The sequence below is a fragment of the Streptosporangium subroseum genome, assembly GCF_900188345.1.
GTDB classification, from domain to species: domain Bacteria; phylum Actinomycetota; class Actinomycetes; order Streptosporangiales; family Streptosporangiaceae; genus Streptosporangium; species Streptosporangium subroseum.
This window is the reverse complement of record NZ_FZOD01000041.1, coordinates 1-87,027: the sequence shown is the minus strand read 5'-3', so window position 1 is coordinate 87,027 and position 87,027 is coordinate 1. Positions and strand designations below refer to the sequence as shown.

The 87,027-nt window shown below is 68.8% G+C and carries 76 protein-coding genes, 1 tRNA gene and 1 pseudogene; 40 read left to right on the top strand and 38 right to left on the bottom strand.

What is annotated here, in order from left to right:
• Window positions 1-150 precede the first annotated feature (150 nt).
• The 4 genes from CHC08_RS31560 (at window position 151) to CHC08_RS31545 (ending at window position 6,206) form a co-directional block, all read left to right on the top strand.
• On the top strand, window positions 151-2,001 hold the full coding sequence (locus tag CHC08_RS31560) for a helix-turn-helix domain-containing protein (protein ID WP_245878680.1): 1,851 nt from the start codon (window positions 151-153) through the stop codon (window positions 1,999-2,001).
• Between the two features lie 401 nt (window positions 2,002-2,402).
• Window positions 2,403-3,722, top strand: coding sequence for an MFS transporter (locus tag CHC08_RS31555; RefSeq protein ID WP_089211025.1), 1,320 nt, complete (start codon window positions 2,403-2,405; stop codon window positions 3,720-3,722).
• An 18-nt stretch (window positions 3,723-3,740) separates the two neighbouring features.
• Window positions 3,741-4,760, top strand: a complete 1,020-nt coding sequence (locus tag CHC08_RS31550) for an alpha/beta fold hydrolase (RefSeq protein WP_089211024.1) — start codon at window positions 3,741-3,743, stop codon at window positions 4,758-4,760.
• A 3-nt stretch (window positions 4,761-4,763) separates the two neighbouring features.
• Complete coding sequence (locus tag CHC08_RS31545; protein WP_245878679.1) at window positions 4,764-6,206, top strand: tannase/feruloyl esterase family alpha/beta hydrolase; 1,443 nt, start codon at window positions 4,764-4,766, stop codon at window positions 6,204-6,206.
• A 42-nt stretch (window positions 6,207-6,248) separates the two neighbouring features.
• Here the strand turns inward: CHC08_RS31545 and CHC08_RS31540 are convergent, their stop codons facing one another.
• Together CHC08_RS31540 and CHC08_RS31535 are read right to left on the bottom strand one after the other, a co-directional pair.
• On the bottom strand, window positions 6,249-8,234 hold the full coding sequence (locus CHC08_RS31540) for a glycosyltransferase family 2 protein (protein ID WP_089211022.1): 1,986 nt from the start codon (window positions 8,232-8,234) through the stop codon (window positions 6,249-6,251).
• 60 nt (window positions 8,235-8,294) lie between these two features.
• The gene (locus CHC08_RS31535; RefSeq protein WP_089211021.1) at window positions 8,295-8,999 is read right to left on the bottom strand and encodes an aggregation-promoting factor C-terminal-like domain-containing protein; all 705 of its coding nucleotides are present in this window, start codon (window positions 8,997-8,999) and stop codon (window positions 8,295-8,297) included.
• A gap of 323 nt (window positions 9,000-9,322) precedes the next feature.
• Here CHC08_RS31535 and CHC08_RS31530 point away from each other — a divergent pair, with 323 nt between their 5' ends.
• From CHC08_RS31530 to CHC08_RS31520, 3 genes are read left to right on the top strand one after another with little or no spacing between them, the layout of a single operon-like run.
• Window positions 9,323-9,997: a response regulator transcription factor gene (locus tag CHC08_RS31530; protein ID WP_089211020.1), complete on the top strand. Its 675-nt coding sequence runs from the start codon at window positions 9,323-9,325 to the stop codon at window positions 9,995-9,997.
• Between the two features lie 5 nt (window positions 9,998-10,002).
• Window positions 10,003-11,400, top strand: coding sequence for a sensor histidine kinase (locus CHC08_RS31525; protein WP_245878681.1), 1,398 nt, complete (start codon window positions 10,003-10,005; stop codon window positions 11,398-11,400).
• A complete protein-coding gene (locus tag CHC08_RS31520) occupies window positions 11,397-11,948 on the top strand; it encodes a hypothetical protein (protein ID WP_089211018.1) in 552 nt (183 codons plus the stop codon). Before CHC08_RS31525 ends, CHC08_RS31520 begins: the two co-directional genes overlap by 4 nt.
• Window positions 11,949-12,187: 239 nt before the next feature.
• On the opposite strand, the gene CHC08_RS31515 is transcribed toward CHC08_RS31520, so the two are convergent.
• From CHC08_RS31515 to CHC08_RS31465, 11 genes are all read right to left on the bottom strand, one after another.
• Complete coding sequence (locus tag CHC08_RS31515; protein WP_089211017.1) at window positions 12,188-13,531, bottom strand: PhoH family protein; 1,344 nt, start codon at window positions 13,529-13,531, stop codon at window positions 12,188-12,190.
• Window positions 13,532-13,753: 222 nt separating this feature from the next.
• Window positions 13,754-14,521: an isoprenyl transferase gene (locus CHC08_RS31510; protein ID WP_089211016.1), complete on the bottom strand. Its 768-nt coding sequence runs from the start codon at window positions 14,519-14,521 to the stop codon at window positions 13,754-13,756.
• A 102-nt stretch (window positions 14,522-14,623) separates the two neighbouring features.
• On the bottom strand, window positions 14,624-15,118 hold the full coding sequence (locus tag CHC08_RS31505; RefSeq protein ID WP_089211015.1) for a hypothetical protein: 495 nt from the start codon (window positions 15,116-15,118) through the stop codon (window positions 14,624-14,626).
• Window positions 15,119-15,206: 88 nt separating this feature from the next.
• Window positions 15,207-16,151 (bottom strand): DUF7064 domain-containing protein, encoded by a 945-nt coding sequence (locus tag CHC08_RS31500; RefSeq protein ID WP_245878678.1) that lies wholly within the window; start codon window positions 16,149-16,151, stop codon window positions 15,207-15,209.
• An 84-nt stretch (window positions 16,152-16,235) separates the two neighbouring features.
• Window positions 16,236-16,901 (bottom strand): TIGR04222 domain-containing membrane protein, encoded by a 666-nt coding sequence (locus tag CHC08_RS31495; RefSeq protein ID WP_089211014.1) that lies wholly within the window; start codon window positions 16,899-16,901, stop codon window positions 16,236-16,238.
• A 290-nt stretch (window positions 16,902-17,191) separates the two neighbouring features.
• Window positions 17,192-17,569 (bottom strand): SCO6045 C-terminal-like domain-containing protein, encoded by a 378-nt coding sequence (locus CHC08_RS49890; RefSeq protein WP_089211013.1) that lies wholly within the window; start codon window positions 17,567-17,569, stop codon window positions 17,192-17,194.
• Window positions 17,562-18,368: an MbnB/TglH/ChrH family RiPP precursor modification enzyme gene (locus tag CHC08_RS31485; RefSeq protein ID WP_089211034.1), complete on the bottom strand. Its 807-nt coding sequence runs from the start codon at window positions 18,366-18,368 to the stop codon at window positions 17,562-17,564. Before CHC08_RS31485 ends, CHC08_RS49890 begins: the two co-directional genes overlap by 8 nt.
• A gap of 2 nt (window positions 18,369-18,370) precedes the next feature.
• Complete coding sequence (locus CHC08_RS31480; protein ID WP_089211012.1) at window positions 18,371-18,601, bottom strand: hypothetical protein; 231 nt, start codon at window positions 18,599-18,601, stop codon at window positions 18,371-18,373.
• Window positions 18,591-19,574, bottom strand: coding sequence for a TIGR04222 domain-containing membrane protein (locus CHC08_RS31475; RefSeq protein WP_089211011.1), 984 nt, complete (start codon window positions 19,572-19,574; stop codon window positions 18,591-18,593). Before CHC08_RS31475 ends, CHC08_RS31480 begins: the two co-directional genes overlap by 11 nt.
• A gap of 348 nt (window positions 19,575-19,922) precedes the next feature.
• On the bottom strand, window positions 19,923-21,710 hold the full coding sequence (locus CHC08_RS31470; RefSeq protein WP_089211010.1) for a phosphoenolpyruvate carboxykinase (GTP): 1,788 nt from the start codon (window positions 21,708-21,710) through the stop codon (window positions 19,923-19,925).
• 302 nt (window positions 21,711-22,012) lie between these two features.
• Entirely contained in the window at window positions 22,013-22,540 is a 528-nt protein-coding gene (locus CHC08_RS31465; protein WP_089211009.1) for a hypothetical protein, read from the bottom strand.
• A gap of 109 nt (window positions 22,541-22,649) precedes the next feature.
• Between CHC08_RS31465 and CHC08_RS31460 the strand changes: the two genes are divergently transcribed.
• Window positions 22,650-23,246: an acyl-CoA-like ligand-binding transcription factor gene (locus CHC08_RS31460; RefSeq protein ID WP_089211033.1), complete on the top strand. Its 597-nt coding sequence runs from the start codon at window positions 22,650-22,652 to the stop codon at window positions 23,244-23,246.
• A 7-nt stretch (window positions 23,247-23,253) separates the two neighbouring features.
• Here the strand turns inward: CHC08_RS31460 and CHC08_RS31455 are convergent, their stop codons facing one another.
• The 3 genes from CHC08_RS31455 to CHC08_RS31445 form a co-directional block, all read right to left on the bottom strand.
• Window positions 23,254-24,561, bottom strand: coding sequence for a C40 family peptidase (locus CHC08_RS31455; RefSeq protein ID WP_245878677.1), 1,308 nt, complete (start codon window positions 24,559-24,561; stop codon window positions 23,254-23,256).
• Window positions 24,562-24,742: 181 nt separating this feature from the next.
• The gene (gene greA, locus CHC08_RS31450; protein ID WP_089211008.1) at window positions 24,743-25,243 is read right to left on the bottom strand and encodes a transcription elongation factor GreA; all 501 of its coding nucleotides are present in this window, start codon (window positions 25,241-25,243) and stop codon (window positions 24,743-24,745) included.
• Between the two features lie 120 nt (window positions 25,244-25,363).
• Entirely contained in the window at window positions 25,364-25,792 is a 429-nt protein-coding gene (locus tag CHC08_RS31445) for a DUF4307 domain-containing protein (RefSeq protein WP_089211007.1), read from the bottom strand.
• A 222-nt stretch (window positions 25,793-26,014) separates the two neighbouring features.
• Between CHC08_RS31445 and mca the strand changes: the two genes are divergently transcribed.
• From mca to CHC08_RS31430, 3 genes are read left to right on the top strand one after another with little or no spacing between them, the layout of a single operon-like run.
• Window positions 26,015-26,899 carry a mycothiol conjugate amidase Mca gene (mca, locus tag CHC08_RS31440; protein WP_089211006.1) on the top strand — a complete coding sequence of 295 codons (885 nt, stop codon included), beginning with the start codon at window positions 26,015-26,017 and terminating at the stop codon, window positions 26,897-26,899.
• Between the two features lie 34 nt (window positions 26,900-26,933).
• Entirely contained in the window at window positions 26,934-27,122 is a 189-nt protein-coding gene (locus CHC08_RS31435; RefSeq protein ID WP_089211005.1) for a hypothetical protein, read from the top strand.
• A gap of 46 nt (window positions 27,123-27,168) precedes the next feature.
• Window positions 27,169-27,486 (top strand): GNAT family N-acetyltransferase, encoded by a 318-nt coding sequence (locus CHC08_RS31430; RefSeq protein ID WP_089211004.1) that lies wholly within the window; start codon window positions 27,169-27,171, stop codon window positions 27,484-27,486.
• Window positions 27,487-27,624: 138 nt separating this feature from the next.
• Here the strand turns inward: CHC08_RS31430 and CHC08_RS31425 are convergent, their stop codons facing one another.
• The gene (locus CHC08_RS31425) at window positions 27,625-28,785 is read right to left on the bottom strand and encodes a hypothetical protein (RefSeq protein ID WP_089211003.1); all 1,161 of its coding nucleotides are present in this window, start codon (window positions 28,783-28,785) and stop codon (window positions 27,625-27,627) included.
• Between the two features lie 209 nt (window positions 28,786-28,994).
• Here CHC08_RS31425 and CHC08_RS31420 point away from each other — a divergent pair, with 209 nt between their 5' ends.
• The gene (locus tag CHC08_RS31420; RefSeq protein WP_089211002.1) at window positions 28,995-31,034 is read left to right on the top strand and encodes a thioredoxin domain-containing protein; all 2,040 of its coding nucleotides are present in this window, start codon (window positions 28,995-28,997) and stop codon (window positions 31,032-31,034) included.
• 93 nt (window positions 31,035-31,127) lie between these two features.
• Here the strand turns inward: CHC08_RS31420 and CHC08_RS31415 are convergent, their stop codons facing one another.
• Window positions 31,128-33,320 carry a transglycosylase domain-containing protein gene (locus tag CHC08_RS31415; protein WP_179282319.1) on the bottom strand — a complete coding sequence of 731 codons (2,193 nt, stop codon included), beginning with the start codon at window positions 33,318-33,320 and terminating at the stop codon, window positions 31,128-31,130.
• A gap of 108 nt (window positions 33,321-33,428) precedes the next feature.
• Window positions 33,429-33,908, bottom strand: coding sequence for an Lrp/AsnC family transcriptional regulator (locus CHC08_RS31410; protein WP_089211000.1), 480 nt, complete (start codon window positions 33,906-33,908; stop codon window positions 33,429-33,431).
• 102 nt (window positions 33,909-34,010) lie between these two features.
• On the opposite strand from CHC08_RS31410, the gene hppD reads away from it, so the two are divergent.
• The 12 genes from hppD to CHC08_RS31350 all read left to right on the top strand — a co-directional run bounded on the left by hppD (window position 34,011) and on the right by CHC08_RS31350 (window position 47,024).
• Entirely contained in the window at window positions 34,011-35,120 is a 1,110-nt protein-coding gene (gene hppD, locus CHC08_RS31405) for a 4-hydroxyphenylpyruvate dioxygenase (protein ID WP_089210999.1), read from the top strand.
• A gap of 298 nt (window positions 35,121-35,418) precedes the next feature.
• A complete protein-coding gene (locus tag CHC08_RS31400) occupies window positions 35,419-35,850 on the top strand; it encodes an RDD family protein (RefSeq protein ID WP_089210998.1) in 432 nt (143 codons plus the stop codon).
• 99 nt (window positions 35,851-35,949) lie between these two features.
• Entirely contained in the window at window positions 35,950-37,389 is a 1,440-nt protein-coding gene (locus CHC08_RS31395; RefSeq protein ID WP_245878676.1) for a M1 family metallopeptidase, read from the top strand.
• Between the two features lie 326 nt (window positions 37,390-37,715).
• Window positions 37,716-38,057 carry a PadR family transcriptional regulator gene (locus CHC08_RS31390; protein WP_089211031.1) on the top strand — a complete coding sequence of 114 codons (342 nt, stop codon included), beginning with the start codon at window positions 37,716-37,718 and terminating at the stop codon, window positions 38,055-38,057.
• A complete protein-coding gene (locus CHC08_RS31385) occupies window positions 38,054-39,154 on the top strand; it encodes a hypothetical protein (protein ID WP_089210996.1) in 1,101 nt (366 codons plus the stop codon). The genes CHC08_RS31390 and CHC08_RS31385 overlap by 4 nt, the downstream gene beginning before the upstream one ends.
• A 93-nt stretch (window positions 39,155-39,247) precedes the next feature.
• Window positions 39,248-40,135: a hypothetical protein gene (locus CHC08_RS31380; RefSeq protein WP_089210995.1), complete on the top strand. Its 888-nt coding sequence runs from the start codon at window positions 39,248-39,250 to the stop codon at window positions 40,133-40,135.
• 195 nt (window positions 40,136-40,330) lie between these two features.
• On the top strand, window positions 40,331-41,263 hold the full coding sequence (locus CHC08_RS31375; RefSeq protein WP_143653407.1) for a hypothetical protein: 933 nt from the start codon (window positions 40,331-40,333) through the stop codon (window positions 41,261-41,263).
• Between the two features lie 31 nt (window positions 41,264-41,294).
• On the top strand, window positions 41,295-43,100 hold the full coding sequence (locus tag CHC08_RS31370) for a peptidoglycan-binding domain-containing protein (RefSeq protein ID WP_245878675.1): 1,806 nt from the start codon (window positions 41,295-41,297) through the stop codon (window positions 43,098-43,100).
• A 77-nt stretch (window positions 43,101-43,177) separates the two neighbouring features.
• Window positions 43,178-43,909: an ABC transporter ATP-binding protein gene (locus CHC08_RS31365; RefSeq protein WP_089210993.1), complete on the top strand. Its 732-nt coding sequence runs from the start codon at window positions 43,178-43,180 to the stop codon at window positions 43,907-43,909.
• A 160-nt stretch (window positions 43,910-44,069) separates the two neighbouring features.
• Window positions 44,070-45,245, top strand: a complete 1,176-nt coding sequence (locus CHC08_RS31360) for an ABC transporter permease (RefSeq protein WP_089210992.1) — start codon at window positions 44,070-44,072, stop codon at window positions 45,243-45,245.
• 757 nt (window positions 45,246-46,002) lie between these two features.
• Window positions 46,003-46,830 carry a helix-turn-helix domain-containing protein gene (locus CHC08_RS31355; RefSeq protein ID WP_089210991.1) on the top strand — a complete coding sequence of 276 codons (828 nt, stop codon included), beginning with the start codon at window positions 46,003-46,005 and terminating at the stop codon, window positions 46,828-46,830.
• Window positions 46,821-47,024: a DUF397 domain-containing protein gene (locus tag CHC08_RS31350; RefSeq protein WP_089210990.1), complete on the top strand. Its 204-nt coding sequence runs from the start codon at window positions 46,821-46,823 to the stop codon at window positions 47,022-47,024. Before CHC08_RS31355 ends, CHC08_RS31350 begins: the two co-directional genes overlap by 10 nt.
• Before the next feature lie 130 nt (window positions 47,025-47,154).
• Here the strand turns inward: CHC08_RS31350 and CHC08_RS31345 are convergent, their stop codons facing one another.
• The gene (locus CHC08_RS31345) at window positions 47,155-48,336 is read right to left on the bottom strand and encodes an FIST signal transduction protein (protein ID WP_089211029.1); all 1,182 of its coding nucleotides are present in this window, start codon (window positions 48,334-48,336) and stop codon (window positions 47,155-47,157) included.
• A 284-nt stretch (window positions 48,337-48,620) separates the two neighbouring features.
• Here CHC08_RS31345 and CHC08_RS31340 point away from each other — a divergent pair, with 284 nt between their 5' ends.
• Together CHC08_RS31340 and CHC08_RS31335 are read left to right on the top strand one after the other, a co-directional pair.
• The gene (locus tag CHC08_RS31340) at window positions 48,621-50,018 is read left to right on the top strand and encodes a sigma 54-interacting transcriptional regulator (RefSeq protein ID WP_089210989.1); all 1,398 of its coding nucleotides are present in this window, start codon (window positions 48,621-48,623) and stop codon (window positions 50,016-50,018) included.
• A gap of 9 nt (window positions 50,019-50,027) precedes the next feature.
• Window positions 50,028-51,974: a vWA domain-containing protein gene (locus tag CHC08_RS31335; protein WP_089210988.1), complete on the top strand. Its 1,947-nt coding sequence runs from the start codon at window positions 50,028-50,030 to the stop codon at window positions 51,972-51,974.
• Between the two features lie 82 nt (window positions 51,975-52,056).
• Here CHC08_RS31335 and CHC08_RS31330 read toward each other — a convergent pair whose 3' ends face one another.
• The gene (locus CHC08_RS31330; protein ID WP_089210987.1) at window positions 52,057-52,479 is read right to left on the bottom strand and encodes a DUF6292 family protein; all 423 of its coding nucleotides are present in this window, start codon (window positions 52,477-52,479) and stop codon (window positions 52,057-52,059) included.
• 457 nt (window positions 52,480-52,936) lie between these two features.
• On the opposite strand from CHC08_RS31330, the gene CHC08_RS31325 reads away from it, so the two are divergent.
• Together CHC08_RS31325 and CHC08_RS31320 are read left to right on the top strand one after the other, a co-directional pair.
• Window positions 52,937-53,257 (top strand): hypothetical protein, encoded by a 321-nt coding sequence (locus CHC08_RS31325; RefSeq protein ID WP_089210986.1) that lies wholly within the window; start codon window positions 52,937-52,939, stop codon window positions 53,255-53,257.
• Between the two features lie 52 nt (window positions 53,258-53,309).
• Window positions 53,310-53,735 (top strand): hypothetical protein, encoded by a 426-nt coding sequence (locus CHC08_RS31320; protein WP_089210985.1) that lies wholly within the window; start codon window positions 53,310-53,312, stop codon window positions 53,733-53,735.
• Between the two features lie 70 nt (window positions 53,736-53,805).
• On the opposite strand, the gene CHC08_RS31315 is transcribed toward CHC08_RS31320, so the two are convergent.
• Window positions 53,806-54,945, bottom strand: a complete 1,140-nt coding sequence (locus CHC08_RS31315) for a cystathionine gamma-synthase (RefSeq protein WP_089211028.1) — start codon at window positions 54,943-54,945, stop codon at window positions 53,806-53,808.
• A gap of 294 nt (window positions 54,946-55,239) precedes the next feature.
• Between CHC08_RS31315 and CHC08_RS31310 the strand changes: the two genes are divergently transcribed.
• Complete coding sequence (locus CHC08_RS31310) at window positions 55,240-56,478, top strand: sensor histidine kinase (protein ID WP_089210984.1); 1,239 nt, start codon at window positions 55,240-55,242, stop codon at window positions 56,476-56,478.
• Here CHC08_RS31310 and CHC08_RS31305 read toward each other — a convergent pair.
• Window positions 56,475-57,845 carry a cystathionine beta-synthase gene (locus tag CHC08_RS31305; protein ID WP_089211027.1) on the bottom strand — a complete coding sequence of 457 codons (1,371 nt, stop codon included), beginning with the start codon at window positions 57,843-57,845 and terminating at the stop codon, window positions 56,475-56,477. The genes CHC08_RS31310 and CHC08_RS31305 overlap by 4 nt on opposite strands.
• A 136-nt stretch (window positions 57,846-57,981) precedes the next feature.
• On the opposite strand from CHC08_RS31305, the gene CHC08_RS31300 reads away from it, so the two are divergent.
• The 3 genes from CHC08_RS31300 to CHC08_RS31290 all read left to right on the top strand — a co-directional run bounded on the left by CHC08_RS31300 (window position 57,982) and on the right by CHC08_RS31290 (window position 61,776).
• Window positions 57,982-58,956, top strand: a complete 975-nt coding sequence (locus CHC08_RS31300) for an SGNH/GDSL hydrolase family protein (RefSeq protein ID WP_089210983.1) — start codon at window positions 57,982-57,984, stop codon at window positions 58,954-58,956.
• Between the two features lie 57 nt (window positions 58,957-59,013).
• Window positions 59,014-60,396, top strand: a complete 1,383-nt coding sequence (locus CHC08_RS31295; protein ID WP_245878674.1) for an outer membrane protein assembly factor BamB family protein — start codon at window positions 59,014-59,016, stop codon at window positions 60,394-60,396.
• A gap of 159 nt (window positions 60,397-60,555) precedes the next feature.
• Window positions 60,556-61,776, top strand: coding sequence for an acetyl-CoA C-acetyltransferase (locus tag CHC08_RS31290; RefSeq protein WP_089210981.1), 1,221 nt, complete (start codon window positions 60,556-60,558; stop codon window positions 61,774-61,776).
• A gap of 44 nt (window positions 61,777-61,820) precedes the next feature.
• Here the strand turns inward: CHC08_RS31290 and CHC08_RS31285 are convergent, their stop codons facing one another.
• From CHC08_RS31285 to mfd, 14 genes are all read right to left on the bottom strand, one after another.
• The gene (locus CHC08_RS31285; protein ID WP_089210980.1) at window positions 61,821-62,231 is read right to left on the bottom strand and encodes a PPOX class F420-dependent oxidoreductase; all 411 of its coding nucleotides are present in this window, start codon (window positions 62,229-62,231) and stop codon (window positions 61,821-61,823) included.
• A gap of 91 nt (window positions 62,232-62,322) precedes the next feature.
• Window positions 62,323-62,544, bottom strand: coding sequence for a DUF4287 domain-containing protein (locus CHC08_RS31280; RefSeq protein WP_089211026.1), 222 nt, complete (start codon window positions 62,542-62,544; stop codon window positions 62,323-62,325).
• A 190-nt stretch (window positions 62,545-62,734) separates the two neighbouring features.
• Complete coding sequence (locus CHC08_RS31275; protein ID WP_089210979.1) at window positions 62,735-63,511, bottom strand: Bax inhibitor-1/YccA family protein; 777 nt, start codon at window positions 63,509-63,511, stop codon at window positions 62,735-62,737.
• 803 nt (window positions 63,512-64,314) lie between these two features.
• Window positions 64,315-64,387 (bottom strand) — tRNA-Leu (locus CHC08_RS31270).
• Window positions 64,388-64,885: 498 nt separating this feature from the next.
• A complete protein-coding gene (locus CHC08_RS31265; RefSeq protein ID WP_089210978.1) occupies window positions 64,886-66,202 on the bottom strand; it encodes an NAD(P)/FAD-dependent oxidoreductase in 1,317 nt (438 codons plus the stop codon).
• 169 nt (window positions 66,203-66,371) lie between these two features.
• A complete protein-coding gene (locus CHC08_RS31260; RefSeq protein WP_089210977.1) occupies window positions 66,372-67,169 on the bottom strand; it encodes a uracil-DNA glycosylase in 798 nt (265 codons plus the stop codon).
• Window positions 67,170-67,371: 202 nt separating this feature from the next.
• Complete coding sequence (locus CHC08_RS49885; protein WP_179282316.1) at window positions 67,372-68,475, bottom strand: hypothetical protein; 1,104 nt, start codon at window positions 68,473-68,475, stop codon at window positions 67,372-67,374.
• A 234-nt stretch (window positions 68,476-68,709) separates the two neighbouring features.
• Window positions 68,710-69,669 (bottom strand): Ppx/GppA phosphatase family protein, encoded by a 960-nt coding sequence (locus CHC08_RS31250; protein WP_089210975.1) that lies wholly within the window; start codon window positions 69,667-69,669, stop codon window positions 68,710-68,712.
• A gap of 196 nt (window positions 69,670-69,865) precedes the next feature.
• The gene (locus CHC08_RS31245; protein WP_089210974.1) at window positions 69,866-70,444 is read right to left on the bottom strand and encodes a DUF501 domain-containing protein; all 579 of its coding nucleotides are present in this window, start codon (window positions 70,442-70,444) and stop codon (window positions 69,866-69,868) included.
• Between the two features lie 40 nt (window positions 70,445-70,484).
• On the bottom strand, window positions 70,485-70,892 hold the full coding sequence (locus CHC08_RS31240) for an FtsB family cell division protein (protein ID WP_089210973.1): 408 nt from the start codon (window positions 70,890-70,892) through the stop codon (window positions 70,485-70,487).
• Window positions 70,893-71,086: 194 nt separating this feature from the next.
• Window positions 71,087-72,364 carry a phosphopyruvate hydratase gene (eno, locus tag CHC08_RS31235; protein ID WP_089210972.1) on the bottom strand — a complete coding sequence of 426 codons (1,278 nt, stop codon included), beginning with the start codon at window positions 72,362-72,364 and terminating at the stop codon, window positions 71,087-71,089.
• A 148-nt stretch (window positions 72,365-72,512) separates the two neighbouring features.
• Window positions 72,513-73,457, bottom strand: a complete 945-nt coding sequence (locus CHC08_RS31230; RefSeq protein WP_089210971.1) for a nucleoside triphosphate pyrophosphohydrolase — start codon at window positions 73,455-73,457, stop codon at window positions 72,513-72,515.
• Between the two features lie 10 nt (window positions 73,458-73,467).
• The gene (locus CHC08_RS31225) at window positions 73,468-74,100 is read right to left on the bottom strand and encodes a SurA N-terminal domain-containing protein (RefSeq protein ID WP_179282314.1); all 633 of its coding nucleotides are present in this window, start codon (window positions 74,098-74,100) and stop codon (window positions 73,468-73,470) included.
• Window positions 74,101-74,127: 27 nt separating this feature from the next.
• Complete coding sequence (gene mfd, locus CHC08_RS31220; protein WP_089210969.1) at window positions 74,128-77,658, bottom strand: transcription-repair coupling factor; 3,531 nt, start codon at window positions 77,656-77,658, stop codon at window positions 74,128-74,130.
• A gap of 152 nt (window positions 77,659-77,810) precedes the next feature.
• On the opposite strand from mfd, the gene CHC08_RS31215 reads away from it, so the two are divergent.
• From CHC08_RS31215 to CHC08_RS31205, 3 genes are all read left to right on the top strand, one after another.
• Window positions 77,811-78,539 (top strand): class I SAM-dependent methyltransferase, encoded by a 729-nt coding sequence (locus tag CHC08_RS31215; protein ID WP_089210968.1) that lies wholly within the window; start codon window positions 77,811-77,813, stop codon window positions 78,537-78,539.
• 79 nt (window positions 78,540-78,618) lie between these two features.
• Window positions 78,619-79,848: an adenylyl-sulfate kinase gene (gene cysC / locus CHC08_RS31210; RefSeq protein WP_089210967.1), complete on the top strand. Its 1,230-nt coding sequence runs from the start codon at window positions 78,619-78,621 to the stop codon at window positions 79,846-79,848.
• A 132-nt stretch (window positions 79,849-79,980) separates the two neighbouring features.
• Complete coding sequence (locus CHC08_RS31205) at window positions 79,981-80,424, top strand: TSUP family transporter (protein ID WP_245878673.1); 444 nt, start codon at window positions 79,981-79,983, stop codon at window positions 80,422-80,424.
• Here CHC08_RS31205 and CHC08_RS48620 read toward each other — a convergent pair.
• On the bottom strand, window positions 80,308-81,324 hold the full coding sequence (locus tag CHC08_RS48620) for a glycoside hydrolase family 26 protein (RefSeq protein WP_245878672.1): 1,017 nt from the start codon (window positions 81,322-81,324) through the stop codon (window positions 80,308-80,310). The genes CHC08_RS31205 and CHC08_RS48620 overlap by 117 nt on opposite strands.
• Before the next feature lie 462 nt (window positions 81,325-81,786).
• On the opposite strand from CHC08_RS48620, the gene CHC08_RS31200 reads away from it, so the two are divergent.
• The 5 genes and pseudogenes from CHC08_RS31200 to CHC08_RS31175 form a co-directional block, all read left to right on the top strand.
• The gene (locus CHC08_RS31200) at window positions 81,787-83,238 is read left to right on the top strand and encodes a Wzz/FepE/Etk N-terminal domain-containing protein (protein WP_089210966.1); all 1,452 of its coding nucleotides are present in this window, start codon (window positions 81,787-81,789) and stop codon (window positions 83,236-83,238) included.
• Window positions 83,235-84,650, top strand: coding sequence for an O-antigen ligase family protein (locus CHC08_RS31195; protein WP_245878671.1), 1,416 nt, complete (start codon window positions 83,235-83,237; stop codon window positions 84,648-84,650). Before CHC08_RS31200 ends, CHC08_RS31195 begins: the two co-directional genes overlap by 4 nt.
• Window positions 84,647-85,804: a phosphotransferase gene (locus CHC08_RS49880; RefSeq protein ID WP_179282313.1), complete on the top strand. Its 1,158-nt coding sequence runs from the start codon at window positions 84,647-84,649 to the stop codon at window positions 85,802-85,804. Before CHC08_RS31195 ends, CHC08_RS49880 begins: the two co-directional genes overlap by 4 nt.
• The gene (locus tag CHC08_RS31180; protein WP_089210965.1) at window positions 85,804-86,658 is read left to right on the top strand and encodes a sulfotransferase domain-containing protein; all 855 of its coding nucleotides are present in this window, start codon (window positions 85,804-85,806) and stop codon (window positions 86,656-86,658) included. The genes CHC08_RS49880 and CHC08_RS31180 overlap by 1 nt, the downstream gene beginning before the upstream one ends.
• Window positions 86,646-87,027: pseudogene (locus tag CHC08_RS31175) on the top strand (hypothetical protein); the annotation flags it as partial. The gene CHC08_RS31180 and the pseudogene CHC08_RS31175, both read left to right, overlap by 13 nt.

Sequence of the window (87,027 nt, the reverse complement as noted above, 5' to 3'; positions counted from 1 at the left end):
TGACGAGGGAAGCTCGCCGGGTAAGAGCGTCCGAACCGCGATGCGCAGCGTCGCCATTGATGCAGCGCGGAGCGGACGCGTGACGAGGGAAGCTCACCGGGTAAGAGCGCCCGAACCGCGACGCGCAGCGTCGCCATGAGAATAGACGGCATGAGCGCACGGGTCTTCCTCGAGTTATTGGCCAGAGAAGCATCGGCGGTCGAGTTCGAGGGGCCCATCCTCGCCGCCAGGACCGGCGGGGCCGACGCGGTGACGCTGGCCGAACTGGAGGAGGCCAAGCTCACCGCGTTGAAGGTGCGGGCGCTGCTGCGGCGCAGGGCCAAGCGGGAGGCGGAGCTGTCGGCGCTGTTCGACACCGCGGGCGACCTGGCCGGGCTGCGGGATCTGGACGCCGTCCTGGAGGCCATCGTGCACCGGGCCAGGCAGTTGCTCGGCACCGACGCCGCCTACATGACGTTGCACGACTCCGAGCGGGGCGACACCTGGATGCGGGTGACCGACGGCTCGGTGTCGGCCAAGTTCCGCGCGCTGAGGCTGGCCATGGGCGCCGGTCTCGGCGGGCTGGTGGCCCAGACCGCCACGCCGTACTCGACGGCCGACTACTTCGCCGACGGGCGCTTTCGCCACAAGACCCACATCGACGACGCCGTGCTGGAGGAAGGCCTGGTCGCCATTCTGGGCGTGCCGCTCAAGCTCGGCGCGCGGGTGATCGGCGTGCTGTTCGCCGCGAACCGGAGCGTACGGCCGTTCAACCAGGACGAGGTGGTCCTGCTCGGCTCGCTGGCCGCGCACGCGGCGGTGGCGATCGACAACGCCCGGCTGCTGCAGGAGACCAGAAACGCGCTGGAGGAGCTCAGCGAGGCCAACCGGCAGGTGAACGCGCACAGCCAGGCCGTGGAGCGTGCCGCGCTCGCGCACGACCGGATGACCGGGCTGGTGCTGCGCGGCGGCGGGGTCGAGGACGTGGCCGCGGTGGTGACGGAGGTGCTGGGCGGCTCGCTGGCCGTACTGGACGACGCCGGACGGCCGATCACCGGGGACGCGGGTGAGCTGGACGCCGGGGTGTTCGACGCCGCCCAGTCGTCGCGGGCGCTGGGCCGCACCGTGAAGAAGGGAAACCTGCTGGTCGCCTCGGTGGACGTGGGGGCCGAGCCGCTGTGCACGCTCGTGCTGCGGGCGGACGGCCACGTGGCGGACACCGACCAGCGCATCCTCGAACGGGCCGCCCTGGTCACCGCGTTGCTGCTGCTGTTCCGCCGTACGGTGGCCGAGGCGGAGGGCCGGGTCAGGGGCGAGCTGCTCAACGACCTGATCTCCCGTCCCGCCCTCGACGGCCTGGCCGAACGCGCCAGGCGGGTCGGGGTGGACCTGGACGCCGGCCACGTCGTGGTCGTGGTCCGTCACGGCGGCCAGCGTGAGCGCGCCGCCTTCTGGGCCTCCTCCCAGGCCACGCTGAACCACGGCCTCGCCGCCCAGCACGGGGACGAGGTGGTGCTGTTACTGCCCGGCGACCGGCCGGGACACCTCGCCAAACGGGTGGCGTCCGAGCTGAGCGCCTCGCTCGGCCATCCGGCCACCGCGGGCGCCTCCGGCCCGGTGCGCGGGCCCGCCGCGGTCGCCACCGCCCACCACGAGGCGCGGCGCTGCGCCGACGCGCTGCTGGCCCTGGGCCGGGCCGGTGAGGGAGCGAGCCCCACCGAGCTGGGCTTCGTCGGGCTTCTCGTCGGCGACGGGCAGGACATCGAGTCGTTCCTCGGCTCGGTGATCGGCCCGGTGATCGACTACGACGCCCGCAGAGGCACCGCGCTGACCCGCACGCTCACCGCCTATTTCGGCGCGGGCGGCTCACTCTCCCGTACGGCCGACGCCCTGCACATCCACGTCAACACCGTCACCCAGCGGCTGGACCGGATCGCCCAGCTCCTCGGCACGGGCTGGCAGGAGCCCGAGCGCGCCCTGGAGATCCAGCTCGCCCTCCGCCTCCACCGCCTCAGCCGATAGCCCGAAATCCCCGTGACCGCAGCGGGCAGAACCCGGGCCTGTGAGCCTGTGACGAGGTGGAACTCCCGCGGTTCTCCGCCTGCCGCGATCACTCCGATGAGGGCCGGCGCCCGCCGCCGGTCCCGTCGTGATCTACGTCGTGGCCCGTATCGTGACCTCGCAGCCCACGACGTGGATCCACTTCATGGCCGTACCGTGGCCTGACAGCCCACGTCGTGACCCGCTTCCAGCGGTGCGGTCACCCGCTTCCTCCCGCCCCACTCGGATCGCTCTCCGCGGCAGTCGCACACATCCACATAGCCCTGCCATTCGGTATGGAGACCATCGCCATAGGAGTGACGCCGGTCACTACGTACCGTGAGCCGACATCCCCCCAACAGTTCTACCCATTGGTGAGTGAGATGGTAGAAAACACCCGCACCCCCATCGGAAGGATCGTCGCCGCCAGTCTCGTCGGCACGACGATCGAGTGGTACGACTTCTTCCTGTACGGCTCGGCCGCCGCCCTGGTCTTCCCCGCCCTGTTCTTCCCCTCGTCGGACCCGCTCACCGGCACCCTGCTGGCGCTCCTCACCTACGCGGTGGGCTTCATCGCCCGACCGGTGGGCGCCCTGGTCTTCGGCCACTTCGGCGACCGGCTCGGCCGCAAGAAGCTCCTGGTCCTCAGCCTGCTGATGATGGGGGGCGCGACCTTCCTGATCGGCTGCCTGCCGACCCACGCGGCGGTCGGCGCGCTGGCTCCGCTGCTGCTGACCCTGCTCCGGCTCATCCAGGGCTTCGCCCTCGGCGGTGAGTGGGGCGGCGCGGTGCTCATCGTCTCCGAGCACGGAGACCCGAAGCGTCGCGGCTTCTGGGCCTCCTGGCCGCAGGCCGGCGTGCCCAGCGGCAACCTGCTGGCCACCGCGGTGCTCGCGATCCTGGCCGCGGTCCAGACCGACGAGGCCTTCACGAGCTGGGGCTGGCGCATTCCGTTCCTGCTCTCCGGCGTGCTGGTGCTGATCGGCCTGTGGATCCGGCTGTCCATCGACGAGTCGCCGATCTTCCAGCAGGCGCTCGCGAACACCAAGCCCTCCCAGAGCATGCCGATCGTGGACGTGTTCAAGTACCACCGGCGGGACGTGCTGATCGCGATCGGCGCCCGCTTCGGGGAGAACGTCTCCTACTACGTGATCACCGCGTTCGTGCTGGTGTACGCGACGACCTCGGCGGGGCTGTCCAAGCCCGTCGTGCTCAACGCGGTGCTGATCGCATCCGCCGTGCACTTCGTCACGATCCCCATGTGGGGCGCGCTCTCCGACAAGCTCGGCCGCCGTCCGGTCTACCTGCTCGGCGCCGCCGGGGTGGGCCTGTGGGCCTTCGCGTTCTTCCCCCTGATCGACACCAAGAACTTCGCCGCGGTCACCCTGGCGGTGACGGTCGGGCTGATCCTGCACGGCGCGATGTACGGCCCGCAGGCCGCGTACTTCTCGGAGCTGTTCGCCACGAGAATGCGCTACTCGGGCGTGTCCATCGGCTCCCAGCTCGCCTCGATCGTCGCGGGCGCCCTGGCGCCGCTGATCGCGGTCGCCCTGCTGGACGCCTACGACTCGGCCTTCCCCGTCATGATCTACATGGCCGTCGCCGCCGCGATCACCCTGGTCACCGTGTACGTCTCCCGTGAGACCAAGGACCGCGACCTCGCCACCCTCGGCACCCCCGAAGAAGTATCGACCACTCGCTAAGCCGTACGGAGATATCTGATGGACCTTGAGAACCGGCCGGTCCCCACCGCCCGGATCACGCAGAACGTCCTGTCGACCGGTCAGACCGGAGGCGAGGCGGTGCTGTTCGTACACGGCAACGTGTCGAGCGCCGCCTTCTGGCGGGACACGATGATCGCCCTGGCGGACGACTACCGGCCGCTCGCCGTCGACCTGCGGGGCTTCGGCGACACCGATCCCGCGCCCGTCGACGCCACCCGCGGCCTGCGCGACTACTCCGACGACGTACTCGCGCTGATCGACGCCCTCGAACTGGACGGCGTGCACCTCGTGGGCTGGAGCATGGGCGGTGGGGTGGTCCTGCAGGTGCTGCGCGACCGGCCGGCCGTCGTGCGGAGCGTGACCCTGGTCAACCCGATCTCGCCGTACGGCTTCGGCGGCACGCACGGGGCGGACGGCGCGCTGAACCACCCCGACGGGATCGGCGGCGGGGCCGGGGCGGCGAACCTCGACTTCGTGAAGCTGCTCGCGGCCGGGGACACCTCCGCGGACTCCCCGGTGTCTCCGAGGAACGTGTTCAGGACGACGTACGTCAAGCCCGGCACGGTGATCGAGGACGCGGACGAGGACGCCTTCGTCGCCTCCATGCTCTCCACGAGGATCGGCGACGACCACTACCCGGGCGACGCGGTCGGCTCCGACATCTGGCCCGGGGTCGCCCCCGGCACGCGAGGCGTTCTCAACTCGATCGCGCCGACGCACTTCCGGCTCGACGACCTGCACACGATCGACCCCAAGCCGCCGATCCTGTGGATCAGGGGCGAGGCGGACGTGATCGTCTCCGACACCTCGCTGTTCGACCTGGCCCACCTGGGCGCCCTCGGCGCCATCCCCGGCTCGGACGGCACCCCGGCGCAGCCGATGATCTCCCAGACCCGGGCCGTGCTCGAACGGTACGGCAACCACACCGAGGTCGTCCTGGACTCCGGCCACAGCCCTCACATCGAACGCCCCGGAGAGTTCCGCAGCGCCCTCTCCGACCACCTGAAGCGGAGCTGACCGATGCGTAAACCCTCAAGCCTGCGTCTGTGGCCGCGCCCCACCCCGGACATGCCGGCCCAGGCGGGACCACGCGAGGCCGCGTCCGCGGGGCCGCGCAGAGCCATGATGGCCGCCGGACTCACCATCGCCACCGCGGCCGCCCTGGTGACGGGTGCGCCGGCCGCGGGCGCCGGAGTGGCGGGAGCCTCGTCGAACGGGCACTGCGCGCGGGTGGACCGGGTGAAGGTCCCGGGGGCCGAGCTCCAGGTGAAGGCCTGCCTGGACGATCTCACCACGGCGGGCACCACCGTCTCGGGGCACACCGACCCCGCCGACTGGGCGGGGCTGCACCCCGCGGGGGCGGTCAACCCCACGGGCGTCCCCGGCATCCAGATCGACGGCTACTTCCCCGACACCTCGACCTTCAACACGAGCCACGGCTGGAACCACGACTCCCAGTTCGTGCTCCGGCTGCCCGACCGATGGAACGGCGGGCTGGTCGTGACGGGCACTCCCGGCAACCGGGAGCAGTACGCCAACGACTTCACCATCTCCGACTGGGCCCTGGCCAAGGGCTACGCGTACGCCGTGACGGACAAGGGCAACGTCGGCGCCACCTTCTACCTCGACGGCCGCAAGCCAGGCGACGCGGTCGCCGAGTGGAACGACCGGGTCACGCAGGTCGCGATCGCGGCCAAGGCCGTCGTCGCGCAGCGGTACGGCAAGGCTCCCCAGCGGACCTACGCCGCGGGCATCTCCAACGGCGGCTACCTGGTCCGCTGGCAGCTGGAGAACCAGGCCAAGCTCTATGACGGCGGGGTCGACTGGGAGGGCACGCTCTGGCGGACCGAGGGCGACAACCTGCTCAACTACCTGCCCCCGGCGCTGCGGGCCTATCCCAAGGGCGACACCCAGGGGATGTACGACGCCGGTTTCGCCAAGGGCTCGGAGTTCCTGTGGCCCTACCACTACCAGTACTACTGGGACCTCACCCAGCGCGTCTACCGCGAGGAGCTGGACCCCTCCTTCGACGGTGACACGGTGGCGGGCACTCCCTTCTGCGCCTCGGGCACCCCGGCGTGCGACGCCGACTACGACTACGACGCGCGCAAGCCGTACAAGGCGATGAAGAAGATCGGTCTCACCGGCAAGATCGGCAAGCCGCTGATCACGATCCACGGCACGCTGGACACGCTGTTGCCGATCTCCCGTTCCAGCGACGTCTACGCGGACATGGTCGGCGACCGCAGGCCGTTCCGCTACTACCGGATCACCGACGGCAACCACGTGGACGGCCTCTACGCCACCTACCCCGACAAGCTCAGGCCGCTGCTGCCGTGCTTCCGCAGCGCGTTCGAGTCCCTGGAGGGCTGGGTGGAGCGGAAGAAGAGCCCGCCGCCGAGCGCCACCCTGCCGCGTCCGACGAGCGGGGACCTCGCCAACGAGTGCCGGCTCGGCGGATGACCTCCTCTCCGGCACCGGAGAGGCCCCCCGCCGGCTGAGGCGCTAGCTCACGTCCTGGTAACGCCGCCGCACGGTCCGGATCGCCCGGACCGTGCCGCGGGCCCCGGGAATCCACAGCCCGACGCGCCTCAGCGCCGAATACCAGGGCCCGGGGTTCCGGGCGGCGGTGGACTCGCGGATCTCCACCCGTCCGCCCCGCCTCATCTCCACCGTGAAACGGAGCCCGACCTCCTGGTCGTCCACCCGCAGGAACGGCGACCAGTCTCCCGGGGTCAGAAAGCCCTCCCCGCGCACCCGCCGGACCGGAACCTTGGCGATCAGCCGTCCGGCGAGCTCCCCCGGGACGCCCGGCTCGACCAGGGCGGGCACGCAGACCTCGCGTTCCCTGCCCGTGGGCCGGCGTAACACCAGCTCAGCGGGCGGCCCTCCGCTCGGCGGCACGTACGGCACGGGCACGACGACAAAAACGTGCCCGCGCTGCTGGGTGATCGTCGTCCCCGGCGAGACCAGGACGATCGATTCGGAGAACGAGCGGGGCTCCACGCAGATGCCCAGCTCACCCTGGTCGGACCACCAGGGGATGACCAGCCGCTTGGAGTAGTCGGCCAGCGTCCCCGTGCAGTTCAGCGGTGATCCGGTCACGCGGGTGCGCGCCTTGTGCGTCCCGGCGTACATGCGCACGTGGATCTCCCAGCGTCCCGGCGACAGCGGACGGCCGAGGGCCGCGGAGTTCACGTCCAGCCGGGCCGTCCCCGTGACCTGCAATCTGACCTTGACCCCGTCGCGCTGCCGGATGCGGGTCATCGAGCAGCTCACGGGCAGGAAGTAGACGACCCCGGTGCCGGAGTGCCTGATGTAGACCTCCAGCCGGGCCCGGGAGGCGGCCTGGCCGACGTCGGCCAGTTCGGGCGGGAGGCGAATCCCGTCGAGGGGCACCGGCGGCTCCCAGAGCAGGCCGTCCTCACCGTGCGGGAGGAAGCGGATCGGGGTGCCGTCGGCCTGCATGATCTCCACGGTGAGCCCCATGGTGAACACGCCGTCGTCCCAGAGGACCTCCTGGAGGTCGGCCCGCAGGCGGGTGCCGCGCATGGCCTTGTCCAGCACGAGGAGCTGGTCGAGCCTTCCCGCGCGAAGCAGCGCGGCGCGGGCCCGCAGATGCACGGGCACGTAGTGGTCCAGACGCTGGGGGAAGCGCTGGACGGCCACCTCGCGCAGGGTCGTGAAGACGGCCGCCCGGTTCCGGGCGGACGAGACGAACTCGGCTCCCCCGAGCCGGCGCAGCACCGCGGTGCGGAACCAGTGCGCGTACATCCGGTCCCGCTGGCGTCCCTCGGGGACCTCTCCGTCGATGATGTCGAGCAGTTCGCGCAGCTCGGCGGCCCACACGTAGGGGTCGGCGGGCGGCTCGGGCTGCTCCTCGACGTGGCAGCAGACCTGGTCGGCCAGAATCGTGATGACCTTGGCCCGCAGGTAGGCGCGGACCACGAACGCCTGTTCGGCCAGGCGTCCGCCGGGGTCCGCGAAGTTCAGCGCCTCGGCGTCCAGGAACGCCCTGCGGAAGAGCTTGTGCGGCGTGAGCAGCGACAGCAGCCGGTCCTTGACGATGTCGGCGCGCTCGCGGTTGGCGTCGAAGATCGTGGACGGGGGTGCCTGGTCGTTGACCAGCCGCCCGATGAGGATGTCGGCCTCGGTCTCGACGGCGCGCTCGTACATCTTCTCCAGGGCGGTCCGTTCCAGGCGGTCCGTCTGCCCCATCATGTAGACGTACTCGCCCCTGGCGACCACCAACGCGACGTTGCGGCCGCGCATCGGCGACCCCGTCGGCGTCAGATGGAGCACCCTCACGTTCGAGCGCACGGCGGCGACGGCGTCGAGACGCTGCTGGATCCCGTCGTCCGATCCGTCGTCGGCGAAGATGACCTCGTATTCGTCCGAGGCCATCGACTGTTCCAGCACCGACCGGATACAGGTGTCGGCGCCATCACCGGGGTTGTGCACCGGCACCACCACGCTGACCTTCACATTCATGCGGCCAAGGGTGCGACGCCCGCGCCCGGGACGCGGTAAGACTTGCCGACTCCTGGCCTCTCAGTACCAGCCCTTGGCCTGGGAATGGCCCCAGGCGCCACAGGGCGTGCCATAGCGGGCCTTGATATAGCCGAGCCCCCACTCGATCTGGGTGGCCGCACTGGTCTGCCAGTCACCGCCCGCGCTGGCCATCTTGGAGCCGGGAAGCGACTGGGGGATGCCGTAGGCGCCGCTGGAGGTGTTCATCGCACGCTCGTTCCAGCCGCTCTCCTTCGTCCACAGCGACTCCAGGCAGCCCCACTGGTCGGACCAGCCGCGCGCGTCGAGCATCTGCTTGCCCAGCGCCTTGTTGCCGGTCGGGTTGGACGTGCCGGGAGGAAGCTTCTGCGGGGCGAATCCGTCGCCGCCCGGCGCCTCTTCGACGATCTTGATCGGGTTGAGCACCTTGCGATGATCTCTCTCGGCCGCCAGCGCGTCGGCCTTGAGCGCCTGGGCGGCCTGCTCCTTGAGCATGTCGGCCTGAAGGTCGGGGCCGAACGGGTCGCCGCCGAACATCTTCGCCATGTCGTCCAGCGAGACGGGCGGTCCCTGCGGGGCCGACGCGTTCTGGATCGCGGTGTAGGCGGTGAAGGTTCCGCCGCCCACGAAGATCACGATCAGGGCGCCGGAGATCATGACACGCTTGGGGGTCAGCCAGCCCGGTGTCTTGGCCTTGGCCGACCTTCTGGTCGAACGGCGGGCACGGGGAGCTGAGCGCTCCTTCAAGTGTGGCGATCCTGGACTCACGACCTATGAGCTTGCCGTGCACAGGGGGGTGGTCCGCAACCGAAACCAGAGAGTTGGTTGGTGTTACCTATGACGTTTCCCGGCTTTTTCATGACTTAAGCGCCAGGTCACATGCGCTTTCATGGCATTTAGCATACCAATGTGACTTTGCTCACAATTTAGGAACAAGCCTGGTCTTAAGCACTTTTATGGCGAAAAGAAGGCCTCATGAGCCCTCTGGTGCCCCATGAGATCCCGTCCGCCCCATGTCACGGTTCTGTGTCGAAGCGGTCATTAGTGGACATTGGCAGAATAATGTCCGGGTGGCTGGCATCCTCCTTGTTGAAGACGATCTTTCGGTCCGAACCGGACTGGAGCTCGCGCTGACCCGTCAGGGCCACACCGTCACCTCCTACGCCACCGGCGAGGAGGCGCTCGAGCACATCCGCTCGCGCCGTCCCGAGATCGCCATCCTCGACGTGATGCTGCCGGGCATCGACGGAGTCGAGGTGTGCCGCCGCATCCGCAAGATGGACCAGCTGCCGGTGATCCTGCTCACGGCCAGGGGTGACGACCTCGACGTGGTGGTGGGGCTGGAGGCGGGCGCCGACGACTACGTGGTCAAGCCGGTCGAGCCCCGCGTGCTGGACGCCCGGATCCGCGCCGTCCTACGCCGGGCGGAGTCGGTCGCCTCCGACCGCATCACCTTCGGTGAGCTGGTCATCGACCGGGGGGCGCTCAAGGTGTCGCTGGAGGGCCGGGAGGTCCACCTGACCCCCACGGAGCTGCGGCTCCTGCTCGAACTGGTCCGCCACCCCGGCCAGGTGCTCAACCGCAGATACCTGCTGCGGGCCGTCTGGGACCACACCCACGTCGCCGACTCCCGGCTGGTGGACGCCTGCGTCCAGCGGGTCCGGGCCAAGATCGAGGCAGTGCCCGCCGAGCCCGAGTTCATCCACACGGTCCGCGGATTCGGCTACCGTTTCAGCCCGCCGTGAAGCGGATGTACGTCGGGCTGCGCGGACGTCTGGTCATCATCTTCACCCTGATCGCCATCACGGCCTCCGCGTTGGTCGCGGGGATCGGCTACGAGCTCGTCAAGCGCCGGGTGATCGACCGCGCCGAGCAGGTGGCCGTGAGCGACGTGCGCGACACGCTCGAAGGCATCAGGGTGCCCATCGGCGCGCTCTGGCCGGGCGACAGCCCGCCGACCAACGCGCAGATCAGCGCGTTGCAGAAGAGTCTGCGCTCGCCGGGCGGCAAGGTGGTGGTCCGCTACGAGGACTACCTCTACCCCGACGGGGACTTCACCATGAGCGACGTCCCCGTCGACGTCGCCCTCCGGGCCACCCAGCGGATGGTGGCCAAACGCCAGATGATCAAGGGGAGCATGTGGCTGATCGTCGCCACCCCCGTCTGGCGGATAGAGCCCATCCACACGGCCCAGCCCACCGGGATGAGCGTCTTCGTGTTCGTCCCCCTCTCCGAGGAGGAGCATCTCCTGACCGGGATGCGGCAGCCGCTGGCGGCCGCGGGGGCCATCATGCTGATCATCGCCCTCGCCCTGGCGCTGGTGTCGGCCCGGCAGGTCCTGCTGCCGGTCAGGAGGCTCGGCTCCGCGGCCCGCGCGCTCGGCGCCGGTCACCTGGACACCCGCCTGCCCGTGAACGGCCAGGACGAGCTCTCCGAGCTCACCGCCACGTTCAACGACACCGCGGCGGCCCTGGAGCGGAGCGTGTCCGAGCTGCGCTCGCTGGAGGCGATGTCCCGCCGGTTCGTGGCCGACGTCTCCCACGAGCTCAGGACCCCGCTGACCGCGATGACGGCGGTCACCGACATGCTTTCCGAGGAGGCCGATCGGCTGCCCCCCGAACCCGCGGCGGCCGTACGGCTGGTGCTGCAGGAGATCAAACGGCTGCGGACCCTGGTGGAGCAGCTCATCGAGGCGAGCCGGTTCGACTCGGGCACGGCGACGCTGAACGTGGACACCGTGGGCATCGCCGATGCGATCTGCGACTGCCTGGAGGTACGAGGCTGGTCGGAGCGAGTACGGGTGAACGTGCCGCAGGGACTGACCTTCTCCGTCGATCCCCGGCGCTTCGACGTGATCCTGGCGAACCTCGTGGGCAACGCCCTGCGCCATGGTGAGCCTCCCGTGGTGGTGACCGCCAGGAGCACGCCGAACGGACTGGAGGTAAAGGTGCGCGACCACGGCAAGGGAATCCCCGCGGCGGATCTGCCCCACGTGTTCAACCGTTTCTACAAGGCGGGCGCCCGGGGCGACGGCAGCGGGCTCGGCCTGTCCATCGCGCGGGCCAACGCCCACCTGCACGGCGGCACGATCTCGGTCCGCTCACAGGAGTTCAACACCCTGTTCACGGTCTGGCTGCCCCCGGCATGAAACGGCTCGCCTGCCTGCTCGCGGCCATCCTGACCCTCGCCGGATGCGGCATCTCCCCCAGCGAGGTCCAGGACCAGGGCCGCCCGCCGGTGATCAGTTACAGCCCCACCTGGGTGACGGTCTATCTGCTCCGCGACGGCCGGCTGGAGCCCGTCAGGATCCCGGTGAGCTCCGACTCCGTCAAGAACGTCGTCGACACCCTGTTCCGGGCCGGGAAACAGCCGCCGAAACCGGGCCTCACCAGCGCGCTCAACGGTTTCAGCGCCTACGACACCAAGACCACCAGATACTCCGACGACGTCAGGAACAAGCAGAACGATCTCGAGGAGAATCTGGGCTACCGGCTGAACGTGATCATCACGGGCGAGGGCAGGATCTCCACGGCGGGGCTCGCCCAGATCACCTGCACCATCCGGCAGAACAAGCAGGAGAGCATCTGGAGCGTCGAGGTGACCCGGCTGTTCCCGGGAACCCCCGACTCGATGGGGGAACACACCTGCTTCGAGTACCGCGGGCTCGCGGCCCCGGGAGTGCGGCTCCCGCCGTAAGGGCTCTCCCCAGACCGGAGAACCGACGGCCGAAGGTCAACGGCCGAGACCCGGCGACTGAGGGATGACTGAGGATCGACGGCCGGGGACTGCGGCCGGGATCGACCGCCGGGGGCTGACGACCGGGGATCGACGGCCGGGGATCGACCGCCGGGGACTGACGGCCGGGGATCGACCGCCGCCACCCGTGGGCCGGCGCCCGGCGAACGCGCGTTCGCCGGGCGCCGGTCTTCCGACGGTTAAATCGTGACGTCTTCCAGCATCTCGGTGACCAGTGCGGCGATCGGCGAGCGCTCCGAGCGGGTCAGCGTGACGTGCGCGAACAGCGGATGGCCCTTGAGCTTCTCCACCACCGCGACCACACCGTCATGCCGGCCCACCCGCAGGTTGTCCCGCTGGGCGATGTCGTGGGTGAGCACGACCCTGGAGTTGGCGCCGATTCGGCTCAGCACCGTGAGCAGCACCCCGCGTTCCAGCGACTGCGCCTCGTCCACGATGACAAACGCGTCGTGCAGGGAGCGACCTCGGATGTGGGTGAGGGGAAGAACCTCGAGCATGCCCCGATCCATGACCTCCTCGATCACCTCGGGTGTGGTGACCGCGCCGAGGGTGTCGTAGACGGCCTGCCCCCACGGGCCCATCTTCTCGCTCTCCGAACCGGGCAGGTATCCCAGATCCTGGCCGCCCACGGCGTACAGCGGGCGGAAGACGATGACCTTGCGATGCTGGCGGCGCTCCAGGACCGCCTCCAGCCCCGCGCAGAGAGCCAGCGCGGACTTGCCGGTGCCGGCACGACCGCCCATCGAGACGATGCCGACCTCCGGGTCCATCAGAAGGTCGAGCGCGATCCGCTGCTCGGCCGAACGGCCGTGCAGTCCGAACACCTCTCGGTCTCCGCGCACCAGCCGCACCGATTTGTCCGGCAGCACCCGTCCCAGCGCCGAGCCCCTGCTGGACAGCAGTCGCAGGCCGGTGTGGGTCGGCAGGTCACGGGCGTCCACCAGGTCGGCGGTGCCGTGTTCGAAGAGCGTCTCGACGTCCTCCGTGGTCACCTGCAGCTCGGCCATGCCGGTCCAGCCGGACTCCACGGCGAGTTCGGCACGGTATTCGTCCGCGGTGAGTCCGATGGAAGCGGCCTTGACGCGCATGGGCAGGTCTTTGGAGACCAGCACCACGTCATGTCCCTCTGCGGCGAGGGTACGGGCCACGGTCAGGATGCGGGTGTCGTTGTCGCCGAGCCGAAAGCCTACGGGCAGGATCGACGGGTCACTGTGATTGAGCTCGACCCGTATGGTGCCCTCGCCGATCGGCATGGGCTCGTCCAACCGCCCGTGTGTCACCCGGAGGTCGTCGAGGTACCTCAGCGCTTTGCGCGCGAAGTATCCGAGCTCTGGATGATGGCGTTTGCCCTCCAACTCGGTGATGACGACGATCGGGAGGACGACCTCATGCTCGGCGAAGCGGCCCATCGCCGCCGGATCCGCCAAAAGGACTGAGGTGTCCAGGACGTACGTACGCCGCTTGGTGACCGACGACGTAGGTGAGGACGAAGGGTTTGCCACGCGTTCTCCCCCGGGCGCCATGGGAGGCGCCCTGCCATGAGCTGGGATGCGGACCGGCCCCGGGCCCACGCTCGCGACTGTCGAGGAGGCACCGTTGACCGGCCCTCCTTGGCAGGTCGTGACGCAAAGGCGGGCCCTCTTCCGGCGTAGGTGAGCTGCGCTCTCCTACTTCTTACGGTACGTCCTGAATGCCCGTCTTCCAATGGTCCAAGCTTGACCGAAAGATGGTGTTCATGTGGTATTTCAGGAGCCGTACCGTCGGTTTCGCGCGGCATATGAGCGGAGAGCCCGCAAGAAGTCGACTCTGCGGAAGTCAGGCCAGTAGGCCTCGCAGAAGTAGAACTCGGAGTGAGCGCTCTGCCAGAGCAGGAAGCCGGAGAGGCGCTGCTCTCCCGAGGTCCGGATGACCAGATCCGGGTCGGGCTGACCGCGCGTGTAGAGATGCTCCGCGATGTGCTCAACATCGAGGACCTCGACCAGGTCCTCGATGCTTGCGCCCTTGCTCGCATGCTCCTGAAGAAGGGAGCGCACCGCATCAGCGATCTCACGCCTTCCTCCATACCCAACGGCAACGTTCACAATCAAACCCGGACGATGTGATGTTGCTTCTTTTGCATTTTTCAGGACATGGGCCGTGTGATCGGGCAGAAGATCAAGCGCTCCCATGGGCTTGATGTGCCATCCATCGGCCACGAGTTCCTGGACCACGTCCTCAATGATCTTCATCAGGAGGTCCAGCTCGTCCTTGGAGCGGTTGATGTTCTCGCTGGACAGCAGCCAGACCGTGACAACCTCAACACCGGCCTCCCGGCACCAGCCGAGCAACTCGGAGATCTTGTCGGCGCCTTTTCTGTGGCCTCGGCTCACATCGTCGATGCCCATCGAACGCGCCCAGCGCCGGTTACCGTCGACGATGACGCCGACGTGCCGGGGAGCGGTCTCCTTCTGCCGGGACAGCTTCGCTTCCAGCCTTCGTTCGTACAGCCGGTAGACGAGATCGCGCACGCCCATTGGAGTCCTCCCCCTCAACGCCCGCCGTCGAAGGGCGCTGACAGGCAATTATCACCGCCCCGCGGACCCCTCTGCCCCCTCTACAGGGTTCTGACGGAGTTACTACAGGGATCTGGCGGAGTTGCCGGACTTCTGCGGGCTCAGGCACTCCTCGGCCTCCGCGACGAGAGCCTCCACGAAGACACCCAACTCCGCCGAGGTCAGAACCGCTTGCAGATGATCTGCCCCGTCACCGTCTCCGGCCTCCACAAAGGCTCTCCTCGTGAGCCGCCACTCCCCGCCCGGCCCTCGCCATTCGGGAATCCAGGTCGGAATCGTCCGCAACCGGCACCGGAGTTCGCCCTCGCCGACGACCCCGTTCCTGGTCCGATAACGAAAGGCGAACAGTTCTCCGTCGTTGGGGAAGTGGTCGTCGGGGAAGCGGTCGTCGGGATCGGGCCAGTGCGCCTCATGGCCGGCGCGGGCCTCGGCGACCCCCTTGGCCAGCCGGGTGAGGAGCCGGCCGCACCGCTCACCCACCGTTCCGTACAGCGCGCCGTCGCGGTGGAGTTCAAGCGTGATCTCGTACGGCGAGCCGGCACCGTCCCGGCACGCCACCGGCGTAACCGTCAGATATGAACCATCAAGACAACGCAGTCCCCCCACCTCAGAGAGGTTATCCCTGACGAAGGCCGCCAAAACATGATCAACGCCACTCATGCCCTCGCCACCCGGGCGGCTGGTGCCATTCCGTCCAGCCGTGACCCGAGCGGCCGTCGGCGGCCTCGAAGCGGCACAGGGCCCGGGGAAAGTGCGCGATCGCACCGTCCGGGGAGGTCATCGCGACCGGGGCGAAACTGACGGGCACGACCGTCAGCGGGGCTCCCGGCACGGCCAGCCACGACTGGACGGGGAAGCCGTTCTCACCGAACTCGCTGGTCGCGGTGAAGCCCTCGCGGTGGTCCAGCACGCCGTCGGGCGGGACCGTGAAGCACGGCCAGGGCATCTCGAAGCCGACGTTGGCCCGCATGCCGTGGAAGAACGTCCCGTCGTCGAGACGTCCGGAACTCCACAGCCACGAGACCTGCCACCAGTCGCGCTCACCCCAGCTGTGGTCGCGCTCACCGTGCCCGGAGAAGGGGATCTCCTCGTCACCGACCCTGATCACCCCGGCGACCTCACAGGGGATCTCGTAGCGCGGGATGAACCCGTAGGGGTAGACCCCGCCGACGGTCTTCCACTCCAGGTCGAACTCCAGCGAGGTCGTCCGGGCCCCGGCCGTGTCCGCGTAGGCCTGCGCCGGGTCGTCCAGCACGGCCGCCGCCTCGGCGTTCAGGGTCAGCCTGAAGGAGCGCATGGGGAGCGTCACCTCGTGGGTGGCCCGGTATCCCTCGCCCTTCACGACGAGGTCGGGCCCGGGAAGCGTGGCGTGGTTGTCGGCCAGCAGCACCGTCTGCCGGTCCTTGCCGACCAGGCATGCCCAGTACCAGGCGCGATTCCAGTTGGGATACAGCCCCAGCCGGATATATCCGGCGATCGAGCCGTCCTGGGTCGTGAAGTCGAGATAGACGGACTCGCTCCACAGCGGCTCCACGCCGACCGGATGCGCCCCCTCGTCCTCGTCCCGCAGGGGCCACGTTCCGTGATCCACGATTTTCACCACGGTCACTCCGATGCAAGCGCTTGGTTAGATATCGGCTCAATTTAGCCGACCGCGCCGCGCGCGGACAGTCCCTCAGTGCCTGCCCGCCCTGGCCGGGCCGGACGACGGCAACACGCCGCTCGTGGAGAGCACCGTGGCCAGCTCGCGGTCCACCACCTGGCCCAGGCCGTACAGGGCGACGCCGAAGAGGTTCGACGCGTCCACGGTGACGTGATCCCGGGAGCGGGGCGGCAGCGATCTGCCCTCGCGGTGGCGCAGACGGTAGTGGGCCAGCGCGGCCTGCCCGGCACGCGTGGGGACGACCTGCCTGGAGTCGTCGCCGGCGGCGACCAGCCCCAGCTCCTCCAGCCGCTCGATCAGCGCGGTGACGGCGGCCCCCTGGACCAGCGCCGCCTTGATCTCCCAGACCGGCAGGCCGTCGCGCCGGCCTTCGAGCAGCCCGAGAACCTCGGCTTCCACCGGCTCCATGACCTTCGCCGGATGCGCGGGGTCGGTGGACGTGGTGCCCGCCAGGGTCAGGATCCCGGTGGGCGGGATCCTGACCCTCTTGTCCGCCGCCAGGGACGCCAGGGCGGTGTTCAGCACCCGGAATCGCCCCGCTGCGAGCAGGGCCAGCTCGTACGGACCCAGATCGGGGCCCGCGTAGCCCCTCGGCGCGTGCATGGCCAGCCGCAAGGCGATCAGCCCCGCCACCATCAGAAGCGCGACGGTCACGACAACGATCAGAACGGCGACCATGACGACCTCCGTAAACGCATGTCTCCCGCAGGACTTCTTTACCCGTTCTGACGAATATCAGTGGCTGGAGAGGCAACGATCGCCGCACGTGGCCTCCGCCGGCGGCGGACATCGTGATCGCCGCACCAAACGCCGCCACCGGCGAGGCCACGATCCACGTCGAACACGACCGCCACAGACCTCGCGATCACCGCACCGGACACCGCCACCGGCGGACCTACACGACCCATGTCGAACGCGACCGTCAAAGGCCTCGTGATCGCCGCGCCGGACATCGCCGACGCCAGACCTCACGACCGCCGGAAACGCCACCAGCGGGACGCGGGAGACGGCTCTGGCTCCTCGGTCTCCTCGGGCCGACCGGGCAGGCGCCCCATCGCCTCAAGCCTGCCCGCGAAGTCCCGCGCGTCGGCGCGGGAGCCGCCGGGCGGCTTGGGACGGCCCCGCGCGTAGGACTCGAACTCCCCGGCGAAGTCGCCGCCGAGCAGCGCGACCAGATCAGGACGGAGCCTGGCCACCGTCCTCCTCCGCTTGGAGATCAGGCTGAACTCCTGGATGCGCAGTCGTTTCTCGTCGAACCCGGGAGGCGTCTCCCCACCGGCCACCAGGGCGGCCAGCAGCCCGGACTGCGCCCTGGCCAGAGCCTCGCGAGCGGCGTCGTCAGACACGGGCCATCGCGCCGCGGATCCGGCCGAGCTCCGCTTCGAGTGCGGCGTCGCTGGGATAGTCGTCGTCCCATTCGAGCAGCACGCCCGGCGGATCGACCCGGACGCAGAGCTCGGACAGGATGTCCAGCACGTCGGCGGGGACGTGCGCGGTGTGGGTGTCGTGCCAGACGCCGTCGCGGGAGTGACCTCCGGCGACGTGGACGTACGCGAGCTCGGACAGCGGCAGGCCGTCCAGCGCGCCGATGGCCGGCAGCCCCAGGTTGACCTGGTTGGTGTAGAGGTTGGCCACATCGATCAGGAGTAGGACACCGGTCATCTCCACCAGCTCGCCGAGAAACTGCGCCTCGGTCATCTCGTCCTCGGGCCAGCCGAACAGGGCCGCCACGTTCTCCAGGGCCAGCGGGACGGGAAGCGCCGCCTGCGCCCGCCGTACGTTGTCCGCGACGACGGAGAGCGCGGCCCTGGTGCGCGGGACCGGGAGCAGGTGACCGGCCTCCATGCCGCCGGCGCGCACGAAGGCCAGATGCTCGCTGACCAGGGGCGCGTCCAGAGCCCGCGCGCAGGCCGCCAGGTGCGCCAGCCGTGCCGGGTCGGGCGGTTCGGCCCCGCCCACCCCGAGCCCGACCCCGTGCGGGATCACCGGCACCCCGCGGGCGCGGAGCACCCGCAGGGACTCCGGGAGCCGGTCGGGATGCACGTTCTCCGCGACGACCTCGACGAAGTCCACCCCGGGCAGCCGCTCCACGGTCAGATCGATCTCCGACCGCCAGCCGATGCCGACACCCAGCGATCCGGCCACCGTCACACCCCCGTTCCGGTCGCCCGCACGAGCCGACCGGGCACCATCGAGACCATCTCGACCTTCCTGAGGAACCGGTCGGGTACCACGACGACCATCCCGATCTCCCGCACAAGCCGACCGGGTGCCGTCGTGATCGCCCTGAGGAACCGGTGGGGTACCACGACGACCATCCTGATCTCCCGTACAAGCCGGCCGCGTGCCTCCGTGGCCGTCCCGGTCTCAGCCGCCACCGCAACCGCCCCCTCCACAGCCACCGCCACCGCCACAGCTCGACCCGCCACCCGAGTCGCCTCCCGAGCCGCCTCCCGAGTCGCCCGAGCCTCCGGAGTCGCCGCCCCAGCCTCCGGAACCGAAGGAGCCGTCCCCCGAGCCGAAGGAGCCGCCTCCGCAGGAGCCGGCGGCGCATCCGGTCGTCGAGGTGTATCCGCTGTCGCGCTTGAGCTCCTCCTCCAGGGTCGGGTCTCCGAGCTCGCCCAGGCCGTACAGGGCGACGGGAACACCGACCGCGAAGGCCAGGTCGGGGGCCATGGGGCGGGCGCCGCGCACGTGGAGCCGCCGGGCGGAGTCGAGCGCCTCGCGCCCGGCCTGGCTCAGGATGCCGCGCAGCGCCCGCTTCTCGTTGGAGTAGGTGACCAGGCCCCTGAGTGCCATGAAGGCGCCGAGCAGCGGCACCACCACCCCGGGGAAGCTCGTGAAGATGCCTGCCAGCAGCATGCCCACGTTGACGACCAGGGCGAGCACCGAGAGGATCAGAAGCCGGTTCAGCAGCTTCCACGCGTGACCGAGCGCCTCGTCGGGCACGATCAGGCCCAGGCCCATCAGGCGGTAGCGCAGCCCGCTCATGGCGTCGCCGTCGGCCACCGTACGGCGGAGCTCCCCCACCGAGCAGGAGCCGCCACGGACCTGGAGGGCCTCCAGGAGGGCGTGCTCGACCGGATCGGGGGAGATGCGGGTCCCGGCGACGAGACTGACCTGGCCGCCTCGTGAGACCCGGATGGCGCCGGTCCTGGCCAGCATGCCGAGCGCGGTGTTGAGCACCCGGCGCGGCCCGCCCGCCAGGTAGGCGAGCTCGTACGGGGTCATCTCACCGCGGTGGTGGGTCACGGCCGAACGCACCCGGCGGTGCTCACGGCGCAGCGCCACCCTTGCGAAGCCGACTATCAGAATGAGGACGATTACTACGACGTACGGGATCGCCTGCATACCCGTCTCCCCAGGGGAAAGAAGGGCTCGCGCCCATCTTGTCCTGATAGACGCTCACAGACCCCGGGAAGTTTCCCCTCAACCGCCACAACTATCGCGAGCCGTCCCGGGCGACCGGGGTCACCGGTCGTGACCCGTGCCGAAGGGCCGGTACGGAGTCAGGGCGGAAGCCGGCCGATCGCCCTTCTCTCCTGGCCGGGAGGGCACCGCCTCTCATGGCTCTCTTGACCGAGGAGCACCGCCTCTCCTGTCCATGCCGGGGAGGCACCGCCTTTCATAACTTCCCAGCCCGAAGAGGCATCGCGCGGTCGCCGTGCCCCCCGGGAGCGGGGCACGGCGACCCCGGGATCAGCCCAGCCGTTCGACGAGCGCGTTGTACTCGTCCCAGAGTTCCCTGGGGAAGCGGTCGCCGAAGGTCTCGAAGAAGGCGGGCATCAGCGACGCCTCCTCCTTCCAGGTCTCCCTGTCGACGCTCAGCAGGGTCCGCAGGTCCTCGTCGGAGATGTCCAGGCCCTCGGTGTCGAGCGCGGCGGGGAGCAGGCCGATCGGCGTGCGCACGGCCTCGGCCTCACCGTTGAGGCGCTCGACGATCCACTTGAGCACGCGGCTGTTCTCGCCGAAGCCCGGCCAGATGAACGTGCCGGCGTCGTTCTTGCGGAACCAGTTCACGTAGTAGATGCGCGGCAGCCGGACGTTCTTCCGCTGGCCCATCTTGATCCAGTGGGCGAAGTAGTCGCCCATGTTGTATCCGCAGAACGGCAGCATCGCGAACGGATCGCGGCGCAGCTCGCCGACCTTGCCCTCGGCCGCGGCGGTCTTCTCGGAGGCGACGTTGGCTCCGGTGAAGACGCCGTGCTGCCAGCTCAGCGACTCGCTCACCAGCGGGATCGCGCTGGCGCGGCGCCCGCCGAACAGGATCGCGGAGATCGGCACGCCCTTGGGGTCCTGCCACTCGGGGGCGATGATCGGGCACTGGCCCGCGGGGGTGGTGAACCGGGAGTTCGGGTGGGCGGCGGGCTCGTCGCTGTCCGGGGTCCAGTCGCGGCCCTTCCAGTCGGTCAGGTGCGCCGGGGGCTCGTCGGTGAGGCCCTCCCACCACACGTCGCCGTCGTCGGTGAGGGCGACGTTGGTGAAGATGCTGTTGCCCCAGAGCGTCTTGATCGCGTTGGCGTTGGTGGACTCGCCGGTGCCGGGGGCGACGCCGAAGAAACCCGCTTCGGGGTTGATGGCGTACAGGCGGCCGTCGTCGCCGAAGCGCATCCAGGCGATGTCGTCGCCGATCGTCTCGACCTTCCAGCCCGGGATGGTCGGCTGGAGCATGGCCAGGTTCGTCTTGCCGCACGCGCTCGGGAACGCCGCCGCGACGTAACGGGTCTCTCCCGAGGGCGGGGTGAGCTTGAGGATGAGCATGTGCTCGGCGAGCCAGCCCTCGTCGCGGGCCATCGTGCTGGCGATGCGCAGCGCGTAGCACTTCTTGCCGAGCAGGGCGTTGCCTCCGTAGCCGGAGCCGTACGACCAGATCTCGCGGGTCTCGGGGAAGTGGCTGATGTACTTGGTGGAGTTGCACGGCCATGGCACGTCATCCTGGCCGGGCTCCAGCGGGGCGCCGACCGAGTGCACGGCCTTCACGTAGTCGCCGCGCTCCTCGATGAGCCGCAGGGCCTCATCTCCCATGCGGGTCATGACGCGCATCGACACGGCCACGTAGGGCGAGTCGGTGATCTCGACGCCGAGCTGGGAGATGTCACCGCCCAGCGGGCCCATGCAGAACGGCACGACGTACATGGTCCGGCCGCGCATGCTGCCCTGGAAGATCTCCCCGAAGGTCCGGCGCATCTCGGCGGGGGCGATCCAGTTGTTGGTCGGCCCCGCGTCCTCTTCGCGCTCGGAACAGATGTAGGTACGGTCCTCGACCCGGGCGACGTCGCTGGGATCGGAGGCCGCGTGGAAACTGTTCTGCCGCTTGGCCAGACGCGTGAAGGTTCCCTGCTCGACCAGCAGATTCGTCAGGCGGGTCCACTCGGCCTCGGAGCCGTCACACCACTCGATCCGATCCGGCTGGGTCAGCTCGGCGATCTCTCTGACCCACGCGACCAGCTCGGTATGGGTGGTCGGGCTCAGGGCGGTCACGTCCATGGTAAGAGACACTGCTGGGGCTCCTTTGCATTTCTCAGGGCCAAAACATCATTGACCACCAAACCGCACACAATCCAATTGGCATAGACCAGTGAATTTGCAGGATTGGCGTCTCGGCGTTGCCAATCCCCCTGCCCTGTCGGGCATACGGGCTGGCAGTGGCCGCGATGTTGAGGAGACCTACCCAAAAGAAGTGCGATTAAAAAAAGCCGTCCCCGCAGTGGTATAGGCCAATCACAAAGGTCTAAACCAATCAATCAACAGGTTCAGACCAATTGCGCGGCTATTTCCCCTGCCCAGACTCAGGAATTCACGTCGGGGCCCGCGGCGCGAACGCGGTCCACGTGTTGAAGCGCGTCCCGCAAATCGGTGAGCCAGGTGTCGGTGTGGTTGCCCACCAGGCGCACGCACCAGGCGAGCGCGTCGCTCCGACTGCGGGCCACTCCGGCGGCGACGAGCGTGTCCAGAACCCGGCGCTCGGACTGGCGCAGCCGGGTCATGACGGGGATCGACAGTGTGGTGAACATCACCGTCTCCTCACCGACGGCGATCCCCCAGGAAACCTTCCTGCGAAAGCGGTGTTCCGCCTCCAGCGCGATCTCGATGCGGCGCTCCCTGGTCTCCTCCCGGAAGCGCTGGATGCCGCCCTCCATGGCGGCGGTCCGCTCCACCTCGGAGGCGTCCTCGCCGAGCACGGGCGCCTGGAGCCTGCCGACCACCGTGATCTCCTCACGGTCCAGCACGATCTCCGGCTGGCCTTCGAACCACTCCTCGGGCAGTCGCCCCAGGAACCAGCCTCGCAGCTTCGCCGCTGCTTCATCGTTTTCCATGTAATTTAGATTACAACGCTTTAGTTGAAGATGCCAGCATCGTGTATCGGCGATGACGTGAGTACGCGCGGCGGTGTTCATGAGCGTCGCCGAGCGCGAGAATCAGCGCATGAGCTCACCTCCGCGCGCCGAGGGACTGCGCGAACGCAAGAAGGCGAAGACCCGCTGGACGATCCAGGAGCACGCGTTGCGCCTGTTCGTCCAGCAGGGCTACGAGGCCACGACCGTCGAGCAGATCGCCGAGGCCGCGGAGGTGTCGCCGAGCACGTTCTTCCGTTACTTCCCGACCAAGGAAGACGTGGTCGTGCAGGACGAGTACGGCCCCCTGACCCTCGCCCTGTTCCGCGAGGTCCCTCCCGGCACACCGCTGATCGGCACCTTCAGGCAGGCCGTACGGACGGCGTTCGGCGGATTCACCCCCGCCGAGTTCGAGAAGGTCTCCATCCGGGCACGGCTCATCTTCTCGGTGCCCGCGCTGCGCGCCAGACAGCTCCAGAACGCCGTCGACACGCACGCGATGATCTGCGCGGAGGTCGCCTCCCGCACCGGCCGCGACGCCGGCGACTTCGCGGTCCAGACCTTCGCGGCGGCCGTGATCGGCGTCATGATCACCGCGATCACCCGCTGGGCCGGGAATCCGACGGAGAACCTGCCGGAGCTCATGGACACGGCCCTCGCCCACCTCGCGGCCGGTCTGCCCCTCTAGGCCGCTCCTAGCGGACCTGGGCGGCGACCCCGGGGCTGATCCGCACGACACCGGCGAAGTTGCGGGTGCTGACGGGGACGATCTTGACCACGTCTCCGGTCCTGGGGGCGTGCAGCATCTTGCCGTCACCCCAGTAGATCGCCACGTGAGAGACGTAGCCGGGGTTGGTGGGGTCGTTCCGCCAGAACAACAGGTCTCCCGGCTGGGCCTGGTCGAACGGAATCTGCGGACCCGAGACGAACTGCTGGTGCGTCACCCGGGGCACCGTGATGCCCGCCTGGGCGTAGGCCCACTGGACCAGCCCCGAGCAGTCGAAGGAGTCGGGTCCCTCGGCGCCCCACACGTAAGGACGGCCGAGCTTGCTGACCGCGGCGGTGAGGACGGTCTTGATCTGCGGCGCGGCCAGGAAGGCGTCCGCCGGCCACACCGTGCGGCCAGGATTCACCGCCTGGCCGGGAGCCTCGGGAGACTTCAGCACGGGATTGATCACCGCGATCTGACCGCCCCTGGGCAGGATCCTCAGCAGGGTGCTGCGCAGCGCGCCGGAGTCGACCTGCGGAGCGCTCACCACCAGCGCGTTGTTCTCCGGGATGCCCAGCGCGCGTGCGGTCGGCTTGGAGACCACCGCGTCGATGGAGCCCATGCCCATTGTGGCGTAGGCCCCCACCCGCAGCGTCCGCCTGGCGGTGGTGAAGGTCTTGCCCAGCGGCATGCCGCCGTCGTTGCCGAGGACGAAGGAGACCGCGACCTCCCCGGCGGAGACGTTGCGCCAGAGCCTGTCGGACCCCGCGGTCGGCTTGGGGGTGTACGCGCGGAAGGTCGAGGGGTTCACCCCGAGCGTCTGCACCCGCTTGCCGTCCAGCGTCACCTCGGCGGCGTCGGCGCGCTCCACCGACCGCACCCCCCTGGTCTTGGTGATCTTCGCTACCACGGCCGGGCTGAGCGGCTTGTTCGCGACGATGAACAGGTGCGGCCGCCGGATCGCGGTCAGCGGGGCCACCGGCGGCGGAGCGGCGGCCTGCGTGGGCCGGGTCTCGACCAGGCCGTCCTGTGCGCGTCGTACGGGCTGGGCGGGCCCGGTGGGCTGAGCGACGACGGAACGGCGCAGGGCGACCGCCTCCGAGCTCCGCCCTGACAGCTGCACCAGGATCATCAGATCGGCGGCCAGCACGGTGACGACGAGGACCGAGATGACGGGGACGGCCCGTCTCATGATGTGGATGGCGCGGTGGCCGTACTTCACCCGGGGGCGATATGCCAGATCCTGGCGGGCCTCACGGATCAGGCCGGAGACACGCGTCCGCCGATCGAACACGATGTCTCCCCTTCCCGTCCGGAGTCAGCCATACGAGGGTGCCGTACACCGAGCCATAATGCACGCGAATCCACCGAAAAGCGTCTTATCTTCGACACGATCACACGCCGGATGAAGCCCTTCGGACACACGACGATCCGCCGGGACCAGGGCCCCGGCGGATCACTGGATTCGGGTGAGGTCAGTTACCGATGTACGGCACGGCCTCAAGAATCTCGACCGTGTTGGAGCGGCCGTTCGGCATCGTGTAGGAGGCCTTCTCGCCGATCTTCTTGCCGTTGATCGCCGCGCCAAGCGGCGACTTGGGCGAGTAGACGTCGATCGGGGCGCCGCTCTCCTCACGGGAGGCGAGCAGGAAGGTGACCTCTTCGTCGTCGCCCTGGAAACTGACGGTGACGGTCATTCCGGGGCCCACCACACCTTCGGTGCGGGGCGCCTCGCCCACCCGGGCGTTCTCGATGATCTGATGGAGATGGTAGATGCGGGCTTCCATCTTGCCCTGCTCGTCCTTGGCGGCGTGGTAGCCGCCGTTCTCCTTCAGGTCGCCCTCTTCGCGGGCGTCTTCGATCTTCTTGGCGATGTCGGTGCGCCCGGGCCCCGAGAGGTATTCGAACTCCGCCTTCAGGCGGTCGTACGCCTCCTGAGTGAGCCAGGTGACGCTCTCGTTGTGGGAGTCGGCCACGGGTTCTCCTTGCTTCCTCTTGGGGGCTTCGTTCTGGTGTAGCGGATGATCTGGGTAGCGGGCGGTCGAATTTCGAAAGGCTAACAAGTTAACCGCTCAAACGCTTCCCCAAATGTCTCACTATACGAGATAGCAGTAGTGCACGGCACCCGAAGTAGCCGGGGCACTGGTCTCTAGCCGTTCGGTAAGCCGAACATATCCCTCACCAGGTGGAATATTGACCTCACGGCTCCCCACCTCCACGTGGTTGACATCCGTGGCCTGGAGCTGGCACAGCACAGCCCGGTCGGTTGGCTTGCTCACTTCGAAGGTGATTTGCACAGAATCACCGCTGCTGGCATCAAAAGCAATGACTTGGTTGCTGACTTCAGTGTCACCTCCCGCCGCCCACATCACATAACCCCACCCACCTGCGCACACGGCGCAGAGGATCGCGATCACGACGTGCACGACGAAGCGCCCCTTGCGTTCCGGACGATCGGGGAAGTCGCCCGGGGTGCCAAGGATCGGGCCGTCATGACGGCCCTTCTCGGCCTCGCTGGTGGCCATGACGGAATCTCCCTGCACTACCTCGGTGTTGTCCGAGACAATTGTCCCTCGCGGGGGCCTCGCCCTCGCGACCGCCCAAGAGAAACTAACCTCTTCCTAGAGTGACTTAAGCCCAGGGAGCGGTGCGGCACGAGCGAGCGAGGCGAACGGCATGTCGAGACATGACGTCCGCGAGGCAAGCGAAGACCCGAGCGCAACCGACATAGAGGAGACATCGAGCCCGTGAGTGCACCGCTGAGGCTGATGGCCGTTCACGCGCATCCCGACGACGAGTCGAGTAAGGGCGCGGCCACCATGGCGCGCTATGTCGCGGAAGGCATGGACGTGCTGGTCTGCACCCTCACCGGGGGTGAACGCGGTTCGATCCTGAATCCCAAGATGGATCGCCCTGACATCCTTGAGAACATCGGCGAGGTCCGGCGACTGGAGATGGAGCGCGCACGGGAGATCCTCGGTGTGCAGCAGCGTTTCATGGGATTCGTCGACTCCGGCCTGCCGGAGGACGAGAGCGAGCCGCTGCCCGAGGGCTGCTTCGCCGTCCAGCCGCTCGAGATCGCCTCCGCGCCGCTGGTCGCCGCCGTACGCGAGTTCAGGCCGCACGTCATCCTCACCTACGACGACGACGGCGGTTACCCGCACCCCGACCACATCATGACCAACCGCGTCTCGGTGGAGGCCTTCGAGGCCGCCGGCGACCCCGACCGCTACCCGGAGGCCGGGGAGCCCTGGCAGCCCCTGAAGCTCTACTACCAGATGGGCTTCACCAAGGAGCGGTTCGAGGCGCTGCACGAGGCGATGACCTCACGCGGCATCGGCTCCCCCTACGCCGACTGGATCTCCCGGTGGGAAGACCGCCCGCAGAAGTGGCCGGTGACCACCAAGGTTCCCTGCGGCGACTACTTCGAGGCCCGCGACGAGGCGCTGCTCGCGCACGCCACCCAGGTCGACCCCGACGGCTCCTTCTTCGTCTGCCCGCGTGACCTGCAGCGTGAGATCTGGCCGACCGAGGACTACCATCTGGCCCGATCGCTCGTGGATGTCGAGCTTCCCGAAGACGACCTGTTCACCGGCATCCACGCGGACAACGTCTCGCACGCCTGCCACTGACACGACTGTGGGGGGTCGGTGGCAAACTTGAGATGTGATTGCATTTGACAGCGCCATCAAAGGTGAGATCGGTCCCGGCCTGGTGGGATTCCTCGTCGTCGCGGCATTGGGCTTCGCCCTGTTCCTGCTCGTGAAGTCGATGAGGAGACACGTCGCCAAGATCGAGGTTCCGTCCGAGGCGGAGCTGCGGAAGCAGAACGACACCACCCCCACCTCCCCCTAGCCGATCTCCCCCGGAAGATCCGGCGCAGACCCCTCTGAGGACGGGCATGCCTGAAAACATCGAGGTCTCCGACCATCCGGAAGCCTCTCGCTTCGAGATCCTGGTCGACGGCGAGGTCGCCGGGTTCGCCCAGTACCGGCGACGCCCCAATAAGATCTTTTTCACGCACACCGAGATCCTCCCCAAGTTCGAGGGAATGGGCCTGGGTAGCCGCCTGGTCGTCGCGGCCCTGGACCAGAGCCGTACGGCAGGCCTGCCGGTCGTGCCGCTCTGCCCCTTCGTCGCTCGATACATCCGGCGACACCCCGAATACAAAGATCTGGTGCATGAGGACTACCTCGACCTGGTCGAGGACGGGGAGTGACAGCGGGGCGGCGCGTGTAGGCCGTACGGCGCACCGCCCTCACCCTCGGAGGCCGCACCGTCCTGGGCTCCGAGCCGCACCGCCCTCACCCTCGGAGGCCGCATCGTCCTGGCCTCCGAGCCGCACCGCCCTCACCCGCTAGTCGCCGAGCACGTCCGTCGACGACCAGGCCCGCTCCAGGGCCCTGGGCAGGCCCCAGCGGCCCAGCGGGGTGAGCACCTCGGTCCTGTCGACGATCCCGAGGCACGCCCACAGCGGTGTCACCGAGCTGAAGAGCGTCTCCGCCGCCTCCAGGTCCTCCGGCTCGTCCAGCGCGACGTCGATGTCCTCGGACTCGGCGATGAGCCGGGCGATCCGCTCGGGCGAGGCCAGGACCCCCGGCCCGCGCCTGGCCAGGGCGGCGACCACGGCCAGCCAGTCCGCGTGGTGGATCGCGCACAGCGCGGCCAGCACGGAGTCCTCGTGGCTGAGCTCGTTGTCCAGGTTGGAGAACTCCTCAGCGCTGTCGTCCTCATCGGGCAGGTCCGAGATCGGCCCGGCGATGCCCGCCGTGACGGTCAGCCAGAGGTCCTCGTCGTCGGCGGGCAGCGGCTGCCCGTCGTATCCGGCGCACGCCCGCAGCACGTTACCGGGGTAGCCGGGCTCGGCCAGCACCTCGCGCAGCCGCGTGGCGGCGGCCTTCAGCTCCCTGACGGGCCGTTCGGGATCGGGCAGCTCCGCCAGGATGCGGCGCAGCTCGCTGAGGGCGAACGCCTCCTCCTCGTCCCAGGCGGCGAACAGCTCCTCATCCTGCTCGTCGCTCACCGCGGCTCCCGGCACCCTCCCGTCGGGCAGCGGGCTGGTGAGCCAGCGCTCCTGCAGGTCCGCGTAGACCTCCCTGGCGTCCTCGTCACCCTGGGCGAGCGCGTCGGGATCGATCTCCCCGGCGGCGACCCGTTCTTCCAGATAGGCGACCAGGCCGCGGAACATCTCCGCGCCGATCGGTCCCCGCTCGTCCTCCTCGGGCCAGACGAAGAAGCTGCGGGTGAGCAGCAGCGGCTCGGTGCCGGTGGACTCCAGCCACCGTTGCACGTCGCCCACCGTCGCCCCACCGGACTCGATCGCGCTGAGCGTCGTCTTGGCGGAATCCCAGAAGGGCAGTGACAGCGGGTTGCCCACCGCCATCAGCGCTCTCCTCAGATCGGGGATGGCCACCAGCGCCACCCCTGAGGGCACGGCAAGCAGCGCGCGAGCCACATCACGCCGGGTCAGCTCGGAGGCTGTCCTGCCGGCGTGCACACAGACGAAGTCGAGATCCACGCCCAGAGAGCCTACGCCCGATGCCGCACCAGCACATCTCCCCAGCTCAGTTGGGCGCGAGCCGCGTCGGGTACGACCCCGCATGTTCACGGTGTGGCCCCGTGTTCGGTTTAGTGTGAGGTGAGGCCGTGGAGGTAGAACGAGTACGTGCGATCCGAGCACGTCTCGCGCGACGAGAACGCACGCACCACTTACGCAGGAGGGTCTCGATGAACAGGTTGAAGGACGCCACCAGTCCCTATCTGCGGCAGCACGCTGACAACCCGGTGGACTGGTTCGCCTGGGGGGACGAGGCCTTCGAGGAGGCCAGGCGGCGGGATGTGCCCCTGTTGATCAGCGTCGGGTATTCGGCGTGTCACTGGTGTCACGTGATGGCGCACGAGTCGTTCGAGGACGGCGGCACGGCCGCGATGATGAACGAGCACTTTGTCAACGTGAAGGTGGACCGCGAGGAGCGTCCGGATGTGGACGCGGTTTACATGGCGGCCACCCAGGCCATGACCGGCCAGGGCGGATGGCCGATGACGGTCTTCGCCACCCCGGAGGGACATCCCTTCTACACCGGCACCTACTTCCCCAGGGAGCAGTTCCAGCGGCTGCTGACCGGGGTGTCGAACGCCTGGACCGGCGACCGGGCCGCGGTGCTGGAACAGGGATCGAAGATCGTGGAGGCTCTGAACGAGCGGTCGGCTCTGCCGTCGGGGCCGCTGCCCACCCCGAGCACGCTGGCGCGGGCCGTGCACGGCCTGGCCGAGTCCTTCGACCAGGTACGCGGCGGATTCGGCGGGGCGCCCAAGTTCCCGCCGTCGATGGCGCTGGAGTTCCTGCTGAGATATCGCGGAGCTCCCGTGATCGAGAGCGGGCAGACGAGCCCGGAGCCGAAGGAACCCCGGGCCACCGCGAGCGCGGCGAGGTTGATGGCCGACCGGACGCTGGAGGCGATGGCCAGGGGCGGGATCTACGACCAGCTCGCCGGTGGATTCGCCCGCTACAGCGTGGACGCCGGCTGGGTGGTGCCGCACTTCGAGAAGATGCTCTACGACAACGCGCTGCTCCTGCGGGTCTACGCGCACTGGTGGCGCTCGACCGGCTCGGTGCTGGGCAGGCGGATCGCGCTGGAGACGGCCGACTGGCTGCTGGCCGAGATGCGCACCCCGGAGGGGGGTTTCGCCTCCGCCCTGGACGCCGACAGCGAGGGGGTGGAGGGCAAGTTCTACGCCTGGACCCCCGAGGAGCTCCACAAGGTCCTCGGCGAGGAGGACGGTGCCTGGGCGGTCGACCTGTTCGAGGTGACCGGAACGTTCGAGCACGGCACCTCGGTGCTCCAGCTCCTGGCCGATCCCGAGGACGCCGAGCGGTTCGCCCGGGTTCGCTCCGCGCTGCTGGCCGCGCGGGCCCATCGGGTACGGCCGGGCCGCGACGACAAGGTGGTGGCCGCCTGGAACGGCCTGGTCATCGCCGCCCTCGCCGAGACCGGGGCGCTGTTCGACCGTCCGGACCTCGTTGAGGCGGCGCGGGCCGCGGCCGTGCTGCTCGACGAGCTCCACATGGACGGCGACCGCCTGCTGCGCACGTCACGCGACGGCCGGGCGGGTGACAACGCCGGAGTCCTGGAAGACTACGCGGACCTCGCGGAGGGCCTGCTCGCCCTGTACGGCGTGACCGGGGAGGTGCGCTGGTTCCATCGGGCCGGGGCGCTGCTGGAGAACGTGCTCGACCGGTTCTCCGACGGGTCGGGAGGGTTCTTCGACACCGCCGACGACGCCGAACGACTCTTTCAGCGCCCGCAGGACCCCACCGACAACGCGACCCCCTCCGGCCAGTTCGCCGCCGCCGGGGCCCTGCTCTCCTATGCGGCCCTGACCGGTTCGGCCAGGCACAGGGAGGCGGCCGAGGCGGCTCTCGGCACGGTGACCGTACTCGCGGACAAGCACGCGCGGTTCGCCGGGTGGGGCCTCGCGGCGGCCCAGGCGGCCGTCTCCGGCCCGATCGAGGTCGCGATCGTGGGCTCGCCGGATGATCCGGCGACGGCGGCGCTGCACAGGACCGCCCTGCTCTCGTCTCTGCCCGGCCTGGTCGTGGCGCTCGGCGAGCCCGGTTCCGAGGAGGTCCCGCTGCTCTCCGGCCGCGGCCTGGTGGGCGGCCAACCGGCGGCCTACGTGTGCCGCCGCTTCGTCTGCAAGCTGCCCGTCACGACCCCCGCGGGGCTCCTGGCCGAGCTGGAGAACGGGAGCGGAGGCGACGACTAGACGGAGGGCCTGACGCCCGGGGCCGGCGGTGACGCGTCGGCCCCGGTCCTGCCCAGGGCCCTGGCCGTTGCCCTGATCCCGGCCCTGGCGGCGCTAGCCCTGGCCGTTGCCCTGCCACCGGCCCTGGCCTTGGTCCTGGCCGTTGTCCTGCCACTGCCCCTGGTCCTGGCCGTCGCCCTGACCTTGGTCTTGGCCGTTGCCGCCGTTGCCGCCGTTGCCGAGTTCGTCGCCCGTCCCGTCGCCCGTGCCGTCGGGAGCCTGGTTCTGGTCGGGGGACGCGGGCTGGTCGGGGACCGAGTTTCCCGTCTCCTGCGGGTCGGGGGCGACGGGGTCGCCGTTCTGGTCGAGCCCGTCGCCGTAGTCCTGGCCGTAGGGTCCGTCGGACGGGCCGTCGGACGGGTAGTCGCCGTAGGGCGTGGAGTAGCCGTAGTTGGACGGCTCGGGGAAGTCCTTGACCGGTTTGCCCGCCATCGCCTCGGTCATGAAGGCGTGCCAGATCTGAGCCGGGTAGCTCCCGCCGAACTGGGCGCTGCCGCCCACCACCACCGGTTTGTTGTCGTCACGGAACATGTCCACCGCGGTCGCCAGTTGCGGGGTGAACCCGGCGAACCACGCGGCCGCCGACTCGTCGGTGGTGCCGGTCTTGCCCGCCACCGGACGGTCGTAGAGGCGGGCGGCCGAGCCGGTTCCGGCGTTGACGACCTGGGTGAGCGCGTAGGTGGCGTCGATCGCGGCCTGCTCGCTGAAGGCCCGCTTGCCCTTGGTGGTGCTCTTGGTGACCTTGCCCTGGGCGTCGGTGATCGAGCGGATCACGTGGGCCTCGTGGTGGACGCCCTCGGCGGCGAACGCGGCGAAGCCGGAGGCGTTCTGCACGGCGCTCACGGACGCCACCCCCAGCGGGAGCACGGCCGCGGCCTTGTGCGGGGTGAGCTGCGCGGCGGGGATGCCCGCGTTCTCGGCGAGCTTGACCACCTTGTTCAGGCCGACCCTCTGTCCGAGGTCCACGAAGGCGGTGTTCACCGAGTTCTGGGTCGCGGTGACCAGGTTGATCTCGCCGTACGACTCGCCCTCCGAGTTGGGAATCGGATGCTCGGGGTCCGAGGCGACATGCATCGGCGAGTTGCCGTTCACGCGGGTGTCGAGGCCGAGGCCGTCGTCCAGGGCGGCGGCCAGGGTGTAGGCCTTGAACGTGGATCCGGCCTGCACCTTGGCCGAGAAGGAGTTGTCGAACTTGTTGGCGGTGTAGCTGCGGCCGCCGTAGAAGGCGACGACCTCGCCGGTCGCGGGGTCCACCGCGGCCAGGCCGGTGCGGACCTTCTTGGAGGTGTCTTCCGGCAGCACCGAGGTGACGGCCCGTTCGGCGGCGGCCATCAGGTTCTTGTCGAAGGTCGAGACGATCTTCAAACCGCCCTGGTTGATGACCTCGTCGGTGTAGCCCCTCTGCTTGAGCTCGGCCGCCACCTGGTCGAGCATGTAACCCTCCTGGCCCTTGGGCTCGAAGATCGCCTTAGGTGCCTTGAGGGTGGGGAACTTGACCGCGGCGGCCTGTTCGGCGGTGATCGCCCGGGTCTCCACCATTCCGTCGATCACCGATCGCCAGCGTGCCTTGGCCGCGTCGAGGTCGGCGCCCTTGGGGTTGGCGAACCGGGAGGGCTGCTGGATCACCGCGGCGAGGTAGGCGCTCTCGGCGAGGGTCAGCTTGCCGACGTCCTTACGGAAGTAGGCGTTGGCCGCGGCCTGGACACCGTCGGCGCCCCGGCCGAAGTAGATCGTGTTGAGATACTGCTCCAGCACCCATTCCTTGGACTTCGACTGGTCCACCTTCAAGGAGATCATGACCTCCTTGAGCTTGCGGACGACGGAACGCTCCTGGCTGAGGCCGCTGTAGTAGTTGCGGACCATCTGCTGGGTGATCGTCGAGCCGCCCTGGAGCTGCTGACCGCTGACCGTGGACCACATGGCGCGGAAGGTGCCCGACACGGACACGCCCTTGTCGTCGTAGAACGAGCGGTTCTCGGCGGCGATGACCGCGTTTCTGAGCGTCTCCGGCACCTTCTGCAGGGGCACGCTCTTGCGGTTCACGCCCTGCTTGGCGAGCACGGTCTTGCCGTCACGGTAGTAGATCACCGAACCCTGCGCGGTGGCCTTGGGCTGCGTGCTGTCCGGGATGGGGGTGACGGCCCACACCACTGCGAGCAGGCCGATGACCGAGAAAAGACCGATGCCGAAGACGATGAGTGTGATCCGCAGGAGTCGTCTCCCGGGTCTGCCCTTCCCGCCGCCCATTCGCACGCGTGCCCCCGATCAAATCCGCACCAGACCCCCGTCGGTTGTGCGGATCGTTAAGGTTAAACGATGGATAACGGTGTCTGGACCCTCCTTGGGATGGTACGGCTAGCCGCTCCCCTGGCGTGGGACATCGGCCACCAAAGGCAGAACCCGGTATGGCACGGGAGTGTCCAGTGCTATCACCGTTGAGGTCCTGACAACACCGTGCACGTCAACGATCAGGTCAATGACCCGCTGCAGATCGGCATTGCTGCGTGCCACCACCCGGCAGTGCATGTCGTCACCCCCGGTGATCGTGTGCACCTCCAGGACCTCGGGGATGGCCGCGAGCTGGTCGGCGACCGGCTCGTGCCCGCTGAGCTGCCGGATCTGCAGGGTCACGAACGCGGTCACGTCGTAGCCGAGCGCCGCGGGGTCGACGTCGGGACCGAAGCCGGTGATCACTCTCCGTGCGGCCAGCCGATCGAGACGCGCCTGCACGGTCCCCCTGGCCACCCCGAGCCGCCGCGAACACTCCAGCACGCCGAGTTTGGGCTCCGCGGCCAGAAGGGCGATGAGCCGGGCGTCGAGTTGATCAATTGTCATGGTGTACAGGCATCCCGATGTCACGCGCGAATAGCTGTACATATTGTCTACCCATTTTAGTGGCTGTTGCACAAAGCGCCCATTAAAACGGACAGTATCCATATGAATGACACCTTTCCTGTGAACGGTATGGACGCCGTGGTCTTCGCCGTGGGCAACGCCAAGCAGACCGCCCACTACTACTCCAGCGCTTTCGGCATGCGGCTCGTGGCCTACCGGGGGCCGGAGAACGGCAGCCGTGACGAGGTGGCGTACGTCCTCACCTCCGGCAGCGCCAGGTTCGAGTTCCGTGGTTCCGTACGGCCCGGCACCGAGATCGCCCGCCACGTGACCGAGCACGGCGACGGTGTGATCGACCTGGCCATCGAGGTCCCCGATGTCGAGGCCGCCTACGCCCACGCGATCGCCCGGGGCGCCAAGGGCCTGGAAGAGCCGCACCTGTTGGAAGACGACCACGGCAAGGTGATGTCCGCGGCGATCGCGACCTATGGCGAGACCCGGCACACCCTGATCGACCGGTCCGCCTACAGCGGCGCCTACCTGCCCGGCTACGTCGCGGCGGAGCCTCTCCTCCCGGCCCCCGACGTGCGTAACGGCCGTCTGTTCCAGGCCATCGACCACTGCGTCGGCAACGTGGAGCTCGGCAAGATGGACGAGTGGGTGGAGTTCTACAAGCGGGTCATGGGCTTCACCAACATGGCGGAGTTCGTCGGCGACGACATCGCCACCGAGTACTCGGCGCTGATGTCCAAGGTGGTCGCGGACGGCACCCGCAAGGTGAAGTTCCCGCTCAACGAGCCGGCGATCTCCAAGAAGAAGTCGCAGATCGACGAATACCTGGAGTTCTACGGCGGCCCCGGCGTGCAGCACATCGCGCTGGCGACCAACGACATCCTGAGCACCGTCGACCACATGCGCGAGGCCGGGGTGGCATTCCTGGACACACCCGACTCCTACTACGACGACCCGGAGCTGCGTAGCCGGATCGGTGAGGTCCGCGCGCCGATCGAGGAGCTGAAGAAGCGCAAGATCCTGGTCGACCGCGACGAGGACGGCTACCTGCTGCAGATCTTCACCAAGCCCGTGCAGGACCGTCCCACGGTGTTCTTCGAGCTCATCGAGCGGCACGGCTCGCTCGGCTTCGGCAAGGGCAACTTCAAGGCGCTCTTCGAGGCGATCGAGCGCGAGCAGGACCTCCGGGGCAACCTTTGACCAGGATTTCATGGAGAGTCTTTAACAACGCTTGACTTTGAGCTGGCCGGTCCATGGCGATCAAGGTCACATGGCATCACCACCACCGCCGGACGAGCCGCGATCGAACCCCTCGCCCCCTCCCCCGCCCGACCCCCCTCCCGGCCAAGGTCGCCAAGGGCCGGGTCACGGCGCGTCCGGCGGTGGAACCCCCGGGTACGCCGCACCTGAGCACGACTCCGGTCCATCCGGCCACGGCGCACCGGAGTACGGCCCCGGCCCGATCGGGCCGGGGCCCTGCTTCGGGCTGCCCGGACCGATGCCCGCCAGGCTGGGCGGACGCTGGCGCCGCCTGTTCGCAGGCATCCTCGACATCATCATCGTCAGCCTCATCTCCTCGCCGTTCACTTACCAGACATACGGCACTATCTTGGACATCGAGTCGGGCGTCTTCGTCCGGATTCCCATCCAGCACACACTGCTCGCGGCCGTTGTCGGTTTCCTCTACTACTGGTTGCTGACCGCCTTCTGGAACGGCCAGACCCTCGGCAAGAAACTTCTCCACCTGCGAGTGACCGACGTCAGCGGGCAGAGGGTCGGCGTCGGGCAGGCCGCCCTCCGCGAGGTGGCGACGTGGGTGATGTACGCCACCTGTTGCCTGGGCTGGATTGACCTGGCATTCATCCTTTTCAACCAGCGCAAACAAGCTCTCCACGACATGGCCGCCAAGACGCTTGTCGTAGATACCTGATGGTCAGAGGCCGTTCGCGTAGTCTGCCGTCGATGCGGCCCGGTGAGACCCGGGCCAGAAAAAGGGGGGCTTCAGGACATGACGTCCAGTCGGCTTATCGTGGTAACCGCTACTCTTCTCGGCACATTCGGGGCAGTTGCCTGCTCGGCGTCGAGCGGGGAAAGCGTCCCCGCCTCAGCCGTCGACAACCCGGCGCCCCCCGACGGCACGCGCACCGTCGCGCAGCATGCGGGCAGGGCCGGCGCCCCGGGAATCGGCGATCCCGACTTCCCGACCGACGGCAACGGCGGCTACGACGTCGCCCACTACCGGCTCAAGATCGACTACGACCCGCCCACCAAACGCCTCTCCGGCGTGGCCGGGATCGAGGCCACGTCCACCCAGGACCTGTCCAGCTTCAACCTGGATCTGGCCGGTTTCGACGTCAGCAAGATCACTGTGAACGGCAGGCCCGCGACGTTCGAGCGGGCCAAGCAGGAGCTGACCGTGACCCCGGCCGCGTACATCCCCGACAAGACCCCGTTCAAGGTCGAGGTCTCCTACGCCGGAGAGCCCAAGCCGGTCCAGCACTCCACCAACCTCGGCACCTACGGTTTCATCCCGACCAAGGACGGCGCGTTCGTCGCGTGCGAGCCCAACGGCGCCAGGACCTGGTTCCCCGGCAACGACCACCCGGCGGACAAGGCGAGCTACGACTTCGAGATCACCGTTCCCAAGGGGACCACCGCACTGGCCAACGGCGAGCTCGTCGGTGAGCCGAAGACCGGTGACGGCAAGACGACCTTCCTCTGGAAGGAGAAAAACCCGATGGCGAGCTACCTGGCCACCATAACGCTGGGCAAGTTCGAGCTGCGCCAGGGCAAGACCGCCGCGGGGATCAAGAACCTGGCGGCCGTGGATCCGAAGTTCCGCGGCACGCTGGACAATCTGTACACGGAGTCGGGGAAGATCACCGACTACTGGAGCACCGTGTTCGGCCCCTACCCGTTCTCCTCCACCGGCGGCGTGGTCGACGACTTCTCCGCCGGCTACGCCCTGGAGAACCAGACCAAGCCCCTCTACGGCGGGTTCACCCCGGACAGCGCGATCATCGCCCACGAGCTGGCCCACCAGTGGTTCGGCGACAGCCTGACCATCAGGCGGTGGAGGGAGCTCTGGCTCAACGAGGGCTTCGCGACCTACGCCGAGTGGCTCTGGTCCGAGCACAACGGCGGCAAGACCGCCGAGCAGCAGTTCCAGAAGGAGTACGCGGCTCCGGCGGACGACGCCATCTGGAAATACCCGGCGGGCCACGCCAGGCCCGACGACCTCTTCAACAGCTCGGTCTACACCCGCGGCGGCATGACGCTCCAGGCGCTCAGGCAGCGGATCGGCGACCCGGCGTTCTTCAAGCTGCTGAAGACCTGGACCGCCGACCACAAGTACGGATACGTCACCACCGAGGAGTTCATCGCGCTGGCGGAGAAGATCTCCGGCAAGCAACTCGACAAGCTCTTCGACGCCTGGCTGTTCACCCCCAGCAAGCCGACGACCTGGTAATCCTCGACGACCTCACGGCACTCAGGCCCCATACCGAGGCGGTTATCCCGATGGAGGGGTAACCGCCTCGGTCGGTGTGGACACGTCTCCCGACCATCCTCGACCGGTTGACGACCCCGGTCCGAAGAGCCAGGGCTTGAGGTGCCACACCGCGCACCGATGGCCCCAGGCCGATGACGAGCCCTTCGGTCACGTCAAGGCAGCCACCTCGGCCGATGCGGACAGGGTTCTCCGCCACCCCGGGACGGTTCCCCAATTGCTGCGGGAAAGGTCTCTCCGGAGGCGCAATTTGACCATACTTCGCCGGGCGAAGTATGGTCCTCCGCATGGCTAAAGGATCAACCACGGTCAGCGAGCCGACCTACTTCATCCTCGCCTCACTGCTCGACGGCCCCCTTCACGGGCACGGCATCATCAAGCAGACCCTGAAGCTCTCGGAGGAGCGGGTCAGGCTCCCGGTCGGCACGCTCTACGGCGCGCTCGACCGGCTGGCGGCGGGCGGGCTGATCGCCGTCGACCGCGAGGAGATCGTCGAGGGGCGGCCGAGGAGATACTTCGTGCTCACCGACGAGGGGCAGAACCTGGTCTCCGCCGAGGCCCTGCGCATGCAGCAGGCGGCATCGGTCGTGACCAGCCGGGTCCTCCGTCTCGGATCGGCGTTCTCATGACCGTCGCCACGGACCCGAACGTCCCCGCAGGGGCGGGCACCAGCACAGGTCCGGACGCTCGCGCGGGAACGGGCGCCACCACGGACCCGAGCTCCTCCGCGGAGACGAGCAGCGGAACCGGCCCGAACGCCACCATGGGAGCAGGCCTCATCGCGGAGCCGAACGACGTCACCACGGGCCCGCGCACCGCCACGGGGGCGGGCGCGGGGGTCCTGGAACGACGGTATCGCCGGCTGCTGCGGGGATACCCCCGCGGCTACCGGTCCGGATACGGCGGCGAGCTCATCGCCACCCTGCTCGACACCGCCGAGCCGGGGCGCACCCTGCCCTCGGCCCGGGAGTCCTTCGCGCTGATCGTCGGCGGACTGCGGACGAGAGTGACCTACGCGACGGAGCGGCCCGCCTGGGTCGACGGGGTTCACCTCGGAGTCCTGGCGTTGTCGGTCGCCCAACTGGCGATGCTGGTGCCGTACGCGACCACCGTCCCGCTCTGGGTGGGGCTGTCGGCGCTCGCCGTCGCCCTGATCATGCGCGGCCGGGTGCGTACGGCGCTGCCGGTGGTCGTGCTGGTCGCGGTCAAGGTCTGCTCGATCACGCTCGGCCGCACCTGGCTGGATGTGACACTGCTGCCGGTCTATCCCGACCCGGTCTGGGGCGGCGGAGCACTCTACGGGAGCGGCGGCCCGGTGGCGCCGATGGTCGGTTACGCACTGATCGCGCTGGGCCTGCTGGCGCTGGCCGCCCGGGAGCCTCGGCCCGTCGGAGCACGATCGTGGCTGTGGTGGGCGGCGATCCCGGCACTCGCCGGTGCCAACCCGGCCGGGCTCGACTTCACGGCCGGGCCCGGCCCCCTCACGGTGGCCAGGGTCGCCGTGGAAATCGGGGTCCTCGTCCTCGCGATCTGGGCGGGCCACGTGGCCCGCGACCCGCGCTGGGCCATGGCCTCCGTCATCTATCTCATCCCGGTCTGCGCCGTCTACGCCGAGAACCTCGGCGCCCAGTCCAGCCAGGACGTGGCGCACCTGGCCCTGCTCGTCTTCCTGACGGTGCTGGCCGTGATCGTGCCGTACCGCGCGAAGCGGCACGTCCTCCTCTAACCTGCCCGATCGAATCGCGGGTGGCAGCCACCGCCCCCTGACCATGCCCGCATGCCGAAACGGAGTCACCCCGTGTCACGCGTTCTCACAGCCATGCCCGCAGCCATCCTGGCCCTGGCCGTACTGTCCGGTTGCGGCGGGAATTCGGCACCCGGGGCACCCGCCGCCGAGAAAGCCTCCGCGACCGCCGATTCGCAGGCCAAAAGACATCAGATCGAGTCGGTCCGCGCCGACTGCATGAAGCAGAAGGGCTTCACCTACATCGCGTTCGTCCCCGCGCCGCACAAGATCGGCGAGGAGGAGCGCAAACGAGACTCCGGCGACTACACGGCGATGAAAAAATGGCGAGAGAAGAACGGATACGGCGTCTTCGCCTTCTACGTCTATCCCCAGGAGTACGCGAACCCCATGGTCGAGCCGGAGGGCGGCATCCCGGAAGACCCCAATCCGAACAACAAAATCCAGATGTCGTTCTCCGACACCCAGCGCGAGGCGTACAACGGCGCGGATCGCACCTGTTACCAGCGGGCGGTGAAGGACGCCACCGGTAAGAAGATCGACTCGGTCGACGACTACTACGAGCAGGCCAACGCCAGGAGTGAACAGCTGGCAACCCGCGAGCTCGACGGCGATCCCCGGCTCGTCGAACTCACCGTCTCCATGGGGAACTGCCTCAAGAACAAGGGGTATCCCATCGGCTCGACCAAGCCGTCCGCGCTCGCCGACCGCGGCCGGCTGAAGTTCGAGGCCGAGAAGAAGCCCCTGGGCGAGCGGATCCCCGAGTCCATGCTGAAGAAGATGGACATGCCGGAGGGCGCGCGCTGGGAGCCCAACCTGACGGCCGATCAGGCCAGGCCGTACCTCGCCAGAGAGATCAAGGACGCGCTCGACGATCTGAAGTGCGGCAAGGACTTCTATCCCGCCTTCACCCCCGGGCAGATCGAGGTCCAGCAGCGGGCGTACCAGGAGTTCGGGCTATGAGATCACCCCGGCGGGTGCCGGGGCTGTACCGGCCGGGGTCATCGTGATCGCCGGGGGCGGGGACTGTCCGCACACGGCTGCTTTCCCCCGCTGAAGAGGCCGCGCTCCGGCAACCGCCCAAGCCTTCGCTGATCATCTCTCTCGAGCATGCCCCCACCCCGAAACGGAGTCACAGTGTCACGAGTCCTCACCGTCATGCCTACGGCAACCCTCGCCCTGGCCCTACTGACCGGGTGCGGAGGCGATCCGGCGCCGTCCGCCGGAACCGTCGCCGCAAAGACGGCCACGGCGGCCGATCCGCAGGGCATGCGCCGTCAGACGGAGGCGGCGATCGGGGACTGCATGAAGCAGAAGGGCTTCAAGTACAGCCCGAGCCTGCCGCCGGACCAGAAGACCGACGAGGACGTCGAACGGGAGACGGGCGACTACCAGGCGATGAGGAAACACCGGGAGAAGTACGGCTTCGGCATCTACTCCGCATATGTGTATCGCGAGGACAGCAAGAGCGGGGAAATGAGCTTCGCCGACCAGGATCCGAACAACCCGATCATGATGGCGCTCTCCTCCGCGCAGCTGGAATCCTGGCGGACCACCCGCGACAGCTGCTATTCGGAAGCCGTCAAGAAGCTCACCGGCAGGACCGTGAGCTCGGAGATCGATCTGTCCAGGCAGGCCGGCACGATGCTCGAACAGGTGGAGAGCCGGGAGCTCGACGGCGACGCGCGGCTTCTGGACCTGGCCGGGAGGTTCGGCGACTGCCTCAAGGCCAAGGGCGCCAGGGTCCGCTCGCTCAAGCCCACCGCGATCGACGGCGCCGGCACGGCGGTCCTCCGGGATGAGATGCTCGCCCTCGGCGAGAAGCAGCTGCTCGACAGAGTTACCGACTCCGCCATCCTCAGGAAGGCCCTCGCCTCAAAGCAGGGCGGCGAAGGCACCCTCCGCCAGGGCGGGTTCCTGCCTACCCTGACGCCCGACGAGGCCAGGCCGTACCTGGCCAGGGAGATCAAGGCCGCGCTGGAGGACCTGGAGTGCGGCAAGGACTTCTACGCCGTGTTCAAGCCCATGGAGCGGCGGATCCGCGACAGGATCGACCGGGAGTTCGGTTACTACGCCGGGCTGACGTCGTGAAACACGCTGCGGCGTTCAGAGCGGAACGGCCATGGTGACCTCGAGGCACCGCGTGCTGGGCGGCCTTCTGGCCGGGGTCATCGTGATCGCCGGGGGCGGGTGGGCTGTCGGCACGCGGCTGCGTTCCCCCGCCGACGAGGCCGCGCTCCGGCAGCCGCCCAAACCGTCGCTGATCACCTCTCCCGTCGTACGGCGGAAGCTCACCAGCACGGTCGCCGTCAGCGGCACCCTGGCGTACGGGTCGCCGCTGCCCGTCACCCTCGCCGGTGTGGTGGGCGGCGCCGCGGAGGCCCAGCGGGTCACCCGGGCCCCGCGCCCCGGAAAGATCGCCGAGGGCTCGGTGCTGATGGAGGTCAACGGCCGCCCGGTGTTCGCCCTGCGCGGCAAGGTTCCCATGCACAGGACCATGACCCCCGGCGCCACCGGCACCGACATCAGGCAGCTCCAGGCGGCGCTGCGCCGCCTCGGGTTCGGCGCGCCGAGCAGCGGCGTCTTCGACTCCGCGACCACGGCCGCCGTCCAGCGCTGGTACGCCAAGCGGGGATACGCGGCCCAGGAACCCGACCTCACCGCCAAACAGACCAGGGAGCAGTTGCGCCAGGCCGTACAGGCCGCCGAGGAGACCCTGCTCACCGACCGCAAGACCCTCGATGCCGGGCGCGACGTCCTGCCGCTGAGACTCAAGCTCGACAACGCCCGCGAGGACCTGCGAGCCGCCGAGGACGCCCTGGAGAAAGAGGACTCCGCGGACCTCACCCCCGAGGAGACACACCAGGTGGAGGACCTGCGCCGGGCCGTACGGGCCGGCGAGGAGGAGGTGCTCGCCGCCGAGCAGGCTCTCACCGCGGCCAGGTCCCCGCAGACCCTCCCCACGGCCAAACCCGAGGCGGCTCCTCCCACGCCCAAGCCCGAGGCGGCCCTCCCCACAGCCAAACCGGAGGACAGGCGACTGCTGGAGCTGAGGGTCTCCAATGCCCGGCAGAACCTGGAATCCGCGCGCACCGCCCTGGATGCCTTCGGGGACCAGGCGAGCGCGGGCAAGGAGAAACGCCTTGGAGAACTGCGCAGGGCCGTACGGCTGGGCCAGGAGACCGTGGCCGTCGCCGAGCAGGCGCTGCGCCAGGCCCGCCAGAACTCCCCGCTCCAGCTGAAGGTCACCAACGGCGGCAAGAACGTGGCGAGCGCCAGATCGATCCTGGCCGAATACCTGAAGACGTACGGCATCGGCATCCCGCCCGGCGAGATCGTCTTCCTTCCCGCGCTCCCCGCCCGGCTGGACAAGGCGGAGGTGAAGCCCGGCGACGCCGCCGAGGGCAAGGTCGCCACGGTGACCAGTTCGGCCTTCGCGGTGACCGGTTCGGTGGAGAGCCGGGAGGCGAAGCTGCTGCGCAAGGGTATGGAGGCCACGCTGGAGACCGCCGACGAGACGCGGTTCCCCGCCGTGCTGAGCGCGACCGGCGACGCGGCCAGGCCCGCCGAGGCCGAGGAGAAGGCCGGAGGCGCCGGGGCCACCGGGGTTTCCGACGAGGAGCTGGGCTCGGTACCGGTGCTGCTCACCCCGACGGTCACCAAGGGTTTGCGGGGGCTGGTCGGCGCGCCGGTCACCGTGAAGATCTCTGTCGGAGCCACCGAGAATGCCGTGCTCACCGTGCCGGTGGCCGCGGTCGTCACCTCGGCCAACGGCCGGCCCCGTGTCCAGGTGGAACTGCCCGGCGGCGACAAGACCGGCGACGTGGAGGTCAGGACCGGCCTCACCGCCGACGGCACCGTGGAGGTGACGCCCGTGAAGCCGGGCGCGCTGAAAGAGGGCGACCGGGTGGTGGTGAGCGGTGCCTGAGGAAACGGCTCCTCCAAGCGGCGAAACCCATCCACGGCGCACCGGGAACGGTAAGTGGTTATGAACGGTAATGAACTGTGAACCCCGTCATCCACCTGAACGACGTCAGCCGGGTGTTCCCCGCGGATCCGCCCGTGCACGCGCTCTCCAAGATCCGCCTACGTGTTGAGCAGGGGGACTATGTGGCCATCGTGGGCCCCTCGGGGTCCGGGAAGTCCACCCTGCTCAACACGTTAGGCCTGCTCGACCGGCCCACCGCGGGCTCCTACCTGCTGGACGGGATCGAGACGACCACGCTGAAGGACGGCGCCAGGACCAGGCTGCGGGGGCACCGGATCGGTTTCGTCTACCAGTCCTTCCACCTGCTCGACCACCGGACCGTGGCGGAGAACGTCATGCTCGCCGAGATGTACGGCCGGAGCGGCGGAGCCGGGGGTGAGAGAGCGAGGAAGGAACCACCAGGCGCGACCGGCGGCGGGTACGGTCGCCGGGGTCGCCGCAGGCGGGCCGAGGAGATGCTGGAGAAGGTCGGCATGAGCCATCGGGTCGACTTCGTGCCCGGCCGCCTGTCCGGCGGCGAGCGCCAGCGGGTCGCCATCGCCCGCGCGTTGATGGGCGGGCCGTCGCTGCTGCTGTGTGACGAGCCCACCGGCAACCTCGACAGCAGGAACACCGGAGCGGTGCTCGACCTGTTCGACGGCCTGCGCGATCAGGGCCTCACGCTCCTGGTCATCACCCATGAGGACGCGGTGAGCGCCCGCGCGAACCGGCGGGTCCGCATCAGCGACGGCATCCTCACCGAGGGGTGACACACACCCCACGTCACATGCGGTGCCGCTCTCCTGCGCACTCACATCCCACGCAGTGCCACTTCTGTCCCGTACGTCCCCATGCCCTCTGTTATGCGCCCATTCGCTCTCTCACTTGCCGGGCGAACCGCCCTGCCCGTTCTCCCGAAGGGATGTGACCGTGGATATCCGCGACCTCTGGTCCGAGGCCCTGGCGGGCATGCTCGCCCGTCCCGTCCGCTCCGCCCTGACCACGCTCGGCACCGTCCTCGGCATCACCACCCTGGTCATCACCCTGGGCGTCGCCGCCACCGCCGGAAACCAGATCGTCGGGCGGTTCGACGAGCTCACCGCCACCGCGATCACCGTCGAGGTGCCCGACAAGCCCGACCCGCTGGTCACCTGGGACGCCCACGCCTCCCTCACCCGGCTGCGCGGGGTCGTCTCGGCCGTCGCGCTCGCCCAGACCGACAGGAGCTCCAACCTCCAGGTCACCTCCAACACCCTGGTGGACCCCACCAGGGTCACCGGCCATACCCTGGCCGTGGTGGCCACCGGGCCCGAACTCCCACGGGCGGTCCACGGCCGGATGACCGGGGGCCGTTTCTTCGATGAAGGTCACGTCGGGCGCCGCGACCGCGTGGTGGTCCTCGGCGAGCAGGCCGCCAGGATGCTCGGCGTCACCCGCCTCGCGAACGCCCCCGCCGTGTTCATCGGCGACCGCGCCTACACCGTGATCGGCATTCTCGGTGATCTGCGCCGCGAGCAGATCCTGTCCACCGCCGTGATCGTGCCGTCCACGATCGGCGCCGACTTCGGCCTGAAGAACGTCACCCGTGTCCTGGTCAACACCACGCTGGGCGCCGCCGAGCTGATCGCCGGGCAGGCCCCGGTCGCGCTGAGTCCCAACCATCCCGACGAGCTCCAGGTCATCGCCCCGCCCAGCCCCAAACGCGCCCGCGACGGCGTCCAGGACGACGTCAACGGCCTGTTCCTGATTCTCGGCCTGGTCTCCCTGGTGGTCGGCGCGGTGGGCATCGCCAACGTCACCCTGGTCACCGTGATGGAACGCGTCGCCGAGATCGGCCTGCGCCGCTCCCTGGGCGCCGCCCGCCGTCACATAGCCGCCCAGTTCCTGCTGGAGTCCACGTTGATCGGTATGACCGGCGGCGTGATCGGCGCCGGCCTCGGTCTGGTCTCCGTCGTGGCCGTCTCCGCCACGAAGGAGTGGACTCCCGTCCTCGACGCCCGTCTGGCCCTGGCGGCTCCCGTCGCCGGTGCCCTGGTAGGCCTTCTCGCGGGCCTCTACCCGGCCCTCCGCGCCGCCGGCATGGAACCCGTCGACGCCCTGCGGTGACCGGAGCCGCCACCCTCGTTAACAAAAGTCGATATTTCATCACTCGTCTCTTTGGGAGTGTCGCCTACCACATCGACCATGACGGGTCCGTGATGATTTCCCTTTCTCGCGTGTCCCGTTCCGTCGGCACACCCTCCCCGAGCCCGCGAACGACGGCTCGGTCGAACGGACGGCCACATCCATATAATCGACGTAGCTCAATAGGTCCGTCATTTCATTACGCCGCCTCCCAGATACGCCGAAACGCATCGGCTTCGGGCGTCCGCACTCGCCGGCCCCGGCTCCGGCTCCAGAGGAAGAGCCAATCGACGGCGTACGACTGTCTCTTACTTTCAACGGACCCTCCACCCGCCGAATCAGCACGACGGGATCCTCTACGGAAGGCCGGCGGTCGCGCTCAAGACCGCCACGTAGATCTCACGTCGGCCATACCGTATGAATGAACTACTCCCGCCCCTTACGCATTGCCGTAGCCCAGCCCCTCCGGACTCCTACCGCGAGCACGGCCGAGGCGTGAAAAATCGCCATGCCGGTCGTGCGATCCTCACCGCGGCACATGTGCGATAAACCTCGGGTAACGCCATCCTCACTAAGAGTTATGGACTCTTTTCTGGATTGCCCCTAAGCTCGGAGAGTCCGCAACCGGATTTCCAGCTCAAACAAGTCCAGATAATGACGGCCGCTGGTTTTTCCCGACCTGGGTCCGGCATAAGCGCTCTGTCGAAGGCCCCCTTTTCCCCAATTCGTGGAGGTTGCGATGGGCACTGAGTCCCCCTCTGGCCCCGGGTCTCCCCGCGTGCGCTTCGGCGCCGAGATGCGTCGCCTGCGCGAGGCCGCGCAGCTGTCGCAGTCCGCCGTGGCCGCACGCCTGGGGTGCACGCAGACACAGGTGAGCCGCCTGGAGGTCGCAAAACGGACTCCGTCGAAGTACGACGCGGAGAAACTGGACCAGATCTTCGGGTTGACCGACAGCGGGCACTTCTCCGGGTTGCATCGGCGCATCACGTCCCGCCCGAGCGCGCCCGGGTGGTTCATGAGCTGGGTCGAGGAGATCGAGCCCACCGCCCTCGTCCTCCGGTCCTGGGATCCCCTCCTGATCCCAGGACTGTTCCAGACCGAGTCCTACGCCCGGCAGGTCTTCTGCCTGGAGCCTCGGATCACCCCGGAAGAGGTGGAGGACCGCGTTCAGGCCCGCATACGGCGCCAACGAATCCTCGACAAGGACGATCCGCCGTCGTTTCTGGCTCTCATCAACGCGTGCGTGCTGCGCCGTTCGGTCGGGGGCGGCGCGGTGATGCGAGAACAGCTTGATTATCTCCTCGAGGTCGCCTCACGACCCGCCGTCTCCATCCAGCTCGTCGCTCCGGAATGCCTGCCCGGAATGCTGGGCGCCTTCATGATCGCCAAACTTCCCGACGGAAGACCGGACACCATTCACGCGGACTCCTCGGCCGAAGGCCAGATCTCATCCGACCGCGACCTCGTGACCTCCGTCTGCAACCGCTATGAAGCGATCCGGCTCTGGGCCTATCCTGAACACGCATCACTCCGAATGATCGAGGAAGCGAAACAGGAATGGACCTGAGCGCCGCCGTATGGCGAAAGTCCTCTCGCTCCGGCGGGAATGGCGGACAGTGCGTCGAGGTCGCCGTCAATCTTCCGGGCGTGATCGCGGTCCGCGACGGCAAAGACCCCGACGGCCCCAAACTGCTCTTCGTCCCCACCGAATGGAACGCCTTCGTCAACGGCATTAAAAACGGCCGGTTCGACCAGTTCTAACCGCCCGGTTCTCACCATCTGGGAAACGGCGGGAATCAGGCGAGATTCGGCTGCCAGGAGACGCCGAAACGGTCGTCGGTCCAGCCGGGGCACTTGCCGAAACAGCGGGCGCGGCCACGCCTCAGCGGGATCAGGGGCCGTCGGCGGGCGTGCCGGAGGAGAAGACGAGCACGGAGGCGGTGAAGCCGTGCACGTGGTTGTGGCCGCCCACGGGCCCCACCTCACCGGCCGCGAAGAACCCGGCCACGCCGATGGGGCCGAGCGTGTCACGGACGGCGACGGCGTCGTGGTCGGCGCTGCCGAACATGGCCGAGCCCCGGCCGTTGCAGGAGAACAGCAGCGCGCCGTCCACCCTGCCGAACTCCTCGCGGTGCGCGTCGAGCAGCTCGTACAGGTCCTCGTCGGCGGTGGCGGCGTCGCGGACCTGGAAGCGGACGGTCCGGCCCACCTCGACGACATCGCCGATGGCCACGGCCTCCCGCTCGGGATCGATCCCGATCACGCCCCGGATCAGGAAGTCTCCGCGCTCGTGCCGTTCGGCGTACTCGTTCATGGCGATGCCGATCTGCAGCCCCGAGGCGACCAGGTCGCGGTCGTCCTCGTCCAGCGCGCTGACGATCTCCTCAAGCCGCGCCAGGGCCGGCTGGCCCGCGAGCTCCAGGAGCAGGTTGTCCTCGACCTCGGTGACGGCCATCGTCGGGCCGATCGGGCGGCAGCCCTGGCTGACCACGGTGCTGACGTTGACGGGGCCGCTGAGCAGCACCCCGACGGCTCCCTCGGAGTAGATCTCCCCGTCGGCGAACAGCCGGACCGCGCCCCGGCCCTGGATCGCGTTGGCCAGGCCTCCGATCAGGGGGAGGTCTCCCAGCACCTCCTCGGAGCGCTCGACGAAGCCGTCGGTGGGAAAACTGTAGGGATCGGCGAGCAGGATGGCCGCCTGGTCGTCGGGGTGGAGCTCGGGCAGGCCGACCACGACGAAGCGATCATCGGCCCGGAGGGTGTCGAGTGCGAAGGTCGTCAGCCGGGCACCGTCCAGGGTGGCGGCCCAGGCGCTCACGGAGGGGGTGGACTCGACGCCCTGCCCGTCACCGATCACTCCCGTGGCGCTGCAGCCGAGGACCGTGGCTCTGGGCGCCATCCGCATCGCCCGCAGGCCCGCACGGCAGACGTCGTCGGGATCATCCCCGCAGATGAAGAAGCAGAGCAGGTCGGCGGGTCCGGACAGGCCGGACAGGGCTTGGCGCACCGCGGTCTCGGCCGTGGCGACCAGGTCGGATCCCACCGCCAGGCCATCGGCGAAACGACTCGTCATCAACGCCATTCGTCTCGCCCCTCCCGTGCGACCGAGGCTCCGTCCGGGATCTTGTCCAAGCCCCCGAACGAAGTCTTACCTGAAGTTTGTCCTGACTTTCCGTCCGGAACTCGCCTACCGAGACCTACCCGAAATGTGGATCCGGGGACCTGCCCGAAGCCTTGCCTTGGAACGATTCTCCCCACTGCGGGGACAAGCACGCGCGCCGACCGTCACCCAATAGTCAAGATCCGAAAGTGGGATGAGAGTGCCGGATCGGGCGTTGGGGACGTAGGCTCGATCCCGTGCCTCAAATCCCAGAGCCACGTACTCTGCGCGAGCTCCGCGCGAGCGGCCATATTCACCGTACGGTAAAGGCCGAGATCCGCGAGAACCTCCTGGCCCGTCTGCGGGCCGGAGAGCCGCGGTTCCCCGGCATCATAGGCTTCGACGACACCGTCCTGCCCTACCTTGAGCGAGCACTGCTCGCCGGGCATGACCTGGTCCTGCTCGGCGAGCGCGGCCAGGGCAAGACCAGACTCATCCGCACCATCACGACCCTCCTGGACGAGTGGACCCCGGTCGTCGCCGGCTGTGAGATCAACGACCATCCCTACGAACCCTCGTGCGTCCGCTGTCGCCGCCTGGCCGGTGAGACCGGCGAGGAGCTGCCGATCTCCTGGAAGCACCGGGACGAGCGGTACGGCGAGAAGCTCGCCACGCCCGACACCTCCGTCGGCGACCTGATCGGCGACATCGATCCGATCAAGATCGCCGAAGGACGCACGCTCGGCGACCCGGAAACCGTCCACTACGGCCTGGTTCCGAGAAGCAACCGGGGCGTGTTCTCCGTCAACGAGCTGCCCGACCTGGCCGAGCGGATCCAGGTGTCGCTGCTCAACGTGCTGGAGGAGCGCGACATCCAGGTCAGGGGCTACAACCTGCGCCTGCCGCTGGACATCCTGCTGATCGCCAGCGCCAACCCCGAGGACTACACCAACCGCGGCCGGATCATCACCCCGCTCAAGGACCGCTTCGGCGCCGAGATCCGCACCCACTACCCCCTCTCGATCGAGAGCGAGCTCGTCCTCATCCGCCAGGAGGCCGCGCTCGAGGATGTGGGAGCCGACGTCCCCGACCACCTGATCGAGGTGATCGCCCGCTTCACCCGGCTCGTCCGCGAGTCCACCGCGGTCGACGCGCGGTCCGGCGTGTCGGCCCGCTTCTCCATCGCCGCCGCCGAGACCGCGGCCGCCTCCGCCGTACGGCGTGCGGCCCTGACCGGCGAGGAACACGCGGTGGCCAGGGTGGCCGACCTGCCGGGAATCGTGCACACGCTGCGCGGCAAGGTGGAGTTCGAGGTCAGCGAGGAGGGCCGGGAGACCGACGTCCTCGCCCACCTGCTCCGCAGGGCCGTGGCCGAGACGTTCAGGGGCACGCTCGGCGGCACGGATCTGACCGCGCTGCTGGACAGGTTCTCCGAGGGCGTCCAGGTCGAGTCGGGCGCCATGATCCCGGCCGCGGAGCTGCTTCGCAGGATCGGCCCGGTGCCCGGCCTGGCCAAGATCATGTCGCAGCTCGGCATCGGCGACGAGTCCCCGGGACACGCCGCCGCCGCTCTGGAGTTCGCCCTGGAGGGGCTCTACCTCCTGCGCCGGCTGTCCAAGGACGAGGTGGACGGCACGGCGGTCTACCGCACCTGAGGTGTCTGCATGAGCTATCGCTATGGCCAATACCGGGACGGGCCCGACCCGCTCGCCCCGCCGTACGACGTGCGTTCGGCGCTCGACAAGATGGGCGACTCCATCCTGTCGGGCTCCAACCCCAGCCACGCCCTGCGTGACCTGCTCAAGGAGGGTCTGCCCGGCGCGCAGGACCGGCGCGGCTTGGACGACCTGCTCCGCGAGGTACGGCGACGCCGGCGCGAGCTGCGCGAGCGTGGCCGCCTCGACGGGACCCTGGAACGGGCCAGGGCCCTGCTGGACAAGGCGATCGGCCAGGAGCGGGCGGAGCTGTTCCCCGACCCCTCCGACGACGCCCGGCTGCGCGAGTCGGAGCTGGCCGGTCTTCCCGACGACACGGCGAGCGCGATCCAGGAGCTGAACAACTACCAGTGGCGCTCGGCCGCCGCCCGGCAGACCTTCGAGGAGCTGCGCGACCTGCTGCGCAGGGAGGTGCTCGACAGCCAGTTCCGCGGCATGAAGCAGTCTCTGGCCAATCCCGACCCGGCCGCGATGGAGCGGGTCAGGGAGATGATGTCCGAGCTGAACGACATGCTCGACCGGGACGCGCGTGGCGAGCACACCCAGAATGACTTCGACCAGTTCATGTCGAAATATGGAGACATGTTCCCGGAGTCGCCGCGGAACCTGGAGGAGCTGGTCGACACCCTCGCCCGCCGGGCCGCGGCCACCCAGCGCCTGCTGGCCTCACTGACCCCCGCCCAGCGCGAGGAGCTTGAGGAGCTGATCAACCAGACCCTGCAGGATGCCGGGCTGGCCGAGCAGATGCAGCGCCTCGGCGAGTCCCTCTACTCCCGCCGTCCCGACCTCGCCTGGAACACCCCGGAGCGGATGGGCGGCGAGGAGCCGATGGGGATGGGCGACGCGGTGACCGCCCTGGACGAGCTCGCCGACCTGACCCAGCTGGAGGCCGCGCTCCGCCAGGACTATCCCGGCGCCCGGATGGACGACATCGACGAGGACGCGATCCGGCGCGCCCTGGGCCGCTCGGCCGTCGACGACCTGGAGGCGCTCAAGCAGATCGAGCGTGAGCTGGAGCAGCAGGGCTACCTCCGCCGCCAGCGCGGCAAGCTGGAGCTCACCCCCAAGGCCGTCCGCCGCCTCGGCGAGACGGCGCTGCGCCGCGTCTTCGCCTCCCTCGACGCGGGCCGCCGCGGAGATCACGACCAGGTCGACGCGGGCTCCGCGGGGGAGCTCACCGGGTCCTCCCGGCCCTGGCGGTTCGGCGACGAGCAACCCATCGACGTGGTCCGCACGGTGGTCAACGGCGTACGGCGCGGCGGGAACACCGGAACGGTGACCCTGTCGGTCGACGACTTCGAGGTGGCCGAGACCGAGAGCCGCACGGCCGCCGCGGTGTGCCTGCTGGTGGACCTGTCCTACTCGATGGCCCTGCGGGGCACCTGGGCCGCGGCCAAGCAGACCGCGATGGCCCTGCAGGCGCTGGTCGCCTCGAAGTTCCCCCAGGACTCGGTGCAGATCATCGGCTTCTCCAACTACGCCCGCATCCTGCAGCCCGACGAGCTGGCCGGGCTGGAGTGGGACATGGTCCAGGGTACGAACCTGCACCATGCGCTGCTGATCGCCGGGCGCCACCTGGACCGCCATCCCGACTTCGAGCCGGTCGTGCTCGTGGTCACCGACGGTGAGCCCACCGCCCATCTGCGGCGCAACGGCTCGGCCGCCTTCGAGTGGCCGCCCACGCAGGAGACGCTGGAGCTGACACTCTCCGAGGTGGACAAGATGACCCGGCGCAGGGCGACGCTCAACGTGTTCATGCTCGCCGACGACGAGCGCCTGAAGGAGTTCGTGAACGAGGTCGGCCGTCGCAACGGCGGCCGGGTCTTCTCCACCGGCGCCGACCGCCTGGGCGAATACGTCGTCAGCGACTTCCTGCGGACTCGCCGGACGCGTTGATCAACGTTCCGGGCCATGCTCGCCGGCCGGCACCGTACGACGTGATGAGGCCTCTCGGGAAACGCTCCCGGGAGGCCTCCTCTCAAGCGCCGACGTAGGCGACGTAGCCGTTGAGCGCGAGGTCGAAGCCGTCGCGGTAGTGGCGGTAGGACCGGTAGCAGGGCCGCCACGCCGTGCTGTTGCCGACACCCGCGCGGGCGTCGACGACGGCGGAGGGGAGACGCTCGGGCCGGAGCAGCAGGCCTCCGCCGAGATAGCGGGCGTCGGCGAGGACCGTACGGACGTCGCGGTCGCCGGACACGTAGCGGCCACGGCGCCAGCCGCTCTCCTCGTCCCACACCAGCGTGTCCTCGCCGGTCAGCCGGATCGTGACGGTGCGCGGGTCGCAGGGGCCCTGCCACCAGTCACGGACCTCGTCGCCCAGCGCCTCGACGACGCGGCTCGCGTAGAGGGCCGGCTGGTGTCGCCACTCCTCGGTATACGGCTCGACATGTTTCACAGCCACAACGGGCACTCCCTGTGTGCCTTCGCGCACGATTGGTTGATCTTGACGAACGTGGTTGGACGCGCGCCCGGCACGACCGCGGCATCACCGCCGACGGTCCCAACACACGGGAACACGCGATAATGATCCTACTCACCTCGCAGGTGTGCTCAGGGCGAATGTGAAGATCGCTTTCCACGCCCGCCCTTCCCCTTCCGTTCACCGCCGCCCGTCGCCCACCTCGGGACGGCTTTTGTTGGCCGAATTGTGACCTGATCTCGACAACTTCTCCGTCATCGACTTCGTCTCTCCAGTAATGGCATTTGCCATTGCGGAACGGGAGGAAGTGGGTCCGATGGTCGCGGGGATTCTCGTGGCGTTGATGCTCATCACCTGCGTTGGTTTCGAGTTATGCATGGCTCCGCGCGGTCGCGACGAGCAGGGCGTCAACGAAGAGGAGTAACGCAGCACTGGCTTGATGCACGGCGATATCCGGGAAATGCTTATTCACGTCGTCCCGGAGGACATCATGTGGATAGCGGTCGCGGTAACGGGCGCAATCATCGTCGTCTGCTTTCTGATCGCCCTCGTGGTCGTCGTGATCAGCATTCATGTCGAGGACAACCGCGCGACGATCACCAGTCGCGCACCGGGGGCGGCCGCCGCGCGAACGCGCAGGGTGCTGGGGCTGAAAGTCGACCACAGCGCCTGCCAGAAAGTGGCGAATCCAGAGCATGCGTGTCCGTTGTGCCGCCGCGGTCTTCAAAGGATCACTCAGGAAGACGCCGCCGGCCAATGACGCTTGCGCGAGCCGTACCCAAGGGAGATCACCGGGGACTAATGTCTGGCGCATGACAAACCTGCTGCTCTGGCTACACCTCGGTTTTGCGATCTTCGCCCTCGGGCCGGTCACCGCCGCCACCATGTCGACCCCCCGATTCATCCGCGCCAAGGACCTGAACGTCCTGCATTATCTGCACAAGACCACGCGCATATATGCCATTGCGGCCGTCGGCGTATTCGTGTTCGGAGTGCTGCTGGGACGCGACTACCTCGGCAAGCCTTATCTTTCGGTCTCGATGACGCTCTTCATCGTCGCCGCGGTGCTCCTGGTCATCGTGGACCGGGACCAGATCACCGCCATCCGGGTCCTCGGCAACGAGAACCCGGATGACGACGCCAAGGTTCAGACCGGGCGGATCGCCACGCTCTCCAGCATCGTCACGCTGATCTGGTTGATCATTCTGGTTCTGATGGTCTGGGGAAGTCCTGCCTGAGGCACCGCACCCGATCCGGTGCGGAGCCTCTGTCCGCGCCCGGTCCTTCGAACCGGAGCGTCGACCGGCCCTAGCCCAGCGCCTGGGTGAGGTCGGCGAGCAGGTCGTCGATCGTCTCGATGCCGACCGACAGGCGGACCAGATCGCCGGGGACCTCCAGCGGCGAGCCCGCCACGGAGGCGTGGGTCATCCGTCCGGGATGCTCGATCAGCGACTCCACCCCGCCGAGCGACTCGGCCAGCGTGAACAGCCTGGTCCGGTTGCAGATCTCGACCGCCTCGGCCTCTCCCCCGGCGACCCGGAAGGAGACCATGCCTCCGAAGCGCCTCATCTGCTTGGCCGCCACCTCGTGACCGGGGTGCTCGGCCAGCCCCGGGTAGAGCACCGAGGTCACCTTGGGGTGGGCGAGCAGCAGGTCCACGACCCGCTCGGCGTTGTCGCAGTGACGGTCCATCCGCACCCCGAGCGTCTTGAGCCCCCGCAACGTCAGCCAGGCGTCGAACGGCCCGGCCACCGCGCCCATCGCGTTCTGGTGGAAGGCGAGCTCCTCGCCGAGACCGGCGTCACGCACGACGAGCGCCCCGCCGATCACGTCGGAGTGGCCGCCCACATATTTGGTGGTGGAGTGCACCACGATGTCCGCGCCCAGCGCCAGCGGCTGCTGGAGGTACGGCGAGGCAAACGTGTTGTCCACCACCAGCAGCGCGCCGTTGTCGTGCGCGAGCTCGGCCAGGGCCGTGATGTCGGCGATGCCGAGCAGCGGGTTGGTGGGGGTCTCCACCCACACGACCCTGGTCTTCTGGGTCATGGCGGCCGCCACCGCGCGCAGGTTGCCCAGCGGCGCCGGGTCGTAGCGCAGGCCCCAGCGCTCGTGGACCTTGGAGAACAAGCGGTAGGTGCCGCCGTAGGCGTCGTTCGGGATGATGGCGTGGTCGCCGGGCTTGCAGATCGTACGGAGCACGGCGTCCTCGGCGGCCAGGCCCGAGGCGAAGGCCAGGCTCCGGCTGCCGCCCTCGACGGCGGCCATGGCCTCTTCCAACCCGGTCCTGGTCGGGTTGGCCGACCGGCTGTACTCATATCCGGCGCGCAGTCCGCCCACGCCGTCCTGCTTGTATGTGGAGACCGCGTAGATCGGCGGCACGACGGCCCCTGTGTGGGGATCGGGCTCCTGACCTGCGTGAATGGCCAATGTCTCGAATCCTTCGCTCATGAGGTCCACGTTACCGGGACGCGGGCCGGCCCTCGGGCTTTCACCCCGGAGGGTGAGAGTCCACGCGGGAGCACCCTCTGAGGCGCCGTCGCGCCCCGGACGGGACTCCGTGAGCGAGAGGGTCACACAGCGTACATATCAACCGTTGCAAGGCAAATGTTCTAAAACCAAGCGGTCGATGAGATCGCACGGTGATTTCTTCGCCCGTAGGGGACGAGGGATTGACTCAAACACGGACATATCCGCCGAACGGTCGATACAACATGTCGGCCGTTCGGCCTAGGCTCAACGGCCGTGGGGAAAACGCACCGGATCGTCCGCTGGGTCCAGAGACTCAGCGAGATCGCGATGGTCGGCTGGCTCCTGTTGCTGCTCCTGCTCGACCTCGTGATGGCGGTGACGAGCGGCTCGGCGACGCTGTGGCCGAACGTCGCGTGCGGCGTCGTCGGCGTTCTGGCGGTGCTGTGGCGCCGGACCCACCGGGTCAGAGGGTTCGCCGTCCTGCTCGTGCTCTCCTTCGCCTGCTCCCTGATCATCGGGATCATCGGGGTCACCGGCAGACCGGGCCTGGCCGAGACGGGGTCGCTGCTGATCCTCACCGTCGGCGGGCTGCGCTGGATGGAGCCGATCAGGCGGGGCGCGCTGTTCTCCCTGGCCTCGGTGATCGTGCTGGAGGCCTCCGCGGGACGCCTGCTCCAGGACGCCCCCTCCGTGGCCGTCGGTTTCTCCATCTTCGTCACCTGGTCCGCCGCCGCCGGGATCGGCGCCTACCTCCGTTTCCAACTGGAGCGCCGCAAGGAGGCCGTGCACTCGGTACGGCGCTCCGAACGCCTGGAGCTCGCCAGGGAGCTGCACGACCTGGTCGCCCACCACATCACCGGGATCGTGGTCCAGGCACAGGCGGCCAAGGTCGTCGCCGAGCAGAGACCGGAGGCGGTGGTCCCCTCCCTGGAGGCGATCGCCAACGCCGGATCCGAGGCGCTCACCTCGATGCGCCGCCTGGTCGGCGTGCTGCGAGCGGAGGACGAGGCCGCCCGCTCCCCCGGCAGCACGTTCATGGACATGCGCACGATGGTGGAGCGCTTCTCCGCCGGTGGTCCCAAGGTCGCCTTCGACATCGGCCAGGGCCTCACCGACGGCGTCCTGCCGCCGGAGGTGATGACCACCATCCACCGGGTCCTGCAGGAGTCCCTCACCAACGTCCGCCGGCACGCCCCGGGCACCGGCTGGGTCGAGGCGGACCTGAGGCTGACGGACGGCTCGGACATGCGGGCCTGGGCCGAGGGCATGCGCGCGAACGGCCGGCAGGAGCCCCGTGGCCAGCGAGGCTCCTCGGCGATCACGGCCACGGTGCGGCTGCGGGTCCGCAACCACGGCTCGACGGCCGACATCAGGGTCTTGCGCCTGGGGGGCGGGTTCGGCCTGGTGGGCATGGCCGAGCGCGTCGAGGCGCTCGGCGGCCGCCTCACCGCCGGCCCCGTCCCCCCGGGAGCCTGGGAGGTGACGGCGGAGTTTCCGCTCAGGGACTCCTAGTGGTTGACCAGGAAGGCCAGCAGGTCCTGGCGGGTGAGCAGGCCGACGGGCTTGCCGTCGTCGAGGACGACCGCGGCGTCGGCCTTCTCCAGCGCCTCGACCGCGGTGGCGACCGTCTCGCCCGCGCCGATCGTCGGCAGCGGCTGGGACATGTGCTCGGCCAGCGGGTCGGTCGGCCGTACCCGGCCGCGGTAGAGGGCGTCGAGCAGATCGCGTTCCAGGATCGAGCCGACCACCTCGGCGGCCATCACCGGCGGCTCCTCCTTCATCACCGGGAGCTGCGACACTCCGTACTCCCTCATGATGGAGATCGCCACCTCCACCGACTCGTGCGGGTGGGTGTGCACGAACTCCGGCAGTCCGGAGCCCTTGCGGCTCAGCACGTCCTTGACCAGTCCCTCGTCGGTGGAGGTGGTCAGGAAGCCGTAGTCGGCCATCCACTCGTCGTTGAAGATCTTCGACAGGTATCCCCGTCCGCCGTCGGGAAGCAGCACCACCACCACGTCGTCGGGGCCGGCCTGCCTGGCCACGCGCAGGGCCGCGACCGTGGCCATACCGCAGGAACCGCCCACGAGCAGGGCCTCCTCGCGGGCCAGACGGCGGGTCATCCCGAAGGAGTCCTTGTCGGAGACCGCGATGATCTCGTCGCAGACCGTGGTGTCGTACGTGGCCGGCCAGATGTCCTCGCCGACGCCCTCCACCAGGTACGGGCGGCCGGTGCCGCCGGAGTAGACCGAACCCTCCGGGTCGGCCCCGATGATCTTCACTCGGCCGCCGGAGATCTCCTTGAGATAGCGTCCGACGCCGCTGATCGTGCCGCCGGTGCCGACACCCGCCACGAAGTGGGTGATCCGCCCCTCGGTCTGCTCCCAGATCTCAGGACCGGTGGAATGGTAGTGACTGTCCGGGTTGTTTGGATTGGAATACTGGTCGGGCTTCCAGGCGTTCGGCGTCTCCCTGGCCAGCCGGTCGGAGACGGAGTAATAGGAGTCCGGGTGGTCGGGCGAGACGGCGGTCGGGCAGACCACGACCTCGGCGCCGTAGGCACGGAGCACGGCGACCTTGTCCTGGGCCACCTTGTCGGGCACCACGAACAGGCACTTGTAGCCGCGCTGCTGGGCCACGATCGCCAGGCCGACCCCGGTGTTTCCCGAGGTGGGCTCCACGATCGTGCCCCCCGGAAGCAGCGCTCCCGACTTCTCCGCCGCATCGATCATGCGCACCGCGATCCGGTCCTTCACCGAACCGCCCGGATTGAAATATTCGACCTTGGCCAGCACCTGGGCCGGCAACCCCGCCGTCACCTTCTGCAATCGGACGAGAGGGGTGTTACCCATCAGCTCAACCAGCGAGTCATAAACGCGCACCGCGATGATCACCTCGAAATACCAAAGCTCTGTCAGCTTGTTTTGTGGAACGCCGTGATCCCATAGGGGTGGCGGGTACTCAGCTAGCTTTCTAAGACAACGCTACCGCCGCACCGTGTAAGGGAGGCAACGCCACGTGATCTGGACTCCCGGGGTCGCACGGGCGGCACGGCGCATCGCGGCGGCCGCGGCCGTGGGCGGGGGCGGACTCACCGCGCTGGGCGCGGCGACCTACGGGTTGCTGTTCGCCGAGGGCGTGCTGGCCCGCCGCATCGTCGGCCGGCCTCACGGCATGGAGGGCCCTCCGTCGGACGGGGTCTACGGGAACTTCGACGGCGAGCCGATCCGGATGGTCATGCTCGGTGACTCCCTCTCCGTGGGACTGGGCACCACGGATCCGGCCGAGACTCCGGGCGCTCTGATCGCCTCCGGGCTCGCGATCATCGCCGAGAGGCCGGTGCGGCTGACCGTGGCCGGCAAATCGGGGGCGGTCTCCGCCGAACTCGGCGACCAGGTGGATCAGGCGCTCAGGAGCCGGCCCGAGGTCGCGATCATCTTCATCGGCGCCAACGACGTCACCACGCAGACGATGCCCGCGCGGGCCGTACGGCACCTGCAGAAGGCGGTGTGGCGACTGCGGGTGGCGGGGGCCGAGGTGATCGTGGGCACCTGTCCCGACCTGGGCACGGTCCGGCCGATCGCGCAGCCGCTGCGCTGGGTGACCCGGCGCTGGAGCCGCCAGCTGGCCGCGGCGCAGACCGTCGCCGTGGTCGAGGCGGGCGGGCGGACGGTGGCCTTCGCGGACCTGCTCGGGCCGGAGTTCGACACGAACCCGACGGAGATGTTCGGCCTTGATCGTTTCCACCCATCCGCCCAAGGCTATCTACAGGTTGCTTACGCAGTGCTACCTTCTGTATGCAGTGCGTTGGAGCTGTGGCCCGAGCCACGACCCCTGCGCAGTGAGCCGATCTACCTCGCGGCAGCCATGGCCGCGGAGGAGCCCGGGGCCGAGGTCTCCGCAACCCGCGTCGCCGGTCGAGCAACCGGGGTCCACGGACGGTGGGCGACCCTGCTCCGCCGGAGGCCAGTGGTGATGCCTGACGACGCCTGAGCACGGTCACCCTCCGCGGCGAACTCATAACCCCTCGCCCATTGGAGTGGAATACCCGTGATCCGGCCCCACGCGAAACTGGCTCTGGTGCTCGCCGGAGTCCTGACCCTGGCCGGTTGTTCCGGCGGTGAAGCCAGTGAAGCGGCCACACCGGCCTATCCGGCCTGGCACAACACCGAAATGAACGCGGTCAGCCGCACCACCGTCGCCGGCGATGTCGCCACGACGACCTCGATGAAGCCCGACGGCACGCTGGAGACGGTGGCCGTCGACCTCGCCTCGGGCAAAAAACTGTGGGCCCATCCCACGACCATGGCGGGCCGCCTGCCGGGGATGGGGGTGCCCCCTCCGGCGATCGTCGAGATCGGCGGGGGCCAGGCCGTCACGGTGACGGTCGGTCCCGTGAAAGCCGGTCCCGCAAAAGCCGGTCCCGCGAAACAGGGCCGCTGGAAAGCCACGCTCATCGGCCTCGACGCCAGGACCGGGACGCGCAGGTGGACCCGCCCGGTGCACTCCACGTTCGGCCCCCAGAGGTGCGGGCCGTACGTGTGCGTGTCGGAGAACACCGCGCTCACCACCGCCCGGGTCGTCGTGCTCAGCCCCGTCACCGGCAAGGTGATGTGGAAACTGCCCGGAATCGCGGAGGTCGAGTGGTCCGACGCCTCCCGGGCGGTGTTCCTCCGGCTCGCCCAGCACCCCGTCCTGGAGTCGTACGATCTGAAGACGGGGAAGGTCGGCTGGCAGCTCCCCATCGAACGGGCACTCGGCATGGGGGTGGACATGTCGGGCGGCTGGTCGTTCGGCGCGACGACCGGCAACCTCGTCGGCTACATCGCCCCGTATACCAACCCCAAGACGAAGAAGGTCTCCGCCTTCGGCATGTTCTCCGCCAAGCTCTCCGACGGCACGGTCAACTGGATCCGTCCCTCGGTGGTGCGGGTCTATCCCAGCGGCAGCCCCGGCTTCGCCCCGGTGGTCCGCCCGGTCGACCCGCAGGGCCAGTACGGCGGATTCGCCCGGCTGGACGCCGAAAACGGCCGGGTCCTCGGCCAGATCCCGGTGGCCCAGGTTCCCAGCGCGGGATGGTGGCTGTCCTTCCCCTCCCGGATGGAGAAGGTCGGTTTCCTGCGGCACGACAAGCCGGGTAACTCCTTCGACCTGGCCACCGGCCAGGCCGCCGAGGTCAAGAACGAGCGCGGCTGGTCCTTCTGCGTCACCGACCCCAAACCCCTTCCGCTCAAGAACCAGAACCCCGGCTTCTACTCCGTGGCCTCGCTGTGCGAGTTCAAACTGGCCGACGGCAAGCGAGTGGCGGGCTCGGGCATCCCGCCCGTCTGGTTCACCGGCAGCCAGGACGGCTGGCGGACCTGGCGTGACGAGAAGGGCGGACTGCGCGCGATCAAGGACGGCTCCGGCCCCACTCCCGGCATGTACGGCTGAGCCCCGCGCCGTGTCCTCGTGACGGGGGTCCCATCTCGGGGTGGGACCCCTGTGCATGCCGTACAAAGTTCTGTTTCCTCGTCCCCGGGGCGTGGCTTCCGGCATACCGCGCGGTACGCTCCGCAGGAGGAGCGAGTATCGAGAACCCAGGAGAGCCACATGCCCGAGGCAGTCATCGTCGCAACCGCGCGCTCGCCGATCGGACGCGCCTTCAAGGGGTCCCTCAAGGACATCCGTCCCGACGACCTGACCGTACAGATGATCCAGGCCGCGCTGGCCAAGGTCCCCCAGCTCGACCCGACCACCATCGACGACCTGATGCTGGGCTGTGGCCTGCCGGGCGGTGAGCAGGGCTACAACATGGGCCGCGTGGTCGCCACCCTGCTCGGCCTGGACAGCGTGCCCGGAACGACCGTGACGCGCTACTGCTCGTCCTCCCTGCAGACCACCCGGATGGCCCTGCACGCGATCAGGGCGGGCGAGGGAGACGTGTTCGTCTCGGCGGGTGTGGAGTGTGTCTCCCGCTTCGCCAAGGGAAGCTCGGACTCATGGCCCGACACCCGGAACGAGCTGTTCGGCGGTGCTCACGACCGTTCGACCAGGGCCGCCGAGGGCGGGGGCGGAGTCTGGCACGACCCGCGCGAGGATGGCGAGCTGCCCGACGTCTACGTCGCGATGGGCCAGACGGCCGAAAACCTCGCCGGGCTGAAGGGCGTTTCCCGCCAGGAGCAGGACGAGTTCGGCGTCCGCTCCCAGAACCTGGCGGAGAAGGCCATCGCCAACGGCTTCTGGGAGAAGGACATCACCCCGGTGACCCTGCCCGACGGGACCGTGGTCAGCAAGGACGACGGCCCCAGGGCCGGCACCACCTACGAGGCGGTCTCCCAGCTCAAGCCGGTCTTCCGCCCCGACGGCACGGTCACCGCGGGCAACTGCTGCCCGCTGAACGACGGCGCCGCCGCGGTGATCGTGATGAGTGACATCAGGGCCGCCGAGCTCGGCATCACGCCGCTCGCCCGGATCGTCTCCACCGGTGTGACCGGCCTGTCCCCCGAGATCATGGGCTTGGGCCCGGTTGAGGCCTCCAAGCAGGCCCTGGCACGGGCGGGCATGTCCATCGGCGACGTGGACCTCGTCGAGATCAACGAGGCCTTCGCCGCCCAGGTCATCCCGTCCTACCAGGACCTCGGCATCGACCTCGACCGGCTCAACGTCAACGGCGGCGCCATCGCGGTGGGCCACCCCTTCGGCATGACCGGTGCCCGGATCACCTCCACGCTGATCAACAGCCTCGCCTTCCGCGACAAGTCGATCGGGCTGGAGACCATGTGCGTGGGCGGCGGCCAGGGCATGGCCATGATCCTGGAGCGCCTCAGCTGATCAAGGGTATGGCCGTCGTTCTGGAACGCCTCAGCCGATGCTGATCAGCCGTGAACGTCAGGGCCCGCGCGGGTGATCCCGATCCTCAGGATCACCCGCCGTTCCCGCTCCATGCTCGCCCGATAGTCGTCCCAGTCCGGATGCTCGCCGGAGATGTCGCGGTAGTAGCCCACCAGGAGTTCCATCGCCTCGGGCAGCGGGACGATCTCCGCGGTGCCCTCGACCTGGATCCACGAGCCGAAGAAGGCGTCGGTCATCACGCAGAGCGTCACCTTGGGGTTCTCGCGGAGGTTGCGGACCTTCGCGGCGGTCTCCCTGGTGCTGACGATCGCGTTTCCCTCGGCGTCCAGTCCCACGACGATCGGCGACATCTGTGGTCGCCCGTCGGCGTGCGAGGTCAGCATCACCGCCCGGTGGTTGTTGCGAATGAAGTCACGTGCCTTGTCGAGATCCATGAGCCCATCATGCTCGATCATGCCCGCGCACAGGAAAACCCGCGCCACCTGAGCGGTGACGCGGGCCTCACAGAGATAGACGGTGTGAAACTCAGCGGGTACGGCGGCGCCGCTCGTGCTCCTGCACGATGGCGGCGGCGTAGCCGTGGGTCAGCCCGTGCTCGTCGGCGAGCCAGTTGGCGCGCTCTTCACAACGAAGGAAAGCCGGGCCGTTGTCGATTGCTTGGAACCACTCTGGGAGTGCGCGTCCTGTGATGACAGAGACCCTTGCGATCAGCTTGCTCTGCGTCTCCAGTGAGTGGTTCAACGACATGGGCACCTCCACGGATAGGCTCCTTTGCTCGACAGTGCATCACGAATCCCCAGATGGCAAGCCCTTACACCTGGCCGTCGATGTCACTTCGTCGATCATCGGTTGCCCTGCGTTCACCTGAGCGCCGCCGTACAAAGGAAAAACCCCGCCGAAGTCGCTCCGGCGGGGTCCTTCTGCTCGCGATGAGTTCCTACTCGCGGAGGTAGCTCAGCAGGCGCAGGATCTCCAGGTAGATCCAGACCAGGGTGACCGTCAGGCCGAAGGCCATCAGCCAGGAGTACTTCTCCGGGGCGCCCGCCTTCACGCCCTGCTCCACCTCGTTGAAGTCGAGCAGCAGGAAGAAGCAGCCGATCAGGATCACGGCGATGCTGAACACGTAGGCCAGCGCGCCGCCCGACCGGATGCCGATGCCTTCCGGGATGAAGAAGCTGGCGACCAGGTTGACGAGCACGAGGCCCATCAGGCCCAGAGCCGCGGCCACGACGAACTTGGTGAACTTCGGCGTGACACGGATGATGCGCAGTGAATACACGGTGAGCATGGCGGCGAAGGCGAGAGCCGTGCCGACCACCGCCTGGAAGACGATGCCGTGGTACAGATCGTTGTACTGGTGGCTGACCACGCCGATGGCCACACCGTAGGCGACCGCGTAGCCGAGGATCAGCACCGGGTTCGTGCTCTGCTTGAACGAGACGATCAGGCCGAGAATCAGGCCGACGATCACACCGATCAGCAGTGCGGCCGTACCGAAGTTGAGTGTCCAGGCCACCGCCGCCGAGACGGCCAGCGTGCCCAGAGTGATGAACCCGCGCACGACCACGTCGTCGATCGTCATCGTCCGCTGCGCGGTGGGCGCGTACGACGGCGAGTTGTACATGCCCTGAAGCTGTTCAGCTGTCGGAGTCGGTGTCCCCCAGGCCTGCTGGCCATTGGACTGCCGACTGAAAATCGGGTTCTTACTCTCCATCGGTGCCTCCACGCTGCGACCTACGCGATCAGCGTATTAGATCGGTTGTCACATGGCCGTATCGTGCTGATATCCATGGTGTTCAAGTTGCCGTACGGCTACCGCCGATGTGCCCAACGAATGGCCCACAGGTCTGGTTCCCGGTTTTACGGCGCTCCGTCGATCGCTTCCGAAAAAGGCGCCGGGACGCCTCGCCGCGTGCGCCACACGCACCGGCCGAGCCCCTCCGCACAGGCCCATTGAGCCGTGGGAACCCCGGGCCTCGTGCCCCGGAGCGGCGTCACCGGCGGTGATCGCCCACCCCGACGCGGCCTGGCGCCCGCCGATCGGGTGTGTCGCCCCCGAGCGTCGGATCGGGACCCGTCTCTTCCCTCACGGTTACTATTTTATACCGGAGACCCGTTGAATCCCAGGTCCGATGGGAAATCCGTCCGTCGGCCGTACTCTCACCGGCCGGGAGCGCATTCATAAAGAATGGAATAGGGAATCCCGGAACAGCCGGGCCGGCCTCTGCTTGGGTGCCTGTTTCCTCCGCCCGCTGTATCTTCGCGTCAACGCCTAACGCCGCTGGAACGTGACATCACGGTCGCCTAAACCTTCGGAGAAGGGAAGCCGAGGGCCGAGTCAGTCGGGGGCGCACAGACTGTTAGCCGCTTGTAATAAAGTCGAGTCCACATTCGGCGCGGAGCCCTTCCTGCGGGCCATCGACCGCCATCGGCCGCGACAGGCGGCCGGATGGCGAGATGAGGTCGTTGAACAGCGTTTCCGCAGGTCAACGACCTCATCTCGGAAGTGGCAGCAAGTGCCCCCGGAGGGACTCGAACCCTCACTCGAACCCTTTTAAGGGGTTTGCCTCTGCCTTTGGGCTACGGGGGCGCCGTAATCATACGGAACCGACCACTCATACGTAACTGTTCAAGCCATCCGTCACACGACTCTCTGCTCTAAACGACGGATCGTCCAAGCTCCTGGTACTGGATCCAGGAATAGCACACTGCCAAGGTGATCCAGCTGATGCTGGATGGGTCGGGCTTCGAAGGCCGCGACGAGCCGGCCGGATGGCCGCATGGCCGGGGCGGCCCGGGCGTCCGGGTCTTCAGGAAGGGCCTGGGCGTGCCGGGGCGGGCTCGGGAGTGCCGAGCCCGGCGTCGACGGGGCCGCCGGAGTCACCTGCCATGCCGCATCCGAGTCGCGGCGGAGATCTACTCCTGCGACCTCGGCGGCCGTTCCATGCCGTCGGCCCCTGGTGCGGCCGTCACGGGCAGACGCCCACGACCTCCTCCCGGCCGGAGCCGGCTTTCACGGGAAGGTCGTGAGAATCAGCGACGTACCCGGACGGGAACCGGGCAATCATCTATCTCGGGTATCGAGAACTCAGCTCGTCGTCGCGGCGCGGAACTCGTTGTGCGGCGCCTCGAGCTCTCCGAGCGACACGGTCTCCCGCTTGAAGAAAAGCGCCAAGGTCCAGTCGGCCATGACACGGACCTTGCGATTGAAGGTAGGCACTCGCGACAGATGGTAGGTGCGGTGCATGAACCAGGCGGGAACTCCGCGGAGCTTGATCCCATAGACGTTGGCGACGCCCTTGTGGAGGCCGAGACCGGCGACCGATCCGACATACTTGTGCCGGTAGTCGACCAGCTTCTTCCCATGCAGTTGACGGGTGATGTTGTCGGCGAGGACCTTGGCCTGCCGTACGGCGTGCTGGGCGTTGGGCGCACAGTACTGACCGGGGTTCGTCACGTCGGGCACGCCGGCCACGTCTCCGGCGGAGAAGGCGTCCTTGACCCCGACCACCGTCAGAGCGGCTGTCGCCTTGATCCGGCCGCGCTCGTCCAGGGGCAGGTCACCGGCGTTGACCACCGGGCTGGGCTTCACCCCGGCGGTCCACACGATGGTGGCCGACGGGAACTCGTCACCGTCGGAGAGCTTGACCAGACCACCCACGCACGAGTCCAGGCGGGTGTTCATCTTGACCTCGATGCCGCGCTCGCGGAGCTGCTCGGCGGTCCACTTGCCCATCTCCGGGCCGACCTCGGGAAGGATGCGGTCGGTGGCCTCGACGAGGACCCAGCGCATGTCCTTGCGCGAGACGTTGCGGTAGTAACGGGCGGCGTCGACCGCCATGTCCTCCAGCTCGGCGAGCGCCTCGATACCGGCGAAACCGCCGCCGACCACGACGAACGTCAGCGCCCGCCGCCGCAGCTCCTCGTCCTCGTCGCTCTCGGCTCGGTCGAGGAGCTCCAGCACCCGGTTGCGCAGCGCGATCGCCTCGCCGACCGTCTTGAAGCCGATGGCGGCGTCGGCGAGACCGGGGATGGGAAGCGTGCGGGAGATCGAACCGGCGGCCATGACCACGATGTCGTAGCCGATCTCGTGAGGGGTGCCGACGTTCGGCGCGAAAGTGACGGACTTGGCCGCGTGGTTGACCTTGGAGACCTTGCCGTTGAGGATCGTCGCCGAGCGCAGCACGCGGCGGAGCGGCACCACCACGTGCCGGGGCGAGAGGTTCCCGGCGGCGGCCTCGGGGAGGAAGGGCTGGTAGGTCATGTGGGATTCGGGGGTAAGGACAGTGATCCGCACGCTGCCCTCGCGCAGCTCCTTGCGGAGCGTGTGCTGCAGGCGCAGCACGGTGTAGAGGCCGACGTATCCTCCGCCGACGACTACGATGTGCTTCGAGTTGGGGTTCACTACGACGCCATCCTTAGGTTTGAGGCTTGTGAAACCTTTCACAAGCATACGTCCCCCTCGCCGATCGCGCCATGTCCGGGTCAGCTAATTTGCTCGATGGTTCCCCAAACTGGGATAAAACGCCCTTCTTGCCGGAAATTTGTGCCGATTTTCTCTTTGTCGGCGGGGCTCACGCGCCACGGAGGGCGTTCGCCCTGGTGAAGAGCCGGTCAAGCATCTCGGCGGTCACCCGGCCCGTGAAGGTGTTCTGCTGGCTCGGGTGGTAGCAGCCGAGAAGGTACACCGGACGTCCGTGATGGGAGATCTCCACCTCGGCGCCGTGGCCGAAGGCCGGCCTCGGACGCGGCAGGACGTATCCGGCGTCCTTCAGCGCGGGCCAGATCGCCTGCCAGGCGAAGCCTCCCAGGGCGACCACCACCTGTACGCTGCCGGCGACCAGCGCGACCTCCCTGGTCAGCCAGGGGAAGCAGGCGGCTCGTTCCGACGGATCGGGCTTGTTGGCCGGTGGGGCGCATCGGACCGCCGCCACCATGCGTGCGCCGATGAGCCTCTGCCCGTCGCCGGCCCGGACGCTGGTCTCCTGCGCGGCCAGGCCCGTGCGGTGGAGCGAGGCAAACAGCCAGTCCCCGCTGCGGTCCCCGGTGAAGATTCGCCCGGTGCGGTTGCCCCCGTGCGCCGCCGGGGCAAGCCCGACGATGAGCACCTCCGGCTTCTCCTCGCCCCACCCGGCGATGGGCCGCCCCCAGTAGGTCTCCTCGGCGAACGCCCGCCTCTTGACCGTCGCGACCTCCTCCCGCCACTCCACCAGGCGCGGGCAGGCCCGGCAGACGGACTGCGCGGCCGTGAGTTCCGCGAGAGTACGGCTCGCACTCGCCAGTTCCCGCACCTCGGCGGGATCGTGGGCGACGGGGGTGTCCGGCTGGGCGGGATCATCGGACCAGCCGGATCCGGGAGGAACATGGGTCATGCCCTCGATGGTGCCCGATCCGGAAGACCACCTGTTCCGAGGCCGTACGGTCCGCGGGTCCTGGGCTGGACGGGCGTCCTCGGCGGGGAGCGGAAACCCGGGCTGCGCGGGATCGCCGGGCAGCCCGGACAGGGCCGGAGAAACGAAAAAGCGGCGCCCGCTGGATGCGGGCGCCGCCTGTTCTCACTTCAGATGGAACTCACTACCAGTTGTTGCCAGGCGTGAGCGACGCGGCCGGCTCCGGGGTCTGAACCGGAAGCGGCTTCGGGGTCGGGGTCGGGGTCGGGGTCGCGCTCTTGCAGATGACCTTGGTCTCCGCGGTGGCGCTGCTCGGACCGTTGTAGACCTCGATGGAACGCTTGGCCTCGCCAGAGGCCGAGGTGCTCCAGGAGTCGCTCACGGTGCGGCTCTGCGAGCCGTAACCGCTGAAGTAGACGCTCTCCCAGCCACCCGCGACACCGTTACGGATCCAGCGGTACTTCACTTCACCGCGGTGCGAGGCGCTGATCGTACCGGTGAAGGTACGGGCGACCGGGCAGGAGCCGTAGTAGGTGCTCGGAGCGCTGATGGAGACCGAGACCCGCGGGGACGGGTTCCAGTCCTTGCAGTCGATCTTGAAGTAGTCGCGGTTGGACGAGGGTCCGCCCACGATCTTCAGGACAGCCCAGCCCCTGAAGTCGTCGTGCGTCCGGATCACGTGAGAGACCTTGCGCGAACCGTTGACGCGGACGGCGTCACTCTCGACGACGCGGCCGTTGACGACCCACTGGTAGTGCACCCAGCGGGAACCGGAGGTGCTGATGCGACCGATCAGGGTCGCCTGGCAGTTGCCCTCGTCGACCCACAGCTGAGCGCTGGTCTTGTGCTTGTGGGGCGGGTTGAGGACGGTCCAGTCGTTGCCACAGGAGACCGAGAAGTACTTCTTCCCGGAGGTGGCGGCGCGCGGCGACAGGACCTGGATGGCCTGCCAGCCCTTGGTGTCGCGCTTGAAGGTGCCGGTCTCCTTGACGGTGACGCTCTTGGTGCCCTTGCCCTTCAGGGTGAAGGACTTGACGCTGCTCTTGGAGCCGTCGCCGCGCAGCCACCGGTAGGTGACCTTGGTCTTGCTGGCGACCGTCTTCACCTTGACGCTGGTGGAGAAGGTCACCTTGACGGGACAGGCACCCTTGTACTTCGTGGCAGAGGCACTGGGGGTGTTGGCCCAGACCGCGGGCCGCGTCGTGGAGGCAGACGTGGCCGCTGCCTTCGACGCCTGGGTCGACCCACTGGCCGCCGCTGCGGGCGTGGCCAGCAAGCCGGTTGCCATCGTCGCCAGCATGGCCGCGCCGGCTCCCACTGCGGCTAGCCTGCGTGCTAGTCCGGAATTCATGAGGGGATGCTCCGTTTCGTTTGGAAGCAAAATGTGCTTCGAAGACGGTTGCCGCCCCGGCACCAGCTGTGCCCGGGTCCCACGGCAAAGTCTCACTAAAGCATGTTTACTTAACCATAAAACAGAAGCGGTCCTCAATACTCCCCAAATAAGCGAATTGTCCAGATATCATTAAGATTCGGAGACAGACCAGGCGATTCCGTCCAGAATGTCGTGTTCGCTGACAACCACCTCGGTGAAGCCGTACCTCTCGACGATCCGATCCAGGATGAGCGCCCCCACCCCGATCACATCGACTCGACCGGGATGCATGACGGGAATGGCAGCCCGCTCCTGGGTGGTCATAGCCAACAAACGCACAGAAATCCCATGTGTCTGATTTGCCGTAATTCGCGAATGGTGAATTCTCGCCGGATCGTATTCGGGCAGCTCAAGTGCCATTCCCGCGACGGTGGTGACGGAGCCCGCGAGTCCGACCAACGTCAGCGCCCGCTCCACCGGCACCTCCGCCGCGACCCGGTCGAGCGCGTCGTCGATGTCGGCGATCACTGCTTCCACCGCCTCGGCCCTCGGCGGGTTGCCCGCCTCGCGCAGATGCCGCTCGGTCAGCCGGACGCACCCGATGTCCACCGACAGCGCGGCCTCCACGTGCGTCGAACCGACCACGAACTCGGTCGAGCCGCCGCCGATGTCCACCACGAGGTACGGCGGGCGGGTGCCGTCGGGAGTGGGCAGACCGGTTTCCGGCGAGAGGCGCGTCAGGTCGCGGGTGGCACCGGTGAAGGACAGCTCCGCCTCCTCGGCGCCCGTGATCACCTCGGGATCCACCCCGAAGATCTCACGTACGCCGTCCACGAAGTCCTGCCGGTTGACGGCGTCGCGGGTCGCGCTGGTGGCCACCACACGGACCGCGGAGGCCTCGTGCTGGGCGATGAGCTTCGCGTAGCCGCGCATGGCGGTGAACGTGCGATCCAGAGCCTCCGGCGCCAGTCTGCCGGTCTTGTCCACCCCCTGGCCCAGCCGGACGATCTCCATGCGCCGTTCGACATCGGTCAGGGTGTCTCCGTTGATGTCCGCGATGAGCAGGCGGACGGAGTTGGTGCCACAGTCGATCGCGGCGACACGGGTCACTTGGTCTCCCCCTTGGGATTCGGTGCTCACGGTCGTGATCGGTTCCGGTCCTCCTCGGTGATCGGGCCCGGCCCTCTTCGACGCCTGGTCTACATCTGGATGCTCGATCTCAACGCTCGGTTCCGGTCCTCTTCGACGCCTGGTTTCGGGCTGGATGCCCGACCTCAGCATTCGGTTCCAGTCTGGATGCCCGATCTCAGCGTTCGGTTCCGGTCCTCGCCGGCCGGAGCGGCTCCGCGTTCGCACCGCCGCCTCCGCTCCCCGCGCCGGCCGTCTCCTCGGCCCGGCAGCACGGCCCCGTCGCCCACCACTCGCCGAGCGCGTCGAGGGCCTCGCGGCCGAAGGGGTTGCTCCCCGGCACCGCGAGCTCGTGACCGACCAGGGCGTGCAGGCACTTGACCCGGGTGGGCATGCCCCCGGTGCTCTGCATATCCCTGGGCAGCGGCTCCAGCCCACCCTCGGCCGCGGCCTCGTCGCGGCGCGCGATGTAGTCGGTGTGGGCGGCCAGGTAGGCCTCCGCCAGAGCGGGATCCTCGGCGAGCCTGGCCTGCATGCTCCGCATCATCCCGGAGGTCTCGAGCGTTCCGATGGCCGAGGCGGCCTTCGGGCAGGTCAGGTAGAAAAGCGTCGGGAACGGCGACCCGTCGGGCAGCCGCGGCGCGGTCTCCACCACGTCCGGCAGCCCGCACGGGCAGCGGTGCGCCACCGCCCGCAGTCCTCGTGGCGCCCGGCCGAGCTGCCGCTCCACCGCGGCCACGTCGCGATCATCGATCATTCGTGACACCCCCTGAAAGACGACATCCAGGTTATCCGCGTCACCCCGCGGCCTTGGCCGCCTTGGTGCCCTTCCCCGTGTCCGCCGCCTCGACCGACTCCCAGAGCGTCTGGTACCACGGTGGCCTCACGGCCTTCTTCTCCCCCGCCGTGCCCTTGCCCGGTGAGGGCTGCTCGCCCATGACGACGTAGCACTTCTGTCCGGGGTCGCAGTAGAACAGCCGCTCCCTGGCCTGCCGCTTGATGTAACCGGGGTCCTGGAGCTGCTTTCTGCGATCGTCCAGATCCTTGATCGCGGCGAGCTCCCTGGCCTTCTCCTGCTGAAGCTGGGCGATGGTGCGACGCTGGGCGACGTACTCCCTGATCGGGTAGGCGAGGCTCATCGCGATCGCGCACACCACGACCGCGAGGACCGCGGCCCGTCCCGTCAGCTGCGGTCGTTTCGCCATGTGCCCTTCTCCCGTCCGTGCTCTCCCCCACGCCGCCGTGCCGCGCTCGACGGCTCGGGCACCGGCCGAACCGGTCACCCACCTGTCTCCGCGACGCGGCGCCGGCGGACCGGCAACCTACCTCGCGACACGGCCGGCGACCTTCCTCGCCGTACGGTTTGCGCCCGGATAAGGGCGCAAACCGTAGGACGAAGCTACCGCTGGAAGCGCGGGAACGCCGCGCGACCCGCGTAACGGGCGGCGTCGTCGAGGAGTTCCTCGATACGGAGCAGCTGGTTGTACTTGGCCACGCGGTCGGAGCGGGCGGGCGCACCGGTCTTGATCTGGCCGCAGTTGGTGGCCACGGCGAGGTCGGCGATCGTGGTGTCCTCGGTCTCACCGGAACGGTGGCTCATCATGCAGCGGTACCCGTTGCGATGGGCCAGGTCCACCGCGTCGAGGGTCTCGGTCAGGGTGCCGATCTGGTTGACCTTGACCAGCAGCGCGTTGGCGGTGCCCTCGGCGATGCCGCGGGCCAGACGCTCGGGGTTGGTCACGAACAGGTCGTCGCCGACCAGCTGGACCTTGTCGCCGAGTGCCTTGGTGATGGCGTTCCAGCCCTCCCAGTCGCTCTCGTCCAGCGGGTCCTCGATGGAGACCAGCGGGTAGTTCGCGACCAGGTCCTCGTAGAAGGAGATCAGCTCGGCGGAGGACACGCCCTTGCCGTCGATGGTGTAGACGCCGTCCGAGTGGAACTCCGAGGCCGCCACGTCGAGCGCCAGCCCGATGTCCTCGCCGGCCACGTAGCCGGCCCTCTCGATGGCGACCAGGATCAGGTCCAGCGCGTCGCGGTTGGAGGGCAGGCTCGGGGCGAAGCCGCCCTCGTCGCCCAGCCCCGTGGAGTAGCCCTTCTCCTTCAGCACGGCCTTGAGCGTGTGGTAGACCTCGGTCCCCATCCGCACGGCCTCGCGGAACGTCTCGGCCCCGATCGGGGCGATCATGAACTCCTGGATGTCAACGTTGCTGTCGGCGTGCGCGCCACCGTTGAGGATGTTCATCATCGGGACGGGCAGCACGTGCGCGTTCGGCCCGCCGAGGTAACGGAACAGCGGCAGCTCGGCGCTGTCGGCGGCGGCCTTGGCCACCGCCAGGGAGACACCCAGAATGGCGTTGGCGCCCAGCTTGGCCTTGTTCGGCGTACCGTCCAGATCGATCATGACCTGGTCGATGCTGCGCTGCTCGGTGGCGTCGAAGCCGAGGATCTCGTCGGCGATCTCGTCGGTCACACCGAGAACGGCCTTCTCGACCCCCTTGCCGCCGTAGCGCTCATCGCCGTCACGCAACTCGACGGCCTCGAACTGGCCGGTGGACGCACCACTCGGAACCGCGGCACGCCCCTGGCTGCCGTCGTCCAGGAGGATGTCGACCTCGACCGTCGGGTTGCCCCGGGAGTCAAGGATCTCGCGGGCGGTAACGCCCTCGATGGAAGCCACGAAGCGCTCCTAAAGTCGCAGGACAGTTTGCCTCAGAAGCTTACCGAGGCCTACCAACCGGTACGGTGGCCGCCATCGGGGCGGCGAGCGAACTCCCGGTGTCCGGCGGCCCCGAAGACGACGGAGCCGGAGACCGAGCAGCTCCCCGTCAAGACTCCCGGCCGCGGACCCGGTCGCGGTAGACGCGGGCGACGGCGCGCAGCTCGGCCTCCGGGTCGAGGCCGGCCGCGTGCGCCTGCCGTACGAGCTCGAAGAGCCGCGCCCCGAGTCCCTCCGCGGGAAACTCGGAGGGCAGCTCGGCCGGGGCCCCCACGCGCTCGGCACGCCGAAGCAGCTGGGCGGCGAGGGAGAGGGCGGGCTGGCCCATCGGGACGCCGTCCACGACCGAGCCCGAGTCGCCGCCGTTCTTGGCCGCGCGCTCGGCTGCCTTGATGGTCTCCCAGTTGTCGCTGACCTCCTCCGCACCGTCGACCTTGGTCTCGGCGAACACGTGCGGATGACGGCGGACGAGCTTGGAGACGATCGCGTCGGCCACGTCGTCGATGTCGAAGCCGTCGGGGCGCTCATGGGCGACCCGCGCGTGGAAGGCCACCTGGAGGAGCAGGTCGCCCAGCTCCTCCCGCAGGGCGGCGTGATCGCCCTCCTCGATGGTCTCCAGCACCTCGTAGGCCTCTTCGAGGAGGTACGGCGCCAGCGACTCGTGGGTCTGCTCGGCGTCCCACGGGCAGTTCACCCTGAGCCGGTCCATCACCGAGACCAGGTCGAGCAGCCGCGCCCCCGGCAGGTCGTAGGAGCCGGGCACGACCTCGATCACCGGCGGATCGTCGAGCGCCACCGCGGCGTAGCCGATGGAGCGCATCATCGCCTCGTCGGCCTCCAGCCACACGACCGTCCCGGCCTGGGCCTCACGGACCAGCGCGGCCGGGTCCGGCGTCACGACCTCCACCCTCACCCCGGCCTCCGCGAGGTAGGGCAGAAGCGGATGATCGACGGCCCCGGTGCGCACGGGGCCGTCCTCGAGGACCTGCCACGCGTGACGGCTGAGCAGCCCCGGGGCGACCCGGGGCGAGGTGGTGACGACGATCAGCGGCATGTCCCCGACGTTACTGCTGCGGAGGAGCGGCAGGAGGAGCGGCGGGCACCGCGCCGAAGCGGGCGCTCTCGACGAAGAGGTTCGGCTGCTGCTCGCTCCGCTGCTCGTTGATGGTGCCGTAGCGCGGGTTCCAGGTGATCGGCACGGACTGCAGATCCTTGATCACCTGAACCTGGCCCTTCTGGATGGCGGCCTCGTCGGTGCCGCCGCCGTACTTGGCCATGAGCTTGGTGATCAGCAGGCTGGCCCGGGTGAACTCGCGCGTCTTCGAGGGAGCCACCGCCTGCTGGAGCATCTGCTGCTCGTACTGGGCCGCCCCTCCCCCGCCGGAGATCACCTGGTCGATCTCGGCCTCGGTGACCGTGATGCCCTTGCTCTCGGCGACCTTCGCACGCTGCGCGGAGGTGGCGAGCTGGAAGAGCACGACCTGCGGGATGCTGCCCGGGAACTGCAACTGGGAGGCGGAGACGTTGGCCTTGGCCAGCGCGGCCTCGTACTCCCGCACGTTTTTGTCCAGCTCGCCGGCGCTGATCCGATCCTTACCCACGATGGCGGCGGCGCCGGCCTGCGACGGAGAGCAGGCGGTCAGCGCGACACCCGCGGCGGCGACCGCCAAGATGACACGAACTCGAGTCGACTTCACATGCGTTCCCTTCACGACAAACGTCGCTTACTTTACCGGCATGCTCTCGAGGAACATGGCCTCGACCAGATCGCCACACCACTTGAGCAGATCCAGGTCGCGCAGCGGCTGTCCGCCGAGCGGCCTGGTCTTGGGTACCGGCACCAGCAAGGTACCGGCTGCCTGCTTCAGCAGTGCTTTCGGGTACAGTCGTTCGAGTCTGACCTGCTGGGAGTCCCTGAGCGCCACCGGCGCGAACCTGACGTGCTGGCCCTGCAGGGTGACGTCGGTGAGCCCGCCCCTGCGGGCGCGGATCCGGAAGCGGGCGACCTCCAGGAGGTTCTCCACCTCCTGGGGCGGCTTGCCGTACCGGTCGACGAGCTCCTCGCGCACCGCGGCGACATCGACGTCGGAGCCGATCCCGGCGATCCGCCGGTAGGCCTCCAGGCGCAGTCGCTCGGAGGTCACGTACTCGTGCGGGATGTGGGCGTTGATCGGCAGCTCGACCTTGACGTCCGGCCGCTCCTCCTCCTGGTCCTCGCCCGACAGCTTGGCCTTCTGCTCCTGTACGGCCTCCGCCATCATCCGCACGTAGAGGTCGAATCCGACGCCCGCGATGAAGCCCGACTGCTCGGCGCCCAGAATGTTGCCCGCGCCGCGGATCTCCAGGTCCTTCATCGCCACGTACATGCCCGCGCCCATCTCGGTGTGCTGCGAGATGGTGGCCAGACGCTCGTGGGCGGTCTCGGTGAGCGGCTTCTCCGGCGGGTACAGGAAGTAGGCGTAGCCGCGCTCGCGACCTCGGCCGACCCGGCCGCGGAGCTGGTGGAGCTGGGAGAGTCCGTAGTTGTCGGCCCGGTCCACGATCAGGGTGTTGGCGTTGGGCACGTCCAGCCCGGACTCGACGATCGTGGTGCAGACGAGCACGTCGAAGTCGCGCTCCCAGAAGCCCACCATGATCCTCTCAAGCTGGTGCTCCTGCATCTGGCCGTGCGCGACGGCGATCCTGGCCTCGGGCACGAGCTCGTGCAGCATGGCCGCGACCTTGTTGATGCTCGCGACGCGGTTGTGGACGAAGAAGGTCTGGCCGTCGCGCATCAGCTCGCGCCGGATCGCGGCGCCGATCTGCTTCTCGTCGTAGGGGCCGACGAAGGTGAGGATCGGGTGCCGCTCCTCCGGCGGGGTGAGGATCGTGGACATCTCGCGGATGCCGGTGAGGCCCATCTCCAGCGTGCGGGGGATCGGCGTCGCCGACATGGCCAGCACGTCGACCTGCGTCCGCAGGTGCTTCATGGCCTCCTTGTGCTCGACGCCGAACCGCTGCTCCTCGTCGATGATGATCAGGCCGAGCTGCTTGAACCTGATCTCCGGCGAGAACAGCCGGTGCGTGCCGATCACCACGTCCACCGAGCCCTCGGTGAGACCCAGCATGGTCTCCTTGACCTCGCCGTCGGTCTGGAACCGCGACATCGGCCTGACGTTCAGCGGGAACCCGGAGAACCGCTCGGCGAAGGTGGACATGTGCTGCTGGACCAGGAGCGTGGTGGGCACCAGCACGGCCACCTGCTTGCCGTCCTGCACGGCCTTGAACGCCGCCCGCACCGCGATCTCGGTCTTGCCGTAGCCGACGTCGCCGCAGATCAGCCGGTCCATCGGAATCGGGCGCTCCATGTCGCGCTTGACCTCGTCGATGGCCTCCAGCTGGTCGCCGGTCTCGGCGTAGGGGAAGGCGTCCTCCATCTCCCGCTGCCACGGCGTGTCCGGCGCGAACGCGTGCCCCGGCGAGGCCATCCGCGCGGAGTAGAGGCGGATCAGCTCGCCGGCGATCTCCTTGACCGCCTTCTTCGCCTTGGTCTTGGCCTTGGCCCAGTCGCCGCCGCCCATCCGGTTGAGCGTGGGCGACTCGCCGCCGACGTAGCGGGTCACCTCGTCGAGCTGGTCGGTCGGCACGTAGAGCCGGTCGCCCTTGGCGTACTCGATCACGAGGTATTCGCGGGTGGCGCCCTGCACGGTCCGCTGCACCATCTCGACGTAGCGGCCCACGCCGTGCTGCTCGTGCACCACGTGGTCGCCGACCTTGAGCTGGAGCGGGTCGACCATGTTGCGGCGCCGCGACGGCAGCCGCCTCATGTCCTTGGTGGACGCCTTCTGCCCGACCAGGTCGAGGTGGGTCAGCACGGCCAGCTGCGGGGTGACGAAGCCGTGCTCGACCAGGCCGGTGGTGACGTGGACGACCCTGGGCTCCGGAGCCCGGTCGAGGCCGCCCTCCAGCCGCGCGGGCAGGTCCACGCCCTTGAGCAGCTCGACCATCCGCTCCGCGGGGCCGTGGCCCTCGCTGAGCAGGACGACGACCTTGTCGTCGGCCAGCCAGCCCTTGATGTCGGTCAGCGCCCGCTCGGTGTCTCCCCGGTAGGCCTCAGACTCCTGTGCCTCCAGGAGCAGCCCCCCGCCGAGGTCGTCGCCGCCGAACGGCGCGATCGACCACCAGGGCTGGCCGAGCTCGCGCGCGTGGTCGCGGATGTCCTCCAGCGTGCGGAACGCCGCCGCTCCCAGGTCGATCGGGGCCTCTCCCCCGGACGCGGCGTTGATCCAGGACGCCTCCAGGAACTCCTGGCTGGTCCGTACGAGCTCGTCGGCGCGGCTGCGGATGCGCTCCGGGTCGCACACGAACACCGCCGCCTGCCCCGGCAGGTGATCGACCAGCAGGTCCATCTCCCCGGAGAGCACCGGCGCGAACGCCTCCATGCCCTCCATCGGAACGCCCTCGGCCAGCTGCTCCAGGATCTCGGCCAGCGAGGGGTGCTCCTCGGCGAGCTCCCGCGCCCTCTGTCTTACCTCGTCCGTCAGCAGCATCTCCCGGCAGGGAGCGGCGAACAGGCCGTCCTCCGCCACCTCCAGCGACCGCTGGTCGGCGACCTTGAACCAGCGGATCTCCTCGACGGTGTCGCCCCAGAACTCCAGCCGCAGCGGGTGCTCCTCGGTCGGCGGGAAGACGTCCAGCAGACCGCCCCTGACGGCCACCTCACCGCGCTTCTCCACCATGTCGACCCGGTGGTAGCCGTTCTCCACAAGCCTGTGGACGACGCCTTCGAGGTCGATGTCGTCGCCGACGCGCAGCCGTACCGGCTGGAGGTCTCCCAGACCGCGCACGATCGGCTGGAGCAGTGCCCTGATCGGCGCGACGATCACGTGCAGCGGCCCCGCCGAGAGGTCGCCCTCGATCGGGTGGGCCAGCCTGCGCAGTACGGCGAGGCGCTGGCCGACGGTGTCGCTGCGCGGTGACAGGCGCTCGTGCGGCAGCGTCTCCCAGGCGGGGAAGACCGCGACCGCGTTCTCGTCCAGGAGGCTGGTGAGCGCCGAGGCGAGATCCTCGGCCTCGCGCCCGGTGGCGGTCACCGCGAGCACGGTCCGCGCCGTCCCCTTGGCGCCCTCCCTGGCCAGTGCGGCCACGGCGAAGGGACGCAGCGCGGGTGGCGCGATCAGCGCGACGTCGGAGGAGTCGCCCCCGCGCACGTCCTCGAGGACGCCAGCCAGCTTCGATTCCCCAACGACAAGGTCCAGCAGTCCGGAAAGGCTCATCAGATTCGCCCACAGCCCCACGACGGCAACACGACAGGCCCCGGCCGGAAAGGGCACGGGGGTACCGCCCAAGGTTACTTGCACTGGCGCTCTCACCCGTAAGGAGCCGGAAATGCACTACTAATCGTGAGTGATTGACTACTCTCGGTGGCATGTCTGAGGTGAGGTCGGTCGTCGCGCGAGACGACCTGTTAAGTCGGCGCGTCCGGGAGCAGCGGATCGGCCAGTTCGGCCGGCGGCTCGACGTCCTGATCGCCGGGTGCGGCTGGCCCAACGCGCTGGAGCCCGCGCAGTCGGAGACCCGGGTCATCGGGATCGACGAGGACCTGCCGGCGCTGCGGGCGTGCATGTCCGCCCGTAAGGGCCTCGACGCCTGGACGCTGGGCGACCTGCGGTCGGTGCCGATGCCCCCGCGGTCGTTCGACGTCGTCTACGTGTCGTTCCTGCTGGAGCGGATCGAGCATCCCGAGCTGGTGCTCGACCGGATGCTCACCGGCCTGCGGCCGGGCGGGCTGCTGCTGATCCGGATGCGCGACCGGGCGTCGGCCTACGGGACGTGCGACCGGCTGATGCCCTCCGTGCTGCGGCGGCTGCTCTGGCGCAGGTTCGTCCCCGCCGGCACGGTGGGCCCGTTGCCCGCCGTCTACGACCAGGTCGCCTCGCGTGAGGGGATGCACTCCTTCTGCCTGATGCGCGGGCTGATGGTGACGGACGACGTGTTCGCGACCAGCGGGCCGGCGCTGGGCGGGCCTCTCGGTAAGCTGGTCCGTGCCGCCTGCTCGGTGGTGGAGATCCTCTCCAGGGGACGGCGGCCCGCCTCGCACGACGAGATAACCATGGTGATCCGCAAGCCCCAGAATCACTTCGCCCGGTTGATCTGAGAGTCACCCGGTCGATGTGGGACAACTGGAGTAGGTAGAGTGACGAAATTCGACTAAGTCGATCGGGATTGTGGAGCAAATGACGGCGCCTTTCGAGTGGACCCCCGACGCCCGCGAGCTCGCAGATCTGGAGTTGCTGCTCTCCGGCGCCTTCCATCCGCTGAAGGGCTTTCTGAGCTCGGCCGACGCGCACTCGGTGGACGAGCACGGCACGCTGGCCGACGGCACGCCGTGGCCCGCGCCCGTCACGTTCACCCTTCCCGACGACCATCCGGCCGCCCCCGGTGATCAGATCATCCTCCGCGACCCCGAGGGCGCCGCGCTCGCCGCGCTGACCGTCACCGAACGGCAGGACGGTTTTGTCGCCGGCCCGGTGGAGTCCCTGGGCACGCCCGAGCACGGGCCGTTCGCCCGGCTCCGCCGCAGCCCGGCCGAGATCCGCAAGGAGCTGGGCGAGCAGGACGTCCTGGCGGTCACCATGCGCGGCCCGCTGGACAACCTGGACGAGATCACCGCGATCGCCGAGGAGCTGGAGGCGACGATCCTGCTGCTCCCCCTGGCGTTCGGCGAGGGAGGGCCCGCCGTGGTCCGGGCCGCGCTCAAGGCCCGTGACCGGCTGCCCGAGGGCACGCTCGTGGCGGCGGTGCCGCTGGCGCCCCGGGAGGAGCCCTCCATCGACCTGGAGCTGCGCGAGCACGTGGCCGAGGCCTACGGCGCGACCGAGCACCTGGCCGGGCCCGAGCCCATCACGCTTCCCGGGCCTCCGCACCGGCGAGGGCTGGTGGTCTTCTTCACCGGGCTGTCCGGCTCCGGCAAGTCCACCGTCGCCCGGGGGCTGCGTGACGCGCTGCTGGAGCGCGGGAGCCGTACGGTGACCCATCTCGACGGCGACGTGGTCCGCCACCTGCTGTCGGCGGGGCTGACCTTCTCCAAGGAAGATCGCGACCTCAACATCCGCCGGATCGGATTCGTCGCCGCCGAGGCCGCCAGGCACGGCGGGCTGGCGATCTGCGCGCCCATCGCCCCCTACGCCGCCACCCGGGACGAGGTCCGCACGATGGTCGAGGGCGTCGGCGCCGACTTCCTGCTGGTCCACGTGTCCACACCGCTGGAGGAGTGCGAGCGCCGCGACCGCAAGGGCCTCTACGCCAAGGCCCGCGCCGGGCTGATCCCCGGGTTCACCGGGATCTCCGATCCGTACGAGGAGCCGGAGGACGCCGACCTGGAGATCGACACCACCGGCATCAGCGTGGAACAGGCGGTCCACCAGGTGCTGGATCCGCTGATCCAGGGCGGCTGGATCCGTTGAGCGGGCGTCTCCCGGACGATCGTCTCTGCCGGGCGAACGGGGAGCGCTGAAGGCCGATGGGCATCGACATCCCTCTCGCCGTCGGGTCGTTCCCGGTGGCGATCATCATCGGGCTCGGGATCGCTGATCATCGTGGCGCTGCTCATGCTCTACCCGGCGCTGAAGGCCAACCAGCTCGTCGGGACCGACCTGGTCCAGGCCGTCCCGCTGGTCGCCTCGGCCGCCCTCGGTCACCTGCTGTTCGGCGACTTCAAGCTCGACGTCACCGTTTCGCTGCTGATCGGCTCGATTCCCGGCGTCTATCTGGGAGCGCGCATCTCCTCCCGGGCACCCGGCGGGATCATCCGGGCGCTGCTCGCGGTGGTGCTGCTGGCCTCGGCGCTCAAGCTCCTCGAGGTGAGCAACACCGCCACGCTCTGGATCCTGGGCGCCGCGGTGGCCGCCGGAGTCGCCGGGTGGTCACTTCTGCGGAACCGCGGCGGCGCGGAGGTAGGGATCGTCGGCGAGGTCACCGAAGGCTCTGAGCCCGCCGGGGGTGGTGTCGAAACGGGTGTCCCCTCGGGGGGCGTGCGGTGAGTCGAAGTAGACCAGCGCCTTGATCTGCGGGTAGTCCCGTATCTCCTGGCGCACCGACGTGAAGAACGACTCCTTGAACCGGGGCTGGTCGTAGCGCTCGAACACACCCCACTCGGCGACCATGACGGGCTTGCCGGGGAAACGCGCCTGCATCCAGCGGTAGAACCCGGGCCATTCGTCGAACCCCTCACGGGCCTTGTTGACCAGCCCGTCGAAGGACTGGACCTTGTCGTCGACATAGGGGTCCATGCCCACCCAGTCGACCACGTCGTCGCCGGGGTAGAGCTTCTCGAACCAGGGTTTGGCCGCCCAGTTGGGCGCGCCCATGTAGGTCATCACCGTGACCGCGTTGTCCACGCCCTTCTGGCGCAGGCGCAGCACCACGTGCCGGAACATCGCCGCGTAGTCGTCGGCGGTCATTCCCGAGGCGGGCCGCTCCCGCACGTCGTTCTCAGGTTCGTGATGAACGGTCAGGAAGAACCTCTGGGGGAAGTTCTTCCTGATGTGGCCGGCCAGCCGGTCGATCCGCTCGTCCAGCGCGCCCCGGGCGATCTCCGCCCAGGTGTGGTCGAAGGACGGCTTCCAGTTGATCAGCAGGAGCCTGTTGCCGACCTGGTCACGGGCGATCGCCCGCTCCTCGGCGGTCGGGAAGAGATCCTGCTCCCGGTGGTAGACGTGGACGATGTCGGCCGGGCGGCCCATGCGCTTCTCCGCGCGCTTCAGCGCCTGCCCGGGACGCCTCCCGGTGAAGACCTCGGGCGCGACTCCCCACCAGGCTCCGCACGAGGGGATGAGCTTGGCGGTGACCTCGCAGGCGGACGCCGTCGGATAGGTGCCCGGCAGGCCACCGATCTCGGCCGGGGCGGGTGCCGACGGCTGCCCCGGCACCCATGGACTCACCGATGTCTCCACCCCTGCCGAAACGGCCGGCTTCTCCGAGACGCCCGAGGCCCCGCTGCACCCGCTCAGTCCCGCCCCGCCCAGTGCGAGCGCGCCCAGTCCCAATGCCAGGACGAATCGCGATCCGCCGATTCCGGCTCCCCGCGAAATAAGTCTTAAATCGGTATTTGTCCGATACAACGGTTCCTCGCAGATGTTCAACGTGCACATTTTCCGGCTCTCCGGGACCACACCCTCCCACCCCCAGGACGTGCGATGTCGCAGACTTTGCCGGTCCGTTCCCGAGCCCCATGGCAATAGGTGGGAAATATCGTATAAACGATATTTATCTTGCTGTGATTGGCGAGATCACCACGAAGAAAATCTTGCATATCGGGCCGGGAAAATGGAAATCCAACCTATAGTTCTGAGGATTAGTTCGTAGGTTCCGACACCGATTCCGCCCGAGAGGGACCCCTGCGCATGAGCCCTTCGCCGGACGCCCTCGTTCACCGCTCCGGCGGAGATCTGGCGGACTACGCGTCCCTTCTCCGCCGTCGATGGCCGATCTTTCTGGTTCTTCTCGCGGCCGGAGTCGGCGGCGGCGTGGTCTCCCTGTTGGCCGCACCCTCCGCCTACACCGCGTTCGCCCAGGTCCTGGTCGTCGCGACGGGCCCGCAGGAGCAGACCAACCAGGTCACCAGCCGACAACGGGAGTCACTCAACCTCGACACCGAGGCCCAGATCGTCCAGTCCGCGGTGGTCGCCAAAAAAGCCGAGAAGGTCCTCAAGAGCATTCCCGGGCCCGTCGAGGTCTCCGTTCCCCCCAACACCTCGGTCCTGCAGATCTCCTACACCGCCGGTGATCCGGCAGCCGCGGCCGCCGGAGCGAACGCCTATGCCCGCGCCTACCTGGCCTACCGGAGTGAGTCCTTCACCGGCGCCCTGACCGCCCAGCTCAAGGTGCTCCTCATCAAGTTGAAGCAGGTCAACGCGAGTCTGGCCAAGGTGGCCGCCACGCTGCCGGGGCTGGCGAAGGGCACGGCGGAGCGGACCGTCGCCCTGCAGCAGCAGAACGTCCTGAGCCGCCAGAGCTACACCCTCACCGCCAAATACGACGCGTTCAAGACCGTCGCCGTCATTCCCGGATCGGTGATCAGCGGCGCGGTGGCACCCACCGAACCCAGCGCACCCAGCCCTCCCCTCCACCTCGGCGGCGGCCTCATGGCCGGGCTGCTCTCCGGGGTCGGCGCCGCGTGGCTCCGCGACCGCCTCGGCACCAGGCTTCGCAGGAAACCCCGTATCAGGCGACCGACCGGCACCGGCACCGCCGGTGACCCGGAGCCGGACGGGCCGGCGGGCGCGGCCACCATGCCCGGGGCGTCCTCACGCGAGGTGACGCGTGCCGCGCGCAGCCTGTACGAGCACGAAACCCCGGTGCTCGGCACCCTGATCACCGGTCGAAGCAAGGTCCCCACCGCCCCTCCCCACCCGGAACGGGACCTCATCCCGGCTCCCTCTCCCCACCCGGAGCGAGACAGAATCCCGGTCGCTCCTCCCCAACCGAATCGGGACAGGCGCCCGGCTGTCCCTCCCCACCCGGAGCAGGACAGGCTCCCGGTCGCTCCTCCCCATCCGAAGCGGGACAGAATCCCGGCCTCCGCCCCCTACCTGGAACGCGACAGCATGCCGGCCTCCTCTCCCTATCCGGAAGGGGACATGCTTCAGGTCACCCCTCCCCATGTAGAGCAAGCCCTTGGAGAGCAAGACAGGCTCCAGGTCGCCCCTCCCCACCCGGAGGCCGCCGAAGCGGCCCATGGAGCCGAGCCGCCCACCGGTCCGAAGGGCCGCAGCCGATCCGCGCCCGGCTCCCGCAGGGCGATTCCTCCGCAGGCACCGCCGTCGGCGGCCTCGCGGACGACTCCCCGGCCGTGACGGGCCCGCACCGGGCGGCCTGGCCGATCGCCGCGCTGCTGGTGGCGTATCCGCTGTGGTGGGCGCTGGGTTTCGGCGGCCTGGCGGTGATCGCGCTGGCCCCGTGGATGGCGCTGATCCTCCTGCGAAGACGACCGATCAGGGCGCCACGGGGGTTCGGGCTCTGGCTGCTGCTCCTGGCGGGATATGTGATCAGCGCACTCATGCTCGACGAGATGCCGCCGGACACCTACGGCGAGTTCTCCGCCGGACGGATGCTCGGCTACCTCATGCGCCTGGCCCTCTACGTCTCATTGATGATCATGGTGCTCTACCTGGGCAACCTGACAGAAAGCGAGCTGCCGCAGCTCATGCTGGTGCGCATGCTCGGCGCGATGTTCGTCGCGACCGTCGCCGGTGGCCTGCTGGGCGTGTTCGCGCCGCGTGTCGAGTTCACCTCGCCGATCGAGTGGATCCTGCCCGAGTGGATCAGCGGCAACTCCTTCGTCCGGAACCTGATCCACCCCACCGCGGCCCAGATACAGAAGGTCCTCGGCCACGCCTCCCCCCGCCCGGAGGCGCCGTTCGAGTGGGCCAACGCCTGGGGAAGCAACGTCTCGGTGCTGCTCATCTGGTTCGTGGTCGGCTGGTGGGTGTACGGCGGGCGGCGCAGGCGTCTGGCCGCGGTCCCGCTGGTCGTTCTGGCCGCCATCCCGATCGTCTACTCGCTCAACCGCGGCCTCTGGATCGGCCTGGGCATCGCATGTGCCTACCTGTTCCTTCGCCTGGGCGCGCGGGCCCGCATCGCGGTCGGCTCCGCCGTCGCCGCCGGGGCGCTGATGTTCTTCCTCAGTCCCCTTCAGACGATGGTGGCCCAACGGCTGGACAGCCCGCACAGCAACGACATCCGCGCCTTCACCGTGTCGGCGACCATCGCCGCCGCCGGCACCTCGCCGCTCATCGGCTACGGCAACACCCGCAACGCGATGGGCAGCCACCAGACGATCACCACCGGCAAGACCGGCTGGTGCCCCACCTGCGGCCATCCGCCTCTGGGCAGCGACGGCCAGCTCTGGCACCTGATGATCACCCAGGGATTCGCCGGGGCCGCCCTCTACGTGGCGTTCTTCGCCGGGGCCATCCGCCGCCACTGGCCCGACCGGAGCCCGATCGGCATGGCCGGGGTCCTGGTGATGATCCTCACCCTTCTCTACATGTTCGTCTACGACGGGCTGGTCACGCCGCTCAGCCTGTATCTCATCTCATTCGCACTGCTCTGGAGGAACTCGATGACGAGCAGGGAGGAACCGGCTCACGGACCCCGCGATGCGGTATCCGCCACGCGACACGGGTGGGAGGAGATCCAGGTGCCGGATCGTTCCCCGCTCCCCTCTTCACCTGAGCGACGGATCCACGGCCGGGGAGAGGGATGAACGACGCCCGCATCCGTCTGCGCTATCTCGACCAGACGATCAACCTGCTGTTCCCCGGTCCCGGCGAGGCCCGGCCCTACACCCTGCTTCCCCATCGCCGGCTCCCCCGCAGGCTGGTTCCCCGCACGTGGTGGCATCTCGGTGGAAAGGTCATGATCCCCTCGGGGGAGGGCTGCATCGAGACCTACCTGCGCGAGGTGCTCGGCACCCCCGTCCGCGTCGTGTTGCACGTCCGCCCGGCCAGGCGGGCCAACCGCAAGCCGCTCCTGGAGGTCCACGCCCCCGACGGGCTGGTCGCCTTCGTGAAGATCGGCGACACCGACCGTGCCCGCGAGCTCATCGCGAACGAGGCGCGGACACTCGACCTGCTCGCCGGCATGCCGCTGAAAACCGTCGTCCCGCCGGCCGTGCTGCACTACGGGTCCTGGCGCGGCCTGTCCGTGCTCGCGCTGGCTCCGCTTCCCGTACGGCGGGGTCCGATCCCCGAGAGTCTGCTCGTCGACGCGATCGCCGAGATCGCCCGCATTCCGGCCTCCCGGTCCCCAGGCCTCCGACCCCCTAGTGTCCTCCCGGCCTCCCGGTCTCCAGGCCTCCGACCCCCTAGTGTCCTCCCGGCCTCCCGGTCTCCAGGCCTCCGACCCCCTAGTGTCCAGTCCTCCGGCCCTCAGTGCCCAGGGCTCCAACCTCCCAGCCCACAGGCTCACGACCACCGGCCCCCCAACCCCGAACCCACGGAGTCCCGGCCTCCCCTGCCCCCCGGCCCCCAGCACGCGGGTTCCCCGTCGCGTGGCCGCCTGTTCGCCTGGCACGGGGACTTCTCGCCGTGGAACATCGCGCGAGGGGCCGACGAGCGGCTGCTGGTATGGGACTGGGAGCGGTTCGGCACCGGGGTGCCGCTCGGCTTCGACGCCGTCCACCACTTCTTCCATCGTGCCCTGCGCCGTACGGATCCGGCCGCCGCGGCCATGGCCTGCCTGGCGCAGGCCCTGCCGACCCTCGCCCCGTTCGGCCTGTCTGCCGCGGAAGCCCGGCTGACCGCGATCCGTTACCTGATCACTCTCGCGGACCGGCACGCGGCCGACGGCCACGAGCCCCTCGGCCCGCCCGCCCGCTGGCTCAATCCCGTCGTCGACCATCAGGAGGTTCTGGTGTGATGCCCGCATTGAAGTGTTCCGTCCACACCATGTCGCGAGCCGCCGGGCGCCTCACCGCCGGGAGCAGGGTCCTGCCCTCCTTCCTCATCATCGGAGCGCAGCGTTGCGGCACCACCTCCCTCTACCGGGCTCTGTCGCAGCACCCGCTGTTGCTCAAGCCCGTGCTCCACAAGGGCGTGCATTACTTCGACATGGCCTATGACCAGGGCCTGTCCTGGTATCGAGCGCACTTCCCGCTGCGGCCGCGAGCCTCCCGGCTGGCATACAGGTACGGCTACCGCCCCCACGCGTTCGAGTCCTCGCCCTACTATCTGTTCCACCCGCTGGCCGGTGCCCGGATCGCCTGGGACCTGCCCGGTGTGAAGCTGATCGTGCTGACTCGCGACCCGGTCGAGCGCGCCTTCTCAGCCCACGCGCACGAGCTGGCCAGGGGTTTCGAGACCGAGACCTCCTTCGCCAGAGCCGTGGAGCTGGAGGAGGAGCGGCTGGCCGGGGCCGAGGACGACCTGCGCGCCTTCCCGCACTCGACGAATCACGCCCACCGGCACCTCGCCTACCTCGCCAGGGGCCGCTACGCCGAGCAGCTCGCCCGGCTCGAACCGCTGGTCGGCCGCGAACGGCTGCTCGTCCTGGACAGCGGGCGGTTCTTCTCCGAGCCGGAGGTCGTCTACGACCGGGTGCTGGCGTTCCTCGGGTTGCCGCACATCGGCGACCCGGTGTTCGAGCCGCACAACGTCCGGTCCCGGCCCGCGCCGATGCCCGCCTCGCTCCGCCGCGAGCTGACCGATCGTTTCGAGGGCCAGGACTCCCTTCTGAGCTCATGGCTCGGCGCGGTGCCGTCTTGGCGGCGCTGATCTCCGCAGGCCTGTCCGGCCTGTCCAGATTGAACGGGTCGGCACGGGACGGGCTGTCCAGACTGAACGGGACGGCGCGAGGCGGGCTGACCAGACTGAACGGGACGGCGCGAGGCGGGCTGACCAGACTGAACGGGACGGCGCGAGGCGGGCTGACCAGACTGAACGGGACGGCGCGGAGCGGGCTGGCCGGCCTGGCCGGGGCGGCGGTCGGTGCCGTCGCGCAGTTCCTGATGGTCGTGCTGGTCACCCGGGAAGCGGGCCAGGAGACGGCGGGCGCCTTTTTCGCCGCGACCGCCCTGTGCATGATGGTCGCCTCGATCCTCCGGATGGACGCCGGCAACGGGCTGATCTACTTCATCGTCCGGT

Bases quoted from the DNA above. Each gene is read 5' to 3' on its own strand.
- cysC (WP_089210967.1), top strand. From the start codon at position 78,619: ATGACGGCGCCTTTCGAGTGGACCCCCGACGCCCGCGAGCTCGCAGAT.
- mfd (WP_089210969.1), bottom strand. From the start codon at position 77,658: ATGAGCCTTTCCGGACTGCTGGACCTTGTCGTTGGGGAATCGAAGCTG.
- CHC08_RS49885 (WP_179282316.1), bottom strand. From the start codon at position 68,475: ATGGCAACCGGCTTGCTGGCCACGCCCGCAGCGGCGGCCAGTGGGTCG.
- CHC08_RS31525 (WP_245878681.1), top strand. From the start codon at position 10,003: ATGTACGTCGGGCTGCGCGGACGTCTGGTCATCATCTTCACCCTGATC.
- CHC08_RS31285 (WP_089210980.1), bottom strand. From the start codon at position 62,231: ATGGATCTCGACAAGGCACGTGACTTCATTCGCAACAACCACCGGGCG.
- CHC08_RS31410 (WP_089211000.1), bottom strand. From the start codon at position 33,908: ATGACAATTGATCAACTCGACGCCCGGCTCATCGCCCTTCTGGCCGCG.
- CHC08_RS31245 (WP_089210974.1), bottom strand. From the start codon at position 70,444: ATGATCGATGATCGCGACGTGGCCGCGGTGGAGCGGCAGCTCGGCCGG.
- CHC08_RS49880 (WP_179282313.1), top strand. From the start codon at position 84,647: ATGAACGACGCCCGCATCCGTCTGCGCTATCTCGACCAGACGATCAAC.
- CHC08_RS31540 (WP_089211022.1), bottom strand. From the start codon at position 8,234: ATGAATGTGAAGGTCAGCGTGGTGGTGCCGGTGCACAACCCCGGTGAT.
- CHC08_RS31180 (WP_089210965.1), top strand. From the start codon at position 85,804: ATGCCCGCATTGAAGTGTTCCGTCCACACCATGTCGCGAGCCGCCGGG.
- CHC08_RS31560 (WP_245878680.1), top strand. From the start codon at position 151: ATGAGCGCACGGGTCTTCCTCGAGTTATTGGCCAGAGAAGCATCGGCG.
- CHC08_RS31545 (WP_245878679.1), top strand. From the start codon at position 4,764: ATGCGTAAACCCTCAAGCCTGCGTCTGTGGCCGCGCCCCACCCCGGAC.
- CHC08_RS31280 (WP_089211026.1), bottom strand. From the start codon at position 62,544: ATGTCGTTGAACCACTCACTGGAGACGCAGAGCAAGCTGATCGCAAGG.
- CHC08_RS31550 (WP_089211024.1), top strand. From the start codon at position 3,741: ATGGACCTTGAGAACCGGCCGGTCCCCACCGCCCGGATCACGCAGAAC.
- CHC08_RS31520 (WP_089211018.1), top strand. From the start codon at position 11,397: ATGAAACGGCTCGCCTGCCTGCTCGCGGCCATCCTGACCCTCGCCGGA.
- CHC08_RS31275 (WP_089210979.1), bottom strand. From the start codon at position 63,511: ATGGAGAGTAAGAACCCGATTTTCAGTCGGCAGTCCAATGGCCAGCAG.
- CHC08_RS31510 (WP_089211016.1), bottom strand. From the start codon at position 14,521: ATGGGCGTGCGCGATCTCGTCTACCGGCTGTACGAACGAAGGCTGGAA.
- CHC08_RS31555 (WP_089211025.1), top strand. From the start codon at position 2,403: ATGGTAGAAAACACCCGCACCCCCATCGGAAGGATCGTCGCCGCCAGT.
- CHC08_RS31335 (WP_089210988.1), top strand. From the start codon at position 50,028: ATGAGCTATCGCTATGGCCAATACCGGGACGGGCCCGACCCGCTCGCC.
- CHC08_RS31470 (WP_089211010.1), bottom strand. From the start codon at position 21,710: ATGGACGTGACCGCCCTGAGCCCGACCACCCATACCGAGCTGGTCGCG.
- CHC08_RS31240 (WP_089210973.1), bottom strand. From the start codon at position 70,892: ATGGCGAAACGACCGCAGCTGACGGGACGGGCCGCGGTCCTCGCGGTC.
- CHC08_RS31375 (WP_143653407.1), top strand. From the start codon at position 40,331: ATGCCTACGGCAACCCTCGCCCTGGCCCTACTGACCGGGTGCGGAGGC.
- CHC08_RS31370 (WP_245878675.1), top strand. From the start codon at position 41,295: ATGGTGACCTCGAGGCACCGCGTGCTGGGCGGCCTTCTGGCCGGGGTC.
- CHC08_RS31355 (WP_089210991.1), top strand. From the start codon at position 46,003: ATGGGCACTGAGTCCCCCTCTGGCCCCGGGTCTCCCCGCGTGCGCTTC.
- CHC08_RS31290 (WP_089210981.1), top strand. From the start codon at position 60,556: ATGCCCGAGGCAGTCATCGTCGCAACCGCGCGCTCGCCGATCGGACGC.
- CHC08_RS31200 (WP_089210966.1), top strand. From the start codon at position 81,787: ATGAGCCCTTCGCCGGACGCCCTCGTTCACCGCTCCGGCGGAGATCTG.
- CHC08_RS31325 (WP_089210986.1), top strand. From the start codon at position 52,937: ATGCACGGCGATATCCGGGAAATGCTTATTCACGTCGTCCCGGAGGAC.
- CHC08_RS31420 (WP_089211002.1), top strand. From the start codon at position 28,995: ATGAACAGGTTGAAGGACGCCACCAGTCCCTATCTGCGGCAGCACGCT.
- CHC08_RS31350 (WP_089210990.1), top strand. From the start codon at position 46,821: ATGGACCTGAGCGCCGCCGTATGGCGAAAGTCCTCTCGCTCCGGCGGG.
- CHC08_RS31430 (WP_089211004.1), top strand. From the start codon at position 27,169: ATGCCTGAAAACATCGAGGTCTCCGACCATCCGGAAGCCTCTCGCTTC.
- CHC08_RS31345 (WP_089211029.1), bottom strand. From the start codon at position 48,336: ATGACGAGTCGTTTCGCCGATGGCCTGGCGGTGGGATCCGACCTGGTC.
- CHC08_RS31465 (WP_089211009.1), bottom strand. From the start codon at position 22,540: ATGGAAAACGATGAAGCAGCGGCGAAGCTGCGAGGCTGGTTCCTGGGG.
- CHC08_RS31260 (WP_089210977.1), bottom strand. From the start codon at position 67,169: ATGACCCATGTTCCTCCCGGATCCGGCTGGTCCGATGATCCCGCCCAG.
- CHC08_RS31415 (WP_179282319.1), bottom strand. From the start codon at position 33,320: ATGGGCGGCGGGAAGGGCAGACCCGGGAGACGACTCCTGCGGATCACA.
- CHC08_RS31320 (WP_089210985.1), top strand. From the start codon at position 53,310: ATGACAAACCTGCTGCTCTGGCTACACCTCGGTTTTGCGATCTTCGCC.
- CHC08_RS31400 (WP_089210998.1), top strand. From the start codon at position 35,419: ATGCCCGCCAGGCTGGGCGGACGCTGGCGCCGCCTGTTCGCAGGCATC.
- CHC08_RS31495 (WP_089211014.1), bottom strand. From the start codon at position 16,901: ATGGTCGCCGTTCTGATCGTTGTCGTGACCGTCGCGCTTCTGATGGTG.
- CHC08_RS31385 (WP_089210996.1), top strand. From the start codon at position 38,054: ATGACCGTCGCCACGGACCCGAACGTCCCCGCAGGGGCGGGCACCAGC.
- CHC08_RS31475 (WP_089211011.1), bottom strand. From the start codon at position 19,574: ATGCAGGCGATCCCGTACGTCGTAGTAATCGTCCTCATTCTGATAGTC.
- CHC08_RS31460 (WP_089211033.1), top strand. From the start codon at position 22,650: ATGAGCTCACCTCCGCGCGCCGAGGGACTGCGCGAACGCAAGAAGGCG.
- CHC08_RS31230 (WP_089210971.1), bottom strand. From the start codon at position 73,457: ATGCCGCTGATCGTCGTCACCACCTCGCCCCGGGTCGCCCCGGGGCTG.
- CHC08_RS31445 (WP_089211007.1), bottom strand. From the start codon at position 25,792: ATGGCCACCAGCGAGGCCGAGAAGGGCCGTCATGACGGCCCGATCCTT.
- CHC08_RS31315 (WP_089211028.1), bottom strand. From the start codon at position 54,945: ATGAGCGAAGGATTCGAGACATTGGCCATTCACGCAGGTCAGGAGCCC.
- CHC08_RS31390 (WP_089211031.1), top strand. From the start codon at position 37,716: ATGGCTAAAGGATCAACCACGGTCAGCGAGCCGACCTACTTCATCCTC.
- CHC08_RS31515 (WP_089211017.1), bottom strand. From the start codon at position 13,531: ATGGCGCCCGGGGGAGAACGCGTGGCAAACCCTTCGTCCTCACCTACG.
- CHC08_RS31380 (WP_089210995.1), top strand. From the start codon at position 39,248: ATGCCCGCAGCCATCCTGGCCCTGGCCGTACTGTCCGGTTGCGGCGGG.
- hppD (WP_089210999.1), top strand. From the start codon at position 34,011: ATGAATGACACCTTTCCTGTGAACGGTATGGACGCCGTGGTCTTCGCC.
- CHC08_RS31215 (WP_089210968.1), top strand. From the start codon at position 77,811: ATGTCTGAGGTGAGGTCGGTCGTCGCGCGAGACGACCTGTTAAGTCGG.